The 95,092-nt window shown below is 70.7% G+C and carries 75 protein-coding genes, 5 pseudogenes and 1 riboswitch; of the genes and pseudogenes, 56 read left to right on the top strand and 24 right to left on the bottom strand.

The features are described from left to right. The 5 genes and pseudogenes from ACZ7GZ_RS08910 to ACZ7GZ_RS08890 form a co-directional block, all read left to right on the top strand. Window positions 1-79: pseudogene (locus tag ACZ7GZ_RS08910) on the top strand (transposase); the annotation flags it as partial. Between the two features lie 359 nt (window positions 80-438). After that, a complete protein-coding gene (locus ACZ7GZ_RS08905) occupies window positions 439-1,299 on the top strand; it encodes a sigma-70 family RNA polymerase sigma factor (RefSeq protein ID WP_471022219.1) in 861 nt (286 codons plus the stop codon). A gap of 211 nt (window positions 1,300-1,510) precedes the next feature. After that, complete coding sequence (locus ACZ7GZ_RS08900) at window positions 1,511-1,981, top strand: carboxymuconolactone decarboxylase family protein (protein ID WP_471022218.1); 471 nt, start codon at window positions 1,511-1,513, stop codon at window positions 1,979-1,981. 191 nt (window positions 1,982-2,172) lie between these two features. Next, window positions 2,173-2,559 carry a DoxX family protein gene (locus tag ACZ7GZ_RS08895; protein WP_471022217.1) on the top strand — a complete coding sequence of 129 codons (387 nt, stop codon included), beginning with the start codon at window positions 2,173-2,175 and terminating at the stop codon, window positions 2,557-2,559. 67 nt (window positions 2,560-2,626) lie between these two features. Beyond that, window positions 2,627-3,390: pseudogene (locus ACZ7GZ_RS08890) on the top strand (transposase family protein). A gap of 157 nt (window positions 3,391-3,547) precedes the next feature. On the opposite strand, the gene ACZ7GZ_RS08885 reads toward ACZ7GZ_RS08890, so the two are convergent. Continuing rightward, on the bottom strand, window positions 3,548-3,856 hold the full coding sequence (locus ACZ7GZ_RS08885; RefSeq protein ID WP_471022215.1) for a hypothetical protein: 309 nt from the start codon (window positions 3,854-3,856) through the stop codon (window positions 3,548-3,550). Between the two features lie 256 nt (window positions 3,857-4,112). Here ACZ7GZ_RS08885 and ACZ7GZ_RS08880 point away from each other — a divergent pair, with 256 nt between their 5' ends. The 3 genes from ACZ7GZ_RS08880 (at window position 4,113) to ACZ7GZ_RS08870 (ending at window position 6,509) form a co-directional block, all read left to right on the top strand. Beyond that, on the top strand, window positions 4,113-4,820 hold the full coding sequence (locus ACZ7GZ_RS08880; protein ID WP_471022214.1) for a helix-turn-helix transcriptional regulator: 708 nt from the start codon (window positions 4,113-4,115) through the stop codon (window positions 4,818-4,820). A 31-nt stretch (window positions 4,821-4,851) separates the two neighbouring features. Beyond that, window positions 4,852-5,352, top strand: a complete 501-nt coding sequence (locus ACZ7GZ_RS08875; protein ID WP_471022213.1) for a DUF3291 domain-containing protein — start codon at window positions 4,852-4,854, stop codon at window positions 5,350-5,352. Between the two features lie 482 nt (window positions 5,353-5,834). Then, the gene (locus ACZ7GZ_RS08870) at window positions 5,835-6,509 is read left to right on the top strand and encodes a hypothetical protein (RefSeq protein ID WP_471022211.1); all 675 of its coding nucleotides are present in this window, start codon (window positions 5,835-5,837) and stop codon (window positions 6,507-6,509) included. A 184-nt stretch (window positions 6,510-6,693) separates the two neighbouring features. Here the strand turns inward: ACZ7GZ_RS08870 and ACZ7GZ_RS08865 are convergent, their stop codons facing one another. Beyond that, window positions 6,694-7,482, bottom strand: a complete 789-nt coding sequence (locus tag ACZ7GZ_RS08865) for an amidohydrolase family protein (protein ID WP_471022210.1) — start codon at window positions 7,480-7,482, stop codon at window positions 6,694-6,696. A 99-nt stretch (window positions 7,483-7,581) separates the two neighbouring features. Between ACZ7GZ_RS08865 and ACZ7GZ_RS08860 the strand changes: the two genes are divergently transcribed. After that, window positions 7,582-7,938: a MerR family transcriptional regulator gene (locus ACZ7GZ_RS08860; RefSeq protein ID WP_471022208.1), complete on the top strand. Its 357-nt coding sequence runs from the start codon at window positions 7,582-7,584 to the stop codon at window positions 7,936-7,938. On the opposite strand, the gene ACZ7GZ_RS08855 is transcribed toward ACZ7GZ_RS08860, so the two are convergent. Continuing rightward, a complete protein-coding gene (locus ACZ7GZ_RS08855; RefSeq protein ID WP_471022206.1) occupies window positions 7,935-10,442 on the bottom strand; it encodes a SpoIIE family protein phosphatase in 2,508 nt (835 codons plus the stop codon). The genes ACZ7GZ_RS08860 and ACZ7GZ_RS08855 overlap by 4 nt on opposite strands. Before the next feature lie 203 nt (window positions 10,443-10,645). Between ACZ7GZ_RS08855 and ACZ7GZ_RS08850 the strand changes: the two genes are divergently transcribed. From ACZ7GZ_RS08850 to ACZ7GZ_RS08810, 9 genes are all read left to right on the top strand, one after another. Continuing rightward, window positions 10,646-12,265, top strand: coding sequence for an alpha/beta hydrolase (locus tag ACZ7GZ_RS08850; RefSeq protein ID WP_471022205.1), 1,620 nt, complete (start codon window positions 10,646-10,648; stop codon window positions 12,263-12,265). Window positions 12,266-12,416: 151 nt separating this feature from the next. Next, a complete protein-coding gene (locus tag ACZ7GZ_RS08845; RefSeq protein WP_471022203.1) occupies window positions 12,417-13,232 on the top strand; it encodes a DUF427 domain-containing protein in 816 nt (271 codons plus the stop codon). A 976-nt stretch (window positions 13,233-14,208) separates the two neighbouring features. Then, on the top strand, window positions 14,209-15,105 hold the full coding sequence (locus tag ACZ7GZ_RS08840) for a TauD/TfdA dioxygenase family protein (RefSeq protein WP_471022200.1): 897 nt from the start codon (window positions 14,209-14,211) through the stop codon (window positions 15,103-15,105). Continuing rightward, window positions 15,102-16,004 (top strand): ABC transporter permease, encoded by a 903-nt coding sequence (locus tag ACZ7GZ_RS08835; protein WP_471022198.1) that lies wholly within the window; start codon window positions 15,102-15,104, stop codon window positions 16,002-16,004. The genes ACZ7GZ_RS08840 and ACZ7GZ_RS08835 overlap by 4 nt, the downstream gene beginning before the upstream one ends. Further along, the gene (locus ACZ7GZ_RS08830; protein ID WP_471022197.1) at window positions 16,001-16,732 is read left to right on the top strand and encodes an ABC transporter ATP-binding protein; all 732 of its coding nucleotides are present in this window, start codon (window positions 16,001-16,003) and stop codon (window positions 16,730-16,732) included. Before ACZ7GZ_RS08835 ends, ACZ7GZ_RS08830 begins: the two co-directional genes overlap by 4 nt. Before the next feature lie 43 nt (window positions 16,733-16,775). Then, window positions 16,776-17,831 carry an aliphatic sulfonate ABC transporter substrate-binding protein gene (locus ACZ7GZ_RS08825; RefSeq protein ID WP_471022195.1) on the top strand — a complete coding sequence of 352 codons (1,056 nt, stop codon included), beginning with the start codon at window positions 16,776-16,778 and terminating at the stop codon, window positions 17,829-17,831. Beyond that, a complete protein-coding gene (locus ACZ7GZ_RS08820) occupies window positions 17,828-19,156 on the top strand; it encodes an LLM class flavin-dependent oxidoreductase (protein ID WP_471022192.1) in 1,329 nt (442 codons plus the stop codon). The genes ACZ7GZ_RS08825 and ACZ7GZ_RS08820 overlap by 4 nt, the downstream gene beginning before the upstream one ends. 486 nt (window positions 19,157-19,642) lie before the next feature. Then, window positions 19,643-20,374, top strand: a complete 732-nt coding sequence (locus ACZ7GZ_RS08815) for an SGNH/GDSL hydrolase family protein (RefSeq protein ID WP_471022190.1) — start codon at window positions 19,643-19,645, stop codon at window positions 20,372-20,374. A 182-nt stretch (window positions 20,375-20,556) separates the two neighbouring features. Further along, entirely contained in the window at window positions 20,557-21,927 is a 1,371-nt protein-coding gene (locus ACZ7GZ_RS08810) for an MFS transporter (protein WP_471022189.1), read from the top strand. A gap of 345 nt (window positions 21,928-22,272) precedes the next feature. On the opposite strand, the gene ACZ7GZ_RS08805 is transcribed toward ACZ7GZ_RS08810, so the two are convergent. Next, complete coding sequence (locus ACZ7GZ_RS08805) at window positions 22,273-22,569, bottom strand: ArsR/SmtB family transcription factor (protein ID WP_471022187.1); 297 nt, start codon at window positions 22,567-22,569, stop codon at window positions 22,273-22,275. A gap of 83 nt (window positions 22,570-22,652) precedes the next feature. On the opposite strand from ACZ7GZ_RS08805, the gene ACZ7GZ_RS08800 reads away from it, so the two are divergent. From ACZ7GZ_RS08800 to ACZ7GZ_RS08760, 9 genes are all read left to right on the top strand, one after another. Further along, complete coding sequence (locus ACZ7GZ_RS08800) at window positions 22,653-23,030, top strand: VOC family protein (protein WP_471022186.1); 378 nt, start codon at window positions 22,653-22,655, stop codon at window positions 23,028-23,030. Window positions 23,031-23,306: 276 nt separating this feature from the next. Beyond that, window positions 23,307-23,714, top strand: coding sequence for a hypothetical protein (locus ACZ7GZ_RS08795; RefSeq protein WP_471022184.1), 408 nt, complete (start codon window positions 23,307-23,309; stop codon window positions 23,712-23,714). Continuing rightward, a complete protein-coding gene (locus tag ACZ7GZ_RS08790; protein WP_471022183.1) occupies window positions 23,711-25,621 on the top strand; it encodes a GMC family oxidoreductase in 1,911 nt (636 codons plus the stop codon). The genes ACZ7GZ_RS08795 and ACZ7GZ_RS08790 overlap by 4 nt, the downstream gene beginning before the upstream one ends. Before the next feature lie 59 nt (window positions 25,622-25,680). Next, window positions 25,681-27,534, top strand: coding sequence for a peroxidase family protein (locus ACZ7GZ_RS08785; RefSeq protein ID WP_471022181.1), 1,854 nt, complete (start codon window positions 25,681-25,683; stop codon window positions 27,532-27,534). 1 nt (window position 27,535) lies between these two features. Then, a complete protein-coding gene (locus ACZ7GZ_RS08780; protein WP_471022179.1) occupies window positions 27,536-28,564 on the top strand; it encodes a trypsin-like serine peptidase in 1,029 nt (342 codons plus the stop codon). Window positions 28,565-29,916: 1,352 nt separating this feature from the next. Next, on the top strand, window positions 29,917-30,291 hold the full coding sequence (locus ACZ7GZ_RS08775) for a VOC family protein (protein ID WP_471022235.1): 375 nt from the start codon (window positions 29,917-29,919) through the stop codon (window positions 30,289-30,291). Between the two features lie 59 nt (window positions 30,292-30,350). Next, window positions 30,351-31,304 (top strand): GNAT family N-acetyltransferase, encoded by a 954-nt coding sequence (locus ACZ7GZ_RS08770; protein ID WP_471022178.1) that lies wholly within the window; start codon window positions 30,351-30,353, stop codon window positions 31,302-31,304. A 488-nt stretch (window positions 31,305-31,792) separates the two neighbouring features. Continuing rightward, complete coding sequence (locus tag ACZ7GZ_RS08765) at window positions 31,793-32,773, top strand: LysR family transcriptional regulator (protein ID WP_471022175.1); 981 nt, start codon at window positions 31,793-31,795, stop codon at window positions 32,771-32,773. A gap of 146 nt (window positions 32,774-32,919) precedes the next feature. Next, the gene (locus tag ACZ7GZ_RS08760; RefSeq protein ID WP_471022174.1) at window positions 32,920-34,521 is read left to right on the top strand and encodes a M4 family metallopeptidase; all 1,602 of its coding nucleotides are present in this window, start codon (window positions 32,920-32,922) and stop codon (window positions 34,519-34,521) included. 87 nt (window positions 34,522-34,608) lie between these two features. Here ACZ7GZ_RS08760 and ACZ7GZ_RS08755 read toward each other — a convergent pair whose 3' ends face one another. Beyond that, window positions 34,609-35,493, bottom strand: a complete 885-nt coding sequence (locus ACZ7GZ_RS08755; RefSeq protein WP_471022172.1) for an alkaline phosphatase family protein — start codon at window positions 35,491-35,493, stop codon at window positions 34,609-34,611. Between the two features lie 310 nt (window positions 35,494-35,803). After that, window positions 35,804-35,871: riboswitch (guanidine-III (ykkC-III) riboswitch) on the top strand. Between the two features lie 65 nt (window positions 35,872-35,936). Between ACZ7GZ_RS08755 and ACZ7GZ_RS08750 the strand changes: the two genes are divergently transcribed. Next, entirely contained in the window at window positions 35,937-36,755 is an 819-nt protein-coding gene (locus ACZ7GZ_RS08750; protein WP_471022171.1) for an MBL fold metallo-hydrolase, read from the top strand. 86 nt (window positions 36,756-36,841) lie between these two features. Continuing rightward, window positions 36,842-37,318, top strand: a complete 477-nt coding sequence (locus tag ACZ7GZ_RS08745) for a GNAT family N-acetyltransferase (RefSeq protein ID WP_471022169.1) — start codon at window positions 36,842-36,844, stop codon at window positions 37,316-37,318. Between the two features lie 58 nt (window positions 37,319-37,376). Here the strand turns inward: ACZ7GZ_RS08745 and ACZ7GZ_RS08740 are convergent, their stop codons facing one another. Further along, window positions 37,377-37,973, bottom strand: coding sequence for a TetR/AcrR family transcriptional regulator (locus tag ACZ7GZ_RS08740; protein ID WP_471022167.1), 597 nt, complete (start codon window positions 37,971-37,973; stop codon window positions 37,377-37,379). 119 nt (window positions 37,974-38,092) lie between these two features. Between ACZ7GZ_RS08740 and ACZ7GZ_RS08735 the strand changes: the two genes are divergently transcribed. Together ACZ7GZ_RS08735 and ACZ7GZ_RS08730 are read left to right on the top strand one after the other, a co-directional pair. Beyond that, the gene (locus ACZ7GZ_RS08735; protein ID WP_471022166.1) at window positions 38,093-38,539 is read left to right on the top strand and encodes a twin-arginine translocation signal domain-containing protein; all 447 of its coding nucleotides are present in this window, start codon (window positions 38,093-38,095) and stop codon (window positions 38,537-38,539) included. 197 nt (window positions 38,540-38,736) lie between these two features. Beyond that, on the top strand, window positions 38,737-39,015 hold the full coding sequence (locus ACZ7GZ_RS08730) for a hypothetical protein (protein WP_471022165.1): 279 nt from the start codon (window positions 38,737-38,739) through the stop codon (window positions 39,013-39,015). A gap of 17 nt (window positions 39,016-39,032) precedes the next feature. Here the strand turns inward: ACZ7GZ_RS08730 and ACZ7GZ_RS08725 are convergent, their stop codons facing one another. The 3 genes from ACZ7GZ_RS08725 to ACZ7GZ_RS08715 all read right to left on the bottom strand — a co-directional run bounded on the left by ACZ7GZ_RS08725 (window position 39,033) and on the right by ACZ7GZ_RS08715 (window position 40,644). Beyond that, window positions 39,033-39,575 (bottom strand): glycoside hydrolase family 25 protein, encoded by a 543-nt coding sequence (locus tag ACZ7GZ_RS08725; protein ID WP_471022164.1) that lies wholly within the window; start codon window positions 39,573-39,575, stop codon window positions 39,033-39,035. Window positions 39,576-39,685: 110 nt separating this feature from the next. Continuing rightward, window positions 39,686-39,877 carry a hypothetical protein gene (locus tag ACZ7GZ_RS08720; RefSeq protein WP_471022163.1) on the bottom strand — a complete coding sequence of 64 codons (192 nt, stop codon included), beginning with the start codon at window positions 39,875-39,877 and terminating at the stop codon, window positions 39,686-39,688. Beyond that, window positions 39,874-40,644, bottom strand: coding sequence for a WD40 repeat domain-containing protein (locus ACZ7GZ_RS08715; RefSeq protein WP_471022234.1), 771 nt, complete (start codon window positions 40,642-40,644; stop codon window positions 39,874-39,876). The genes ACZ7GZ_RS08720 and ACZ7GZ_RS08715 overlap by 4 nt, the downstream gene beginning before the upstream one ends. Before the next feature lie 65 nt (window positions 40,645-40,709). Here ACZ7GZ_RS08715 and ACZ7GZ_RS08710 point away from each other — a divergent pair, with 65 nt between their 5' ends. The 4 genes from ACZ7GZ_RS08710 (at window position 40,710) to ACZ7GZ_RS08695 (ending at window position 44,799) form a co-directional block, all read left to right on the top strand. Further along, window positions 40,710-40,895, top strand: coding sequence for a peptidoglycan-binding domain-containing protein (locus ACZ7GZ_RS08710; protein WP_471022161.1), 186 nt, complete (start codon window positions 40,710-40,712; stop codon window positions 40,893-40,895). Window positions 40,896-41,009: 114 nt separating this feature from the next. Beyond that, window positions 41,010-41,384, top strand: coding sequence for a peptidoglycan-binding domain-containing protein (locus ACZ7GZ_RS08705; protein ID WP_471022159.1), 375 nt, complete (start codon window positions 41,010-41,012; stop codon window positions 41,382-41,384). A gap of 192 nt (window positions 41,385-41,576) precedes the next feature. After that, on the top strand, window positions 41,577-42,596 hold the full coding sequence (locus ACZ7GZ_RS08700; RefSeq protein WP_471022157.1) for a YihY/virulence factor BrkB family protein: 1,020 nt from the start codon (window positions 41,577-41,579) through the stop codon (window positions 42,594-42,596). A gap of 124 nt (window positions 42,597-42,720) precedes the next feature. After that, window positions 42,721-44,799 (top strand): SpoIIE family protein phosphatase, encoded by a 2,079-nt coding sequence (locus tag ACZ7GZ_RS08695; protein WP_471022155.1) that lies wholly within the window; start codon window positions 42,721-42,723, stop codon window positions 44,797-44,799. A gap of 141 nt (window positions 44,800-44,940) precedes the next feature. Here ACZ7GZ_RS08695 and ACZ7GZ_RS08690 read toward each other — a convergent pair whose 3' ends face one another. After that, window positions 44,941-47,742, bottom strand: coding sequence for a SpoIIE family protein phosphatase (locus ACZ7GZ_RS08690; protein ID WP_471022153.1), 2,802 nt, complete (start codon window positions 47,740-47,742; stop codon window positions 44,941-44,943). Window positions 47,743-47,923: 181 nt separating this feature from the next. Here ACZ7GZ_RS08690 and ACZ7GZ_RS08685 point away from each other — a divergent pair, with 181 nt between their 5' ends. From ACZ7GZ_RS08685 to ACZ7GZ_RS08670, 4 genes are all read left to right on the top strand, one after another. After that, window positions 47,924-48,967 carry a PP2C family protein-serine/threonine phosphatase gene (locus ACZ7GZ_RS08685; RefSeq protein ID WP_471022150.1) on the top strand — a complete coding sequence of 348 codons (1,044 nt, stop codon included), beginning with the start codon at window positions 47,924-47,926 and terminating at the stop codon, window positions 48,965-48,967. A gap of 242 nt (window positions 48,968-49,209) precedes the next feature. Next, the gene (locus ACZ7GZ_RS08680) at window positions 49,210-51,330 is read left to right on the top strand and encodes a SpoIIE family protein phosphatase (protein ID WP_471022148.1); all 2,121 of its coding nucleotides are present in this window, start codon (window positions 49,210-49,212) and stop codon (window positions 51,328-51,330) included. Window positions 51,331-51,396: 66 nt separating this feature from the next. After that, on the top strand, window positions 51,397-54,996 hold the full coding sequence (putP, locus tag ACZ7GZ_RS08675; protein ID WP_471022232.1) for a sodium/proline symporter PutP: 3,600 nt from the start codon (window positions 51,397-51,399) through the stop codon (window positions 54,994-54,996). 383 nt (window positions 54,997-55,379) lie between these two features. Beyond that, window positions 55,380-56,678 (top strand): M64 family metallopeptidase, encoded by a 1,299-nt coding sequence (locus ACZ7GZ_RS08670; protein WP_471022147.1) that lies wholly within the window; start codon window positions 55,380-55,382, stop codon window positions 56,676-56,678. 190 nt (window positions 56,679-56,868) lie between these two features. On the opposite strand, the gene ACZ7GZ_RS08665 is transcribed toward ACZ7GZ_RS08670, so the two are convergent. Beyond that, window positions 56,869-57,207 (bottom strand): hypothetical protein, encoded by a 339-nt coding sequence (locus tag ACZ7GZ_RS08665; protein WP_471022144.1) that lies wholly within the window; start codon window positions 57,205-57,207, stop codon window positions 56,869-56,871. A 323-nt stretch (window positions 57,208-57,530) separates the two neighbouring features. Continuing rightward, window positions 57,531-58,142: pseudogene (locus ACZ7GZ_RS08660) on the bottom strand (aldo/keto reductase); the annotation flags it as partial. Here ACZ7GZ_RS08660 and ACZ7GZ_RS08655 point away from each other — a divergent pair. The 6 genes from ACZ7GZ_RS08655 (at window position 58,103) to ACZ7GZ_RS08630 (ending at window position 66,319) form a co-directional block, all read left to right on the top strand. Then, window positions 58,103-58,459, top strand: a complete 357-nt coding sequence (locus tag ACZ7GZ_RS08655) for a DUF6294 family protein (protein WP_471022143.1) — start codon at window positions 58,103-58,105, stop codon at window positions 58,457-58,459. The pseudogene ACZ7GZ_RS08660 and the gene ACZ7GZ_RS08655 sit on opposite strands and share 40 nt — an antisense overlap. Window positions 58,460-58,796: 337 nt before the next feature. Next, window positions 58,797-59,990, top strand: coding sequence for a carboxylate-amine ligase (locus ACZ7GZ_RS08650; protein WP_471022141.1), 1,194 nt, complete (start codon window positions 58,797-58,799; stop codon window positions 59,988-59,990). A gap of 180 nt (window positions 59,991-60,170) precedes the next feature. Further along, window positions 60,171-61,952, top strand: coding sequence for an N-acetylglutaminylglutamine amidotransferase (locus tag ACZ7GZ_RS08645; RefSeq protein WP_471022140.1), 1,782 nt, complete (start codon window positions 60,171-60,173; stop codon window positions 61,950-61,952). Further along, window positions 61,928-64,174: a S9 family peptidase gene (locus ACZ7GZ_RS08640; RefSeq protein WP_471022138.1), complete on the top strand. Its 2,247-nt coding sequence runs from the start codon at window positions 61,928-61,930 to the stop codon at window positions 64,172-64,174. The genes ACZ7GZ_RS08645 and ACZ7GZ_RS08640 overlap by 25 nt, the downstream gene beginning before the upstream one ends. A gap of 309 nt (window positions 64,175-64,483) precedes the next feature. Then, a complete protein-coding gene (locus ACZ7GZ_RS08635) occupies window positions 64,484-65,422 on the top strand; it encodes a quinone oxidoreductase family protein (RefSeq protein ID WP_471022137.1) in 939 nt (312 codons plus the stop codon). A gap of 90 nt (window positions 65,423-65,512) precedes the next feature. After that, window positions 65,513-66,319 (top strand): IclR family transcriptional regulator domain-containing protein, encoded by an 807-nt coding sequence (locus tag ACZ7GZ_RS08630; protein WP_471022136.1) that lies wholly within the window; start codon window positions 65,513-65,515, stop codon window positions 66,317-66,319. Between the two features lie 79 nt (window positions 66,320-66,398). Here the strand turns inward: ACZ7GZ_RS08630 and ACZ7GZ_RS08625 are convergent, their stop codons facing one another. The 5 genes from ACZ7GZ_RS08625 to ACZ7GZ_RS08605 are packed head-to-tail and all read right to left on the bottom strand — an operon-like array spanning window position 66,399 to window position 73,759. Continuing rightward, the gene (locus ACZ7GZ_RS08625) at window positions 66,399-68,930 is read right to left on the bottom strand and encodes an acyl-CoA reductase (protein ID WP_471022134.1); all 2,532 of its coding nucleotides are present in this window, start codon (window positions 68,928-68,930) and stop codon (window positions 66,399-66,401) included. Next, window positions 68,927-70,093 (bottom strand): LuxE/PaaK family acyltransferase, encoded by a 1,167-nt coding sequence (locus tag ACZ7GZ_RS08620; protein WP_471022133.1) that lies wholly within the window; start codon window positions 70,091-70,093, stop codon window positions 68,927-68,929. The genes ACZ7GZ_RS08625 and ACZ7GZ_RS08620 overlap by 4 nt, the downstream gene beginning before the upstream one ends. Next, on the bottom strand, window positions 70,090-71,226 hold the full coding sequence (locus ACZ7GZ_RS08615) for a GNAT family N-acetyltransferase (protein WP_471022131.1): 1,137 nt from the start codon (window positions 71,224-71,226) through the stop codon (window positions 70,090-70,092). Before ACZ7GZ_RS08615 ends, ACZ7GZ_RS08620 begins: the two co-directional genes overlap by 4 nt. Beyond that, window positions 71,223-72,500 carry an MFS transporter gene (locus tag ACZ7GZ_RS08610; RefSeq protein ID WP_471022130.1) on the bottom strand — a complete coding sequence of 426 codons (1,278 nt, stop codon included), beginning with the start codon at window positions 72,498-72,500 and terminating at the stop codon, window positions 71,223-71,225. The genes ACZ7GZ_RS08615 and ACZ7GZ_RS08610 overlap by 4 nt, the downstream gene beginning before the upstream one ends. Next, window positions 72,497-73,759: a phenylacetate--CoA ligase family protein gene (locus ACZ7GZ_RS08605; protein WP_471022128.1), complete on the bottom strand. Its 1,263-nt coding sequence runs from the start codon at window positions 73,757-73,759 to the stop codon at window positions 72,497-72,499. The genes ACZ7GZ_RS08610 and ACZ7GZ_RS08605 overlap by 4 nt, the downstream gene beginning before the upstream one ends. Window positions 73,760-74,492: 733 nt before the next feature. Here ACZ7GZ_RS08605 and ACZ7GZ_RS08600 point away from each other — a divergent pair. After that, window positions 74,493-75,803: a serine hydrolase domain-containing protein gene (locus tag ACZ7GZ_RS08600; RefSeq protein ID WP_471022231.1), complete on the top strand. Its 1,311-nt coding sequence runs from the start codon at window positions 74,493-74,495 to the stop codon at window positions 75,801-75,803. A gap of 98 nt (window positions 75,804-75,901) precedes the next feature. Here ACZ7GZ_RS08600 and ACZ7GZ_RS08595 read toward each other — a convergent pair whose 3' ends face one another. Both ACZ7GZ_RS08595 and ACZ7GZ_RS08590 read right to left on the bottom strand, forming a co-directional pair. Next, complete coding sequence (locus ACZ7GZ_RS08595; RefSeq protein ID WP_471022127.1) at window positions 75,902-77,224, bottom strand: MFS transporter; 1,323 nt, start codon at window positions 77,222-77,224, stop codon at window positions 75,902-75,904. A 242-nt stretch (window positions 77,225-77,466) separates the two neighbouring features. Then, window positions 77,467-78,288 (bottom strand): DeoR/GlpR family DNA-binding transcription regulator, encoded by an 822-nt coding sequence (locus tag ACZ7GZ_RS08590; RefSeq protein ID WP_471022126.1) that lies wholly within the window; start codon window positions 78,286-78,288, stop codon window positions 77,467-77,469. A gap of 297 nt (window positions 78,289-78,585) precedes the next feature. Between ACZ7GZ_RS08590 and ACZ7GZ_RS08585 the strand changes: the two genes are divergently transcribed. The 4 genes from ACZ7GZ_RS08585 to ACZ7GZ_RS08570 are packed head-to-tail and all read left to right on the top strand — an operon-like array spanning window position 78,586 to window position 83,340. Further along, a complete protein-coding gene (locus ACZ7GZ_RS08585) occupies window positions 78,586-80,145 on the top strand; it encodes an FGGY family carbohydrate kinase (protein WP_471022123.1) in 1,560 nt (519 codons plus the stop codon). Continuing rightward, the gene (locus tag ACZ7GZ_RS08580; protein WP_471022122.1) at window positions 80,138-81,670 is read left to right on the top strand and encodes an FGGY-family carbohydrate kinase; all 1,533 of its coding nucleotides are present in this window, start codon (window positions 80,138-80,140) and stop codon (window positions 81,668-81,670) included. Before ACZ7GZ_RS08585 ends, ACZ7GZ_RS08580 begins: the two co-directional genes overlap by 8 nt. Then, a complete protein-coding gene (locus ACZ7GZ_RS08575) occupies window positions 81,667-82,272 on the top strand; it encodes a histidine phosphatase family protein (RefSeq protein WP_471022120.1) in 606 nt (201 codons plus the stop codon). Before ACZ7GZ_RS08580 ends, ACZ7GZ_RS08575 begins: the two co-directional genes overlap by 4 nt. 24 nt (window positions 82,273-82,296) lie before the next feature. After that, entirely contained in the window at window positions 82,297-83,340 is a 1,044-nt protein-coding gene (locus ACZ7GZ_RS08570; RefSeq protein WP_471022118.1) for a 2-hydroxyacid dehydrogenase, read from the top strand. A gap of 354 nt (window positions 83,341-83,694) precedes the next feature. On the opposite strand, the gene ACZ7GZ_RS08565 is transcribed toward ACZ7GZ_RS08570, so the two are convergent. Further along, window positions 83,695-85,407, bottom strand: coding sequence for an MFS transporter (locus ACZ7GZ_RS08565; protein WP_471022116.1), 1,713 nt, complete (start codon window positions 85,405-85,407; stop codon window positions 83,695-83,697). Window positions 85,408-85,564: 157 nt separating this feature from the next. Between ACZ7GZ_RS08565 and ACZ7GZ_RS08560 the strand changes: the two genes are divergently transcribed. From ACZ7GZ_RS08560 to ACZ7GZ_RS08550, 3 genes and pseudogenes are all read left to right on the top strand, one after another. Beyond that, window positions 85,565-86,377, top strand: a complete 813-nt coding sequence (locus ACZ7GZ_RS08560; protein WP_471022115.1) for a TetR/AcrR family transcriptional regulator — start codon at window positions 85,565-85,567, stop codon at window positions 86,375-86,377. Window positions 86,378-86,726: 349 nt separating this feature from the next. Then, on the top strand, window positions 86,727-87,077 hold the full coding sequence (locus tag ACZ7GZ_RS08555; protein ID WP_471022113.1) for a peptidase inhibitor family I36 protein: 351 nt from the start codon (window positions 86,727-86,729) through the stop codon (window positions 87,075-87,077). A 238-nt stretch (window positions 87,078-87,315) separates the two neighbouring features. Further along, window positions 87,316-87,427 (top strand): annotated as a pseudogene (locus ACZ7GZ_RS08550) (IS5/IS1182 family transposase); the annotation flags it as partial. Window positions 87,428-87,431: 4 nt separating this feature from the next. Here ACZ7GZ_RS08550 and ACZ7GZ_RS08545 read toward each other — a convergent pair. Next, on the bottom strand, window positions 87,432-88,127 hold the full coding sequence (locus ACZ7GZ_RS08545) for an SDR family oxidoreductase (RefSeq protein ID WP_471022111.1): 696 nt from the start codon (window positions 88,125-88,127) through the stop codon (window positions 87,432-87,434). A gap of 134 nt (window positions 88,128-88,261) precedes the next feature. Here ACZ7GZ_RS08545 and ACZ7GZ_RS08540 point away from each other — a divergent pair, with 134 nt between their 5' ends. Further along, complete coding sequence (locus ACZ7GZ_RS08540) at window positions 88,262-89,119, top strand: helix-turn-helix transcriptional regulator (protein ID WP_471022108.1); 858 nt, start codon at window positions 88,262-88,264, stop codon at window positions 89,117-89,119. 105 nt (window positions 89,120-89,224) lie between these two features. Here the strand turns inward: ACZ7GZ_RS08540 and ACZ7GZ_RS08535 are convergent. Further along, window positions 89,225-89,599, bottom strand: a pseudogene (locus ACZ7GZ_RS08535) (transposase); the annotation flags it as partial. Between the two features lie 1,249 nt (window positions 89,600-90,848). On the opposite strand from ACZ7GZ_RS08535, the gene msrA reads away from it, so the two are divergent. Continuing rightward, entirely contained in the window at window positions 90,849-91,370 is a 522-nt protein-coding gene (msrA, locus tag ACZ7GZ_RS08530) for a peptide-methionine (S)-S-oxide reductase MsrA (RefSeq protein ID WP_471022107.1), read from the top strand. A gap of 162 nt (window positions 91,371-91,532) precedes the next feature. Here the strand turns inward: msrA and ACZ7GZ_RS08525 are convergent, their stop codons facing one another. Both ACZ7GZ_RS08525 and ACZ7GZ_RS08520 read right to left on the bottom strand, forming a co-directional pair. Then, entirely contained in the window at window positions 91,533-92,606 is a 1,074-nt protein-coding gene (locus tag ACZ7GZ_RS08525; protein ID WP_471022105.1) for an NAD(+)/NADH kinase, read from the bottom strand. 327 nt (window positions 92,607-92,933) lie between these two features. Further along, a complete protein-coding gene (locus tag ACZ7GZ_RS08520; protein WP_471022103.1) occupies window positions 92,934-93,695 on the bottom strand; it encodes an AraC family transcriptional regulator in 762 nt (253 codons plus the stop codon). 53 nt (window positions 93,696-93,748) lie between these two features. Between ACZ7GZ_RS08520 and ACZ7GZ_RS08515 the strand changes: the two genes are divergently transcribed. Beyond that, on the top strand, window positions 93,749-94,945 hold the full coding sequence (locus ACZ7GZ_RS08515; protein ID WP_471022102.1) for an MFS transporter: 1,197 nt from the start codon (window positions 93,749-93,751) through the stop codon (window positions 94,943-94,945). Window positions 94,946-95,092 lie beyond the last annotated feature (147 nt).

Below are 95,092 nucleotides of genomic sequence, written 5' to 3'. Positions count from 1 at the left end.
CCTGCAGTACCGGCCCCACACTCTCGACGGCTTCATAGCGGGCACCGGCCTGACCTTCGACGACCCACCCTCACCCTGACGAGCTGAAGCCAGTATCTATCCGGTTGAGGAGGCGGCAAGTCGTCGCCGGTAGTGGCTGCGGTGGGCTGTTGCTTGATGGCGTCTGCGCCGGTCTGACCAGTGCCTTAGCTTGCGCGGGAAAACGCTGGGCGGGATCAGCAGGGCGCCGAGCTGGTGGCGGATCTCCGGGACGGTCAGGTCGATGGGATCGGTGGTGCGGGTGGGTCTGTTCGGTTGTGCAGTCCTCGTCGGCGTCGCGTCGGCGGCGAGCACGGCCAGGAAGGCCGGCGCCGGTTACCTCGGAACTTCCGCGATCGTCATCACCGATGACGGAGTTCCCGCGGGGAAGGTAACAACATGACCGGATCATGCCTGGATATGGCCGTGGCCGACGCCTTCGAGGAGCAGCGGGGGCGTCTTGTGGCAGTGGCCTACCGGATGCTCGGATCGCGGGCGGACGCCGAGGACGCGGTGCAGGAGGCGTGGCTGCGGTTGGCGCGCCAGGACGCGGGCACGATCGACAACCTCACCGGCTGGCTGACCACTGTGGTGGGCCGGGTCTGCATCGACGTGCTGCGCTCGCGCAAGGCCCGGCCTGAGGCGTCGTACGACGACCGGCTGCCCGAGTTGGTGGTGATCGAGGACGGCGGCGCAGCGCCCGAGGACGACGCGCTGCTGGCCGAATCGGTCGGGCTGGCACTGCTGGTGGTGCTCGGCACCCTCCGTCCCCACGAGCGGCTGGCGTTCGTGCTCCACGACATGTTCGCGGTGCCGTTCGATGAAATCGGTCAGATCATCGGCAGGTCCACGGACGCGACCAAGATGCTCGCCAGCCGGGCCCGTCGGAAGGTACAGGGCACGGCTTATCTCACCGACGAACGGCAGCAGCAGCGCGCAGCGGTCGACGCGTTTCTCGCGGCAGCGCGGAGCGGAGACTTCGACGGGCTGCTGCGGATCCTTGACCCGGACGTGACGTGGCGCTCCTGCACCGCGCGCGGGGTGATCGTCAAGCAGGGTGCGGCTGAGGTGGCCGTAAGGGTCCAGCGCGGGGCCCGTGGCGTGGTGACTGTGCGTCCCGTCCTCGTCAATGGCAGGTCCGGGATCGTGGTGTGGGGCGCGAACGGCAAGCTGATGGGCCTGATGGCGTGCACTGTGGTCGACGGTCGGATTGTCGAGTTGCTGTCAGTGAGCGACCGGCAACGCCTCGCCTCCATGGGCCTGCCGGCACGACCCGCCTGAAACCTGTCGCTTCGGTGCGTTGTGCATGTGGACGACGGCCTGCACCGGCCTGCACCGCGTGGTGCAGGCCGTCGCCTTACTGCCGACGGTCTCGGAGCCTCTCGCAGCTCTTCATGCGGGCGGAGGTGTGCTCGACGCGAACGCGCTGTTACGTACAGGCGAACCGTCTCGTCACGTAGGTGGAACCCCACCGACGACGACGGAGATTGTCATGCAGGCTCGGCACAACTTCTACGGCACCGACCTTGGGCCGAAGTTCGCGAAGTACATCGTCTCGGCGGCCAAGGTTGTGGATGCCTCGACGCTGCCGTCGGCAACACAGGAGCTGGTGAAGATCCGCGCCAGCCAGATCAACGGCTGCGGGGGATGCCTCGACATGCACACCAAGGAGGCCTTGCACGCGGGGGAAACGCCGGTACGGCTGAACCTGGTCGCAGCGTGGCGGGAGACGATGGTCTTCACCGACGCGGAGCGGGCCGCGCTGGAACTCACCGAGCAGGGCACCCGCCTTGCCGACTCCAGTGGTGTCACCGACGAGGCGTGGGCGAACGCGGCCAAGCACTACGACGACGAGCAGCTCGCGGCCCTGGTGTCCCTGATCACCGTTATCAACGCCTTCAACCGGATGAACGTCATCACCCGACAGCGGGGCGGCGAGTACCAGCCCGGGCAGTTCGGGTGACGGGGACGATCTCGATTCAGGCGGGGGCGGGCGCCCAGGCTCGCCCGGCGCCGCCCATCGGCCCGGTGGCCGGATATCTGTGCTCATGACCGGCGGCACGGAGGTGCGGTGTCCCGGCGAGAAGGGCGGGACATCGCATGTTCGACCGCACGTTCCCGGCGAATCGCCACAACCCTCTGAGGAGAGATCTCGTGAACACCGCTCTGTGGATCGTTGCCGCAATCCTGACCGCTGTCTACCTGCTCTCCGGCTTCGGCAAGTTGTTCACGCCACAGGAGAAGATGGCCAAGATGATGGAGGCCTCGCGATGGGTCCTGGACTTCAGAGCCGGCACCCTCAAGGCCATCGGCGTAGCCGAGATCCTTGCAGCCATAGGCTTGATCCTGCCCGCTGTGCTCGACATCGCGCCAATTCTGGTGCCACTGGCGGCCCTCGGCCTGGTGTTGGTCATGAGCGGCGCCGTGGTCATGCGCATCCGCCGTCACGAACCAAGATTCGCTCTGTTGGACCTCGCCTATCTCGCCCTGGCCGCCTTCGTGGCGATCGGCCGCTTCGGACCTGAGTCCTTCACCGGCTGACCGCATGACTGCTCCAGGAGCATCAGGTGCCGTGATGCGTCATCAGTCGGCGATGTCCGAGCAGGCCATGGCCCGGATTGCGGGCCAGTTCAAGCGTGTGGAGCCGCGTGCCACGGCCCGTGCCTTCGTGCTCGGCCTGCTCTCCGGCGTCGAGCGGAAGAACTGCTGGCGGCTGGCCGAACAGTCCGGCCACGCCCGTCCCGGGCCGATGCAGCGGCTGCCGCGAACCGCCCGCTGGGACGCCTACGCGGTCCGCGACGAGGCTTCGACGCCTCCTGGGTGACCGGCGACGAAGCCCTACGGCCAAGGACCCGGACTGCGTGCCCTGCCGGAGTCCCGCCGGGCAGGCTACGTCCTGGCCGGCGCCCGCAGCACACGAGTGCGCATCGATCACGGGGACCGTCGTCCGCGCGGATGCCGCCGCCGGGCGCATACCCGCCTCGGCCTGGCACCGGCAAAGCGCCGGAGCCGGGGCGAAGGGCCCGCGCTACTACGACTGGGCCCGGATCGAGATCAGCGCCAACCGGCACCGGCACCCGGTGATCCGCCGCAACCCGACCACTGGCGAACTCGCCTTCCACCTGTGCCGGTCCCCGAGCCGAGTGCCGCTGTCCGAGCTGGTCCGGGTGGCCGGGACGAGGTGGTCCATCGAGGAGTGCTTCCAAACCGCGAAAGACCAGGTCGGAATGGTCCACTACCAGGTCCGCTACTGGACCGCATGGACCCGGCCCGCCCAAGCTACTGCACTGGTCAGACCGGCGCAGACGCCATCGAGCAACAGCCCGCCGCAGCCACTGCCGGCGACGACTTGCCGCTTCCTCAACCGGATAGATCACGAAGTCCCACTGGAGCGCCAGGCGGCCTGACCCACATCTGCGAACGCGTGGTGGCCTCGCCCAGCAGCACGGCGTCCGGCGACAGCGCTGGCTCGGTCTACGCCACCCGGCCGGTGCGCTGCTTCGTATGGCCGTGCGTGAGCACGAGCTACTCATGCCCCCAGGTGCCACTCTCCGTTGATGTCCGGCTCGATCTCGACCGTGAGGGCCGCGTCCTCGGGGCCGGCCCCTTCCTCGCCCTCCCAGACGATCGCGCGGACGTGTTTCCGGACGGCGCCACGGCGGTCCCACTCGGACACCAGGTCCGTGACGACGAGGGCGGCGACGTACTCGGCGTTCTCCTTCGGATCGTCGGTGGTGATGATCCCCCGCCAACGCTCGGGAGGGTCGCCGTAGGGGCGCCAGCCCTCGGAGCCGTGCGGCTCGTCCACCCGGTACACCCAGTCCGTCTCGGTGCTCATGAAACTGATCCTGTCACTGTGACCAGCCACGGTGCGCATGATCGGCTCCTGGCCCCTCAGCCCTGCTGGCTGGCCGCTGTCGCGAGCACGCCCTGACCCCGCGCCGCACAGCCCGGCGAGGTGCGCGCGATTCATCAGCCGGACACGTTCCCCCGGCTGTCCACCGTGGTGAGGACGTGTACGACGGTCGCGTACGGCCCGGGGGCCTGCCTCCCGCTCTTCTATCTCGAACCTGTGTTGTTCCTAGAATGGCCGGGTGGAGGACATCGACGCGATCGCGGCGTTGCAGGATCCGGTCCGGCGCCGTCTGTACGAGTACGTGGTGGCACAGGGCCGTGAGGTCGGCCGCAACGAGGCCGCCGAGGCGGCCGGGGTGGCGCGCACGCTCGCCGCGCACCACCTGGACAGGCTGACCGAGGCCGGGCTGCTGGAGAGCGGCAGCCGCCGCCTGACGGGCCGCTCGGGGCCGGGAGCGGGCCGTCCCGCCAAGGTGTACACGCGGGCGCGGGCTGAACGGGCGGTGTCATTGCCCGCCCGCGACTACCGCACCGCCGCGGAACTGCTCGCCGAGGCCGCCGAGCAGGCCGGGCTCGACGCCGGGCTCTGCGCGGCCGCGCGTCGCCGGGGCGAGGCCCTGCGCGGCTCGGCGGCGCCCTGCGGCGGCCTCGAAGAGGCCATGGCGGTGTTGGCCGCCCGCGGCTACGAACCGCACCTGGAAAGCACCGCGGGCGTCCAGGACGCCGAAGGCGCCAAGGAGGCGACCGGAGAAGCCGCGGTGGTCGTGCGTATGCGCAACTGCCCCTTCCATGCCGTCGCCGAACGCTTCCCGCCGCTCGTCTGCGGCATGAATCTCGCGCTGCTGGAGGGGCTGCTCGGCACGGACGGTCCCGTCGGCGCCCGCATGGACGCCCGGCCGGGGGAGTGCTGCGTAGTGGTCGAGAGTTCTAAAAACAATCTTGATTGACATAGAAAGGGGCCCATGCTGGGATGTGGCCATGACTGCATCCGTGCATGCCGCTCACCTCGCCCAGCTCAACGTCGCCAAGCTGCTGCACCCCCTCGACGACCCGCGCATAGCGCCGTTCGTCGAGATGCTCGACCCGGTCAACAGCGCCGCCGACGGCGCACCCGGCTTCGTGTGGCGGCTCGTGGAGGAAGGCGCGGCCGACGCCACCGCCCTGCGCCCCGCGGGCGAGGACGTGATCGTCAACCTGACGGTGTGGGAGACCCCGGAGGCGCTGTGGGACTTCACCTACCGCAGCGGGCACCTGGAGGTGATGCGGCGGCGCCGCGCATGGTTCGAACGGCATGTGGAGGCGCACCTGGTGCTCTGGTGGGTCCCCGCCGGTCACCTCCCGACCGTCGGCGAGGCCCTGGAACGGCTGGCGGAACTGCGGGCCGACGGGCCGTCCCCGCGAGCGTTCACCTTCGCCTCCTCCTACACCGCCGCGGAGGCCGCACAGCACCTTCAGACCGTGCCCCAGGGGCAGCCCTAGACGTGCCGGGGGGCCTTCCAGCAGCGCCCGGTGGCGGCCCGCACGGCGCCGCCCGGAGGCAGGGGGTGGCGGGGTCGTGCTGTGCGATGAACGGCACGCCCTGAACGGCTCCGCCCGGCCTGCAGAGGGGATGGCCTGGCCGGCTCGCGGATGGCGGTGACGGTTCCGAAGGACATCGCAGACGCCCCCGACGGCGACGACCGGCTGGAGAGTTCCCCCGCCGTTCGCCGCAGAGCATGCGAGATTTCGGCGGCTTCCCTGTCGTCGGCGCCGCCCGCTTCCAGTAAAGCCTCCCCGATGGCGGCCTTTGTCTCCGCGCCGGCGATGCGGAAGGCCGCCGTCGGCTGGGCTTTCATCAACTGTTGGTGTAGATAAGCCAGTTGTTGCGTCCTACAGATCGCAACAGGTGGTGATCGCGGTGACTCTCCAGTCGCTCTCCCCGCGATCGCCGACCCCCCTCATGCACAGCGAAAGGCACATGTATGGCGAACAACCGCAGGATGCGCCACGGCGGACGGATGCTGGCGCTCTCAGCGGCTGCCCTGGGCATGGTCGCGGCGATAGCCGGTCCGGCCTCGGCAGATGACCAGCCAACCCGGGCGCAGCTCATAGCCGACTGCGACTCGGGTCAGGGGAAGTGCACCTTCAACGACCCCGAGTTGGGCCAGGCGTATCTCGGCAGCTTCCACCGGGTCTCCGACTCGCTCTACAACTGCAGCACCTCGCCTGCCGCCCAGTCGATGACCTGGTCCGACACGGTCGGTTCCACGGACTCGGCGGGCGTGTCCGTGACCGCGGGCGGCAAGATAGCGGGCATCATCGACCTCAGCGTGACGGCGACCTACAGCCACACCTGGTCGAGCACCCACTCGGAGACCAGCTCCGTCAACATGACGGTGAAACCCGGTGAGGTCGGCTGGATCTCCCGCGCGCAGGTCATGCAGACCGTCTCCGGCACCTGGCAGACCCATTACGACGACCGGAAGTGGGGACACTACTTCTGGTTCGTCCCCGACGTCGTCACGGGGCCTGCCCCGAACGGGACGGACGGCCAGAGCAACGCGGTGGTCGTCAAGTCCAGGAAGATGACGGCTGACGAGAAGCGGTCCTGTGCCGGACGCTCCGGCAGGGCCAAGACGTTCGTCGTCCGAAGCTGATCCCCCGATAGCGCGCCTGGCTGCCTCGCGGACCGTATCCCCGTGAGGCAGCCGGGACAGCTCAGCAGGGCGGTCAGCGCGAGTGGCCGCGGTCCCACGAGGGGCTCGCAGGGGGCAGGTCGGAGTCCGCGGGGCTCGCCGTGTGAAGCGCCCGAACCGTCGGGACCGGGGGCTTGGGCCTGCATCAGCCGAGCCCGGCCAACTCGGCGATCGTCCCGCCGAGCACCCGGTCGCGTACCTCTCCCGGGCTGGTGACCCGCTCCACCATCGTCCGGGCGAGGACCGGGTCGCCGTACGGCGCGTCCGATCCGAACAGGGTCCGGTCCGGAATCTCCTTGATGGCCAGCCGGACCGCGAAGACGATGCTGGCCGTGGACAGTTCCAGGTACATGCTCGGGGTGTCCCTCACCAGCTCGACAGCCTGCATCCAGTTCAGCCCTCCGAGCTGGCTGACCACCAGCGGAACTGTCGGATACCGGCCGGCGAGCGCCGACATCTTCGTCAGATCGTCCGCCGTGGTCGGAGCGAATCCGTGCACGACCACGGGCAGCCCACCGTGGTCCGCCGCCGCCTGGAGTACTGGTTCGATCACCTCCGCCCGGCCCGGCGGCGGTGTCAGCTCGCCGATTCCGCGCAGCCCACGCCCGACGACCTCGCGTTCCACGGTCGCGGCAGTCTGCTCCGGCTCCAGGTCCAGCGGCACGGACAGGAAGCCGATGAACCGCTGCGGCTGTGCGGCGAGCGCGGCGTCCAGCTCCCTCCACGCTCTGCGATACCCCTCAACGCCGCCGGCGCGACCCCCGACGGCCTGGTCGAGGATCGCCATCTCCCGGCGCAGCGAGGTGAGGTCACCGGCCCGTTCCGGGTGTGGGCGGGTTGCGAACAGCACGGCGCGGTCCACCCCGGCTTCGTCCAGCAGCCCGACATGTGCCTCGACGGGGTCGTGGACGTGGCTGTGCGCATCGATGATCAATGACTCGCTCCCTCCTTGGCGATCGGCCCGGAATGCGGCCGACCAGTGCACTGTTGCTCCCTGACACCATGGGAAGGTCAAGCCGAGGGGAGCCGGTCGGTGCTGATCGGGGAGCTGTCGCGTCGTACCGGAGTCAGTGAGCGCCTGCTGCGCTACTACGAGCGGATGGAGCTGATCAGCTCAGAGCGCCGCGCCAACGGCTATCGCGAGTACGACGACCAGACGGTGGGGACGGTGCGGCGCATACGCGCTCTGCTGGCCGCCGGCTTGCCCACCCGCATCATCCGCCAGGTCCTGCCCTGCACCTTCGACGAGGTGACGGTGCGCCCCTGTCCCGGCGTCCTCGCCAGCCTCCGCGGCCAGTTGAACGTCCTTGACCAGCGTTCCGCCGATCTGGAGACCGCGCGCCGCCTCCTGCGCCAGACGATCGCCGCCACCGAGAACGCGGCAAGCTAAGCAGGGGTGTACTGGGTCAGGAGCAGAGCGATGTCGTCCGTCCGGTTTGCGGCACGGGTCGCGTTGCCCAGGACGGTGTCGGCCAGGTCGTCCAGGGACTGGGCGGCGGCGTGGCCCAGTTGGGTGCGCAGGCGGTCGATGCCGACGCTGATGTCGGCATCGCGGGACTCGACCAGGCCGTCGGTGTAGAGGGCGAGGATGCATCCGGGTGACAGGGGCACCTGGGACTGCGGGTACTCGGTCGTGGGGTCGATGCCCAGGAGCGGACCGCCGGGCACCTCAAGGATCTCGGTGGCGCCACCGTGCCGGTGCAGCAGGGGCGGACAGTGGCCGGCACGGACCAGATCGGCGACGGCGGCATCGGCGTCGAACCGGACGTAGCAGCAGCTGGCGAGCTGGTCCGGGTCGAGGTCGAGGAGCAGCCGGTTCAGGCTGGTCATCACCTCGGCGGGCTGTTGGCCCGCGGCCGCGAAGGCTCGGGCGGCGCTGCGCAGCTGGCCCATGGTGGCCGCGGCGGCGGGGTTGTGGCCCTCGACGTCGCCGACGACGAGGACGATGCCGTGGGCGGTGGGGATCGCGTCGTACCAGTCGCCGCCGATGTCCATCCACGCGGTGGCGGGCAGGTAGCGGCCGGCGATCCGTACGCCGGACACGGTCGGCAGTCGATGGGGGAGCAGTGCGTTCTGCAGTCCCCGGGCAAGGGCGTTCTCGTGGTCGTAGAGCCGGGCCCGTTCCAGTGCCTGGGCGATCAGTCCGCTGAGCGCGGTCAGCAGGCTGCGTTCCTCGGCGGGGAAGGGATGCGGCTCGTCGAAGCCGAGCACGCAGACTCCCGCCGGCCGGTTGGAGGCGATCAGCGGCAGGAACACCAGGGAACGGGAGGCGGTCTCCAGCCCCGGGTAGGCCCTCGAAAGCTCTTGGGGTGTCGCCAGGAACAGCGGGACGCCGCCGGCCAGGGCTCCGCTCACCGGGCTCCACGCCCGCTGCAGCGTCGTGCCCTCGAACCGGTCCAGGAACCCGTCGTGGTAGCCGCGCTGCAGCAGCAGACGCAGGCGCCGCTCACGTATCGCATAGATGGCCATACGGTGTCCGCCGAAGGCGGGCAGCAGTTGGTCCGCGACCACGCGGCAGACGTCGCGTGCCGTGACCGCCTCGGTCAGCGCGCTGCTCAACTCCAGGACGCGGTACAGCGCGCCGGGCCGTGTCGGCACGGGGGGGTCGCGGTTCGGGGCGGGCACCGCCGCGTCGGCGGCTTCGGCCCCGGACTCCGGGTCGGCGGGGGCGGGGTGCGCGGCCGGGGTCACCCATCCGGTCATGCCCCGGGCATCGGGACGAAGGCAGAACTCCAGCCATCCTTCCGGGCCGCGGGCGAGGAAGGAAACGGGCTGCTGGGCGATCCGGGCCGCGCGGAAGCGGTCCTCGAAGCCCGGGTCGGCCAGGAACGGCATCACTTCGTAGGGGTGCCGGCCCACCAGATCGCCACGGCGCACGTGGACCAACCGCACCAGGCGGTGGTTGGCGTAGGAGATCCGCCCGTCCCGGTCGAGCGCGAAGAACCCGTCTCCGAGCTGCTCCAGCGCCGCGACGGCGGCCATCCCGGTGCCCAGGTCCAGGACTCCGCCCACCAGGTGCGTCCGTGACGCTGCCGGTTCGTCGGCGGTGCCGGCCAGCCGGCCCCACAATTCGACGGTACGCAGCCCGCCCCCGGGCTCCGGAACGCGTACGCAGCGGGCCAGCACGCGGCCCTCCTTCACCGCGGCGCGGGCGGCGGCCCGGAACGCGGCACGGTCGGCCGGATGCACCCGGGCCGCCAGCGTGACCGCCCGGCCGTCGTACTCCTGTGGGGTCAGCCCGAAGACGGCGCACGTCACGGCGTCCGCCTCCAGGGTTCCCCTGGCCACGTCCCAGTCGAACAGGCCCACCCGCACTGCCGGGGCGGCCGGAACCGCCACCTCCACCGGTGCCTTTACCACCTCGCGCGCGGGGTCGGCGCCGCGGACGCGCAGCCGCGCCACCGAGGTGCCGAGACGGGCGGCGGTGGTGCGCAGATGCCGCCGCTGAGCCTTGGACAGTCCCTGCCCGTCGGGCCGGGCCGCCCACACCACGGCAAGCGCCCCCAGGATCTCCCGGTCGGCCGCCACCGGCACGGAGGCCGAGCCGAACGGATAGGGCACGGCCACGGCGAGCTGGGGAAAGCGCCGCATGGTCGCCTCTGCATCGGCCAGATGCACCATCCGTCCCACGCGGTACGCCTCGGCCACCGGAATGGCGCTGCTGACCGGAATGCGCCGCCAACCACCGAGCAACGAGGGCGGCATCCCCGCCGCCGCAGCAAGCACCAGTGTCCTGCCGTCGTCCGAGGCCAGGAACACGCTGCCGGCATGCGCCCCGGTCACCTCGACCGCCCGCAGCACCCCGTCGACCAGCGCATCGTCCCACTCCGCCGCCCCTTCGGCGCCCGCAGCGCCGAAAGGCAGGGCACCCGAGCTGCCACCGGTGGACGTCATACGGACTCCCGATCACCGACCCCGTGGGGCGGCCGTTACCGGACTTGTCCATTCTCATACGGCCGGCATCGGGGCGAAACCTCCGCCGCCCCCGGCGAACGGGCCGCACGGCCGGATCGCCCCACGTGCCTGGTGAGTCACAGTTGCGCAAAGCCCATACCCGAGGATGGTATGTGATATTGCACATGCCACATGATGCCTCCATGACAAGAGTGAGAGCGCTGTTATCGGTCGTCGCCGCCCTCGGTGGAGTCTGTGCGGGTATGACGCCTGCTTCCGCCTCATTGGCCACGCCAGGGGCCGCGCCAGGGGGCACCGGTCAAGGGAACCTCGCCTGGCGCTCCTGCAACGACGCGACCACTCCCGTGCTGCAGTGCGCCATGCTCGAAGTGCCGCTGGACTACGCGCACCCGAACGGCACCAAGATCAAGATCAAGGTGAACCGGCTCCCGGCCACAGCACCCAAGAGCAAACGGCAGGGTCCCATCCTTCTGAACCCCGGCGGTCCCGGCGACTCCGGCCTGTGGATGCCCGCCTACATCTCCGCGAAGATCCCCCAGGACGTCGCATCGACCTACGACTGGATCGGCTTCGACCCGCGCGGCACCAACGCCAGCGAACCCCACGTCACCTGCGACGCACACTTCTTCGACGCCGAGCGCCCGGACTACCAGGTCAGCCAGGGCACGTCGCGGGCATGGCTGGAGAAGTCCGCCGGGTACGCCGCCGACTGCGCCGCGAACTGGAGCCGGTTCCTGCCGCACATGACCACCGTCGACAACGCGCGCGACATGGACGGCATCCGGCGGGCGCTCGGCGCCCAGAAGATCAACTTCTATGGCGGCTCGTGGGGCACCTCGCTCGGCTCGACGTACGGCCAGCTCTTCCCCTCGCACGTGCGCCGGATGGTGCTGGACAGCATCGTCGGCCCGACCATCAGCTGGTACGACCACAACATCCTGCAGGACAAGGAGCACCAGCGCCGATTCGACGCCTTCGCGGCGTGGACCGCCAAGGCCGACTCGGTCTACCACCTGGGCACTGACGCCGCCACCGTGGAGCAGAAGTACCACCAGGTCGAGGCCGCGTTGCGGACCACCCCGGTGCCCGCCGCCCCGGCCCCCGGCAAGATAGGCCCCGCAGAGTTCGAAGACACCTTCTACGGCGGCGGCTACAACTTCCTGCGCTGGCCGCAGATGGCAACCGCGCTGTCGGCCTACCTCACCAAGAACGACACCCGCCCGCTGCGGACCGCCTACAACCGCTACGCGGCCCCGGGTGCCGACGACGGCACCTTCCCGGCGTACAACGCGGTCCAGTGCACCGAGAACGACTGGCCGCGCGACTGGGAGTTCTGGAAGAGGGACCAGGCCAAGGTCAACGCCGTCGCGCCGTTCTACACCTACAACAACATGTGGTACAACGCCGCCTGCATGTTCTGGCCCTACCAGGGCAACCCGGCCGGCCGACTGAAGATCACCGGCAAGGGCCTGCCGCCCGTCCTGCTCTTCCAGGCCACCGAGGACGCCGCCACTCCCTACCCGGGTGCCCTCGCCATGCACAAGGCACTGCGCGGATCACAACTCGTCGTCCAGAACGGCGGCAGCTTCCACGAGATCCTCTTCCACGGCAACGCCTGCCTGGACGACACCTTCACCGCCTACCTGCGAGACGGCCGCCTGCCCACCGGCAAAGGCGTCATCGCCAAGACCTGCGCACCCGAACCCGACCCCTCCCCGGTCTACGTGACCCCGCCCCCCGCCGCCGTGAAACCCGAGCCCCTGCCGGCCACAGACCCCCAAGCCATCCACGGCATCAGGTGACGCGACGCAACTCTCATCGACCTCTCCGGAAGGAACAACCCGGAGGAGTCCCTGAGAGTGTTCGGCCGCCCCCAGCAGCTTGCGGCATGGTGGGAGAAGCGCCCCCACGTCGCCGAAGTCTCCGCGTGAGCAAGCCGAAGGAGAGCCGCTCATGACCACACCACCCACGCTGCAAGCCGTGCGGAGCACCCCCGAGGGCCTTCTGTGGGAGCCCAGTGAACGCTGGGTGCGCGGCCGCAAGGGCGAGGTCACGGTCGTCGACAGTCGGCACCCGGTTCTGGTCTGGGAGCCGGGCGTCCCCGTTCCGCTGTACGCCTTCCCCCGCGCGGAGGTGCGCGAGGAGCTGCTGCGCCCCGCGAAGAACCCGCCGGCGGACCGGCACACCGGCTCGCGGATCTTCTACGACCTCGACATCGACGGTGAGCTGCTGGAGAACGCCGCCTGGACGTTCCCGTCCGCCGACCTGGCCGGCCACATCGCCTTCGAGTGGTTCCGGCGGGTCGGCCGGGGCCTGGACCACTGGTACGAGGAGGAGGAAGAGATCTTCATCCATCCCCGCGACCCGCACAAGAGGGTGGACGCCATTCCCAGCAGCCGTCGTGTCCAGGTCTCGGTCGAGGGCACGGTCGTCGCCGACACCCACCGCCCGGTCCTGCTCTTCGAGACCGGCCTGCCCACGCGTTACTACGTTCCACGCGAGGACGTCCGTCTCGACCTGCTCGAACCCACCGGCCACCACACCGGCTGCCCCTACAAGGGCACCGCCGAGTACTGGTCGTGGCGCGGCGCGGCCGAGGTGCCGCCCAACCTCGTCTGGAGCTACCCGGACCCGCTGCCCGCGGTCGGACCGATCAAGGGGCTGCTCGCCTTCTACAACGAGGCGGTCGACATCACCGTCGACGGCGAGCGCGTGGAGCGTCCCGTCACCCACTTCACCAAGACGCTCTCCGAGCAACCGCGCACATGACGAGAGACGACCTCCGCACACCCGCCGGAGACCGAGCGCGCGGCGCCCGCGCCGCGGCCGGGGGCGGACCGGTGGGCGAGGGGCTCGCGCAGCCCGAGGTGCTCGCGCAGGGAGTCCCACAGAGACGCACCGCCGCCACGCCGTCGCGGACTCCCGGGCCCGCGCGGCAGCGTCGGCGATCAGCGGGCGCCCCCAGGCGCGGGCCGCCTCGGGACGCTCCTGCTCCGACACCACACACCCGGCGCGGCCGATGGAGATGTGGTCGTCGGGGGCCGGACGCCGACCTGGCGTCGCGATGAGCGCTGGCGGCATCGGTGATCCTCTGCCCGGCCGGCCACACGGCGGCGTGCCGGTCCCCGTAGCGGGCTACCGGCTGTGGGCACATCTCGCCGCCGTCATGCCCCGATGCTGACAAGCACCGCAGACCCGGTCAATGGACCAGCGTTACGGGGGCATGGCGGCTCTGTGAAGGGTACGCCCGGAACCGGGGGAGAGGGGCTCCGGGACGCTCCGGCCATCGTGTCCGCAATGCAAGACCCGTCGGGGAAGTCCTTGACCGGCGGACGGACCTCTGCTGAACTCCGGTCCCATGAACCCGCGCGTGGACCTCACTCGGCGGCGCCACATCGATCTGGCGCACGTCTCCAGCGCGTTCTGTTGTCGTTGAAGCGGCATGTCGTCATGCGGCGCCGCGCTGTGGGGCCGTCGTAGCCATCTCCTGAACGACACCTTCGAGCGGCTCTTCTCCACGTCTCCATGACGCGACGTGTCAGCGGACCGGCCGGAGCCGTACCTGCCTACCGGTGGCCTGACCCGCATCAGGCGTGCTGAGCGCAGTCGTTCCGTCCCTCTCGTACGTCGACCCGAACGACCACCGCATCCGTGGTGGGCCGGCCGCGCGAGTCGCCCCTTCACTCTCAACTCTTCGCCCCCCAGCACCCTGTGGTGCGCCCGCCTCCTCGAGAAGGACCTCCGCATGCCCCCGTCCATCCGCAAGCTGACCGGCCGCACCGGCGCGGTCGTCGAGGGCGTCGACCTCGCGGCGCCGCCCGACCCCTCGACGGTCACGACGCTCCGCCACGCCCTCAACGAACACAAGGCCGTCGTCTTCGACCAGGTGAACCTCGACAACGCGGGCCAGGAGCGCGTGGCCGCGTGGTTCGGCGAACTCACCACCGCCCACCCGAACGTGCCGGCCGCCGACGGCACGACGAACGTTCTCGCCGTCGACAGCGAGACATCCAAGGCCGACGAGTGGCACACGGACGTCACCTTCGTGGTCAACCCGCCGCAGCTCACCACGCTCCGGTCGCTCGTGATCCCGCCGTACGGCGGCGAGACGCTCATCGCGAACGCCGCCGCGGCCTACCGCGACCTGCCCCAAGCGCTGCGTGTCCTCGCGGACTCGCTGCGCGCCGTGCACACCAACCAGTACGACTACGCCCGCCCTTCGGCCACGACGGCACAACGGCAGGAGTACGACCGGGCCTTCGTCTCGACGCCCTACGAGGCCGAGCACCCGGTCGTGCGCGTGCATCCGCTGACGGGTGAACGCGGCCTGTTCATCGGCGGGTTCGCCCAGCGGATCGTCGGCCTGTCGAGCAGCGACTCGACCGATCTGCTGCGCATCCTGCAGTCGTACGTGACGCGCCCGGAGAACATCCTGCGCTGGTCCTGGAAGCCCGGCCAGCTGCTGATCTTCGACAACCGGATCACCCAGCACTACGGGGTGGACAACTACGACGACCACCCGCGGCGCCTGAACCGGGTGACGGTCGCCGGAGAGGTGCCGGTGGGCGTCGACGGCCGCCGCAGCCGGCAACTCGCCGGCGAGGCATCGCACTACACCGGGGTCCTGGAGGCGGTCGCATGACCGAGATCCGCCTCACGGCACCGGCCGTCGCCAAGACCGCCGACGCCGCCGACACCGAGCCGGCGGGCGTGCGGGAACGTGAGGTCTTCCTGCCACGCGATGCCCGCCTCCGGACACCGTTCAGCACGCTCCGCGACCGCCTCCGCTGGCCGCTCGGGATCTATACGACCCCGGTCGTGATCCTGGTCGCCTGGGAGGTGCTCGCCAGGGCCGGTGTGCTGGCGAAGGCCTACGCCCCGGCGCCGACCTCCATCGTGAAGTCCGCCGCCGATCTGTGGCAACAGGGTGTACTGGGCCCGGACCTGGCCATCTCACTGCAACGGGCCGGGATCGGTCTCCTGATCGGTCTGACCGTGGGCATCGCCACCGGAGTGCTCGGCGGTCTGCTGCGCAGCGGCGAGTACCTGTTCAACGGACTCGTGCAGGTCCTCAACACGATCCCGCTGCTGGCGGTGCTGCCGCTGATGATCGTGTGGTTCGGCATCGACGAGCTCACCAAGGTCGTGCTGGTCTCGTTCGGCGCCGGCGTCCCGATGTACCTCAACCTGTTCGCCGCCATCCGGGGCGTCGACCAGCGTCTGATCGAGATGGCGCGCACGACGGGCGCCGGTACCTGGCGCCTGGTGACGCGGGTGCTGGTACCGGGAGCCCTGCCGGGTTTCCTGGTCGGGCTCCGGTTCTCCCTCGCGTACAGCGTGCTGGGTCTCGTCGCCGCCGAAACGGTCAACGCCGACAAGGGACTTGGCTTCCTCATCACTCAGGGGCAGACCTATCTGCAGACCAACCAGGTCTTCGTGGGACTGGTGATCTACTCGCTCCTCGGCCTGCTCGCCGATCAGTTCGTCCGGATTCTCGAGCGGGTGCTGCTGCGGTGGCGTCCCGGTTATGAGGCGTCATGAGCAGCGCAGTGGCGACGCGGGCCGGTCGGCGGACCGGGGTCGCCGTCGAGCAGGTGGTCCGTCGCTTCGGCGACCGGGTGGTGCTCGACCACCTCGACCTCACCATCGGCGACGAGGAGTTGGTGATCCTGCTCGGCCCCTCGGGCTGCGGCAAGAGCACCCTTCTGCGTCTGCTCGCCGGACTGGACCGGCCCGACGGAGGGCGGGTGGAGGTCCCGGTGAAGCGAGCGATCGTGTTCCAGGCCGCCCGGCTGCTGCCGTGGCAGCGGGTACTGCGCAACGTCACGCTCGGCCTGTACGGGGCCGACGCGGAACAGCGGGCCCGCGACGTGCTCGCCGAGGTCGGACTCGCGGGCCGCGAGAAGGCATGGCCCAAGGAACTCTCCGGCGGTGAGGCCCAGCGGGTGTCACTCGCGCGGGCACTGGTCTCGGAGCCCGAACTCGTGTTGCTCGACGAGCCGTTCGCGGCCCTCGACGCGATCACCCGGCTGCGCATGCACGACCTCGTACGGGCGCTGCGGACCCGGCACCACGCCGCCATGCTGCTCGTCACCCACGACGTCGACGAGGCGATCGCCCTGGCGGACCGCATCGTCGTCATGAGCAACGGCCGCATCGGAACCTCGCACGAGGTCCACCTCTCCGCCGCGGACCGCGAAGCGAGCGTCGCGCGTGAGGAACTCCGCGCCCGGCTCCTGGCGGACCTCGGCCTCGCCGGCCAGCACTGACCTGCCCGAACACCCTCACCCGGCACAGAAGGAACAACACCCCATGCGTAACAGAACCACCGGACTCATCGGCGCCGTCGGCCTGCTCGCCCTGGCGGGCACCCTCGTCGCCTGCGGATCGTCGTCGGACACCGCCGCACCGCTGGCCAACGCCGGTGAGGCGAGCACCGCCGAGCACCCCGAGTGGAGCAAGTACACCTTCACCATCGGCGACAACGGCGGGGACGGCAGCCAGGCTCTGGCGAAGCTGACCGGCGTGTTCGACAACGCGCCCTACCAGGTGAAGTTCGCCCGCTTCACCTACGGCCCGCCGCTCGTGCAGGCCGCCGCGTCGGGCGACATCGACCTGGGAAGCGTCGGCGACGTACCGCCGATCACGGGTGCCGCGAAGGAGTACGGCTTCAAGGTCGTCGCCGTCAACCGCTCGCTCACCCCCGGGCAGGCGGTGGAGAACATCATCGTGCCGAAGGGCTCGACGCTGAGGACGGCCGCCGACCTCAAGGGCAGGAGGATCGCTGTTCCACAGGGCAGTTCGGCCCACGGTCTGGCCCTGAACGCGCTGCACAGCGTCGGTCTCACCCCCAAGGACGCGAAGCTGGTCTTCCTCGACCCGGCGGCCGCCGCGACGGCGTTCAACACCGGCAAGGTGGACGCCTGGGCGATCTGGAACCCGCAGTCGGCGATCGCGGTCAAGAACGGCGCGCGGATCCTGGTGAAGGGTCTCCCGCCGATCGACCAGACGAGCAGCTACTACGTCGCCACCGACAAGTCGCTGAAGGACAAGACCAGGCGTGCGGCCCTCACGGACGTCCTGAAGAGGCTCTCGCGAGAGTTCGCCTGGGCGGTCCGGCACCCCGACCGATACGCGCAGGCACTCTCGCAGGAGCAGGGCATCCCGTTGGCGGACGCCAAGGCCTCCCTGGCCGCCTACTCGAACCGGGTGACTCCGGTGGACCAGTCGGACACCGAGCTGGAACAGAAGCTCGCCGACGCCTTCCTGGACGCGGGGCAGATCACCAAGAAGGTCGACGTCAGGTCGATCACCGACAACCTCCTCCCGGCCGGCTACGACAGCTCCAAGCTGAAGGTCACCTCATGAGCGCGGGACGGCGGCAACTCCACCTCAACGCCTTCCTCATGGAAGCGGGCCACCACGAGGCGGCGTGGCGGCTCCCGCACAGCAACTCCCGGGCGGACTTCGACCTGCGGCACTGGATCGAGCTGGCGCAGCTGGCCGAGAGCGCCAAGTTCGACTCGCTGTTCCTCGCGGACGGCCCGGCCCTCATCGGCACCGGCGAGTTCCGGCCGCCCGGCCAGCTCGAACCGCTGACCCTGCTGACCGCACTGTCCCAGGCGACCAGCAGGATCGGCCTCATCGCGACCGTGTCGTCCACCTACAACGAGCCGTACAACCTCGCTCGCCGGCTCGCGTCCGTCGACCACGTCAGCGGGGGCCGCGCGGGCTGGAACATCGTCACCTCGGCTGGGGCCGACGAAGCTGCCAACTTCGGCCTGGACGACCGCCCCGGCCATGCCGAACGCTACGCCCGGGCCGACGAGTTCCTGAAGGTGGCCAAGGCACTGTGGGACAGTTGGGAGTCCGAGGCCGTCGTCGCGGACAGGACCACGGGACGCTACGCCGACCCCGCGCGTCTGCACCGGCTCGGCCACCAGGGCAGGTTCTTCAAGGTGGCCGGTCCGCTCAACGTCGAGCGCCCGCCGCAGGGCCACCCCCTGCTCGTCCAGGCCGGCTCCTCCGAGGACGGCAAGGACTTCGCGGCCCGCCACGCCGAGGCGATCTTCACCGCCCACACGACGTACGAGCGCGCGGCCGCCTTCTACGCCGACATCAAGGCACGCACCAGGTCCACGGGGCGCGACCCGGACGGTGTGATCGTCCTGCCGGGTATCGTCCCGTACATCGGGTCGACGGAGGCCGAAGCCCGTGCGCTGGCCCGGCAGTTCGACGACCTGCGCCTCCCGGAGTACGGGCTGCGCCAGCTGGCCGCGGTCTTCGAAACCGATCCGTCGGTCTTCGAACTGGACGGGTTCCTACCGGACTTCGTCCTGGCGCGGCCGAAGCTGGAAGGTTCACAGAGCCGTGCCGACCTCATCACCGACCTCGCAGTGCGCGAGAAACTGACGGTGCGGCAGGTCATCTCCCGACTCGGCGGCGGGCGCGGCCACTTCGAGTTCATCGGCACGCCCGAGCAGGTCGCGGACACGATCACCGCCTGGTTCGAGGGCGGTGCCGCGGACGGGTTCAACATCATGGCGCCCGCTCTGCCGTCGGGTCTTGCGACCTTCGTCGAGCAGGTGCTGCCGATCCTCCGAGGCAAGGGGCTCTTCCGCGAGGAGTACGAGGGCACCACCCTGCGCGAGCACTACGGGCTCCCGGTCCCGGCGAACCAGTTCCATGGCTGAGCCGGTCTGGTGGCAACGATTCCGCTAGACGTCCGAGCCGCCGAGACCAAGCCGAAATCCCGCCAGTCCTGCCCGATTCCGGGCAGGACAATGGAAGTTGTTCGGTCTCCGGCCTAGGGTGACCGCTCGTGATCACCCTGAACTCGCCGGCGAACTCCTCGAAGGGGTCCGCAAGGAGCTGTCCCGAGGTGCCACAGCCCTCCCGGGGCGGCAGCTCTGGTGCGCGCCTGCCGGGCGGCCGTGCCCGTCGCCGTAGCCGGCAACAGCCCCCGGGAACTGCTGGGCGCGGCACTGTGGTCGGCCGGTCTCACCGACTGCTTCCCACTCGTTCGCCGCTGACGAGGTGCGTTCCCCCCAACCCGCACCGGAGCTCTATCTCATGGCGCGAGGCCCTCGGTGTGGGCCAGGGCGCTGGGGGCACGGCTCCGCCTGCCCTGACGGGGGCACACCTCACTCGCACGACCCCTCGGACACCGCCCAGAACCTGTGGGCACCATCGTAAGGTTGAGAAAGAATACGGTCGACTGTACGCTCTTCGTTATGGAGCAACCCGTATTCACCGAAGCGACCGACCCGTTCTGCCTGGACCAGGCGGATGCCGTGGCATTGCTGGCCGGGGCTCCGTGGGGCAGGTACGCCGTCATCGGAGACAGCCTGTCGGCGGGAACCGGCGATCCCACCCCGGGCTACCAGGACCAGGGCTGGTCAGACCGGGTTGCCGGTGTCCTGCGGTCTGTCCGGCCGGACCTGGAATACCTCAACGTCTCCGAGACCGGGGCAACAACCGCCCGGACGGTCGAGAACCAGGCCGCCCGCATGGCCGAGTTCTCCCCGGACCTGCTCCACGTGCCATGCGGGGCCAACGACATCGTGCGGCGCAGGCCGGACTTCGGCGAGATAGAGCGAACGCTTCGGCAGATGTACGACCTGGCGAAGGGCACCGGCGCCTTGCTCACCACTTTCACGCTCGGCAGAGCGTATGTCGTGCCGGTCTTCCCCGACTGGCCGGAGCGGATAGCCGCGATCAACGAGATAGTGCGCGGACTGGCTTCCGAATACGACGCCATCGTGGTGGACATGTGGGATCACCCGGTCAACGACCGCGACAACCTCCTCAGTGACGATCGCATCCACTTCTCGACCTCGGGTCAGGCCGTTATGGCGGCCGAGGTGGTCAGGAAGCTGGCTGGCTCTCTGGGGCGCACCACACCGGCGTAGTTCTTCCCCCGCACCTGACCGCCGCCCGGGAAACGGGCCGGCCGGACATCCCGGGTTCACGCATTGCCGGACCCCGACGAACAAAGAGGTCTCTTACCGTGGCAAGTAGTCAGCGAACAGCCAGCCGGCCGGTAGTGGCCGCAGAGGCTGACGCCATTCCGTGGACGACGATGTCGATAGTCATGGCCGCCCTCTTCATGGCGGTCCTCGACTCGTTCATCGTCGTCGTCGCCGACCCCTCGATCGTGGCGGACCTGCACGCCTCCGAGAGCGATGTCCAGTGGGTCCTGGCGGGTTATCAGCTGAGTTACGCGGTCTTCATCATTACCGCTACCCGCCTGGCCGACCTGTACGGCCGCAAGCGGATTTTCCTTCTCGGGGTGGCCCTGTTCACCCTGTCATCGGTCGCTTGCGCGCTGTCACCGAACGCGGGCTGCCTAATCGCCGCGCGGGTCATCCAGGGTCTGGGAGCCGCCCTGATGGTTCCCCAGGTGTTCGCGTTCGTCACGGTGCTGGTACCGGCGGCGAGGCGGCACAGCGTCTACGGCGTGGTCGGAATTGTCATGGGTATGGCCACCATCGGCGGACAGGTCGTCGGCGGGCTGCTGATCGGCGCCAACCTGTTCGACTCCGGCTGGCGCATGGTGTTCTGGGTGAACGTGCCGATCGGAATCGCGCTGTTCCTGCTCGCTGTGCGATACGTGCCGGAGACGGACCGAGCCGCCACCCGCAGACTGGACATGCCCGGCGTCCTGGTGCTCAGCGCGGCCCTCTTCCTCCTGGTGCTCCCGTTGATCCAGGGGCAGGAGGCAGGCTGGCCCTGGTGGGTCTGGGCCTGCTTCGCGGGCAGCGCGGTCGCGTTCGGCCTGTTCGTCGCCATCGAGCGGGGCGTGGAGCGGCGGGGCGGGGATCCGCTGGTGCCGTTGACGCTGTTCAGCCAGCGCTCGTTCTCGCTCGGGATCGTTCTCGTCCTCGCCCTGTACGCGCTGATCTACTCGTATTACCTGGCCTTGTCGGTGACGATGCAGCAAGGCCTCGGCATGTCGGCGCTCGGCGCGGGCCTGGTCCAGGCGCCGGCAGCAACGGCATTCTTCGTGTTCAGCATGGTGGCGAGCCGGATCATCCCGACATACGGACGACGTGTCCTCGAGGTTGGGGCGATCATACTGGCGATCGGTTACCTGGCGACCGGCCTCCTGCTGGTCTCCGGCCCGCGGATCACTCCGCTGCTCGTGATCCCCACCCTCATTCTGCAGAGCGTCGGTGGCGGACTGGTCATCACGCCGGCGCTCAACACGGTGCTGAGCCGCGTCAAGCCGGAGTCGGCCGGTGTCGCGTCAGGGGTCTTGTCCACGACCCAGCAAGTGGGCGGAGCGCTGGGCGTCGCCGCTGTCGGAGCGCTCTTCTTCAGCTCGTTCCGTCCCGCGGCGGTCGGCAGGGTTGCCGCCGCCGGACACGCCTTTGCGGTCGCGTCCTTCGGGGTGTTGGTCTTCGCCGTCATCGCGGGCATCGTCGTCTTCCTTCTGCCGAAGCGGCCGGCGACCCAGGCCTGAGTGCGAGGATCACCAGGCACGGCCAGGTCTGTGGATGAAGCGGGCCCAGCCGTAGCGACGTCCGGGCAGGTCAGTCGCCCGGACGCTCGCCTTTCGGAAGAACGGCCACGGGGTGGAGCTCGGCCAACTCGTCGATGACCGGCGTGCCGGTGAGTGTGTGATCGCCATGTCGCACCAGCCCGGTTTCGGCCGGGGCGCCCGGGCCGACCTGGACGGCGCACCTACGACGCCGTCTTCGACACCCTCGGCGCGGTCGTGACCGCGGCAGTGGCCGAGGCGGCGGGTACGCGTCGCTCGCCACCCCGGCAGGGCCAATCCTCCTGACCGGGGCGGCAGCCGTGGTGCTCACTGCCTGCCTTCGGCCAACACGGCAGCGAGGAGTCCTGGGAAGCGGGCATCGAGATCGGCGCGACGCAGAGTCATCAGACGGGCCTTGCCGACCCGCCGGGTCTGGGTGATTCCCGCTTCGCGCAGGATCCGCCAGTGATTGGACAGCGTCGACCTGGGCACGTCCATGCCGGCCGGGCTGCACGCACTCTCGCCGTCGTCGGCCATCCGGCGGACCAGTGCCAACCGCACCGGATCGCCCAGCGCATGGAGCACCACAGCCAGGTCCGCATCTCCATGGTCGGGCTGTCCCACCGGCCCTCCTCGTCTTCGTCCGCGTGACACCCGTAGTATGCAGATCACTTCCTCGTTTCGGGAAAATCGAAATGATCTAGGAGATGACCGTGACGGTGCTCGCCACCCTTGCCCGCGTCTACGTCGACAACCTGGACGTGGCCTTGCCGACCTTCGTCGAACTCACCGGAGAGCAGCCACGGCTGCGCTTCACCTACCGCGACCTGGAACTCGCGAGCATCGGCGGCTATCTGCTGCTGGCGGGTTCAGCGGAAGCCCTCGCTCCCTACCGGGGCACGCACGCCACCGCGATCGTCGAGTCCATCGACCGGATCCTGCGCATGACCGAGCAGCACGGCGGAGAAATCATCGACGGTCCCCACGAGGTGCCCACGGGCCGGAACCTGACCGTGCGCCACCCCGGAGGCGCGACCATCGAGTACGTGCAGTTCCACGCCACCGCACGCTCAGCCCTCGCCTGAGCCGGCCCCACCGAGCCGGTTGCCGGTTCGACCATTGCGAATTCAACCCTTCATCGCGCCTGCGGATGCCGGTGAGCGACCCCGCAGGCTCACGCAAGGACAGCGATCCGGTTCAGACACACCTCCTCGAGATGCCGTTGAGCAGTCGGTCCCCTAGCGTGGTGACCAGCAGTGCGTCCAGGGTGTTCCTCCCCCCTTCCATGGGGTTCGGCCTTTCCGTGGGGTTCGGCGGACCGTCCCGTCATCACGAGAACCAGCACACTCCCAGGAGACATCATGGCCACGGCCTCCAGTCGCCCTGTCTCGGTATACGTCCTCGCCGGAATCAGACTTCTCAACGGAGCCGCCGGTCTCCTGGCACCGGAGTTGCTCATCCGACGGTTCGACCCCGACCGCGATCCACCGAGCCCGGCAGCGGTCTACGCCTTTCGCCTCTTCGGTATCCGCACGGTCCTGCTGGGCCTCGATCTGCTGACCCACAGCGGCGAACGGCTGCGGGACGATCTGCGCGCGGCCATCCTGATCCACGGCAGTGACACCGCGACGGCGGCCACGGTCGGCTTGCAGGGGCATGCCCCGCCACGCACCGCGGTACTGACCACCCTCATCTCGGCCGTCAACACCGCCCTGTCCATCAGCGCGACTGCCTCGCTCGCCAACTGCGCGACGGACAAGCCGACATGACGGCCGCGTCCGAGGCCGCTCCCCCCACCGAGACGGGCTTCGACTACGTCGTCGTCGGCGCCGGCGCGGGTGGTGGTCCGCTCGCGGCCAACCTCGCCGCCGCGGGCATGCGCACCCTGCTGCTGGACGCAGGCGGGGCCGAGGACAACGACAGCTACCTGGTGCCCGCGTTCCACGCCGACGCCTCCGAGGACCCCGCGCAGTGCTGGAACTACTTCGTACGGCACTATGCAGACGAGCAGCAGCAACGGCGCGACGGCAAGTTCGTACCGGGCAAGGGCGTGCTCTATCCGCGCGCCGGGACGATCGGCGGGTGCACCGCACACCATGCTCTGATCACCGTCTATCCGTACAGCCGCGACTGGGACGCCATCGCGGTGGAGACCGGCGACGCCACCTGGCACAGCACCGCCATGCGCCAGTACTTCGAGCGGCTGGAGCGCTGCACCTACCTGCCGAAACCCAAGCGTCCGCCGCGCAACCCGCTCCTGGCCGCGGTGGTCCGGAACCTGCCCGTCGTGGCGGCCCGGTACCGCAACGACGCCCGGCACGGCTTCGACGGCTGGCTGCCCACCGCCCTGGCCGATCCCCAACTCGCGGTGCAGGACAGGGAGTTGCTGAAGGTCATTCTCTCCGCCGCGGAGAACACGCTCGCCGGCTTCCTCGACCGGCCGCTGTCCCCCCTCGAAGGGTTCGGCTCGCTCGTCGACCCCAACGACTGGCGGGTGCAGACCGAGGCGCTGCAAGGGCTGTGGCAGATCCCCATCTCCACGGCCGACGGCCGCCGCAGCGCCGTACGCGAACGCGTCCAGGCCGTACAGCGCGGTCATCCGGACCACCTGGTGGTCCGTACCCACGCGCTGGCCGCCCGGATCGTACTGGACGAGGCAAACGCGGCGACCGGCGTCGACTACCTGGACGAGGCGCACGCCTACCGGGCCGATCCCGGTACTCGGCCGGACTCCGGAGCGGCGGTGCTGCGCCGGGTCCTCGCCTCCCGTGAGGTGATCCTGGCCGCAGGTGCCTTCAACACGCCCCAACTGCTGATGCTTTCGGGCATCGGACCACCCGAGGAACTGGGGCGCCATGACATCCCGGTGCGGGTCGGACTGCACGGGGTGGGCGCACATCTCCAGGACCGGTACGAAGTCGGCGTGGTCAGCCAGATGCACCGCGAGTTCCCGCTCATCAAGGAGTGCGACTTCCACGCTCCGAAGCCGGGGACCGAACCGGACCGCTGCTACCGGGCGTGGCAGGAGGGCAAGGGCCTTTACACCACGAACGGCGCCGTCCTGGGCATCACCCGCAAGTCCCGCCCCGACCTGGACGCCCCCGACCTGTTCATCTTCGGCGGCCCCTTCGACTTCCGGGGGTACCGCCCTGGCTACTCCCTCGAACTGACCCACCACAAGGACCGTTTCACCTGGGCCATTCTCAAGAGCCGTACCCACAACACGGGAGGCCGGGTCCGGCTGCGCTCGGCGGATCCGCGCGACACCCCACTGGTCGACTTCCACTACTTCACCGAGGGCACGGACAAGGAGGGCCTGGACCTCGAAGCGATGGTCGACGCCGTGGAGTTCGTACGCGGGATGAACCGCAGGGCCGACGCCGTCGTCCTCAGGGAGCTGTGGCCGGGCGAAGAGGTCGACGACCGCAACGCCCTCCGCCGTTTCGTCCAGGACGAGGCCTGGGGCCACCATGCGTCGTGCACCTGCCGGATGGGACGCGCCGGTGATCCCGCAGCGGTGGTCGACAGCGCGTTCCGAGTCCTTGGGGTGGACCGTCTGCGGATCGTCGACGCCTCGGTCTTCCCCCGCATCCCGGGCTTCTTCGTCGCCACCCCCATCTACATGATCAGCGAGAAGGCAAGCGACGTGATTCTCGCGGACGCCACCCACGCCTGACCCACCCGACCACGCCATCCCCGAACGAAACGACCAGGAGCCACCCAAGGAGTACCGCGATGAGCACGCACCGACGCGCCCCAGGGCGCTTCCCGGCCGGATACCGCAACTCGCTCCCCTGGCGGATCATCACCCGTGCCGCTCAGTACATCGATCACCGCATCGGCTGGGACAAACTGCCCGTTCCGGCAGGCCTGCTGACGCTCTTCGGGCTGCGTGTCAGTCTCCGGCAGAAGAACCTGTACGACACCAGCGGGCTGCCCGCGGTCAACCGGCCCGAGCCCGCGCCCCCGTCCGCGAGCCACCAGGTCAACCGGACCGCCGACGGCAGCCACAACGACCTCGGCGAGCCGCGCATGGGCATGGCCGGCACCCGCTTCGGCCGGAACATCCCGCTGGAGGCCATTGCCCCGGCCGCGCCCGAGAACGTCCTGTCCGCGCCCAGTCCGCGTGAGGTCAGCCGCACCCTGCTCACCCGCGACGGACTCGTCCCGGCCGAAACCGTCAACTCCCTGGTCGCCGCCTGGCTCCAGTTCATGATCCGCGACTGGTTCAGTCACGGCACGAGCCCCACGGACCGGCCCTGGGAGGTTCCCCTGGTGGACGACGACCCCTGGCCGGAACACCCCATGAAGATCATGCGGGTACCGGACGACCCCACGCGCGACCCGAAGGCACCTGCCGGCACGCCCGACACCCGCGTCAATGTGTCCTCCCACTGGTGGGACGCGTCCCAGATCTACGGCAAGAACGCGACCGAACAGCAGCAGCTGCGCACCGGAGAGCAGGGCAGGCTGCACCTGTGGGACGACGAGCAGGCCCCCGTCCCGGCCGACCCCTCGCAGGACCCCACACGCGTTCCCGGTCTCTGGTTGGGCCTCGCCATGATGCAGGACCTGTTCACCCGGGAGCACAACGCGATCTGCGACCACCTGCACGGCGCCTACCCGTCATGGAGCGACGAGGAGCTGTTCCAGCGCGCTCGGCTCGTCAACTCCGCGCTCCTCGCGAAGATCCACACCGTGGAGTGGACACCGGCCGTGATCAGCCACCCCACCACCGTCAAGGCACTGCGCGCCAACTGGTGGGGCGTCGCGGGCGAGCGCCTCCACAACCTGTTCGGGCGCATCAGCGACAGCGAGGTCATCAGCGGCATCCCCGGCGGCGAGACGGATCACTACGGCGTCCCGTACGCGCTCACCGAGGAGTTCGTGGCCGTGTACCGCATGCACCCGCTGATCCGCGACGAATGGCATCTGCGTGCCGTGGCCGACGACACGACCCTGCGCCACTGCACCCTGCGGGACATCTCCGGCCCGGGAGCGCTGAAGTTCCTGGAGACCACGCAGATGGCCGACCTGCTCTACAGCTTCGGCACCCTGCACCCCGGACTGGTCACCCTGCACAACTTCCCGAAGTTCCTGCAGGAGTTCGAGCGGCCGGACGGGCTTCTGCAGGACCTCGCCGCCACCGACATCCTGCGCTCGCGGGAACTGGGGGTTCCCCGCTACAACGAGTTCCGGCGGCTGCTGCGGCTCAAGCCCGCTGAGAGCTTCACCGAGCTGGCGCACGATCCGGCGTGGGCCGAGCAGATCGAGCGGCTCTACGGCGGCGACATCGAGAAGGTCGACCTGATGGTCGGTCTGTACGCGGAGAAACTGCCGGCCGGATTCGCCTTCAGCGACACGGCGTTCCGCATCTTCATCCTCATGGCCTCGCGCCGGCTGAACAGCGACCGTTTCTTCACCACCCACTACACCCCGGAGGTCTACTCCAAGGCCGGCATGGCCTGGATCGACGACAACAGCATGGTCACCGTCCTGCTGCGCCACCACCCCGAGTTGCGTACGGCCCTCTCCGGGCTGACCAACGCCTTCGTGCCGTGGCACAGCACCGCGCCCAGGGACACCTGAGATGCACGCGACGGAGCGGACGGATCAGCAGCGCGCACGCCAAGTCGCCGCGGCCGCCGACCGGTACCGCGCGACCAGCGACGAGCGCAGTGCCGTAGAGCGGCAGATGGAGGCCGGCGTACCGTTCCCCGACTCGCAGCAGGCCCTCGCCGCGCGCGCCACGCGTCTGCTGGACCGGCACGCGGTGCCCGCCGCCATGGCCGTGGAAGCCGTGCGCAAGGAACCGCTGACCACGCCCGACGCCTACGAGCGCATCCTCGGGGTGTCCAAGGAACTGCAGGCGTGGAGCTTCCTGCCGCGTGGCGCCCGGGCGGCGCGAACCGTCGCCCGGATTTCGGTACGGGAGAACGGCCGCGAACTCCCGCTGGGCACCGGCTTCCTGGTGTCGCCGAGCCTGCTGATGACCAACCATCATGTGCTCACCGACGCGGAGGCGGCCCGGCAGTGCTTCGTCGAGTTCGACGCCCAGGTCAGCATCGACAACACCCCGCAGCCGCCGACGCGGCTGGAGCTGGACCCGGACGCGTTTTTCGTGGCCGACGAGCACCTGGACTTCGCCCTGGTGCCGGTCGCCCCGGACCCGGGCGGGCGGCCGCCGGGCGAGACGTTCGGCTGGAACCGGCTCAGCGCCCAACCGGGCAAGCTGGTCGTCGGTGAACCGGTCAACGTGGTCGGCCACCCGATGGGGCGCCTGAAGGAGATCGCCGTCCGCGACAACATGCTCCAGGTGCGGCTCGACGACTTCCTCCACTACAAGACGGACACCGAGCCCGGCAATTCCGGCTCCCCGTCTTCAACGATCAGTGGGAGGTCGTCGCCCTCCATCACAGCGGGGTGCCGAAGACCGACGACCAGGGACGCGTCCTGCGCAGCGACGGGCAGGTGTGGCAGCCGGGTGACGGCGACGACGCGGTCGACTGGGTCGCCAACGAGGGTGTGCGCATCAGCTCCATCCTGCGGTACCTCGCACAGCTGCCCTCCGACGCCCGGTCGGGCCCACTGGCGGACATGGGCGCCGAGTCGGGTCTGAGCCCGGTGCCGGCGGAGTCCGCCGCGCCGGTTCAGGTGTCCGCAGGCGCCGTGCCGTCACCGGCCGCCGCGACGGCGGTCAGGCACACGGGCCTGCGGGCCCGGGAGGGCGCGTTCGGTGGCGAGCGCCATCTCGTCTTCCTGCACGGGCGCTCCCAGCAGGACAAGGACCCGGAAAACCTGCGCCGAGAGTGGACGGCCGGCCTCAACCAGGGACTCGTCCGCGCCGGACTCCCGCCGGTCGACCCGGCCGACGCCTGGTTCCCCTACTACGGCGATCGCCTGGTGCAGGCGCTCCCGGCGCAGGAGGCTGTGCCACGTGCCGCTGAGACCACCAGTCTCTCCCCGGCGGAGGCGGTGCTTCCCGCGTCGCCCACGGCCCGGGCGGTGTACGAGGAGATGATCGGCGAGGCCGCCGTCCGGTGGAACATCCCGCAGGAGAGGCAGCCGGACGTCGAGCGGATCGCCGTGGCCGACATCGTCGGGGACCTCCATCGCCAGCTGCGCTGGCTGGCCGCGAGGAGCGACCTCGACGCGTGGACCATCGCCCTCGTCCTCCATGACGTGGCCGCGTATCTCGACGACCGTCGCGTCAGGGACGCGGTTCTGGACTGTGTCGTGGACACGTTCCCGGAGGAGGGGGAGGTGATACTCGTCAGCCACAGCCTCGGCACGGTGGTCGGCATGGACCTCACCACCCGGCTCGCGCCCGGGCTGCGTACGATCCACCTCACCACGGCGGGCAGCCCGTTGGGGCTGGACAGCGTGTACAAGAGGCTGCTCATCGGTGGTCCGAAGCGCCCCGACTCGGTGACCGACTGGCTGAACGCGTGGTACCCGTCCGACGCGGTGACCATCGGGTGCCCGCTGGCCGGCACATGGGCGGGTGCGGTGACCGACGACGCCGTCATCAACGCCCGCGACCAGGCCCACGGCATCGCGGAGTATCTCGCCCACCCCGAGGTCGCCGGGGAGATCGGCGCCCACCTCAAGCTCAGCTGATCGCGTGCACCGCGGACGCCGCGTGCGAGCCGCTGAGGTGATCGCATGGGCCGTGCAGGTGCAGCGGAGCCCCAGGGCGTTCGTGTGAAGCCGATACCGCCGCCATGCGCACCCTGGCCCGTGCCCGGCACGTGCGGCGGCGCGGCGGCGCGTGTGTTCGGCCCCGACGATCCGCGCGGCCGGGCCGAGCGGCCGGCCCAGCAGGCCGAGGTGTTCGCCCGCCGTCGACCACCCCTGGCACGGGGCCGGCGGCGGTCCGGCGCGCCGCCGCGCATGTCCGCCGCTGCGGTGGGTACGCCTTCGTCCGTACCGGGCGTCGCGGAAGCGGTCGAAGAGCGAGGAGTGCCGGAAGTGATTCGAAAGCTGCAGGCGGTCGCGCTGGACTGCGCCGATCCGGTACGGCTCGCGGAGTTCTACGCGGAACTGCTCGGCGGCCGGGTGATCGCGGACCCCGAGGATCCTGACTGGGTCGAGGTGCACGGGTTCGAGGGGACGCCGCTGGCCTGCCAGCGGGTGGACGGCTACCGGCCGCCCGAATGGCCCGGCCAGCAGCGCCCGCAGCAGCTCCACCTGGACTTCGACGTGGACGACCTCGAGGGGGAGGAGAAGCGGGCGCTCGCCCTCGGCGCGACCGTGCTGGAGCGGACGGACCAGCTCCGACCGGAGGCCAACTGGCGGATCTACGCGGACCCGGCCGGCCATCCGTTCTGCCTCTGCCTCCACTGAGACCGCCGGGCTCACAAACGGTTCGACCGGTTGGCGGGGTCCTGGCACAGTGGCGCACTATGGCGAACATCGAGCTGGTGACCGCCGCGGACCTACGGCTCATGCAGGGTCTGGCGCAGCGTGTCACCGCCGTCCGCCCGGACCTGGTGAACAGCGACGCGTCGTTCGGGGAGCTGGCCTGGAACTGGGGCAGGGGACACTCCGGTGAGGGCGCGAGCTGGCGGCGTCGGCTGTGGTTCTCCGGCGGGGATCTGGTGGCGTGGGGCTGGGTCCGTCTTCCGCACCGGGTGGGGCGGAGCGACGGGTCGGTGAAGGACGTCACCGGCGCCTGTCTGGCGTATCAGGTCCATCCCCACCACGCCGAGCTGGTCGACGAGGTGATCGACTGGTACGACGGTACGGCGGCGGGCGTCGAGCGTAGTGTGATGCCGAGCGCCGCCGATGAGTTCGCCCTGAAGCGATGGGCGGCGTACGGCTATGAGACCGACCCGTCCTCGCTCGGCGACGCCGGGTCCTGGACGCAGCTCAACGAGCGGGACCTCACCGACGTGGAACAGCCGGTGCTGCCGGACGGATTCCGGTTCCGCACCGCCGACGAGGCCGGGCCGGAGGCCGCGGTCCAGGCCCATCTGGACGCGTGGGCTCCGTCGACGTACACGGCCGGGGGCTACCGGGGCGTCCGGCAGGCGGCGGGGTATCGCGGCGACCTGCACATCCTGGTGGAGGCGCCGGACGGAACGATGGCATCCTCGACGATCATGTGGCTCGACGAAGCGAACAGGACCGCTCAGTTCGAGCCGGTCGGGACGCATCCGGACTACCGGCGTCTGGGGCTGGCACGGGCGATGCTTCTGCACGGGATGCGTCTGGCGCGGGCGGCCGGGGCCACTCATGTGACGGTCGCCTGCCTGGGTGCGCCGGGGCATCCCCAGGCGCGCGGGCTGTACTACAGCGTCGGGTTCCGGAAGTTCACGCGGGACGCGCCGCTCATCAAGACCAAGACCGCGGTCTGACCGTCCAGCAGCCCGCGGCGTCGGCGCGACCACCGGGCCTCTCCTGTACCGGGCTGGGCACCGCTGCAGGCGAGACCGAAGAGTGAACACGGCTGTCCCGCTGCGCGGTGAGCGGGGGCGGCCGAGCGAGGTCACAGAGCGAGCGGACGGGTCACGGAGTGGCCGGGGACGTACTCCATGACCATGCACGGACGTCCGTCGTTCTCCACGACGTCGTGCACGACGATCACGTTGGGGTGGGCGATGCGGGCGGCGCTGCGGGCCTCGCGCCGCTCCCGCCCTTGCCGCCGGAGAGCACGTACGGCACGAACGTACAGGTCCCCGTCGGCCGGACGGTCCGTCAGGGACAGTGGTCGGCGCGTAAGTTTTACCGTCCCGTGGTTGTCGCCCCCAGGGGCCCGTCAGACTCTTGGTCACCATGCCGTCGGGCAATTGGTTCTGCTGGTCACGGGGGTGCAGAGATCCCCCGCGCTGAGCGGGGAATGTTCATGCACCTCGAGTTCCGGCACCTCCGTATCCTGCTCACTGTCGCCGAGGCCGGCAGCATCCGCAAGGCCGCCGCACGGCTGCAGCTCTCCCAGCCGGCCACGAGCGCTCAGCTCAAGCGGATCGAACACGAGCTGGGCGGACCGCTCTTCATCCGCAGTGCCGACGGCGTGAAGCCGAACGAGAACGGACAGTACGTCCTGCGCTGCGCCCGTGACCTCGTCGTCGGCTTCGACCGGCTGCGCGAGCACGCGCGATCGGCGGCCGAGGCGGACAGACAGGCCACTGCCCCGCTGAGGGCGGGCGGAACCGCCGCCCCTCTGGTGTCCCTGCTGATCTCCGCCCTCTTCGAACTCGTTCCGGAACGACGGCTCACCCTAGATGCCCGCCGTTCGGTGCACACCCTGATGAAATCGCTGAGCCTGTCGAAATGCGACATCGCGGTGTTCGGAGAGTTCCCCGGCTTCCCCCTCCCGGTCGGCGAGTCGGTGGCGACGCGCACACTGCTCCGCGAACCGGTCTTCGTCCTGCTCGCCGAGGACCACCCGCTGGCGTACAAGGAAACGGTCGCTCTCCATGAGCTGGCGGGCGAGGACTGGGTCATGCCGGAGGCCGACGAGAGCGGTGTGCACGCGTACCTGCATCTCACCTGCCAGGCGGCGGGATTCACTCCGCGGATCGCCCATGTGACGCCGGACCTTTCCGTGGCGCAGATCCTGGTCGCCGGCCGGCGTGCCGTCTGCGGTGTGTGGCCGACCGCCGATGTCTGCGCCCAGGGGACCGTGCAGCGGCCGCTCGTGGACGTCCCGTTCCACCGGCGCCTGCTGCTGGCCTGGAACACGGAATCGGTTCCGCCCGAGCTGGTCGACGCGGCGTGCGGGCGTCTGCTGGCCGCCTATCTGTCGCTGGTGCGGCAGCGGCCGCAGTACATGGCCTGGTGGGAGGACGGGGGAGAGGAGTTCGCCCTGGGCGAGCGCAGGTGACCGGCCCGGCCACGACTGCGCGTGCCCTATAGCTCCGCGGCTATATCCCAGATGAAGTCACGTCAGGGACATGTCACTTGTTGAACACTTCGCGTCAACGTCCAAGGACGTCGTCACCCCACGACGAGCGAAGGAATCACCCCGTCATGTCCCGTCCTCTTCTTGCCCTTTCCGCGATGGTCGCGGCCGGAGTCATCAGCACCGGTGCCATGGCCATACCTGCGCACTCGCAGACCCATGCGGTGCAGCGCGGAACCTCCGTCCGCGACACGGCGATATCCCAGGCCAAGGCGAACGTGACCCGGCACGCCGACACCTTCGGCTTCGGCCCGGGCCAGACGCTCCACGTGAAGGACGTCGTGATCGACGCCGACGGCACCCAGCACGTCCGCTTCGAGCGCGCCTACCGTGGCCTCCCCGTCGTCGGCGGCGACTTCGTCGTCCACCAGAGAGCCGACGGCTCGCTCAAGGGATCCACCCGCGCCAAGGCCCACAAGGTGGCGCTCAAGTCCGTCACTCCCGCCGTCGACGCCAGAGGCACCGCGGCCAGCGCCCTGAAGCGCTCGCACGGGTTGGTGCGCAACGCCAGGACCACCCCCGAGCTGATCGTGTGGGCTGCCGACGGCACCCCCCGCCTGGCCTGGCGCACCACCGTGCAGGGCCTGGGCGACAAGGGCCAGCCGCACGGCGAGGTCTTCGTCACCGACGCCACCACCGGCAAGGGCATCGAGAACTACGAGGCCGAGCGCGAGGCGACCGGCACCGGCCACTCCGAGTACACCGGTGACGTCCGCATTGACACCACCCAGCAGGCCGACGGCACCTTCGCCCTGATCGACCCGGTGCGCGGCCACATCACCAAGGACGCGCACAACCTCTCGTCCTCCTCCCTGAAAAGCTCCTCCGGCACCCTGTTCACCGACGCCGACAACATCTGGGGCGACGGCAGGAAGTTCTCCACCGACCGAGCCACCGCCGCCGTCGACGCGCACGCCAACACCGCGGAGACGTTCGACTACTACAAGGCGACCTTCGGCCGCAACGGCATCAAGAACGACGGCCGCGGCGCCACCGTCTTCGTCCACGTCGGCACCAACTGGGACAACGCCCAGTGGTCGGACTCCTGCTTCTGCATGATGACCGGCGACGGCAACGGCACCACCGACCCCGAGCAGGTCGACCTCGACACCATGGGCCACGAGATGACCCACGGCGTCACCTCGGCCACCGCCAACCTGCGCTACAGCGGTGAGTCCGGCGGCCTGAACGAAGCCACCAGCGACATCCTCGGCACCATGGTCGAGTGGTACGCCGACAACCCGGTCGACACCCCCGACTACCTCTTCAGCGACCAGTCCACCCCGCCGTGGCTGCGCCGCTTCGACAAGCCGTCCCTGGACGGCCACTCCGCCGACTGCTGGTCGAAGTCGGTCGGCCGCCTCGACGTGCACTACTCCTCGGGCGTCGGCAACCACTGGTTCTACCTGGCGAGCGAGGGCAGCGGCGCCAAGACCGTCAACGGCGTCTCCTACAACAGCCCCACCTGCAACGGCTCCACCGTCGCCGGCATCGGCAACCAGAAGGCCTCCGCCATCTGGTACCGGGCGCTGACCGTCTACATGACCTCCACCACGGACTACAGGGGCGCCCGCACCGCGACTCTGAACGCGGCGAAGGACCTCTACGGCGCCACCGGCTCCGAGTACGCCACCGTGGCCGCCGCCTGGAGCGCGGTCAACGTGCTGTGACGCGCGGGGCCGCCGCCTCCTGGGAGACGGCGGCCTTGATGCTGTGTCACGGCTGGGGATCGGTGTGGTGCTGGATTGTCCCCGGGGTCAGTTCCAGATGCCGGTGATGTCGGAGGCGCCGGCCGCGGCTCCGGCGTGGGTCGTCAGACCGGCCAGGTCCTCAAGGGTGCGCAGAGTGTCGTAGTGGTTGTAGTGGGTGGAGGTGGAGCTGCCCGGTGCGACGTGGGCGCCGTAGAACACGGTGGCGATGTGGTTGCTGTGGGAGCTGTCGTCCTCGTCGAAGGTGACGGCCAGGATGCTGTTGTGTGTCTGGGCCCAGGTGGCGTAGGCACCGAGGTTGTTCTGCAGCCAGGTGTCGCCCGTCGTGATGGAGCAGTCGTGCATGTCGTTGCACAGGTTCGGGGTGACGAAGGAGATCTTCGGCAGGGTCGTGTAGTCCGTGGGGAACTGCGCGAAGGTGTGTGCCGTGTTCAGGGGGACGTTGCTGAAGGCGAACCAGGGGTTGTGTTTGCGGGCGTACTTGGTGGCGGAGTTGGTGCACACCGTGGAGCCCTGGGAGGGCAGGCCTTCGTTGTAGCTGGCCCAGGTCTTGCCGGCGGCGATGAGTTCGGAGCCGAGGTTGGCGGCGCTGCTGAACTGGGGGGTGTAGCAGTTGTCGTTGGTGATGCCCTGGTTGTTGCCGGAGAACAGGTCCAGGTAGTTGGGCTGGCTGGGGTGGGTGATGGCGAAGGAGTTGGTGAGGTTGCCGCCGCCGGCCTTCAGTGTGTTGTTCAGGTACGGGGCGCTCGTGCTGCCGATGACCTGTTCGTAGGAGTGGTTCTCGAACACCACCACGACCACGTGGTCGGGTGCGGGGAGTGCGGCGGCCTGCGCGGCGGGCGCGGCGACCCACACCCCGACCAGGGCGGCGGGGAGGGCGGTTGCGAGGGAGAACGCCCGGCGCGAGCGCTTGATGCGGGACAGCAAGGACACGGTGGACCTCCTGGGTGAGCGGAGAGCGGGGAGGTTGTCCACTGATCAGGTCCTTTCTGATCAGGCGGTAGGAGACTAGAGCCGCACCACCGGGACCTTCAGGTGACTGGCAGTGAAGACCTGTCGAACAGCCGCTGGCCGCCGGAGGCTCATCCATTCCCTGTGTTCACCTTCCGGAGGGTTGCCCCGGACGAAGGCGCATCCTTCCTCCTGCCGTCGAGTCGCGGGCCGGGTGTCGATCGGCTCTTGACCGCGCTCACGGGGATGAGCAGGGCGAAGAGCAGCAGGTCAGCGCCGTGGTAGCGTCACCGCGGCGGCTCACAGGTGCCTGCCCCGGACGAGGTGTGCGACGTACCCGGCCTGCCAAGACGACGCACTCAAGGAGGCGTCATGGACGCAGGCAGACCCTTCATCGATTTCGCCGGCCAGTTCCCCGGTCCCGGGTGTTGGACGTCCGCTGGATCCACGGCTCGCCGTCGGCCAAGCACAACACCGACCCGGACATCCAGGTCCACGCGTACGACGAGCACACGTTCATCCTGCGGCAGAACATGGCGATCAACTACGCGGCGCCGTTCCTGTTCCTGCTGTTCGGAAACGCACAGGCGGTGTTGGTGGACACCGGCGCCACCGCTTCCGCCGAGTTCTTCCCCCTGCGCCGGGTGGCCGACGAGCTCGTCGACGGCTGGCTCACCCGAAACCCCCGGCAGGGGTACCACCTGCTGGTGCTGCACACCCATCCCCACGGCGACCACATCGCGGGCGACGGCCAGTTCGCCGACCGCCCCGACACCACCGTGGTCGGGGCCGACCTCGCCACCGCCTGGCAGTACTTCGGATTCGACGAGGACCCCACCTCCGTGGCGCGGGTCGATCTGGGAGGCCGCGTCCTCGAGTGCCTCGCCACCCCGGGGCACCACGAGGCAGCGGTCACCTTCTACGACCCGTGGGCCGGGTTCCTGCTCACCGGCGACACGGTCTACCCCGGCCGGCTCTACGTCCAGGACTGGTCCGCCTTCGCCCGGACAGGTCGACCGCTTGATCGAGTTCTGCGAACGCCGACCGGTCACCCAGGTTCTGGGCTGCCACATCGAGATGACCACTCAAGCGGGCATGGACTACCCGGTCCGCACCACCTACCAGCCGGGAGCGGGAGGGCCTGTTCGCCAGCGTGTGGAGGCGCAGATCCGGGAGCTGCAAGAGACCTTGGACGTGATGCGGCACAAGGTGAGGATCTACGAGGACCATGTCGCCCGCGGTGAGGCCGACCGGCTCTGGAATCCGTCCCGCCCGGACGCCGCCCAGGCCGGCAACTGATCAGGTCGCCTGGAGGGTTAGGGTCTGTGCCATGTCTCCTGCCACTGAACCTTCGGCTGCGCCTACCCTGCGGCCTGCGACCCGTGCCGACCTGCCTGCGGTACTGGCCCTGCTCGCTGACGAGGACCAGGTGGTAGACCCGGCGACGGTTGTGGTGACGGAGGCGTATGAGCGCGCCTTCGAGGCGATCGACACGGACCCGCGCAACGAGATGCTGGTCCTGGTGGACGACCGCGCCACGGTGGTGGGGTGCCTGCAGGCGACTTACATCCCGGGACTCGGCAAGGGCGGAGCCGAGCGCGCCCTGGTCGAGGCGGTGCGGATCCGCGCGGACCGGCGTGGGGATGGGCTCGGCCGGATCCTGATGGCGCAGGCGATCACGAGGGCACGCTCGCGTGACTGCGCGCTGGTCCAGCTGACCAGCAACAAACAGCGTGAGGCCGCGCACCGCTTCTATGCCGCACTGGGCTTCGCACGCAGCCATGAAGGGTTCAAGCTCGCGCTCTAGCGGCGGTCGCCTGCGCCGGTTTCCGGCAAGGGGCCGGAAGGAGGGGGCCGTCGGTCGGTTATGACCGAAGCGCGCGGGCCACGCTGTCGATGGTGGCGCTGTCCACAGGCGCTGTCCCGGTGAGGGTGCCGGCCAGCGCGCGGGCCAGGACGGTCGCGGCGCTGATCCGAGTGTCCTCCTGCTCGTCGCCGGTGACCTTTCCGATCACGGCGTCACGCACCGACGTGGAGATGTCCAGCCCCCCGAACTGCTCGGGAAAGGACAGCATCATCAGGCACACCCCCACGTTGGCGGCCAGGATCGACTGGCCTGCCAGCTCGGGGGACATGCGAAGCCGCCCCGCGTCGCCGCAGCGCCGCAGGGCCGCCAGGAGCAGGGCCTGCGCTTCCTTGACCGCCTGCGGCTTGGGCTCTCCCGTTGGCGTGAACATCAGCCGGTACAGGTGCGGGTTGGCCAGGGCGAACGTGACATGGCTGTCCCAGGCCGTACGCAGGTCCGCCACCGGATCATCGGTGCGCGGATTGCGCCTTTTGGCGGCGAGGAAGCGTTCGAAGCCGATGTCGGCCGCCGCGGCCAGCAGCCCTTGCTTGTCTCCGAACTGGCGGTAGATCTCGGGGCCGCCGACCTTGGCTCGTTCGCAGATATTTGTTCGCACGGCACGTATGTGTGAGCACTGTGTCATCTTCCGCTGTTTTCAGGCCAGTTGGGGCAGTAGCGTCCTCGTTGTCGGGCGCGATTCACAAGAAAAGCACCCTTACCGGGGGAAGGCACACAGTGACATCTCGCAGAGCCTTTGTCGGCGGCGCGACCGCCGCCGGGGCGACAGCACTCCTGACCCATCCCTCCTCATCGCTGGCTAGCCCCGCAACCGTTGCGGGTGCGGTTTCCGTCACTGATGCGCGGGCGAAGATCCTCGCCGTCAACGCGGGTATGCGGACGCGGTACAAAGCTCTCAAGGACGAGCTGCAAAAGCGCCTCGCCCCAGTCGTCATCGTCGCCAACGGTGCTTCGCAACCGGCAGTGCGCCTCCTCGCGGCCACCGGCCCCCTCAGCGCGGGCCTGCTCCGCACCACCACCGGCGGATGGAACATCCCGCTTCTCGTGCTGCTGGTCCTCGTCGTACCCGAGACAGTGGCCGGCCTCGCTGCCGCCCGCCCCGGCTTCGTTCATTCCCCAAGGAAAATCAACAGCTCACGCAGCGAGCCGAGTTTCGGTGCGTGATCAGGCAGCACGGTAATTCCTGAGAACCGGGCGCGCCGGAATGCCCGTGGGTGACCCTTCCTCGGCGGCCAAGCGGGCTACGGGTCCGGCGCGTCCGTTTCGGCCGTCGGGTGGGCTCCGGTGATGATTCGTTCTGCGATCGCCTGGCGATCAGCTCGCGCGGAAACTCCGGCCGGATTCGCCACACCCTGGGGGTCATGATGTCTTCGACGGCTTTGTCCAGCGTGCTCAGCGAAAAGGTCGAGAAGACCCGGTCCCTGACCGGGTGTGTCGCTGTGCTGGTCGGGGACTTGGCCATCACGGTCAGCGCGGTCATCGGTATCTGGTGGACGCGTGACGCGCGGGACTCGGTGGCGATTCTCAGCAGCGCCTTCACCGCGGTGACCAGCATGACCACCGCGTACTTCGGGATCAAGGGCATTTCCAACTCGGCCCCGCGGATCGTGCACATCGTGCCGTCGCAGAGCGGCGAGTGATCAGCGGGAGTCGGCGGTCAGCACCATGCGACCAGCTCTGCCTTGTCCTTGAAGTTCCCGAGATCCCTGTCCAGGGGCTTGTCGGTGTACTGGTGGAAGACCCAGGGATGCCGGATGTCGGGCTTTCCGGGATGACCGTTGTACTGAGCGATCCACAGGCCGTCACCGGCGAACGAGGTCGTGTCACGGTTCAGCCAGAAATCGCGGTTGCAATACAGGATCACCTTGTGGCCGGGCGCTTTGTGCTGCACCCGTTTGATCCATGCGTCCTTCCACGCTCCCGACAGACCTGGATCCTCCCAGTCCAGGGCGAGGATGTCACCGTCCGCGAGGTTGATCTTCGACAGGAAGTAGTCGGCCTGAACCTCGTACGGTCCTGGGCGGGCGAAGTGGTAGAAGCCGGTGACCAGTCCGGCGCGGCGAGCGGTCTCCCGCTGGGCGACCCACTTGGGGTTCGTGTAAGTGTGACCCTCTGTGATCTTTATGAACACGAAGTCGAGCCCTGAGACGTCGTATCTATCCGGCTGGACCGATGACACGTCGATGCCTTTGGTGCTCATGAAAGGCTCCTCCGCTCGGGCCGGAGAATTCGCATTCCAAGAATACGCCGATCGGCGAAGCGCTGCTCGGGACGACGGTAGTTGACCAGGCAATCTGTCCTGAGCCCCCGTTACCCGTCGAAGGGCGGGCCTTGCAGATACCGGTGGCGTTCCTGCTGCGTGAAGTCCCGGCCGACGGCTCGGCAGATCATGCCGATCGCTCCCGCCGGACCGGGCAGGGTCAGTCTCCATCGTCGGATCCTGCCGTCTTCACCGCCGGCGACCAGCGTGCGTTGATCGGGGCCGAAGGCCAGTGCGTTCACGGATGAGGAGTGCGGCCATCCGGGCTCCACGCCACCGATGACGCCATGTCCGTGAGGATGGCTGTGTCCTTCCCGGTGGCCGTGTCCCACAGCCGCAGTGTCCCATCGGCGGCAGCGGAGACGAGTGTGTGCCCGGCGCGGCTGAACGCAAGCGCGACAACGACGTCTGTGTGCCCGGAGAGAACTGCCCGGCGCTTGCCGGTGGCCACGTCCCACAGCCCCACGGTCGTACCGGTGCCTCCCGCGGCGAGGAGCCGGCCGTCGGGGCTGAGGGCCGCCGCCACGCATGTGTCGGACCGAGGCCGGCAGCGTACCGTCCTCCGGAGCGTGCGGTCGGTCATGTCCCACACGCGCACGGTAGAACCGTCGGCGCTGGTCAGGACGGACATCACATGGCGGTCTGTGCGAAGACTCAGCGAGGTCACCGCGCCCAGGCCCACGGTGCGCGCACCGCCGACGTGTTCGCTGACCGCATTCCAGTCCCGCACGACTCCACCGACGTCACCCACCTCCACCGTGCGCGCGTCAGCCGTGAACACCATCGCCGACACGGTGGCCGTCTCCGCCCTGGCCACCTCGGCCTGACCCGCGGAGGCGTCCCACACGCGGACTGTACGGTCGCGGCCACCGGAGGCCAGGGTGCTCCCATCGGGGCTGAACGACACGGAAGCCACGGTGTCGGAGTGCCCGGTGAAGACGGCCCGGTTCCTGCCGGTGGCCACGTCCCACAGCCGCGCCGTGTCGTCGTCGCTTCCGGTGGCTGCCACGCGCCCGTCCGGGCTGAACGCCACCGCGCGCACAGGTCCGTGATGGCCCGCGAGGCGGGCGCGCGGTGCACCCGTCACGGTGTCGGACAACTGCACCAGGCCCCCTGGACGGGGTCTTCGGCTCGGGCACCAAGAGCGCCACCAACGCCTTCCAGCAGTGTGCCGGCCTCAGCGCCGACGGCATCATCGGCCCGAACACCTGGTCAACGCTCGACCGGTGGTGGCTGAACGACATCGACTGCCACAAGTGACCGGCGCTGCCGGGCCGGAAGCCGACAGCGCTCCGGCCCGGCGCTCGCCGCCCGGACACCAGCGTCGACGTCCGCCACGCCATCACACCCCAGAACTCAGGACAGGAGTCGGTCATGGCCTCACAGCGCCGTGCCCCGCTGACCTTCACCGTGTTGCTTCTCGTCGGCGGGGTCGCCACCGCGGAGTCATCCGCAGCCACACCGGCCCGTACGCCCGCCGCGGCGACCAAGGGTCCCGCCACCTGCACCTACTACTCGGGCATCGGACCGGTACAGTCCGGAAGGACCTATCCGGACCGGCGGGTAGCCGAAGTGCAGTGCCTGATCGACACCAACACCAGCTACCGCCCGCCCCTCCCTGTCGACGGCATCTACGGCCCCCAGACCGAACGCGCGGTCATCGTGGTCCAGCAGCATGCCGGGCTCGCCCCCGACGGCCTCGTGGGCCCCGCCACCTGGGCGGCCCTGCGCGCCGGCGTCTGGTGGTAGGCGCCCTCGGCGGCCAGTGCCCTGGTGGGGCCCGGGTCGGCCACGGGGCCAGGGGCCGAACCCGGGGCGTCCGCCTCGACGTGGCTCGGGGGCTCATCCGAGCGGCGGTGTGGGAGACGTCGGGCGGGGGCACCGGAATGCTGAGGTGTTCCGCGGACGCGCGGACTCGCACCCGAGGGTGTGGGAGGGCACATGGACGTGCTGGCCCGGCTGGACCGATACCAGAGACGGCACCGGTGGGCGGGGATGCCGCTCGCGGTCGTGTACAAGTTCTTCGACGACCAGGCCACCTACCTGGCCGCACTGATGGCCTACTACGGCTTCGTCTCCCTCTTCCCGCTGCTTCTGTTCCTGGTCGCGATCCTCAGCGCCGCCCTGCACGGCAATCCGCAGCTGCAGCACTCGATGCTGCACTCGGCACTGGGCGAGTTCCCGGTGATCGGCGACCAACTCGGCCACAACATCCACTCGTTCCGCGGCAGCGGCGCCGCCGTCGCGGTAGGTGTCATCGGCAGCGTGTACGGCGCCCTCGGAATCGCCCAGGCGGTCCAGCACGCACTGAACAAGATCTTCGCAGTGCCGCGGCATGCCCGTCCCGACCCGCTGCGCTCACGGGTGAAGAGCCTGTACTTCCTGCTCCTGCTCGCGGTCGGCCTCTGCCTGACGACGGCTCTGTCCACCGGTGAATCCGCTGCCACCCTCTTCGGAACCCGCCTGGCCATCGGCATCAGGATCGCCGTCGGAGTCGTGGCAGTGGCCCTCGACGCCGCCCTCCTCGTGCTGAGTTACCGGCTGATGACCCGACGCGAGCTGCCGCTGCGCGTGACGTACGGGCCGGCCCTGGGAGCCGCATGCGCCTGGCAGGCACTGCAGTGGTGCGGCTCCTACTACGTCGGGCACGTGCTGCGGGGCGCCACGGCGACCTACGGCATGTTCGGCATCGTGCTCGGCCTGCTCGCCTGGATCTACCTCGCCGCCGCGGTGTACCTGGCCACAGCGGAGATCATCGCCGTACGCTGCCTGCGGCTGTGGCCGCGCAGCCTGCTGACACCCTTCACCGATCACGTCCACCTCGCCACGGGTGACCTGCGCGCCTACCGCTCGTACGCGACCACGGAGTCCTTCAAGGGCTTCGAGAAGATCGACGTCCGCTTCGGCGAGCCTCCGCCGCCGCCCGTAGGCGACACGGGGCCCCCTGATCCGGCGGGGTGAGCGGGCGGTGCCCGTCCCGGCTCGCGGGGAGGCACGCCGCCTTGAACGCGGTGACTATGAAGGAAGAGGCAGTAAGGCGCCGACGCGGCGCGCGCTCCCGCCGAACGGGAGAGGAGAACGGCGTATGGGCAGGACGGGCCCCTCGCAGTCCGGCGCCCCGGGCCGGCCCCTGCCCGGGGCCGCCGGTTCGTCGCCCACCGGCCTGCTCGATCTGCTGAGCGTCGCCGCGGTGGTGCTGGACGCGCACGGGCGCGTGGTGTTCTGGAGCCCCCAGGCGGAGGAGTTGTTCGGCTACAGCGCGCAGGAGGCGCTGGGCCGGTTCGCCGCGCGGCTGCTGGTCCACGAGGAGCACTGGGACCAGGTGATCGCGCTGTTCGCCCGGGTCATGGAGTCCGGCGCCGACTGGGCCGGGGCCTTTCCGGTCCGGCACAAGGACGGCACCGAGCGGCTGGTGGAGTTCCGCAACATGCGGCTGCTCGACGATCTCGGGGACACCTACGCCCTGGGCCTGGCCGTCGACCAGGCGACCGTGGCCCGGGTCGAGCGGGGCGTGGCCCTGTCGGCACGTCTGGTCTCCCAGTCCCCGATCGGCCTGGCCATCCTCGATCCCGACCTGCGCTACGTGACCGTGAACCCGGCACTGGAGCGCATCCACGGCATCCCCGCCGCCGAGCACCTGGGCCGGCGCGTCCGCGAGGTCCTGACCTTTCTGGACGCCGAGGCCGTCGAAGCCCGTATGCGCCAGGTCCTGGAGACCGGCCGGCCGGTGTTCGACCGGTACGTCGTCGGCCGCACCAGCGGCGATCCGGACCGCGAGCACGCCTGGTCCGTGTCGTACCACCGGCTGGACGACTCCACCGGCCGGGTGATCGGTCTGGCCACGTCCGTCATCGACATCACCGAACGCCACAAGGCCACCCTGGCGGTCACACGCGCCCGGAACCGCCTGGCCCTCATAGCCCACGCCTCCGCCTCCATCGGTACGACCCTCGACGTGGAGCGGACGGCGCGCGAGCTGGCCGGTGTCGTCGTACCGGATCTGGCCGACGTGGCTTCGATCCACGTGCTCGACAGCGTGCTGCACGGACGCACCCCGTCGGACACCGGCCCTGCCCGCTTCCGTGTCGCCGCCGTCGCCGCGGCACCCTCCTGCGAAGCGGCACAGGCGGCGGCCGATGTGCCCGGAAGCCTCGCCACGTACGACAGCGGCCGTCTGATCACCCGGTGTGTGCGCACCCGCCGGCCGGTACTGGTGGCCGAGACCACCCGCGAGGACCTGCGGCACATCGCCCGCACCAGCGAGGCCGCCGCCCTGCTGGAGGCGACCGGTGTGCACTCCTACCTGGCGGTGCCGCTCCTGGCCCGTGGGGAGGTCCTGGGAACGCTCAGCCTCGAACGCGTCCGCACGGCCGCGCCTTTCGACGAGGACGACACGCTCCTCGCCTGCGAGCTGGCCAGCCGCGCCGCGACCTGCGTCGACAACGCCCGCTGGTACCAGAGCGTGCGCGACACCGCCCTCACCCTCCAGCGCCGCCTGCTTCCCGAGCTGCCGTCCCGGCTGCCCGGACTGGAGATCGCCTGCCGCTATCGGCCGGCCGGAGCCGTCAGTGAGATCGGCGGAGACTGGTTCGACGCCATGGGCCTGCCGGGCGACAAGACCGCTCTGGTCGTCGGGGACGTGATGGGCAGCGGGATCAACGCCGCCGCCAGCATGGGTCAACTGCGCAGCGCCACCCGCGCCTTCGCCGAGCTGGACCTCGACCCGGCAGAGGTCCTCCGCCACCTCGACCGCCTGACCGAGGACGTCGAGCACACCATCGCCACCTGCGTCTACTGCCGGTACGACCCCGAGCGAGGTGAGTGCCGCATCAGCCTGGCCGGTCATCTGCCCCCGGCCCTGGTCCGGTCCGGCCGTCCGGCGGAGCTGCTCGACGTCCCCTCCGGCGTGCCGCTGGGCGTCGGCGGATGGGCCTTCGAGACGTCGGCCTTTCCCTTCCACCCCGGCGACCAACTCGCTCTCTACACCGACGGCCTGGTCGAAACGCGCGGCGACCCGATCGACGCCCGCCTCGGCATCCTCCGCGACGCCCTGACCGCGACGGCCGCCCAGGATCTGGAAGAGACGTGCGACCGGGTGCTGGAGACTCTCCGGCCCCGGGCCGGCGACGACGTCGCCCTCCTCCTGGCCCGCGCCCGGCCCTGAACGACGCCGGAACGCTCAGCGGGGGCCCGTGAAGCGGGTCGGCCGCCCCACCGCACGGTGCGCCGTGCCGGCCCCGTGGATGCGCGCCTCCCGCGTCGCCGTCGGCGGCGGCATGGCCGCGGCGCCCGGAGGCCCGCGGGCTCACGCGTCGGGATCATCGAACTGGTCGAGAAGGAAGTCGACCGGTGTGTGGCCCATGGTGGCGGCTGTGCCGTCGTCGAGAAGCTGCTCCGCCCAGATGACCTTGCCGCGGGTCGTGTACCGCGTCCCCCATCGCTGGGCGAACTGCGCCACCAGGAACAGCCCCCGTCCGCCCTCGTCCGTGGTCGCCGCCCGCCGCAGGCGCGGCGAGGTCCCGCTGCCGTCCGACACCTCGCAGATCAGACAGCGTCCGTGCAGCAGCCGCACCCTGACCGGCGGCGAGCCGTACCGGATCGCGTTCGTGACCAACTCGCTGAGGATCAGCTCCGTGGCGAATCCGGTCTCCTCCAGCCCCCACTCCCGCAGCGTCTTCCTGCAGCGCGCCCGTACCGAGGGCACCAGCGCCGGGTCCTGCGGCACGTCCCACTCGGCCACGCGCGAGGGCGGGAACCTCCGGGTACGTGCCGTCAGCAGCGCGATGTCGTCGCGTGAGTGCGACGGCTTCAGCGCGTCGATCACCGCCTGACACGTCTGCTCCGGCGTGCGGCCCCCGGATCCGTCCAACGCGCGGCGCAGCCTCTCCATCCCCATGTCGATGTCGTGGGCGCGGTCCTCCACGAGGCCGTCGGTGTACAGCACCAGTTGCGAGCCCTCCGGCAGGGACAGCTCGGTGGTCTCGAACGGGTAGCCGCCCAGGCCGAGCGGCGTCGAAGGCGGCACGCCGGCACAGGTGACCGTGCCGTCCGGGCGGACCACCACCGGTTCCGGGTGTCCCGCACGGGCCATCGTGCAGGCCCCGGTCACCGGGTCGTAGACCGCGTAGAGACAGGTCGCCCCGGTCACGCCCTCCCCCTCGTGCCCCGTCGCGGCATCGCCCGTGTTCTCCTCGTTGTCCATGCGGACGACCAGGTCGTCCAGGTTCCCGAGCACCTCGTCCACGGGCAGGTCGAGGGTGGAGAAGTTGTGCACCGCGGTGCGCAGCCGGCCCATCGTCGCCGCCGCGTGCAGCCCGCGGCCGACGACGTCACCCATGACCAGGGCCACCCGGGCGCCCGGGAGCGGGATGATGTCGAACCAGTCCCCGCCCACTCCCGCCTCCGCGGGCAGATACCGCCAGGCCACCTCCAGCGCGTCCTGGTCCGGCTGCACCCGGGGCAGCAGGCTGCGCTGCAGCGTCACCGCCATCGCGTGCTCGCGGGTGAATCTCCGGGCGTTGTCGATGGCCACCGCCGCCCGTGCGGCCAGTTCCTCCGCGAAGGTGAGATCCTCCGGCTCGAACGCCGGGGAACCCGTCGTCCGGTAGAAGTTCACCACGCCCAGCGGTACGTTCCGTGCCCGCAGCGGCACGGTCACCAGCGAGCGCAACCCGCACTCCAGGGCCTTCCGGGCGCGCTCCGGGTCCTGTTCCCGCCAGCCGGGTGCCTGCCGCAGGTCCGCCTCCAGCATGACCCGTCGTTCCTGCAGCGTCCGCATCTGCGGGGTCCGGGCCGAGAACGTGATCACTTCGCCCAGCGGATACACCGGCATCATCCGCTGTTCGCCGCCGATGGCCGCCCGGCGCAGCTGCCGCCAGCCCTCCGCCGTGGGCTCCCATCCCCGCAGGACCGCATCGAGCAGGTCCACCGTCACGAGGTCGGCGAACTGGGGCGCCGCCACGTCGGCCAGCTCCTGGGCCGTGCGCTCCACGTCCAGCGTGGTCCCGATCCCCACCCCGGCCTCGTACAGCAGCTTCAGCCGCTCCCGCGCGACCTCGGCCCGCCCCGAGACCGCCGCCAGCTCCGTGGTGTCCCGCAGGGTCACCACGCTGCCTCCCCGTTCGGCGTGCGGGTACGTCGGCCGCTTGTTCACGACCAGCAACCGGTCCCCGGCGAGGTGCAGCTCGTCGTTGACCGTCTCCGGCGACGACAGCAGACGGGTGATCGGTTCCGGCAGTCCCAGCTCCCGTACCGAACGGTCCCGCACGTCCACCGGCAGGCCGAGCAGCCGCGTCGCCTCGTCGTTGGCCAGCAGCAGTCGTCCGTCCGCTCCGGTGATCAGCACTCCTTCCCGCACCGAGTGCAGGACCGCGTCGTGGTGCTCGTACAGCTGCGCCAGCTCCGCCGGGGCCAGGCCGTGCGTCTGCGCGCGCAGCCGCCGGGACACCAGCGTCGTTCCCGTCATGGCCAGTGCCAGCGCGGCCGCGCCGCTGCCCAGGATGATCGGCAGCTGCGGCAGCCACAGGGCCGCCACGTTCTTGACCGTGATTCCGGCCGAGACCAGGCCGACCACCTTGCCGTGCGGGTCGGTCACCGGGACCACCGCCTGTACGTCCGTCCCCCTGCCCGCGGGCAGGGGCGGCCCGCCGGCCTGCTCGACGACGGTACGGCCCTTCAGCGCCGGTGCGATGGTGCCGACGAACTTCTTCCCGATCTCCCGCGGGTAGGGATACGTGTAACGGACTCCCTTCGTGTTCATGACGACGACGAAGTCCACTCCCGCGCGCTTGCGCGCCGCCTCGGTCTGCGGCTGGAGCAGCGCCGTGGGGTCCCGGCTCTGCAGCGCCTCGGCCGTGCCCCGCGCACTCGCGAACGACTGGGCCGCGACGACCGACTCACGACGCCCACGCTGCACCGCGTCACGGGCCGTCTGGAGCACCATGGCCGCCACCGCGGCCACCACCAGCAGGACCACGATGACGACCTGGAGAAGGAACACCTGACCGGCCGCACTGCGCAGGTCCAGCAGGGAGGCCCGGCGTGGGCGCGAGCGTCCGACGGGCGGATGACGTTCCGGGCTTCGAGGGCGCCCGGAAAATACCTCCATACACCCTTGATAGCACCACTGTGGGGAAGCCGACGCCGGCCAAGCCCGTGGTGCGGCTGCCGCTTTCACGGAACGAAGCCCGTTATGCCCCGATAGGATACGTTTTGTGATCAGGAAAGGACGGCCTCGGCGCCACCGCCCTCCCTACGGTGGCCGACGCGAGACCGTACTGCTGTCCCCCGTGATCCTTACCGTCGTCATCACCGGCCTGGCTTTCGCCACCCCCAGGGAGATCGCCTTCAGCCGTCTCCTGCCCGCCGCACCGGCCCTCGCCGCCGCGATGTGGCCCGTGTTCCCGACGCTCCTGCTGGGGGCGTTCTGCCTGCTGGCCATGATCGGACTCAGCCTCGTCTACGCCGATCTGGGGACGCCCTACACGGCGGCTGCGATCGTCGCGGTCACTTTGGCGGCCGCCTATACGAGCCATCTCCGGCTCCAGCGAGAGGAGACCCTCTTCCAGATCCGGCTGGTCGCCGACGCGGCGCAGCAGGTGCTGTTGCGCCCGCTGCCGCGCCGGGTCCAGGACGTCGATATCGAGTCGCTGTATCTCGCGGCCCAGGAACAGGCCCGGATCGGAGGTGACTTCTACGAGGTGGCCGACACGCCGTACGGGGTTCGGCTGCTCATCGGTGACGTGCGCGGCAAGGGTCTGTCGGCGGTGGGGGCGGCCTCGGCGGTGATCAACTGCTTCAGGGAGAACGCGTACGACCAGCCCGACCTGAGGGGCATCATCCATCGTCTGGAGACCAGCATGTGCCGCTACAGCGTGGCGCTCCTCGACCCGGATCAGCCCGAGCACTTCGCCACCGCTCTGATCGCCGAGATCCCGTACGGCAGTGGGCATGTGAAGATCCTCAACTGTGGACACCCGCCGCCCCTGCTGATGCGGAGCGGACAGGTCCGCGTCCTGGAGCCCACCGTGCCCTCGGCGCCCCTCAACCTCGCGTCACTCCTCGGAGACAACTACAACGTCGACACCGTCGCCTTCGCCTCGGGCGACCAGATGCTGCTCTACACCGACGGCGTAACGGAGACCCGGGACCGCGCCGGCACGTTCTTCCCGCTACCGGAGTGGATGCGCCAGCTCGGCCCGGCGGCGCCCCGTGAGCTGCTGGACCGGCTTCACCGGGACCTGCTCCACTACAGCGGCGGAAGGCTCGATGACGACATCGCGGCCGTCGCCGTCCGCTGCAGGCGCCTCGGGGTGCAAGAGCGCTCCGCTTAGGTGGCCGGCGGCCGGACGGTTCGCGCGCAGCACCTCACCGCCGGAGCCGGGGCGGTCCACACCGAGGGGGAGGAGGCGCCCACAGGCCTGCCGGCCGCGCCGCTCGGCCCGGCCGGCCCGATGATCCCGTCCTCCGGTCGGTCCAGGTGTCTGCCGCCTCGGTCTGGGCCGACCATGGAGGAGGGCGGAACGCCCGCCGCTACGGCACGTGCCAAGGCGCCGAGCGGGAAGGAAAATGAGGCATGGGTACGACGGACTCCTCCAGAGCGCGCGACGGCCGGTCGGTGACGGGTCCCGCCGCGCCGCCCAGCGGCCTGCTCGATCTGCTCAGCGTCGCCGCGGTGGTGCTGAACGCGGAGGGGCGGGTGGTCTTCTGGAGCCCCAAGGCCGAGGAACTGTTCGGCTACACCGCGGAGGAAGCGCTGGGTCAGCACGCGGCCCGGCTGACGGTCCACGAGGAGCACCGGGACGCGGTGATCAAGCTGTTCGCCGAGGTCATGGAATCCGGCACCGACTGGGCAGGGGCGTTCCCGGTCCGGCACAAGGACGGCAGCACCCGCCTGGTGGAGTTCCGCAACATGCGGCTGCTGGACGAGCTCGGTGACGTCTACGCCCTGGGCCTTGCCGCGGACCAGGCAGCCGTGGAGCGGGTCGAGCGAGACGCCTCCCTGGCCATGCGTCTGGTGTCCCAGTCCCCGGTCGGGCTGGCCATTCTGGGCCCTGACCTGCGGTATCTGGCCGTGAACCCGGCTCTCGAACGCATCACCGGCCAGTCCGCGGCCGAGCGTCTCGGCCGGTCGGCCGGCGAGGTCCTGAGCTTCCTGGACACGGACCCCGAGGCCCGTCTGCGCCGTGTCCTGGAGACGGGCGAGTCGGTGGTGGACCGGGACATCGTCTGCCGGCCCCCTGCCGATCCGGACCACGAGCACGCCTGGTCCGTCTCGTACTACCGGCTGGAGGATTCCGCCGGGCGGGTATTGGGCCTCGCCTATTCCGTCATCGACGTCACCGAGCGGCACCGGGCCGCTGCCGAGGCGGCACAGGCCCGGCAACGGCTGACACTGATCGCCAGGGCTTCCGTTTCCGTGGGTACCACCCTCGACCTGGAAACGACAGCGCGCGAGCTCGCCGACGTCGTCGTGCCGGTCCTGGCGGATGTGGCAGCCGTGGACGTACTCGACAGCGCCCTCGACGGCCGGATGGCACCACCCGAGGGGCCGGCCCTCTTCCGTGCCCTTGCCGTCCGCGCGGCCCATTCCACCGAGGCGGTCCGCGCGGCCGACCCGACAGGGGGGCTCGCCTCCTATGACAGCGACCGCCTGATCACCCAGTGCGTGCGCACCCGGCAACCGGTGCTGGTGCCCCACACCACCGGCCGGGACCTGGAGCGCATCGCCCGGCACGGCGAGGCCGCCTCCCTCCTCGCGGCGGCCGGCGTTCACTCCTACCTGGCCGTACCGCTCATGGCCCGGGGTGAGGTCCTCGGCGCCCTCGACCTCAAACGCATCCGGAACCCCGCACCCTTCGACGACGACGACGCGTTCCTGGCCTGGGAGCTGGCCGCCCGAGCCGCGGTCTGCATCGACAACGCCCGCGGGTACCAGGCCCAGCGCCAAGCGGCCCTCACGCTCCAGCGCAGCCTGCTTCCCGAGCCTCCGTCGCATCTGCCGGGCCTGGAGGTCGCCTGCCGATACCAGCCCGCCGGCGCCACGAGCGAGATCGGCGGTGACTGGTACGACGCCATACCCCTCCAGGGTGACAGAACCGCCCTGGTCGTCGGGGACGTCATGGGCAGCGGCATCAACGCCGCCGCCACCATGGGGCAACTCCGCAGCGCTGCCCGCGCCTTCGCCGAACTCGCCCTCGCCCCCGCCGAGGCCCTTCGTCACCTCGACCACCTGACCGAAGGTGTCGAGCAGACCATCACCACCTGCATCTACTGTGTCTACGACCCTCACCGGGAACGCTGCGAGATCTGCCTCGCCGGCCACCTGCCCCCGGCCCTGATGCGTCGCGGCCACGCAGCACGGCTTCTCGACCTTCCCACCGGCGCACCGCTGGGGGTCGGCGGAGTCCCCTTCGAGGCCACCACCATCCCCTTCCGCCCCGGCGACGCGCTGGCCCTCTACACCGATGGCCTGGTCGAGACCCGAAGCGAACCCATCGACGCCCGCCTGGACACCCTCCTCGACGCTTTCACCGCGACACACGGCCACGATCTGGAAGACACCTGCGACCGCATCCTGGAAACCCTGCGCTCGCCCGGTGGTGAGGACGACGTCGCGCTGCTCATCGCCCGGGCCCAGTCCTCACGAGCGCCCCTATCGGCCGGTGGTGGTGGGAATCTGTACATTTGTTCATGAAGAGTCGCGGCTGTCAGGCATGCGACGGTCGCGGCCATGCTCGGGAACCTCGCAGGCGAGGACGACATGATCGACTTGAGTGCGCCGATCGTGGCCACATTCCTCGTGTATGTGGCCGTCATGATCGCAACAGGGGTCTGGGCCTACAGCCGCACTCACACCTTCGCCGACTTCGCCCTCGGGGGCCGTAGGCTCAGTGCTTTCGTCGCCGCCCTGTCCGCGGGGGCCAGCGACATGTCCGGCTGGCTGTTCCTCGCCTTTCCCGGAGCGGTGTACGCGGCCGGTGTCGGTGCCAGCTGGATCGCGGCCGGTCTGGTGGTCGGTACGTACCTCAACTGGCTGTTCGTGGCGCCGAGGCTGCGCACCTACACCGAGCGCGCCGGGAACGCCGTCAGCCTGGCGGCCTATCTGGAGGAGCGGTTCGAGGACCGCACCCGGATGCTCCGGATGGTCTCGGCGGCGGTCACCCTCGTGTTCTTCACCGTCTACGTCGCCAGCGGGCTGGTGGCCGGTGGCCTGCTGTTCGGGCACATCTTCGGTGTCGGGTTCGGGCTCGGAGTGACCCTGACCGCACTGGTGATCGTCGTCTACTCGTGTCTGGGCGGTTTCCTCGCCGTGAGCCTGACACATGTGATGCAGGCCACGCTGATGTTCCTCGCCCTGCTCGTGCTCCCCATGGTCGGCATCGGGGCGCTCGGCGGCTTCGGGGCCCTGCGCGACGCCCTCAACAGCAGGACGCCCGACCTGCTCGACATGGGCGCCAAGGCCGACTACGCGGGCGGGCAGTGGTCGGCAGGCGGGTCGCTCGGTGCCGTAGCGATCACCTCGTTGCTCGCCTGGGGGCTCGGCTATTTCGGCCAGCCCCACATCCTGGCCCGCTTCATGGGCATCCGCAGCACCGGCGCCATCCCCGCCGCCCGCCGTCTGGAAACCGGATGGGTCATCGTCGTACTCGCCGGCGCCACGCTCGTCGGCCTGGTGGGCATCGCCCGGACCGGCACGCCGCTGCACGACCCGCAGACGGTGTACATCAGTCTCAGCCGGACCCTGCTCAACCCCTGGGGCGCCGGCGTGATGCTCATCGCCGTACTGGCCGCGATCATCTCGACCGCGGACAGCCAGCTCCTCGTGTCGTCCGTCGCCCTCACGGAGGACTTCTACCGCGCGTTCCTCAACCAGCGCGCCTCGGACAGGACACTGGTCTGGGCCGGACGTGCCGCCGTCGTCGCCGTGACCGTGGTGGCCTTCGCGATCGCGCTCAGGGGTGGCGGGCTGCTGGGCATCGTCGCCTACGCCTGGGCGGGCTTCGGAGCCGCGTTCGGGCCGGTCGTCCTTCTCTCGCTGTACTGGCCGCGCATGACCTGGGCGGGAGCCATGGCCGGGATCGTCTCGGGCGCGGGCACGGTGCTGCTGTGGAAGAAGATCAATCCGTTGCTCGGTCCCTTCGAGTCGGGCATCTACGAAATGGTCCCGGGCGTCCTGGTCGCCACGGTTGCCGCCCTGGTCTTCGGCAGGTTCGTCGGCCGGCCTCCGAAACGGGCCTTCTGGCGGATGCCGGGCGGCGGGGTGAGCCAGCTGATGCTCACGCCCTTCCTCACCCACGCGCCGGTCGGCATCGCCGTCCTCGACACGGACCTGCGGTACGTCTGGGTGAACGAACCACTGGACCGCCGGGTGCCCCTCGAACGCCGGCTGGGCCGGCGGGTGGCGGACGTGCTGCCGAAGGCGGAGGCCGCGGCCTTCGAGGAGAAGATGCGCGGGGTCCTGGAGACCGGCGCTCCGGTGATGGACTACGAATACCGCGCCCCCGGTCACACGGACCCCGACGCCGGCCGCGCGATCTCCGCATCCTTCTTCGCGATGAAGGACCGCCACGGCCGGAACGTCGGTGTCTGGTACATGGTCATCGACGTCACCGAACGCTGGCGGGCCCAGGAACGCCTGGCCCTGCTCAACGACGCCGCCACCCGCATCGGCAGCACCCTGGACGTGACGCGGACCGCCCAGGAACTGGCCGACGACGCCGTGCCGTCCGTCGCCGACTTCGTCGCCGTAGACCTGCTGGACTCGGTCATGAGGGGCGAGGAGCCGGAGCCCGGGCCGGTCGGCATGTCGCCCGTCATCCGGCGCGCGGGGCAGCAGTCGGTGCGCGAGGGCTGTCCCGAGGGGAGTCTGACCGTGGGGGAGACGGTCCAGCGTGCCACCTCGTCGCCCGTGACCCGCTGTCTGCTGGAGAGCAGGACCCTGGTGGAACGGATCCTGGACCGCGACGCCAGCCCGTGGGTGACCGAGGACGAGTCGCTGGGCGCCTCCTTCCGCGACTACGACTTCCGCTCGGTGATGGTGCTCCCGGTGCGGGCGCGTGGCGTCACCCTGGGCGCGGCGACGTTCGCCCGGTCCCGGCGGCGGGGGCCCTTCGAGGAGGACGACGTACGTCTCGCCGAGGAACTCGTCTCACGCGCGGCGGTGTGCATCGACAACGCGCGTCGTTTCACCCGCGAGCGCACCGCGGCCCGCTCCATGCAGCGCTATCTGCTGCCACAGGAACTGACCGGAGGTTCCGCGCTGGCGGTGGCGTCGTGGTACCTCCCGGCGGATGTCCCCAGCGGTGTGGGCGGCGACTGGTTCGACGTGATTCCGCTGTCCGGAGCACGGGTCGCGCTGGTCGTCGGGGACGTGGCCGGGCACGGCATGAACGCCGCGGCGACCATGGGGCGCCTGCGCACCGCGGTACGCACGCTCGCCAACCTCGATCTGTCCCCGGACGAACTGCTGGCCCATCTGGACGACCTGGTCATCGGCCTCATGGGGGCGCAGGGCGGCGGCACCTCGGCGGCGGACGAGGGTGAGGCCGCGGGCACCGCGTTCATGGGCGCCACCTGCCTGTACGCCGTCTACGACCCGGTCAGCAGGCGGTGCACACTGGCCCGGGCCGGTCACCTCCCGCCGGTGATCGTCGGTCCGGGCGGTGGTGCCGACGTCCTGGACCTGCCCGCCGGACCACCACTCGGCCTCGGCTATCTCCCCTTCCAGTCCGTCGAGCTGGAGCTGGCCGAGGGCAGCCTCATCGCGCTCTACACCGACGGCCTCATCCAGTCCTTCGACCGGGACATCGACAGCGGGCTCTCCCGGCTGCGTGCCGCCCTTGCGGTGCCCCGACCGACGCTGGAGGAGACCGGCCGCGGGGTGATCGACGACCTGCTGGCCGGTCCGCCGTCGGACGATGCGGCCCTGCTCCTGTCCCGGACCCGGGTCCTGGCCCGCGACCGGGTCGTCTCCTGGGAGCTGCCCAGCGATCCGGCGGCCGTCGCGCACGCCCGCGCACTCGCCGCCCGGCAGCTGACGGAGTGGGGCATGCCCGATCTGACGTTCACCACGGAGCTCATCGTCAGCGAGCTGGTCACCAACGCCATCCGGCATGCGACCGGACCGGTCTGCCTCCGCCTGATCCGGGACCGTGGCCTGATCTGCGAGGTCTCCGACGCCAGCAGTACCTCGCCGCGCCTGCGCCATGCACGGACCACCGACGAGGGCGGGCGGGGCCTGCTGATCGTGGCCCAGCTCACCCACCGGTGGGGCACGCGCTACACGTCGACCGGCAAGATCATCTGGACGGAGCAGGTCGTTCCGGCGGACACCGCCGCACAGGACCCGGCCGTCAGCTGATCCTGCCGGTCGTGGCGACCTGGCGGATGCGGCGTGGACCGGCAGCACGACCCTGAGCGGCGCGGATCGTCGGCGGCAGAGCACCGGACTCCGGCCATGAGATCGCGATCGTGACGCGCTTCGGCCAACCGGGTGCCCGCTGCCGGGTCGGGCTGGGCCTCGCCGTGACTCATCCTGCGGCTGCGGGAAGACGGCCTGCCGCTCCGCGGGTCGCAACTCCCGTGCGCACAGCCCCTGTACGTACCAGATGGTGCCGACGGTCAGTCAACCAGGCTGTGTCGCTTGCCTGTTGGGATGCGTGACCCTACATTAAGCCCGACATTAAATCCACTTAACTGGATACTTAAGTGAGGGCTTCCGTGCCGCATCCCGCAAGACCGCGTATGCGCTGGATCACCGCTGCCGTGGCCGTCCTCGCCGCCGTGGCGGCGCTGGTCGGGGGAGTGAACCCGGGGCCGGCCGAGGCGTCCGTCCCTCCGGTCCGCACCCAGCACCTCGAGTACTTCCCGGGACCCGCGGCCGAGCCGCGCCAGGTGACCGTCCCGGTGAGCGCCCTCGGCCGGATCGCCCGCCCCGCGCCGACCGAGCCGGGCACCGCCGCGGCGGTGAAGGCGCTCCAGCGCACCGGACCGGTGTCCGGGCGGCTCGATCTGGTCGTGATGGGCGACGGCTACACGGCCGGCGAACAGCACGAGTTCGCCGCCGACGCCGAGGAGAAGCTGGACGCCATCTTCGGTGTCGAGCCCTACCGGAGCTACCGCGGCCTGTTCAACATCTGGTTGGTCAACGCCGTCTCCGACGAGTCCGGCGTCTCCGGTGACCCCGGGGCCGACGTGGTGAAGGACACCGCGCTGGACTCCTCCTTCTTCTGTGACGGCGTCGAGCGCCTCCTGTGCGTCGACACCGACGAGGTCGCTCAGTACGCCGACCAGGCCCCGGACGCCGACATCGTCTTCGTCATCGCCCACTCCGCCAAGTACGGCGGCGCGGGCTACTCCGCCGCCGACCTGCCGTCCGGCTCGACCTTCCACGGGGTGGCGACGATGTCGTCCGGCAACGACAGGTCGTACCTGATAGGCGCCCACGAACTGGGCCACTCCATAGGCCACTTGGCCGACGAGTACCAGTACACGGGCTACGGCACATACCCCTCCGCCGAGGAACCGCCCGCCGCCAACCTCACCATCCACCGCGACCTGGGCGCGACGAAGTGGTACCGCTGGCTCGGGGCCCAGGACCCGTCCGGTTCGCTCGTGGGTACGTACGAAGGCGGGGGGTACTACGAGGCCGGCATCTACCGTCCGACCGAGACGTCCATCATGCGCTCCCTGGCCTCGACGGACTTCAACGTCGTCGGCCGGGAGGCGATGATCGCCGGATTCTACGCCGACGCGGACGCGCTGACCTCAGCCCTCCCCACGTTCCGGCCCATCGGGCAAGGGCGCCGGATCACGGTACGTCTCGCGCCGCTGACCGGCCTCGCCGACCCCGAACTGACCTGGTACGTCGACGGCAGGCAGGTCCTGTCGGCGACGGGCGATCTGTCCGTGACGCCGCACGAACTGGGCGTTCGGGGCCACGGCCACAGGGTCACGGCGACGGTGACCGACCACACGACGGCCATACGGGACCCTGAGGTCCGGGCCGGGACGACCACTTCACTGACATGGACCGTACGGTGACACAGTGGCCGCCCCCAGCCCCTCGCCTCCGGGCCGTCCCCCAGCCGCTGCCCGTCTGCCGCCCCGGACCTCGGTGAGGTACTCGCGCGGGGTGCGCGGATCTGCGGCGGGGGACTGTGGCACCAGGGTGGGGCCGTTCATGCCGGTCGCACGGTGTGGTGCCGGCCGGCGGCGCCTGGACACCTGCGTGTCACTGGATGGTCCAGCCCACGCTGCCGACCCCGGTGCTGTAGAACGCGCAGGAGCCCGTGGACTCGCTGTACTGCCCCGGGTTCAGTGTCACCCAGTTGCCGGAGACATCCGGGGCCCAGCCGCAGACGATCTCGGCCCGGAAGGTGACGGTGTGGTCGGTGTTGTTCTGGCAGCCCGCGATGCCGACGTTCGGATCGTTGTTGTGCACCCAGCCGTCGCAGTCGACGGTCCCCTGGGCAGCGGCCTGCGCCGGAACCGCCGCACCGGCGACGGTGAGGGCCACGGTGGAGACCGCGGTGGCCAGGCCGGCTGCCAGGATGCGCTTCCTGCTGTTCATGTGTACCCCCGAAAGGTCGAGTTGCTGTCTTCCCGGGATCAGTGAAGAGCACCGGAGCCTGGGCGTGAACCTGAGACATCCGAGGGTGCCGGGGGTTGTGGCGGTGAGTGCCGACGTCCGTGCACCATCGAGGATCCCAGCGCGTCCGGCCGTTCCGGCGTCTGCCACATGCCGTCGGGCAACGGGTCTGCGGCCGAGCCGGCGGCGGCCTCCGCACGGTCGGCATCCCGAACCGGGCGCAGGCGCTGTCCTGCTCCTCGATGTACTCGGGTGGCGCGATGGTCCCGGCCGACGCCGGCGGCCCACTGGTATCCGCCCCCTCCTCATGCCGCCGGTGGCAGTGCGGCGAGGAGTGTCATCTCCTGTTCCGAGAGCCTCAGCGCGCCGGCCGCGATGTTCTGCGCGAGGTGGCCGGGATCGCCGGTCCCTGGGATGCCCAGCACATGTGGTCCCTGGTGCAAGGACCAGGCCAGACGGAGTTGTGCGACGGAAACCCCGTGTGCGCGGGCCACGGCACGCACCTCTTCGCTGTCCTCGGCCACCGGCCCTGCCTCACGCCCGGAACCGGCGATGGCGTGGAACGGGACGAAGGCGATGCCGAGTTCGCCGCAGCGGCGCAGAAGAGCCCGCTCCTCGCTCGACGCGCCGATTCCGTACGGGTTCTGCACGCAGACGACCGGGGCGATGGCGAGGGCCTCGGTCAATTGCTCGGACGTGACGTTGGATACGCCCAGGTGCCGGATCACTCCGGCATCGCGCAGTTCGGCCAACGCACCGAAGTGATCGCTGACCGAGCCCGCCCGCTGACTCGGTGGCACGCGCAGGTTCACCACGTCCAGGTGATCCCGGCCGAGTTGCCGCAGGTTCTCCTCCACCTGACCACGCAACTGCGCGGGTGTCGCCCACCAGAACCAAGCGGTGGCGCGGTCCGGCCCCCGGTACGACGGGACAGCCGCTTGGTGTCGCCCTGAAGGTCGGTGACTGTCACCAGACCGGTGGGTACCTGCGGTTGTACGCGGACGGCCGCCTCACGTTCAGCGCGCGGACCTGGACCGACTTCACCCTCAGCGGCGACGTGTGGCATGCGCGCTTCGAGCTGAAGAACCCCGCCGGCCAGGGCCTGTTCACCACGTCCACCTACGACAGCCCGACCATGTGGGCGAGCAAGAAGCACGACTGGACGGCGAACGGCACCTATGAACCGAGCGTCTACGACGCCACGGTCAGGGTGACCCAGTGGGCCTCCTGCTGAACCGGCCCCGGGAGGAACGGGGGACAGGCGGCAGCCGGCCGCCGTGACGGCATGTCCTCCAGTGGTGTGCCGGGACGATCGCCGCCCCCCTCTGGGTGGGCGGCGATTTTCGCGCCCGCGGAGTCGTGGGGGAACCGGCTGGAACGGACATCGTCCCGTCGGCCCCGTCCTCGTGCTGTCCGGGCGCCTTGCGGATGTGGCTGCCGCTCATCTGTGATATCGAAGTCTCTATAGAGCGTCGCTTGCTTAGTAATGGGCAGGGTGGGAAGTCGGAGGTGCACAGCCCGCCGCCGGTGGACCGGTGGGGCGGGTGCCCGCTCGTCACCTGAGGAGTGCCGTGACCCTTCGTATCGGAGTGGAAGAGGAGTTCCACATCGTCGAGGTGGAGACGGGTCTGCTCGTGCCTCGAGCCGACACCGTGCTGGAAGAGCTGCCCGGACGGACCTTCACGACCGAATTGCAGCAGGCGACGGTGGAGTCGAACAGCGATGTGCACACGTCTTTGGACGGCCTGTACGGCGATGTCGTCAGCACCAGACGCCGGCTCGACACCGCAGCGACCGCCCACGGGCTGGCCGTGGTGGCCGCGGGAACGGTGCCGCTGGCCCGCACGGCGGACATCCGCCCCACTCCCGGCCACCGCTACCGCCGTATGGTCGACGAGTACCGCCTGATCGCCGACGAGCAGCTCATCTGCGGAACCCACGTCCACGTCGACGCCGACGACCGTGACCTGGCCGTACGCGTCATGTGCGAGCTGGCGCCGTGGCTGCACGTGCTGCTGGCCCTGTCCGCCAGTTCTCCCTTCTGGCTGGGCGCCGACACCGGCTATGCCAGCTGGCGGACCATGGTGTGGCAGCGCTGGCCCACCTCGGGGCCACCGGGATGCTTCGCCGACGCCGCCGCGTACGACGCGGCCGTACAGTGCCTCGTCGACTGCGGCGTCATCAGCGACCCGGGAATGATCTATTACGACATCCGGCCCTCCGCCCACCAGCAGACCCTTGAACTGCGCATCTGCGACGCCTGCCCCCGCGCGGAAACGGTCGTGCTGATCGCCGGACTCTTCCGCGCCCTGGTGACCGAAGCCCATGAGCGGCTGGGAACCGCGGACGTCCCCGCCTGCGCCGGCCGACACGAGTGGCTGCGTGCCGCCGCCTGGCGGGCCGCACGGTCGGGCCTGGAAGGGACCCTGATCGATCCCGGAAGCCGGCATGAGGCGCCCGCGGCCCAGGTGGTCCGCAGACTGCTGGCACGGGCACGCCCGGCGCTCGAGGCCGCCGGAGACTGGCACACGGTCCGGGAGCTCGCCGAGAGGGCGCTCGCGGCCGGCAGCGCCGCCCACCGCCTGCGCCGTACGGCCGCGGAGGAGGACCTGCTGGCCTGCACGGATCTGGCGATCGCGGAAACCAGAGGAGACGACCCCCCGCCTCCCCGGCCCGGTGCGGCTCCCACGCGGCACGTCGCCTCCCCGGGGCCGCCCGCCGCGGAAGCCTCCCGGGCCCGCCCGGCACGCATCGCCGGCCGCTGAGGCGTGCCCGAGGAGTTCAGCCGCCTCACCAAACCCCGCCCGCTCTCGTCGCGAAGGAAACAGCACCGTGTCAACCAGTCCCGACCGCATACCGACCGGCACACCGACGGACGGGCCCGCGCTCACCGCACCGCCGCGCGACCCGCGCGACCCGTACGCGCAGCGGGGAGGTGGTCGCGGATGTGCGGCCTGAGCGGGGAGATGCGCTTCGACGGCACGCGGCCCGACCTGGCGGCCGTCGAGCGCATGAGTGAACGGCTCGCCGCCCGCGGTCCCGACGGCCACGGGATCTGGTCGCGGGAAGCGGTGGCCCTGGGGCACCGCAGGCTGAAGATCATCGACCTCTCCGAGCGCGGGGCACAGCCGATGACCGACGACCAGCAGGAGATCACCGGCATCTTCAACGGGTGCATCTACAACTACGAGGAACTGCGCGGGGAACTCAAGGCCCTCGGCCACCGGTTCCGGTCCACCTCCGACACCGAGGTCGTCCTCAGGGCGTACCGGGAGTGGGGGACTGCCTGCGTCGACCGCTTCTACGGCATGTTCGCCTTCGCCCTCGTCGAGCACCGGACCGGCCGGCTGATCCTGGGACGCGACCGGCTCGGCATCAAGCCCCTGTACCTGTCCGAGACCCCCGGACGGCTGCGCTTCGCCTCGACGCTGCCCGCCCTGCTCGCGGCCGGGGGCGTCGACACCTCGCTGGACCCGGCCGCCGTGCACCAGTACCTCAGCTGGCACGCCACCGTGGCCGCACCCCGCACCGTCCTGGCCGGGGTGCGCAAGCTCCCCCCGGCCACCGTGCGGATCGTCGAGCCGGACGGCACCTGCGAGGAGCACTGCTACTGGCAGCCGTCGTACACGCGCCGCCCCGAGCACGCGGGCATGGGCCCAGCCGAGTGGCGGGACGCGGTGCTGGACGCCCTGCGCACCGCCGTACGCCGGCGGATGGTGGCTGACGTGCCGGTCGGTGTCCTGCTCTCCGGAGGGCTGGACTCCAGCCTGATCGTGGCACTGCTGGCCGACGAGGGACAGCGGGACCTGGCGACCTTCAGCGTGGGCTTCGAGTCGGAAGGCGGCGACGAGGGGGACGAGTTCCGGTACTCCGACCTGGTCGCCAGGGAGTTCGCCACCGACCACCATCAGCTGGTGGTTCCCTCACGACGGGTGTCGACGGCCCTGGACGCGGCGGTCCTGGCGATGAGCGAGCCGATGATGAGCCACGACGTGGTCGCGTTCCATCTGCTGTCGGAGCAGGTGGCCAGGAACGTGAAGGTCGTCCAGAGCGGGCAGGGCGCCGACGAGGTCTTCGCCGGCTACCACTGGTACCCACGCCTCGCCTCCGTGACCCGCGAGGAGGAACCGGAGAGGTATGCCGAGACGTACTTCGACCGGCCGCACGCCGACCTCGCGGCGATGGTGCAACCGCACATGCTGCCGCGGGAAGACGTCTCCGGCCGGTTCGTCCGGGAGCACATGGCGGTGCCGGGGGCCGAGACCGCGCTGGACGCCGCCCTGCGGCTCGACACACATGTCATGCTGGTGGACGATCCGGTCAAGCGGGTCGACAACATGACCATGGACTCGGGTCTGGAGGCCCGTGTGCCGTTCCTGGACCACGAGCTGGTGGAGCTGGCGGCCGCGTGCCCGCCGGAGCTCAAGCTGGCCGACGGCGGCAAGGGTGTCCTGAAGGAGGCCGGCCGCAAACTGCTGCCCCACGAGGTGGTCGACCGCCCCAAGGGCTACTTCCCGGTGCCGGCGATCACCCACCTGGCCGGACCCGTCCTGGAAAGGGTGCGCGAGGCACTCACCGCCCCGGAGGCCAAGCGGCGCGGGCTCTTCCAGGACTCCTACGTCGCCGAACTCCTCGCGGCCCCCGACCGACACCGCACCAAGCGCGGAGCGAACGCGCTGTGGCAAGTGGCTTTGCTGGAGATATGGCTGCAGACGCACGGCATCTGACCGGGGAACCCCTCAACGAGCGCACGCTCGACACGGACGGGACCGCTGCCGAACGGCCTCCCGCCCCGCACCTGACGCGGACCGCCGACTCATCTCCTGCGGCCCCGGACGGCCATGGCACCGCCTTCGCCGCGCCCGCACCCGTCCCACTGCCGGACGCCTCCGGGCCGCGCGACCCGACGACGCGGCTCATCGCGCACGGCTGCTGGTACCCCTCGGCCGACCCGGCCGGAACACAGGTCGCCTTCATCTGCGACCGCGGCGGTGTACCCCAGCTGTGGGCGGGCCCCGTCGACGGCGACGCGGTGCGTCTGCTCGACGACGGACCGGATCCCGTCCGGGAGGTGTCCTGGTCGCCCGACGGCCGCTGGATCGCCTATACGACGGCCCCCGGCGGCGGTGAGCACACGCGGGTGCTGTGTGTGCGCCCCGACGGCACCGACCGGCACATCCTGGCCGGAGCCGAGCCGGGCAGCTCCGCCCATCTGGGCTGCTGGGCGCACGACGGATCGGCGGTCGCGGTCACCGTCGCGGTCCCCACCGCCGTACCCGCCCTGGACACCGTGGCAGAGCCCGCAACGGCCGGCGCCGGCCCGGCGGCCGGTCGCCTGCCGGAGCACTGGCAGGGGCGGATGGGAGATGCGGAACTCCTCGGTGCGGCACCCGGCCCCGGGCTCGGACTGGCGTCACCCCCCGTCACCGTCGACACGCGGGCCACGGGCGCTCCGGGCGAGGCGCACATCGCCCCGGAGGCCGGATTCGGCGACGGACTGTCGGCCTATCTCATCGACCCCGACGGCGTGGCCGCCGCCGTCCTGCTCGCCACCGAACAGGACGCGGCGACGCTCCGCGTGTGCGATCTCAGCCGTGACGGCGCACTCGCGCTGCTGCGCCGGGGACCCCGCGGGCGGCGCGAGGCCGTCGTGCTGCGCACCGCCGACCACGTGACGACCTGTGTGGTGCCGGTGGCCGACGGCGATCCGTGGATCGGCAGCTTCTCCCCCCGCGCGGACACCCTGTGGCTGCGCAGCAACGCCCACCGGGAGTTCGCGGTCCTTCTCGCCGCCGGCCTCGACCCGGAAGGGCGGCCGTGCGGCTGGTCCGTCGGGGCTTCGCGCGAGGACTGCGACCTGGAACTGCTGCGATGCGCCCACGACGGCAGCGCCGCCCGACTGGCCTGGAACGTCCGGGGCCTGAGCGAGCTGGAGGTCCTCGACACGGACCCGTCCGGTACGGCCGGGGCCGCCACCGGCCCGTCCCGGCCCGTGCCCCTGCCCCACGAAGTGGTCACCCGCATCGCGGACGCCGGCCCCCGGCTCCTGCTGGCCCTGTCCGGGTCCCGGCGGCGCCCCGGCATCTGGTGGCTTCCCGAGGGAGTGATCTCGGTGCGCACCCCGTGGTCGTCACGGGACGAGGACGCGGTTCCCCCGGGCCGCCCGCCGGTACGGCCGGTCCACCGCCGTCCGACCGCACGCGACGGGCTGCCGCTGAACGGCTGGTACTACCGTGCCCCGGGACGCGGCCCCGGTGAACCCGCGCCCTGCGTCATCCATCTGCACGGCGGCCCCGAGGACCAGGAGCGCCCTGTCCTCGATCCGCTCTATCACGAGATCCTGGGCCGAGGACTGGACGTCTTCGCACCCGACGTACGCGGGTCCTCCGGATACGGCCGGTCGTTCGTCGACGCCGACCTGGGAAGGGGCCGGTTCGCGGCCCTCGACGACGTGGCGGACTGCGCCGCCCACGCGGTGCTGGCCGGCCCGGCCGATCCCGCCCGGCTGGCGGTCATGGGCCGCTCGTACGGGGGCTATCTCACGTTCGCCTCTCTGGTCTGGCACCCGGACATTTTCCGCACCGGCGTGGCGGTGTGCGGCATGTCCGACTTCGCGACGTTCTTCGAGGGCACCGAACCCTGGATCGCCCAGTCGGCGGCCAACAAGTACGGCCACCCGGTGGCCGACCGCGAACTGCTGCACGCCCTGTCACCGATGAGCCGCATCGACGCGCTGCGCGCGCCGGTGCTCGCCGTGCACGGGGAGCACGACACCAATGTGCCCCCACGGGAGTCGGAACAGTTCGTACGGGCGGCACGCGAACGTGGTCTGACCGCCGAACTGCTCACCCTGCGCGACGAGGGACATGACTTTCTCCGCGCCGACAACCGGCGGCTCTTCCGCCGTGCCGCCGCCGACTGGTTGCAGCGGCACCTGACCGGACGATGAGTCGCCCTCCTCCCCCGTGCTGCCGGTTGTTCCGTCGCATCCCCCGTCGGAAACGTGCCCGGCAGGAAGGAGGGCGGCATCACTATCTCTGTTCGAAAGGGTGAATGCAACTCGTCCTTTCCTTTTCTCAGCTCACGAGAAGTTCGATGATAAACCTTCTCGGTGAATGAGAAAAGAACGGCTCTTTCTCGGCTCGTGAGAAATATGTACAAGGCATGGTTCCCGGGTCGGAACCGGCACACGGATGCCCTAGCCTGTCGGCGTACGCATCCTGCCCGTGTCGAGAGGAGTACCGTGCGCGCGATTGTCATGAGGGAATTCGGCGGCCCTGAGGTTCTGCGACTGGAAGAGGTCCCCGACCCCGAGCCCGCGCGTGGACAGACCCTGCTCGATGTGCGGCTCGCGGGTGTCAATTACGCAGACGTCCACGTTCGTGGGAACACCTACCTCGCGCCGGTCGAACTGCCGTACATACCCGGCAACGAGGTGGTGGGCACCACACCGGACGGCAAGCGTGTCGTGGCGCTGACACAGGGCGGCGGCTACGCGGAGAAGACCGCCGTGCACCGCAGGTTGCACTGGGAGATCCCGGACGGCCTCACCGACGAACAGGCGGTGCCCCTGGCTCTGCAGGGGAACAGCGCGTACCACCTCCTGTTCACCGTCGCCCGGATCACCGAGGGGGAGACGGTCGTCGTTCCCGCGGCGGCCGGAGGCGTGGGCTCGCTGGCCGTCCAGCTGGCGCAACGGGCGGGCGCCCGCGTCGTGGCTCTCGCCGGCACGGCCGAGAAGCGTCAGCTGGCCCTGGAACTCGGGGCGGTGGCAGCCGTCGACTCCTCCGACGAGGACGGCCTCGCGGAACGGATCCTGGACGCGGCAGGGGGGCCGGTGCACGCCGCGCTGGAGATGACCGGCGGCAAGACGCTGCACCAGACTCTCGACGTGCTGGCCCCGCGCGGCCGACTCGCCGTCTACGGCTTCGCCGGCGGAGAGCTGGCCGACGTCCCCGTGCACACACTGCTCCGGAAGTCCGTCACCGCCGCCGGGTTCTGGCTTCCCCACCTGTACACCGACCGGACGCTTCCGCTGGCGGCGTCCATGAGGCTGCTCTTCGACGCTGTCGGCAACGGCACGCTCAAGATCGTCAGCGGCGGCACCTTCCCGCTGGCCGACGCGGCCAAGGCGCACAGCATGCTCAACAACAGAGTCGGCATGGGCAAGTTCAGCCTCGACACGGTCACACCATAGTCTTGGTGCGCAGCGTGTACGGGTGACACCAGCACTGGTACGGGTGCGCCCACGAAGGGGCGCGCGGGGCGGGACGAAGGGGTACGGCTGATGAGTGGGCAGCGTGGCAGCGGGACCGGTTACGCCGACCGTTTCATGCGGGTGCAGCAGGCGTTCATCACTCTGGGGCCCGGTGCCCATCGGCTGTCCGCGATCGCCAAGGCCGCCGATCTCGATGACTCCACCACCGGCCGCATGCTGACCGCCGGCACCTACAACAGCACCTTCGTCCGGGTCGACCGAGGCCTGTACCAGCTCGGCAGCACGGTCGCCGACCTGGGACTCCACGCACTCTCCGAGGACAAGCTCTCCGGTGACGAGGCCACCCACGTGCTGCGGGGCCTGCGGGAGGCGACCGACAGCGGTCTGGTCTTCCTGTACATGAGAGCCCCGTTCGGCATAGCGGGCAGGCAGTGCCTGGACATGGCGGTGGGGGATTCCGACCTCGTCGAACTCGGCATGACACCGCGCGACGTCCTCTCCGTCACACGGTCGCTGCGCACCGGTGCCTCGGGCCGGACGATCCTCGCCTATCTGCCCGCCCGGATCCAGGAGCGCGTCGCCGCCGACCCGGTCCCGCAGGAAGCGGGCCCCGGTGTCATCCGGGACGGCGACGAACTGCTCGCCTCACTCGCCGACATCCGTGACCAGGGTTACGCCCTGGGTCGCGAGGAGTGCATGGCGAAGTGGAACTCCGTTGCCGCCCCCGTCATCTGGGACGGTGCGATCTGGGGCGCGGTCCTGCTGCTCAAGCCCGTCGACGTCATGCCGGAAGCCCCCCAGCGCTACATCCACGCCACCATCACCGCGGCTGCCAGGCTCAGCCGGCTCGGCGGAGCCTGGTCGGCCGACGACTGACCGCCCGCACCTCACGTCGTGGTACGGCGGCAGCGCTGCGGGCGGCAGGGCGGAAGGCCGCCGCCCGCCGGCGTCGCCGCTAGCGCAGGTCGATGACCGTACGCAGTTTGCCGCTGGTCGCCGTGCGCTCGAACTCCTCCCGCCGGGCGGTCTGCACGGCGAGGGACAGCAGCCCCTCCGTCTGCGCCGAGGCGAGTTCCGCCACCCCGGCGGTGAGGGCGTCCCGGGCGACCTCGGGGTCGGGCGCGTACTGCTCGTCGAGCCGGACCGTCAGCCGCTCCCGGCCGGCACCCGGCGCCACCACCAGCTGCGCTTCGCCGTGATAGCCGAGCCGCTCCTCCAGTACCCGGACGACACCCCGGTAGTTGACGAAGTACGTGCCCACGCGGACGACGTCGCCGTAGCGCCCGAGCAGTTCCAGACGGGGCACGTGGCTGCCGCACGCACACGGGCCCTGCACCGCCCGTCCCAGGTCACCGATCTCGTAGCGCTCCAGCCGCTGGCCGGACCGCGCCAGGGAGGTGAACACCAGCCGGCCGGGCTCGCCCGGCACCACCGGCCGGTCCTCGTGCGGGTCGAGGACCTCCAGCGTGTGCAGGTCCGTCAGCACGTGGTGGACCGAGCCGTCGCAGGACGCGCACTGGTAGCCCAGCGGCCCCAGGTCGGTGCTGCCGTACGCCGCGGAACGGATCACCTCCACCCCGAACTCGTCGCGGAGCACCCTGCGTTGTTCGGCGGTGAAGTGCTCGCCGCCGTAGAAGACCTTGCGGATGCCGCCGTAGGCGCGGAATCGGTCCGCCTCGGCGTGGAAGAGCTGCCACAGGTAGGACGGCATACCGAAGACGGTGTCCGCCCGGTGGGTGAGAAGTGCCTCGGCCACCGCGGCGTGGTCGGGACCCGCGGCGATCGGGAGCTGGGTGGCGTTCAGCCGTTCCAGGATGGAGAAGAAGCTGATGAAGCTGCCGTACATCCCGCCGCAGTAGAACAGGTTGGCCGCGCGGTCGCGGACCGGGTCGAAGCCGGCGTTGAGCAGTCCGTCCGCCGCGGCGCGCATCTGGTTGTCGTAGTCGTCGCAGGTGAACACCGACAGCGCGGGCGCGCCCGTGGAGCCTCCGCTGCGGAAGTACAGGTGCGCATGGCGTGGGTCCAGGGCGGTGAGCGCATGCTGTACGCCCTCCTTGCCGAGCAGCGGCACGTCCGGCGCGGGAGGCAGTACCGGTGGCGCCACCAGGTCGTCCAGGCAGGCCACCGTACCGAACCGCGCATCCGTGGCGCGCACGCTCACCCGGCGGCTGTAGCGCTGCAACGCGTAGACACCGTCGTGGGGTTCGCCCTCGTAGCCCTCCAGCATGGAGCCGACCGGGGTGACGCGGGTGACGCCCGCCGCGAACAGCGCGCGGGACAGCGCGGCCACGTCCGCGCGGTCGCCCCCGATCGCCGCGGTCTGCAGGTAGCGGCGCATGGGACGGAGGGTCGCGGTGACCGTGTGCCGGGGCAGGGGCTTCACCCAGACGCTGCGGTACAGCGGGGAGGCGTCGAGCGCGGGCCGGGTGTCGGCCAGCACCCGCCAGGAACCGTCCTCGGCGCGGAACACGCGGGTCAGGCCCAGGTGTTGTTCGAGCCGGGCGAGCCGCTCCACGGTGGTGATCTCCGCCTGCTCGGCCGTGCCGGGCAGGGAGGACGGGGGCCGCTCGGCGGACACCTTCGCGAGCCGCTCGGCGAACCGTCCGGCGAAGGCGTACAGCTCCTCGCCGTCGTCCGTGTCGAGGTAGACCACCTGCGGGCTGGAACACGCCTGCTGTTCGAGCCGGCAGACGTCCTCGGCCAGCGCGTCGAGGACACTGTCGTCGGACGCGGCCCGCCGGGTCAGATAGGCGAAGGAGATCCGGTGGCCCCACTCGACCACCCGGCAGCCGGGCGGCGCCAGTTCGCCCGCCGCGCGCACCGCGTCCTCGCCGCCCCACACCGCGATCGCGTCGGCCTGCCCGCACAGCGCCTCCAGCCACGCTCGGCGCGAGGAAGGGAAGCGCAGGGCGATGACGCGTTCGGCTATCAGCCCGGAGGGATCGGCCGCACCGATCGCGGCGAGCAGGTCGAGGGCGAGCTCCGAGTCGGAGCTGCTGGTCTTCAGCACGTTCACGTTGCCCGCCAGCAGACCCTCCACGACGCTCAGCGGTGCCACGGCCGCGGCGTTGCCCGGCGCGATGTGCACCAGCAGGCCGACGGGCGCCCAGGCCTCGTACACCGTCTCGCGGGCGTCCGGCCGGGTCAGCCGCTCCGGGCGCAGGCCGCCCAGTTCCCGCCGCAGCTTGCGTTCCAGCGCCTCCCGGGCGAGCGCGCCGGCCAGCTCCGCCAGGACGGCCGCGGCCTCGTCGGCGGGCAGGTGCCCGGCGAGGCGGCCGTACAGGGCGGAGGCCGGATCGGCCAGGTCGCGGCCGACCGTGGCGCAGGCGCCGAGCACCACGTCGGTGGGCAGGGGACGCGTCAGGACCCGTCCGGTCAGCTCCGGCAGCCCGGCGAGCCGCCGGCCGGCCTCGGCCTCGTCGATGAACTCCCCCTGCCAGAGGTGGAGTCCGGGGCCGGATACGGGGTGGAGTACGGAGGCGGTCACGACATTCCCTTCATCAGTTCGGCGGCGGCCACCGCACAGCTGCGGTTGCGACTCACCCCGGCCCGGCCGTGCACGGTGAACCAGTCGGTGGACAGTGGGCACGGACACTCCTCACCCGGGTGCAGCGACGCAAGGTCGCCCATCACCACACTGTGCGCGGGCACGGAGGTGATGTAGGGGCTGACCAGGTGCAGAAAGCCACGTTCGCCGTACGGCAGCGGGCGCAGCGTCCCGGTGTCGCGAACGGCCGCACGCGACCACACGGGTACGTGCAGCCGGTGGTGCGCGCACTCGACGTACGGCACGCAGTGCTCGACCGAGCCGAAGGTGTCGCGCACGCGGTCCCCCGGCACGCCGAGAAGGTCGGTGACCTCGGCGTAGAACGCCTCCTTGGCGATCTGCCGGTCGGCGTGGCCCTTCCAGCCGCCGCCGAGCACCACCAGCGATCCCTCGGGCAGGGTGAGTGGCGGCAGGCCCATCGCCCGCATCCGCTCCAGGGTGAAGTACAGGAACGCCGGGAAGCCCAGGATGCGGACCGGTACGTCGTCCTCGGCGTAGCGCTGGAGGGCCGCGATACAGCCGTGCACGTCGAACTCGTGGCCGGTGCCGGTGTGCCGCAGGGCGTGCGTGGTGTGCCGGGCCGGGGCGAAGTCGCACAGGTAATTGTCCGTGAAGGACGTGCCCAGCTTCAGCGACGGCGCCGGCTCGTAGCTGTACAGCAGGTAGTTCACCGGCTGTTCGGGCGTGATCCAGCCGTAGTGGTCGAAGATCCGGGCCACCATGCGCTGCGCCGAGCGGATGGTCCACTCGTCGAAGAACATCTGCGACTTCTGGCCGGTGGTGCCCGAGGAGGTCAGATGCAGGAACACCTCCTCGCGCGGGATCGACAGGACCTCATGACGCTTGAAGAAGGCGGCGGGCACCAGCGGGCTGCGCACCCCGTCGCCGACGGTGGGCGCGGGCGTCTCGGCCGGATCCTCCAGCAGAGCGGCGAAGAAGGGGGAGCGGCGGGCGTGCCAGGCGTCGGTCTGCGCCATGGCGGCGGCGAACAGCTCGTCGGCGGCCGGTCCGTGGGCGTACGGCTCCGCCAGGTCGCAGAGCCTCTGCACCTGGCCGAGCGCCGCCGGGTCGGGAACCTCGACGGGAGCGAGATGGGGTTTCATCGGGACACCTCGTGAAGGGGCAGGTAGGTGGCGGTCCAGGCACTCAGGTAGGCGCCGAGGTACGGCTGCAGCAGCGGGCTGACGGCGGTGGTGCGGAAGTCGATCTGACGGCTGGTCCGCGACAGCACCACGTAGTCGTGGAGGCGGTCCCGGATGCGGCGCATCGCCGGGTAGACCGCGCTCGGCAGGAACCCCGAGGCGAGGAACACCTCCAGGGCCTCGGTGTCGGCCAGCGGGAGCAGCGCCTCGGCGTAGTCGGCGCCGGCCCGGGTGACCGCGGCCGTCAGCGCCTCCAGGGCGCCGGCCACCGCGGCCGGACGCGGATGGACGGCGACGAGGGCACAGCTTCCCGCCACGGCGTCGAGGTCGGCGTACGCCTCGAAGCTGCCGTCGGCGGCGACCAGGACCGCGTTGGGCGTGTGCAGCGGGAAGAAGCGGTCGTCGGCCTCCGGGAACAGCTCCAGGAAGCGGCGTCGCACGAAGGCCGGGGCGGTGATCAGCTCGATCGGCTCGGCACCGGTGGCCGCGCCCGTCGTGTGGCGGGAGGGGATGTGCCGGGTGCCGCCGTAGTCGATGCCGACGCCTGCGGACACGGCGGACAGCAGCGGCGACAGCCGTTCGGGCACACTCGCCACCGGTTCGCGCTGTTCCAGCACACCGTCGGCGTAGCGGGCGAACAGTGCGAGGGTCTCGCACCCCTCGACCTCGACGGCGTTCGGCAGCAGGCCGAGCGGCCGGAAGCCGTTGCGTACGACCACCTGCTGCGGTCCCTCGGTGACCAGGCGGACGGTGGCGTACACCGAGTCGAGCCCGCCGGTGGCGAACGCGTCGGCGCAGATCGCCCCGGTCAGCCGGGAGGCGAGTCCGCCGCCGCGATGGCCGGGGTGCACGGCGAGGCCGACGAGCTTTCCGATGCGGCTGCCCGGCTCGGTCACCACGACGGCGGAACCCACCAGGGTGCCGCCGTCGGTGCGGGCGGTGAGCCAGTGCGCGGTGCCGTCGGTGATCAGCCGGCGCATGACGACCGGGTCGCTGCCGAGCGGCACCGGATAGCCGTGCCCGTACACCTCGAAGTACAACTGCCGCAGTTCGGCGATGTCCTGCGCGGAGGCGGGGGAGAGGACGGCGGTCACGACGCCGCTCCCGCCGGCTCCTGTGCGACGGGAGTCCGCTGGGCTTCGGCGCCGGACCTGCGGCCCAGCCACCACAGCGCCAGCGCCACCGGTACCAGACCCGCGCCCTGGACCACACAGAGCGTGCGGGCCGCCAGATGGTCGCCCAGCGCGCCGAAGACGAGCGAGGAGACGGGGAACGTGGCACCGAGCAGCGCCTGCATGACCGCGAAGAACCCGGGCTTGTCGGCGGCGGGCACCAGCCGCTGGAACAGCGCGACGAACCGCACGCCGATCACACCGACGCACCAGCCGGCGGCGGCCATCGAGAGGACCGCCGCCGCGTGCCCGGCGAGCAGCCCCGGAAGGCCGAGGGCCGAGGCCATGACCGCGAGGCACACACTGCCGACGGCGACCGGGCGACCGGGCAGCCGCCCACCGCTGAAGGACCCGACCAGGGTGCCCGCGCCGAGGGCCGCCTCCAGCAAGGCCACGGTCGAGCCGGTCGCGTGCAGCACCTCCCGGGTGTACAGCGGCATCACGACGTAGACGGCGGTGGTGAAGACGTTGGCGGCGGCGAAACAGACCAGTACACGGCGGATGAACGGCAGACCGGCCAGGATCTGGCGCAGCGTGCGGCGCCTCGGAGACGCCTCGTCCGTATCTCCGTGCCCGGCCGCCGTCCGCGGGAAGCGGGTGGAGCCGACCAGCAGGGCGGCGAGCAGGTACGCGGCGGCGCAGGCGGCGACGACGGCGGCCAGGGAGCCCGCGTCGACGACGAGCGGGCCGAGCAGCCCCCCGCACAGCCCGGCTACGGACTGGGTGGACAGTTCGAATCCGGTGGCCGACTCGATGTCGGCGTCCTCGACGAGTTCCGGCACCGAGGTGGTCAGGCAGGGATCGAACACCGCCTGACAGGCGGCCAGCGCCAGCCCGACCGCGTAGGCCGCGGCCACGGGCAGCAGTCCGGCGTACGCCACGACGGCCGCCGTGCCCGCCACCGCCCCCGCCACGGCCGCCGCGCCGGCCAGCACCGTGCGGTGTGCGCAGCGGGCGACGAGGCCCGCGACCACCGGAGCGAGCGCGACCGCGGGCAGGGTGCTCACCATGAGGAACAGACCGGAGGCGAGGCCGCGGTGCGCGCCGCCCGCGAAGCCGACGAGCCACCAGACCGCGCCGACCTGGAACATCCTGCTAGCCGCCTGGGTGAGGAGCTGACCGGTCCAGACCCTGCCGAAGGACGCATTGCGCAGGACGAGGGGCAGACGCCGCACACGCGGGGGTGCCGGGTTCATGAGAGCGGCCGTTCGTCGACGACGCGGATGAGCTTGCCCGAGCGGGAGTTGACCGCGAGGTCCCGGTGCCGCACCCATTCGACGGCCAGCGGGTTCACGTGCCCGGCGGCGGTCGCGGTCGCGTACAGGGGACGTTGCGCGAGGAGCGCGGCCACGACGGACTCGCCCAGCCCGGTATGGTCCTTGCCCGGATCGGCGACCGCGAGCCGCAGCACGAGCCCGTCGCGGCCGTCCCACCGCCGCACGGCGAGCTGCAGCCCGGTCACCTCGCCGGAGGCGTCGGCGGCTTGGACGACGTGATGGACGTCCTCGGTGTACAGGGAGACGGGACCGACCCGCACGCCCTCCTCGGCGCGGCCGAGGATGCGGAAGACACCGGCGTCCCGGTCGACCCACTCGGCCCGGTCGCCCGCCGGATAGCGGAGCACCGGCATGAGCCGCCTGCGCAGGTCGGTGACGACGAGCCGCCCGGGCGCACCGTTCGCCTCGACGGGACGGTCGGTCTCGTCGCAGAGGATCTCGACCACCGTGTACGGGGTGAAGGCTCGGTGCACGCGCGGGTCGTCGCCGGGCACGGCCTCGCCGAGGAGCCCGGCGTCCACGCTCGCGTACCCGAGGGAGCGCGGCCGGGCGTTCGGGAACGCCGCTCGGAGCAGCGGGAGTTGGTCGCCGAAGAGGCATTCCCCGCCGAAGAACAGCAGCTCCACGTCCGGCAGGGTCCGGCCGGCCGAGCTGAGGCGCTCGGCGAGCGAGCACAGCGTGGTCGGTGTACCGGCGACCACCTGGACCCGGAACTCCTCCAGGGTCGCCGCCGTGGACTCCCAGGGTGCCGCGCCGCCGATGGGCAGGCGGACGTTGGCCACGGGCGAGCGGTGCAGCGAGTCGAGGACGAAGCTGAAGCTGGCGTACAGGTCGCCCGCGTAGAAGAGGTCAGCCACCCGGTGGCCGGGCCGCAGACCCGCACGGACCAGCCCGGCACCGAATGCGGTCGTGAACTCCCGCCATTCCGTGCGGGTGTAGTAGGAGAACTTCGGCGACCCGGTGGTCCCGCCACTGCGGAAGACGACCGCTTCCTCCAGCGGGGCGGTCAGCAGCCGGTTGTCACGGGGCGAATTGGCCCGCCAGAAATCGGCCTGGGGCACCACCGGAAGATCCGAGAGCCGAGTGACGTGTTCGGGAAGCCCGGCGTAGAGCTCACGGTAGAAAGGCGAGTTGTTGCGGGCGAAACGTAGCAGTTCCGCAAAAGGTTGAACGGGCATCAATTCCTGCTCAAAGGCGTGGACCGCCGGCACGGCACATCACCGGCGAGGCGCGACGGAGCCGGCCACCCAGGGGGCGTGGACCGTGTCGCTGAGGGTGTGAAAAAGCGGCGCGCCCGTGACGAACGGGGCGTCCGGTGCACCAGGGTATCTCACTATGCGGGACGGACTTGCGCTAACTGGCCACCCAGGCAAGGCGTTTGACGCCCCGTGGACGTATTGCGGGGCCCCTCGGTTCCTTCCGGCGCCGAGACGGTGATCACATCCACCTGGTCGTACATAACCGTTTGTTGAAGACATGTGAAGGGTGCCTTATGGAAAGCGGTTGGGAAGGCGCCCCGAAATGCGGCTGGAATGCGACTGCGTCGATTCGGGGTGCTGTGGGGCGGATGCGCAGGCGGCGCTTGCCGCCGCGCAGCGCGACGGCCTCGCCTGGGTGGCCCATCCGAAGGGCGGGAAGCTCGGAACCGATCAGAACCGCGACACCTGGCCGCCGCGCTTTCCGAGCGGGGCGTGCGGCCCGTGCGGCAGGTCGCCATCGACGACACCTGGTCGGTGCTCCGGTTCCGGCCCGGCGACTGATCTCCGGCAGCCCCGGTCGCACCAAGTCTCAAGTCGTACGGTGGGCCGGCCGTGATCCTCCGCAGGAAGGATGTAGGGCACACCCATGACCGACGACGATGACCGGGCGAGGTCCGGACACGGGGTCCGGACCGCAGGGAAGGGACACCCCTTGCGCATCCTCCGGCTCGTCGGAACCGTCCTGGGTACGACACTTGTGCTGACCGCCACGGCACCGGTCGCACAGGCGGACGCCAGACCGGCCACGAAGACATCCGAATCGTCCTTAACCAGCGGGAAGTTGGACGACGCGGCGCTCAACTCCGGCCTCCGCGCCATCCATGACGCTGGCATGTACGGCATCTACTCCTCCGTACGCGACGGCTCCCAGCGGTGGACCGGCGCGGCCGGCGTCGCCGACGTGGACACCGGGCGCCCGGTCCGGCCGGGCATGCTCCACCGGGTCGGCAGCGTCAGCAAGGCCTTCACCTCCGTCGCCCTCCTCCAGCAGGTGGAACGCGGCCGCCTCCGCCTCGACGCGCCCATCGGCGACTACCTCCCCGACCTGGTCCCGGGCGAGCGCGGTCGCGAGATCACGGTCCGCATGCTCCTGAACCACACGAGCGGCATCGGCGACTATGTCATCGGCGCCTTCCCCTCGCTCGCCCACGGTTCGACGGCCAGCCTCGACGAGGACCGCTTCCGTTCCATCCGTCCCGAGGAACTCGTCCGCCTCGGCCTCGCGGCCCCGGCCACCGGCAAGCCCGGCGAGAAGTGGTCGTACTCCAACACCAACTACGTCATCGCCGGACTGCTCCTGGAGAAGCTGACCGGCCAGGACGCCGAGGCCTACATCACCCGCCACGTCATCGCCCGGGCCGGCCTGCACCACACCTCGTTCCCGCGCACCCCATACATCCAGGGGCCGCACGCCCGCATGTACGACTCGTTCTACGGCCTGATCAACCCGCCGCGCGACTACAGCGACTACGACATGTCCTGGGCGTACACCGCGGGTGCGCTGGTCTCCACCACCGACGACCTCAACCGCTTCTACCGCGCCCTGCTGGGCGGCAAGCTGATCGGCCCGGCCGCCCTGCGGGAGATGCAGCGCACCGTCCCGGCGGGCGACGGCACGAACTACGGCCTGGGTGTCTACAGCGTCGACATCCGCGGCTGCGGGCGCTTCTGGGGCCACGACGGCGCGGTCTTCGGCGCCGGCACCCTCGTCTACTCCAGCCCCGACGGCAAGCGCCAGGTCGCCCTGGGCTGGAACCTCATGAAGTACGAGCGCCTCAAGTCCGACGGTTCCGGGTTCGAAGACAGCCCGATCGACGACGCCATCAACCGCCAGGTCGTGCGCGCACTGTGCCCGACGCTGCCTGCCCCACCCGCCGAGTCCCACTCGGCGACGGCGCTGCCCCGGACGGCGCTGCCCACCGTGGACCTCGCGCCGGGGGTGTGGGCCGAGGTCCTGCGCTGACACACCGTCCTGCCCACCGCACGTCCGGCGCCTGAGGCAGGACCTCCATGCGCACCGCTCCCCACCCGCAGGTAAGGGAGCGGTGCGCCGGCCGGCGGCTACACCCTTTCGGCACTGCCCGGTGCCGGCACCACGGACACGCCGGCCGCGGCGGACTGTCCGGGCAGGGTGAGGAAGAGGGTCATGCCGGCGCTTGCCAGATAGAGCCCCGCGAAGATCCACATCACGCCCTGGACGCCCAGCGGCCCGAGGAAGAGGGCGACCACGGCGGGGCCGACGAACGCACTGGCCCCGGCGCCGAGGTTGAGCGCCGACATCGCCTGACCCTTGTGCTCCGGTGCCAGCGAGGGCATGAGCGCGGACAGCGGTACGTAACCGGCGAGCGTCGCGCCGAAGAGGCTCACCAGGACCATGGCCAGCGGGAAGCTGTCGCCGGAGGCCACGGTGCCGTAGTAGAGCAGCAGCGTGGTGACCGCGCAGCCCACCCCGCCGAACCAGGCGACGGTGCGCTGCCAGCCGAGGCGGTCGCCGACCAGACCGAAGAGCAGGTTGAAGAAGATGTTGGTGGCGAACATCGCCGACAGCAGCCGCAGCCACTCGGTCAGGGAGAAGCCCAGGGTGTCGGTGAAGAACACGGGCAGGAAGACCAGGAACCCGAACTGTGCCGCGGTGTTGATGGTGCGAACCACCGTGCCGACCCCGATGCGTGGATTGCGCCAGATGATGGAGAGCGAGCCGAGCAGCGTGGCGACCGGACGCTCACCGGTGGGAGCCAGCCGGTCCCTGCCCGTCGGCTCCCGCACCATGAGCAACGTGATCAGCCCGCCCGCCGCCACCAGGGCCAGCGCGAACCACAGGGTGCGGTACGTGCCCATCCACGGCACCGTGAAGCTCGCGACCAGTGAGCCGAGCGTGGGCAGCCCGCCGGTGAAGGCGAACCAGAACCAGCCCACGGCGGAGCCGAGCCGGTGCCGGGGCGTCACCACCGTCACCCAGACCAGGAAGCCGTAGGCGAACAGCGGATACCCGAATCCGCGCAGACCATAGGTGGTCAGCAGCAACCAGTAGTGGTGCGTCGGGACGGCGAGGCCGAGAAAGGCCACCTGCAGCGCGGCCCAGATGCCGAGGCCCAGCATCATCACACGGCGCGGACCCCACAGGTCGGAGAGCGCTCCGGAGAACCAGGCGGAGATGCTCGCCGTGACGCCGTACACGGTAAACAGCAGTGCCACGCGTTCCTTGGAGATGCCCTCGTGCAGCAGGTAGGGCGAGAGAAATCCGGATTCCACACCGTCACCGATCATGAAGATCAGAACACCGAGAAAACCCCAGGACAGGGCCTTCGGAATGCCTATTCGGTCGAGGAATGTGTGAGGTGCGCTTTCTGCGGCTCTGGATGCGGGATTCAAGGGGACGGTCACGGCGGCCACCTTCTTGGGAAATGGGGAGAGCGGAGTGCCGTACGGCGTGGGACCGATGAAAAGTCCGCTCCGGGGCAGGGTCAATCCGTCATCGGAAAGACCTCGCCGGCCGTGTGACCCATGGTGTTAAGTCCCCGGTCCGTCGCTGTGCGGGCAGTCCATAACAGAGCCTGTCGCCGCAGATCAGGACAGTGTGCGGGCTGCCGCGGGGTGAGGTGTGCCGAGTGAGAACCGTGTGATGTTCACGTGCCGTCGTGCGGCCGGTGTGTTCCGGGCGCTGCGGCGACGGTGCGGACGTGGACTCCGTTGTCGCGCAGTCGCCGTACCTCTCCCGCGGGGGCCGCGTCGTCGACGAGGACCAGGTCGAAGCCGGTGAGCGGAGCGAGGGCGTACAGGCCCTGGTTGGCGAACTTGGTGTGGTCGATGATCAGCACCCGGCGCGAGGCGGCGGCCATCATGGCCCGCTTGACCTGCACCGTCTCGGGCGACATGTGGTAGCAGCGGCCACCGGTCACCGCCGTCGTGGACATGAACAGCACGTCCGCCCGGAACGCCTCCACGCTCTGTGCCGTGTGCGCGCCCATGAAGGCGTCGTAGGCCGGGAAGTAGGTGCCGCCCAGCGCGACCAGCGCCACGCCGGGTTCGCGGGCCAGTGCCGAGATGACCGGCAGCGAGTTGCTGATCGCCGTGATCGGGGTGTGGTCCGACAGGTGTCGGACCAGGTGCAGACAGGTCGTGGAGTCGTCGATCATCACGACCTGTCCGGGCGCGAGTTCCTCGGCGGCGGCGCGCGCCAGCAGCTGCTTGGTGTGCACCATCGTCGACAGGCGTTCGCTGGCGCTGCCGTGGAACTGCGTCGAGGGCAGACAGCTCGCCCCGCCGCGCACTTTGCGCAGCCACCCCTGGGCCTGCAGAGCGTCCAGATCCCGGTGGATGGTCATGACGCTCACGCCGAACTCGGCCGCGAGGTCGGTGGTGCGGACGAACCCCTTGCTCGTGACGAGTTCGCGCACCCGGTTCCGACGCCCCTCCTGGGCGTCCGTCCGGGCGTCCATACCGGCCATGACAGCCGCTCCTTCCTGAGAGGCTCATGAGATTCCCACATGAACGTAACACGGCCCAGGCGGGCTCCGGCCTGGGCGGTGTCCCAGCGAGCGGCCCACGCCCAGCGCGGCGCGCCGGACCCCGCAGGGGATTTCACACGACACGGGGGCCCGGCCGCGGGATAAGTCGCGAGGCCGATTGACGACCCCTTCCGAGCCGCGTTTCCTGATTTCTGCGAGCCGCCCGTGCCGGACCGTTCGATCCGACGGGTCCGTTCCGCGGGCGCGGGCCTTTGTGAAGGGGCAGGTATTGCAGTCATGTCGGTTCTCACCATCGACGTCGGAACCTCGGTCATCAAATCCGTCGTGTTCGACGACCAGGGCCGGGAGCTGGCTGTCTCCCGCATCGGCACCGAGGTAATGCGGCCCCGTCCCGGCTGGGCGGAGCAGGACATGGACGCGGTGTGGAACGGAGTCGTCTACACCGTGCGCAGCGTCCTGTCCCAGCTCGGCCCCGCCCAGGACCCCGTCTGGCTGGTGAGCTTCACCGCACAGGGCGACGGCTGCTGGCTGGTGGACGGCGACGGCCGTCCCACCGGCCCGGCGATCCTGTGGTCCGACGGGCGCGCCGGCGACCTGCTCACCCGCTGGCAGGCCGACGGAGTCCTGGAGCAGGCGTTCCGCCGCAACGGCTCGCTCACCTGCAGCGGCATGCCGAACGCGGTGCTCAGCTGGTTCGCCGAGCACGACCCGGAGCGACTGCGGTGCTCCCGGACCGCGCTGACCGCGGCCGGCTGGCTGTTCCTGAAGCTCACCGGGGTCACCGCCATCGACGAGTCCGACGCCTCCGCGCCCTTCCTCGACCACACCACCGGCGCGTACGACCCCGTGATCCTCGACCTCTTCGCGATGAAGTGGGCCGAGCCGCTGCTGCCACGGATCCTCGGCGAGCACGAGCGCATCGCCGAGATCACCCGCCACACCGCCGCCGAACTCGGCCTGCCCGCCGGGCTGCCCGTCGTCATGGCCCCCTATGACATCGCCGCCACCGCCCGCGGCGCCGGAGCCGTCAACCCCGGCCAGGCGTGCGCCATCCTCGGCACCACCCTGTGCACCGAGATCGTCACCCGCGAGCCGGACACCGGCGGGGAGCCGTGCGGCATCAACATCGCCTATCGCGGCCGAGAACGCATCCTGCGCGCCTTCCCCACCCTCTCCGGCACCGAGGTCCTCGACTGGGCCTGCCGCACCCTCGCCGTCGAGGACCCCGCCGCCCTCGGCAGACTCGCCTTCGGCACCGAACCGGGCGCGGGCGGACTGGCGTTCCTGCCCTACCTCTCGCCCGCCGGTGAGCGCGCCCCGTTCCTGGACCCGCACGCACGCGGCGCCTTCTGGGGTCTGTCCCTCGACCACACCCCCGCCCACGTCGCCCGCGCCGTCTTCGAGGGACTGTCCCTCGTCGTCCGCGACTGCCTGGCCGCGTCCGGGACCGGCGTCCACGAACTGCGCCTGTGCGGCGGCGGATCCGCCAGCGACGCCTGGTGCCGGCTCATCGCGGACGTCACCGGAGTGCCGACGGCCCGCGGCGCCGACACCGAACTGGGCGCCAAGGGCGCGTTCCTGACCGGTCTCGTCCTCACCGGTGCGGAGAGCAGCATGCACAGCGCCGCCGCCAAGTACGTCCGCATGCGCGCGAACTGGGAACCGGACCCCGAACGTGCCGCGTTCTACGACGGGCTCTACGACACGTACCTCACCTGGCGCGACGCCGCCCGCTCCCTCGGCTGGGCCCCCGCGCCCGCCGCTGCCCCCGCCCCGTCGCCCGCTGCCGTACCGGCCGTCTCCCCGGCCCGTACCCCGGAGGCCCCACATGTCTGACGCCCTGTCATCCGAGGCCGTCCACCTCGGACTCGACCTCGGCACCCAGAGCGCCCGCGCGGTCGCCGTGGACGGCACCGGCCGGCTGCTCGGGACCGCCTCCCGTCCGCTGACCGGCCGCCGCGACGGCGTACGCCACGAGCAGGACCCCGAGCAGTGGTGGTCCGCACTCTCCGCCGCCAGCCGCGAGGCCCTGACCGGCATCGACCCGTGCCGGGTGCGGGGCCTGGCCGTGGACGCCACGTCCGGGACCGTGCTCCTGACCGACTCCGCGGGCGCACCCCTCACCCCGGGCCTCATGTATGACGACCGCCGGGCCGACACGTACGCCGACCGCGTCAACACGCGCGGCGCGCCGGTGTGGGAGAAGCTCGGCTACCGCGCCATGCAGCCGTCCTGGGCCCTGCCCAAACTGCTCTGGCTGCTGGACGACCCGACCCGGCCCGACGGCGCGACCCGACCGGGCGGCCGGGGCGTTCCGGCGGGCGCCCGCCTGCTGCACCAGGCCGATCTGATCACCTGGCGGCTCGCCGGGCACCAGGTCCCGAGCGACGCCAGCCACGCCCTGAAGACGGGCTACGACCTGGTCGCCGAGCGGTGGCCCGAGGCCGAACTGGACGCGCTCGGCGTCCCGAGCGGGCTGCTGCCCGACGTCGTACGGCCCGGAACGGTCCTCGGCACGGTGTGCGCCGAGGCCGCCGAGGCGACCGGCATCCCCGCCGGCACCCTCATCACCGCGGGCATGACCGACGGGTGCGCGGCGCAGATCGGAGCCGGCGTGCTCACCCCCGGCTCCTGGAACTCCGTGCTGGGCACCACCCTGGTGTTCAAGGGGGCGAGCCCCCACCTCGTCCGCGATCCCGGCGGCGTGGTCTACTGCCACCGCGGCCCCGGCGGTACCTGGCTGCCCGGCGGCGCCTCCAGCAGCGGCGCCGGTGTCCTCACCCACCGCTTCCCCTCGGCGAGCCGCGCCGACCTCGACACGCTGACCGCGCGGGCCGCCGCGACCGGCTCCACCGCCGTCGTCTACCCACTGGTCGGCTCGGGCGGCGAGCGCTTCCCGTTCCGTGCCCCCGCCGCCGAGTCCTTCGTCCTCGGCGAGCCCGCGGGTGACGCGGAGGAGTTCCACGCCTGCCTGCTGGGCGTGGCGTTGCTCGAACGGCTCTGCTTCGACTACCTCGACCACCTCGGCGCACCGGTCGACGGCCCGCTCACGTTCACCGGCGGCGGGGCCCGCAACCGCTACTGGGCGCAGCTGCGCGCCGACGCGCTCGGCCGCCCCGCCCGGCTGCCGGAGCAGGCCGAGAGCGCCCTCGGCATGGCGGTGCTCGCCGCCACCGCCTCGGGCGTCACGCTGGAGGAGGCCGCGGGCGCCATGGTGCGGCTGCGCGAGGAACTCCACCCCGACCCCGCCCGTACCGCCCGCCTGCTCCCCGTCTACCTCGATTTCGTCGACGCGCTCGTCCGCCGCGGCTGGCTGGCACCGGCCGTGGCCGACCACGCGCGCGGAAAGGCCCTCCAGTGACCGACTTCGTCCTCGTCCGCCACGGGGAGACCGTCTGGCACGCGGACAACCGCTACGCGGGCCGTACCGACGTGCCGCTCACCGAACTCGGCCGCCGGCAGGCCGCCGAACTGGGGGCGTGGGCCGCGGGACAGCACCTGGACGCCGTGCTCTGCTCACCGCTGTCCCGGGCCCGGCAGACCGCCGAGCCCGCGGCGACCGCCCTCGGCCTCACGCCCTGGGCCGACGAGCGCCTGTACGAGGTGGACTTCGGCCGCGGCGACGGTCTCACCCGCGCCGAGATGGCCGAGGTGTTCCCCGAGGCGCTCGCCGCGTTCCTCACCGACCCGGTCGCCCACCACCTGCCCGGCGGAGAACATCCCGCCCGGGCGGCGGACCGCGCGGTCGACTGCCTTCAGGAGGCCGCGCACAAGCTCCCCGACGGGCGTGTCCTCGTCGTGGCCCACTCCACCCTGCTGCGCCTGGTGCTGTGCAAGCTGCTCGGCATTCCCCTCGCGCGCTACCGCCAGGTCTTCCCCGCCCTGCACAACGGCGCCCTGACCGAACTGCGGCTGCGCGACGGCCAGGCGTCCCTGCTCCGCCTCAACGCACCCGTTCGCTGATCCTCGCTCTCCGGGAGAACCACCGTGCCCACCACCGTCCTCGCCGCCGGCGACCACTTCGTCCTGCCCGGGCTGCTCGCACAGGAACTGCGCGCCGCCACGCCCGCCGGCCCCGACCTGGACCTCCGGCAGCTCCAACTGCCGTGGCCTCACACCCCGTTCGGGAAGGTCGCCGAGGTCGACGAGGCGTCCGGAACCGAGGAGGAGATGATCGAGGCGCTGCGCGGCGTACGGATCTGTGTCACCCAGATGGCCCCGCTCACCGAACGGGTGCTGGCCGCCTGCCCCGATCTGGAGCTGTTCTGCGTCAGCCGGGGCGGACCGGTCAACGCCAACCTGGAGGCCGCCACCCGACACGGCGTCGCCGTCTGCTACGCCCCGGGCCGCAACGCCGTCGCCACGGCGGAGCACACCCTCGCGCTCCTTCTCGCCGCCGCCCGCGGCATCGGCGACGTCCACACCGACCTGAAGCAGGGCACCTGGCGTGGCGACTACTACGACTACACGCGCTGCGGTGTCGAGATCGACGGCTCGGTCGTGGGCCTGGTCGGCTTCGGTGCCATCGGCTCGCGCGTCGCCCGCGTCCTGACCGCGATGGGGGCCACGGTCCTCGTCCACGACCCCTATGTGGCGCCGGAGGCGGTGCACGGTGTCGCACGGCTCGTGTCCCTGGACGAACTGCTGAGCCGCTCCCGGATCGTCTCCCTGCACGCGCGCGTGACGGACGAGACCCGGGGCGTGATCGGGCAATCCCAGATCGCGGCGATGCCGCGCGGTTCCGTCCTCGTCAACTGCGCCCGGGGCGCCCTCGTCGACTACGACGCGGTGTGCGACGCGCTCGACTCGGGACATCTGGCAGCCGCCGGCTTCGACGTGTTCCCCGTCGAACCGGTACCGGCCGGCTCGCGCCTGCTGTCTACCCCGGGCGTCATCCTCACCCCGCACATCGCCGGGGCGAGCCGCGAGGTCGCCCACAAGGCCGCCCGGATCGTCGCCGCAGAGGCGGCCCGTTTCCTCCGCGGCGAGCCACTGGCCCACTGCGCCAACCCCGAGGCCCTGAGGGGCTGACGCGGCGCCCCGTGCAGAGCGACGGCGGCGCGTCGCAGGCGCAGTGGCCGACCGGCCAGGAGGGTGCGGGTGCCCGAGCGCGGCGTGTCGCGCGGGGCCCTTCCGGACACCGGGCCGGCCACGGCGCCGTGGCCGGAGCGGGCGGACTCCTTCGCCGCCTGCGCGGCGGTGGCCACGGCATCCCTCGACGGCGGACCCGTGTGCCCCAGGCGGTCCGGGAGGCCGCGCCCTGTCCGACGGCCAATGTCCGTGTCCGGGCCGGCCGGGCAGCCCCTCCCCACGGAGACGGGGCGGCCGGGCGGGTCCTCCCCGGCGTCCGGCCGCCCGTCGGTGCCGAGGCCGGCCAGACCCGCATCAGTGCCCCGCGGACCCCGCGGGGCGCGCGTGGCGCGGCAGGAGGAACGCGAGGAGGAAGGTCAGGGCGAGCATGCCGTCGACGATCCACAGCACCGTCTTCATGACGGAGCCGAAACCGCTGCGGAAGGCCGACGACGTGGTGGCCTGCAGCGCACCGGGTATCCGGGCGGCGGCTTGAGGCGAGGTCACGGCCGCGCGGGTGTCCTTCTCCAGACGCGCGCAGGACGCCGGGGTCGCGGCAGGGTCCTTGGCCACGGCGCGGTCCGAGGCGCACGTGCGCAGGTCCGCCACGAGGCGCTCCTGAGCGGCGGGCGCGACGTGCGCCGCGGCGAGCTGTCCCCGCAGCCCACCGGAGTGGTGGTCGACGGCCGTGGCGATCCCACCGCCCAGCAGGCCGAAGAACGCGGTGCCGAGGACGGCCACCCCGAAAGCGCCGCCGAGCTGCTGCATCGCGGTCATCGTGCCGGACGCCGAACCCGTCTCGTGCTGCTCGACGCTGGCGAGCACGATGTCGAAGAACGGCGCCATGAGCAGGCCCATCCCGACGCCGGTGACGAGCAGGGACGGCACGAACTGCCAGGGGCCGACGCCGGACCCCACCATGTCGAGGGTCAGCCACACCCCGAACACGCCGGCCGCCATGACCAGCGCGCCGGCCTGCAGGACGGCCCGGCCGAACCGGGTGACACCCTGAGCGATCCCGAACCCGACGATCATGCCGCCCGACCAGGGCACCATCACGAGTCCCGCCTTCAGCGGGGAGTAGCCGAGACCGATCTGGGTGTAGAGGTTGAACACCAGCATGAAGCCCTGCATGGTCGAGAAGAACACCAGCCCGAGCGTCATGCCGCCGCTGAATCCCCGCTTGCGGAACAGGCTGGGGACGACCAGCGGGTCCCGGCCCGCCTTGCCGCGGCGTGCCTCGTACGCGCCGAAGGCGAGGAAGACGACCACCGAGGCGGCCATCATCAGGAACGTCCATCCGGGCCAGTCGTACTCACGGCCTTGGACCAGCGGGAAGATGATGAGCAGCGCGGCCAGTGAGACCAGGAGCATGCCGGGGATGTCGAGGCGGGGCCTGGTGCCGGAAAGGCCTCGCGGCAGATAGCGCAGGGCACCGAGGAAGGCGGCGGCGCCCAGCGGCAGGTTGATCAGGAAGATCATCCGCCAGCCGGTGCCGAAGTAGTCGGCGTCCACGAGCCAGCCCGCCAGGATCGGTCCGCACACCGCGGACAGTCCCATGACCGGGCCGAACATGCCGAAGGCCTTCTGCGACTCCTGCGGCGGGAACATCTCCTTGATCATGCCGAGGCCCTGCGGCAGCATCACCGCGCCGAACAGTCCCTGTACGACACGTGCGGTGATCAGCATCTCGGGCGACACGGACAGCGCGCACAGCAGCGACCCCACGGTGAAGCCGGCGGCTCCCACCAGGAACATCCGGCGGCGCCCGTGGATGTCCCCGAGCCGACCGCCGGTGACGAGCCCCACAGCCATCGAGAGCGTGTACGCGGCGGCGAGCCACTGCAGGGTGGAGGCGCCGCCGCCGAGGTCGGCCCGCATGGACGGGCCGGCGATGTTCGTGACGACGGCGTCGAGGAGATCCATCACCTCGGCCGCGAGGATCACGAAGAGTGCAGCCCAGCGCCACCGGTAGGGCGCTGGTGAGTCGGCGGGCGTCTCGACGGACGCGACACCGGTGGTGGACATCGGAACCCCCTGGGAAGAACAGTGTTCGACAAGAGAACGGCGTTCATTAAGATATAGCGCATACCTTGCCGCCGAGACAAGATATATCGCGTCTGGGAGGGCTGGACGCCGCTCACTGCAGGAGAACACTGTTCTCCACGATGCCTAGACTGGCCCCATGACCGATGAGGCCGCCGACGCCCGCACGTCCCCTCCGGCGTCCCCCTGGGACCGGGAGCGGCGTGCGCGTAGCCACGTGATGCCCAGGCGCGTACCCCTGTCGCGTGAACGGGTCGTCGAGGCCGCCTTCACCGTGCTGGACCGCCAGGGGCTCGACGGGCTGTCGATGCGTCAGGTGGCGTCCGAGCTGGAGGTCACGGTCTCCGCCCTCTACGCCCACGTCAGCTCCAAGGACGACCTCCTGGAGCTGATGTACACGCGGCTCTTCGACGGCTTCGCGCTGCCCGAACCCGACCCGGAGCGGTGGCGGGAACAGGTGCGGGACTACGCCCGCTCGGGGCGCCAACGCCTGCTGTCCCACCGGGACATGGCCAGGATCTCCATGGCCCACGTCCCCTTCACGACCGAACTCCTGCCGCATGTCGAGGCGTTGCTCGCCGTCTTCCGCACCGCGGGGCTGCCCGACCGTATAGCGGCGCAGGCCGGTGACCTCATCTCCACCTACGTCGACGGGTTCGTCCTGGAGGAGGGCATGTGGCGGGACCGGGCCGCTCGGCACAGCGGTGACGATTCCTCGCCGGCCCGCCCCGACTGGCGTGAGATGGCCGACGAGATGCGGGACTACTTCGCGTCCCTGCCCGCAGCGGAGTTCCCCCATCTGCGCGCCCTGGCCGGGCTGATCGCGTCCGACTCCTCCGACGAGAGGTTCGACATCGGCCTGGAGGTCATCCTGCGCGGCCTGGCGAGCTATCTGCCCGAGCGTGACTCGGGCGCGCGTCCTGACGCAGACCGGACTCGGGACACCGCCTGATCCGCGGCGCCCCCGGCCCCGGCCCTACGCATGCGTGCGGCCCGTTGCCCCTGGGGAAGGCGGCGGACCGCACGCGGCGGGGCGGTTGACGGCTGGTGCGGACGGCGTCTTCCGTGCGGACCCGTGACCCACAGGCGATGTCCGCCCGGCGCCCTTCACGAGGCCGCTCACGACGTCCTGACGCCTGCCACGCTCCTGACGCACAGTCAAGCAGCGAGGTCACGATCTACAGCTGGAGTACCAAGTGCTCGACGGCGCACAGTATGTGACGTGACATCACATACTCGTGCGATTATGCGTTTTGAGTTAAGATCCAAAAGTCTTTCGATCGAGGATAGCGGGGCTTCGTATGAGCATGCTCAAGAAAAGTCTGACGATGGCGGCTGTGGCCGGTGCGTTGCTGGGCGGCACGTTCGTCACACCGGCCGCGGCGGCTGATCCCAACACCTGTCCGAAGGGATATGCGTGTGGATGGACGGGACCGAACAGGACTGGTGAGAGGCACGTCAACTCTCTGACACCCGGCTGCTACCCCCTCCAAAGGGTCAACCGGTCCGTCTCGAACCAGACGTCCTATCGCGTAGTGCTCTGGCACGTCACCGGCGGCTGCGACATCGGCACCAAGCTGGCCACTCTGAACCCGGGCACCTACGCAGACAACCCCGGCGCCGTTACCGGGATCGAGGTTTACAAAATATAGCGCCGCGGCCTTCATATCGAAGGCCGAGCCCGAGATGCACCGAGGTGTTCCGCCCGTGACGGGCGGAACACCGCGCTTAATCGCCCACAGCGTCCGCCCCCCACCAGAGCCGTCCTGAAATGAGGCTCTTAAGAGGTCGCGCAGATAGGCGCGGGGCGCCCCGTCAGCGAAGCCAGCACAGATCTTGGTGATCCTGGAGTTGCAACGCTCTGTGATCATCGGGGATGTCCGTGCTGTACTGCCATCGTGGCTGACCGACCCGCTCTGGGACCGATTTGCCGCGCTGTTTCCTGAGCGGCCAGCGGACGACACGACCCGCTGGCTGCCATCGCCCACGCATCAGCGACCGGACCGCTACCAGACGACCGGGCCGGTCTTGTCGAAGAAGCCGCCGGTCGGGCCGTCGGCGCCGATCGAGGCCATGCGGACGATGATCTCCGCGCCCTCTTCGATGGTTTGGGTGCCCTGGTGGCCGTTGAGGTCGGTGGCGGTGTAGCCGGGGTCGACGGCGTTGAACCGGACGGTGGGGAACGCCTTGGCGTACTGCGAGGTGACCATGACCAGCGCGGTCTTGGACGAGTTGTAGTCCAGCACTGTCACCTGGAACTCCACCCGGCTCGGGTCGGCGCACGCAGCCAGCGAGCCCAGACCGCTGCTGACGTTGACGACGACCGGGGCGTCGCTTGCTTCCAACAGCGGCAGGAAGGCGTGCGTGACCCGCACGACGCCGAAGACGTTCGTGTCGTACGTGGTCAGCATGTCGGCCCCGGTGACCTCGCCGACCGGCTTGCGCGCGCCCACGATCCCGGCATTGTTGACCAGGACGTCGAGACGGCCTGCGTCCGCGCGGAGGAATTCGGCTGCAGACTTCACGGAATCCTCGTCGGTGACGTCGAGTTGAACGAAGCGGGCGCCGAGCATCTCGGCCGCCGTTCGACCGCGGTGGGCATCGCGTGCCCCGACATAGACGGTGTGCCCGGCCTCGATCAGACGACGAGCCGCCTCGAAACCGAGGCCCTTGTTCGCTCCAGTGATCAATGTGGTGGTCATGTGCTCACTCCGGTGATCGGTGGGTCGGTGATGTCTCCACCGTCGGCGCACCGCAGACGAACAGGCAGTGCCCGCCTCAGCCAGTGGACCAGCAGTACCAGGCTGTCCGGGCGCGGCGGCGCGATACTGGGACGGTGAGCGAATCCAGGGAACTGGGCAGAGCCCTGCATGGCTGGCGGGACCGGATCGCCCCTGCCACGGTCGGACTGCCCGCGGGCGGGGTACGTCGGGCCGCCGGACTGCGCCGCGAGGAACTGGCCCAGCTCGCCGGCCTCTCGGTGGACTACATCACCCGCCTGGAACAGGGCCGGGCCACTTCCCCGTCGGCGCAGGTCCTGTCCGCGCTGGCCCGTGCCCTGCGGCTGTCGGCAGCCGAGCGCGAATACCTGTACCTCCTCGCGGGCCAGCCGGCGCCGGGCCCCGGGCAACTGTCGGCCCACGTTCCACCGGGGGTCCGAAGGCTGCTCGACCAGCTGGACGGCTCACCGCTGAGCGTGCATGACGCCGCCTGGAACCTGATTCTGTGGAACCCCTTGTGGGCGGCCCTGTTCGGAGACCTGTCCGCGCTGCGCGGACGCGAGCGCAACATCGTCTGGCGGCACTTCGCCGGTCTGCCCAGCCGGGTCAGCCATACCCCCCAGCAGGAGGCCCGGTTCGAGGCGGCCGTGGTCGGCGATCTCCGGGCGGCGACCGCCCGCTACCCCGCCGATGCCGACCTGCGCTCCCTGATCAAAGACCTGCGGGGTGTCAGCACCGACTTCGTACGCCTGTGGGACACGGGCATCGTGGGCGTCCATGAGTCGGACACCAAGACCGTCCATCACCCCGATGTCGGCGCAATCACCTTCGACTGTGACGTGCTGACGGCTCCCGGCAGCGATCTGCGCATCGTCGCCTATACCGCCGCTCCTGGCAGCGACGCCGCCGACCGGCTCCGGCTCCTCAACGTCATCGGCACCCAGACCATGACCGAAGACAGCACCCCGGGATAGCAGTCGGCGGGCGCACTCGACCCCCATGGCCTGCAGCCCGGCGTACCGACCACCGACGACAGCTCGCTGTCAACGCCGACGAGAGGTCCCCAGATAGGCGTGGTCTCATCGGCGCCGGATCGGGCGATCGTCCCAGCGGTGGGTGATCCATGCCCGTCGAATCAGGCTAGGAACGGTGATGATGGTGTCGGCCAGGTCGAAGAAGGCGTCGATGGCAGTCGCCCGGCGCTCGTAGCAGCGGGCGAGGCGGTAGAAGGCGTTCTGCCAGGCGTGGGTCCTCTCGACACGCCACCTCTGACTTGCCTGGATCGGTGCTTCCTCGCCCTTGTGCGCGATGCGGCCGTGCAGGCCACGCTCGTCGAGCAGGGCGCGGGTCTTGTCAGAGTCGTAGCCGGCGCCCAGGTGCACGGTGACGTCGTCTGGCAGAAGTCCCAGGTCGTCCAGACGGTCCAGAGTCGAGGCGAGGAGCGGGGAGTCATGACGTCACTGGTCGTGCCTCCGCCCCCGCCGACCGAACCGCCCTCATAGGGCACGAACGTGTCGGTGAACGCGAGGCTGTTCTGGCCGGTCTCGCTGCACGTGGGCAGTGAGTTGGCGCTTCCGCTGCACGGCTGGTCCCGGTTGACCGACCAGAACGCCAGCCGCCCGACGCCGTTCTGCGCGGCGAAGTCCTCCACGGTCTGAGCGTCCGCCAGGGTGAACGTGGAACCGTCGTCGTTCTTGCCGATCATCGGCGTGATCCCGAGGTTGGCATAGGTGTAGCCGGAGTCCACGGACTGCATCTGCGTCAGCGTGGCCCTGGCGGCGGAGACCGCGGCCTGCCCCATCGCGGTGCTTGTGCCGGCGTAGTAGTCCATGGCCATGACGTTGACCACGTCGATCCTGATGCCCGCGTTCTTGGCGGCCTTGAGGAGGTTGACGCCGTCGCCGGTCAGCCCGCTCGGCAGCACAGGCAGTGTCATGGAGAACTGCAGGCCCGGGTTGGACGCCTTGAGGTCCTTCATCGCCTGCATCTGGCGGGCGGCGGCCGCCGTGTCCGCGACGGCGGCGCCTTCGACGTCGAAGTCGAGCCGGGTGACGCCGTAGTCGTCGAGGAGGGCCTGGTAGCCGGCGTCGATGCCGCTCTGGGTGGAGCACGTCCAGGCGAGCGGCTCGCCGCTCGCCCCGCCGGAGGAAATGATGACCGACGCGCCTTCGGACCTCGCCCTGGCGATCTCGGGGTCGGTGTAGGTGTCGTTGCCGATGGGGAGGGTGTCGCCCCAGATCTGGTTGCAGCCTTCGCCGAGTACGAAGGCCGCGGTGTAGGACTTGAGGTGGTGCCCGGTGATGGCGCTGTCGAGCAGGCCTTCCTGACTGTTCGACATGTCGACATAGGGAGCCACGGAGTAGACGCTGTTCGCCGCTGCGCCGACGGCGGGTGCCAGGGCGACGGCCGTGCCGGTGGTCGTGAGGGCGAGCGTGCATACGGAAGCCGCGCGTCTCACGAATCTTGTCAGATGCATGACATTTCCCCCTTGAGGACGCCCCTCGGGCGTGGGGAGGCGGGGTGGAGGGGTGTGGTGGCGCACAGGGTGGCGCCGTGCGGGCTCGGGTGGTTGGTACATACCAAACAGCGCGGAAATCGCCCCGTCAAGAGGACTAGACCAACTAAGTCCGTGGCCGGTATTAGGGTGATCGTGTCAACCGGCGCGCCGACAGCAGTGCCGGGCTCGAGCGTCAGGAGTGACCGATGACGGTGGAAAACCAGCGGGCCGTACTCGCAGGGGGTTGTTTCTGGGGCATGCAGGATCTGATCCGCAAGCAGCCGGGTGTGGTCTCCACGCGCGTCGGCTACAGCGGTGGTGACACGCCGAACGCGACGTACCGCCATCACGGCGACCACGCCGAGGCCATCGAGATCCTCTTCGATCCCACGACCACGAGCTACCGCGACATCCTGGAGTTCTTCTTCCAGATCCACGACCCGACCACCCGGGACCGCCAGGGCAACGACATCGGGCGCAGCTACCGGTCCGCCATCTTCTACGGCGACGAAGAGCAGCACCGCGTCGCCGTGGACACGATCGCGGACGTCGAGGCGAGCGGGCTGTGGCCGGGAAAGGTGGTCACCGAGGTGGAGCCCCTGGGTGACTTCTGGGAGGCGGAACCCGAGCACCAGGACTACCTGGAGCGGTATCCCAACGGCTACACGTGCCACTTCCCGCGACCGAACTGGAAGCTCCCGCGCCGAGAGTCGTCCACGACGAACTGAGCCGAGCGAGCAAGGTGGTTCGGCCACCCGGCCGCTGGGGACCAGGCCCGGATGGAAGGCCGCCGGTCACCCATGCCCCGGCGCGGACACCGTCGACCGGTCAGGCGACGTGGGCTCTCTCAAGCGCCCACGTCAGCCGTGAGGCCCGCACCCCCATCCGCCTCAAGACGGCAGAGCCCCGCTCTCGGGAGCCGGAGGCAGCGCGAGGTGGGCGAGGTCGCCCGGTGGGGGTGTGGTGACCGGCCACAGGGGAGCGGCCTCACCGTCGGCGAGCGCGGCCGGCGCGTCGGTGAGGTTCATACGCTCGCGCAGCCGGCCGTAGAAGTCCGTCGGGCCCAGCCGGACCGCCTTCAGCCGGCGTGGCGCGGCGTACACGCCGATCCAGTCCCCGGGGCTCAGCACACCGCGCAGCTGGCCGTCGATGCTGACGGCGGCCTGGCCGGACCGTTCGAGAATCCGCAGCGCGATCGGCTCGTCGGGGGCGGCGACGACCGAGCGGTTGAACACCATGTGCGGGGCGACCGGCGTGAACACCAGACCCTCCGCGCGCGGCGAGACCACCGGACCGCCGGCGGCGAAACTGTACGCGGTCGAGCCCGTGGGCGTCGCCACCAGCAGCGCGTCGGCGGAGTAGCAGGCCAGGAGCCGGCCGGCCAGATAGACACCGACCGACACCTGCCGGTCCCTGGCGAGCTTCTCCACGACGACGTCGTTCAGCGCCGTGACGTTCAGCGCGACGCCCCAGTCGTCACCCGTCTCGCACTCCGTCCGCACCCGGGGCGGCGGCAGCATCGGCCCGCGGCCGTACCGCAGCAGCGCCTCCATCTGCGCGGGCACCTCCAGCCGGCACGACGCCCGCAGGGTGAGGAGCATCCGGCTCTCGACGGTGATCCGTCCGGCAAGGACCGCGTCCAGCGCCGCGCGCACCGCCGGGGCCGGGACCTCGGTGAGGAAGCCGACCCGGCCGAGGTCGACGCCCAGGACCAGGGCGTCGTTCTCGGCCGCCAGCCGGGCGCCGCGCAGGAACGTGCCGTCGCCGCCGAGGGTGACGACGAGGTCCGGATCGCCCGCCGCGTCGACCTCCTCCCGGGCGCTGTGCCGCGCCCCCTGCTGCCATACGTCGATGTCGGCGCACCCCACGGCGTGCTCCGCGCACCAGGCGCGCACCGCCCGTGCGGCGGCCACGGCCTCGGTGCGGCCGCCGTGCACCACCAGGCCGACGCGGTTCACCGTCATATCCGCCTCCCAGCCGGCTGTTCCCCTTCGTCATCCTCGCTCGCGAACCGCTCCCGCGCGGCCCGAGCCACGCGGGCGGCCCCCTGGGCACGGGCGCCCGCGCACGTGCGTACGGCTGCTCGGGCCGCCGGCGCCGTACCGCGCGACCCTGGACGGCGCGGAGGGCCCCGGGAGGGTTCTTCGCCATGAACGGTGCGCGGTGCTCCTTCGGCGCGCTGTTCCAGGTGGCGGCGCGGGGTGCCGCGTTCCGCAGCATCTCCGCCCGCCTCCGTCTGCGGACCGAGCGGCGTCCGACGCCCCCGGCATGCCCCTGACGCCGCGCCGGCGTCAGCCGACCGGCCCTCCGGTGTCCCTCGGGCGGAAGCCCGGTGTGTGGCCGAAGGTGCGGCGGAAGACGTCGATGAACGCGCTGGCCGAGGACCAGCCGCACCGGTGCGCCACCGTGGTCACCGGAGTCTGCTCGGCCAGCAGGACCAGCGCGTGGTGCAGCCGCAACTGGGTGCGCCACTGCGGGAACGTCATGCCGAGGTCGCCGCGGAACAGCCGCGACAGCGTACGGTCGCTCGCCCCGATCTCCCGGCCCAGCTCGGCCAGGGTGCGGCCGTCGGCCGGATCGGCGCGCAGGATGTCGCACAGCGTGCGCAGCAGGGGCGAGGAGGGCGTGGGCAGGTGCAGGGGCTGCTGCGGCGAGGCCCTCAGCTGGTCGAGCAACACCGCGCGCAGCCGGGCTCGTTCGGCGCTGCCGTCGTCCGGTGTCCGGGTGTACTCGATGACCAGCTCGCGCAGCAGCGGGCCCACGGCGAGCACGGTCGGCGCGTGCAGGGCCAGCGGGTTCTCGGCCGCCGGCAGCCCGACCAGGTGCAGCTCCAGCTCCCCGTGCGCCTCGTGGGCGTGGACCGTGCCGGCCGGCACCCAGATGGCACGGGTGGCCGGGGCGACCCAGGAACCCGCGTCCGTGGTGACGGCCACAACGCCCCGGCCCGCGTAGACGATCTGGTGGTCGTCGTGCCGGTGGGCCCCGATCGCCGCGCGGGGCGCCAGCCGCCGGGTGCGTGTGGGAGCCGTCGGCTCGTGGCGGATTTTCGTCATCACCTGGCAGATTATCGGAAGTTCGACATCCGTCCGGGTCGGAGTATGACGGGGTGCGAAGGAACACATCGATCATCCTGCTGTCCGCCGGGCACGCCTGCGTCGACGTCTACCAGGGCGCCGTCGCGTCCCTGATCCCCTTTCTCGTCGCCGAGCGCGGCTACGGCTATGCCGCGGCCTCCGGTGTCGTACTCGCCGCCTCCCTGCTGTCCTCCGTGGCGCAGCCCTTCTTCGGTGCCCTCACCGACCGCCGGGCCGTTCCCTGGCTGCTGCCCGTCAGCACGCTGCTGGCCGGCGCCGGCATCGCGCTGAGCGGGCTCGCCGGCTCCTACGCCCTCACCCTGTGGTGCGCGGCGCTGTCCGGGATCGGCGTGGCCGCCTACCATCCCGAGTCCGCCCGGGTCGCCCGGCAGGCGGCCGCGGGCGCACACAGCGCCATGGGCTGGTTCTCGCTCGGCGGCAACGTGGGCTTCGCCCTGGCCCCGCTCCTGGTCGGCGCCGTCGTGGGCACGGGCGGGCTGCACCGGACGCCGCTGCTGGTGCTGCCGGCGCTCATCGGGACCGCGTTGTGCGTGGCCGTCCTGCGCGCACCCGAGCGACGGCCGCCCGTCCGGGCCGGTACGGTGCCGGTGGCCGAGGCCGACGACACGGCGTCCTTCGTGAAGCTGTCGCTGGCCGTGGTCTGCCGCTCGGTCGTGTTCATCGGGCTGAGCACCTTTCTCCCCCTGTACGCCGCCCGACGAGTGGGAGGGGGCCCGGCATCCGGCACCGTCGCGCTGTTCGTGCTCTATCTCGGCGGCGCGGTGGGTTCGGTGCTGGGCGGCGCGCTGGCGGAGCGGTGGGACCGGGTCACGGTGTGCCGCTGGTCGTATCTGGTCTCGGTGCCGGCGGTCGCGGGCGTGGTGTGCGTCCCCGGCCCCGGGCTGTACGCGTGCGTGGCGCTCACGTCCGCCGGTCTGTACGTGCCGTTCTCCCTCCAGGTCACCCTCGGCCAGGACTACCTGCCCTCACGGGTCGGCACGGCCGGCGGGATCACCCTCGGTCTGGCCGTCAGCGTCGGCGGTCTCGTGAGCCCGCTCATCGGCCGGCTCGCCGACGCCACGTCCCTGCGGACCGCCCTCGCCCCGCTCGTCCTGATACCGGCGCTCAGCTGGCTGCTGCTGCGCACCCTGCCCGAGCCGGCGACGCCGCGCAGGGTCACCGGGAAGGAAGACGAAACGCACCCGCACCCGTCACACGCGCGCCGGTGACCAGCGCCGACCGGCCTCGGCGTGACGGTGGGGGGGGCGGGGGGGGGGGGGGGCGGGGGGCGCAAAACCTGGTGGGGTGCCCCTTCCTGGAGAAGGCCCTGTTCCCCCCCGCTTGGTTCTTGAACCCCCTCCTTCCCCAGGGCGGGA

It is taken from the genome of Streptomyces sp. NPDC037288 (genome assembly GCF_055603265.1).
This window is presented reverse-complemented; position numbering and strand designations above follow the sequence as displayed.

Coding starts and splice junctions, on each gene's coding strand:
- ACZ7GZ_RS08905 (WP_471022219.1), top strand. CDS start 439: ATGGCCGTGGCCGACGCCTTCGAGGAGCAGCGGGGGCGTCTTGTGGCA.
- ACZ7GZ_RS08900 (WP_471022218.1), top strand. CDS start 1,511: ATGCAGGCTCGGCACAACTTCTACGGCACCGACCTTGGGCCGAAGTTC.
- ACZ7GZ_RS08885 (WP_471022215.1), bottom strand. CDS start 3,856: ATGAGCACCGAGACGGACTGGGTGTACCGGGTGGACGAGCCGCACGGC.
- ACZ7GZ_RS08875 (WP_471022213.1), top strand. CDS start 4,852: ATGACTGCATCCGTGCATGCCGCTCACCTCGCCCAGCTCAACGTCGCC.
- ACZ7GZ_RS08870 (WP_471022211.1), top strand. CDS start 5,835: ATGGCGAACAACCGCAGGATGCGCCACGGCGGACGGATGCTGGCGCTC.
- ACZ7GZ_RS08855 (WP_471022206.1), bottom strand. CDS start 10,442: ATGACGTCCACCGGTGGCAGCTCGGGTGCCCTGCCTTTCGGCGCTGCG.
- ACZ7GZ_RS08850 (WP_471022205.1), top strand. CDS start 10,646: ATGACAAGAGTGAGAGCGCTGTTATCGGTCGTCGCCGCCCTCGGTGGA.
- ACZ7GZ_RS08845 (WP_471022203.1), top strand. CDS start 12,417: ATGACCACACCACCCACGCTGCAAGCCGTGCGGAGCACCCCCGAGGGC.
- ACZ7GZ_RS08840 (WP_471022200.1), top strand. CDS start 14,209: ATGCCCCCGTCCATCCGCAAGCTGACCGGCCGCACCGGCGCGGTCGTC.
- ACZ7GZ_RS08835 (WP_471022198.1), top strand. CDS start 15,102: ATGACCGAGATCCGCCTCACGGCACCGGCCGTCGCCAAGACCGCCGAC.
- ACZ7GZ_RS08830 (WP_471022197.1), top strand. CDS start 16,001: ATGAGCAGCGCAGTGGCGACGCGGGCCGGTCGGCGGACCGGGGTCGCC.
- ACZ7GZ_RS08825 (WP_471022195.1), top strand. CDS start 16,776: ATGCGTAACAGAACCACCGGACTCATCGGCGCCGTCGGCCTGCTCGCC.
- ACZ7GZ_RS08820 (WP_471022192.1), top strand. CDS start 17,828: ATGAGCGCGGGACGGCGGCAACTCCACCTCAACGCCTTCCTCATGGAA.
- ACZ7GZ_RS08810 (WP_471022189.1), top strand. CDS start 20,557: ATGGCCGCCCTCTTCATGGCGGTCCTCGACTCGTTCATCGTCGTCGTC.
- ACZ7GZ_RS08800 (WP_471022186.1), top strand. CDS start 22,653: ATGACCGTGACGGTGCTCGCCACCCTTGCCCGCGTCTACGTCGACAAC.
- ACZ7GZ_RS08795 (WP_471022184.1), top strand. CDS start 23,307: ATGGCCACGGCCTCCAGTCGCCCTGTCTCGGTATACGTCCTCGCCGGA.
- ACZ7GZ_RS08790 (WP_471022183.1), top strand. CDS start 23,711: ATGACGGCCGCGTCCGAGGCCGCTCCCCCCACCGAGACGGGCTTCGAC.
- ACZ7GZ_RS08785 (WP_471022181.1), top strand. CDS start 25,681: ATGAGCACGCACCGACGCGCCCCAGGGCGCTTCCCGGCCGGATACCGC.
- ACZ7GZ_RS08780 (WP_471022179.1), top strand. CDS start 27,536: ATGCACGCGACGGAGCGGACGGATCAGCAGCGCGCACGCCAAGTCGCC.
- ACZ7GZ_RS08770 (WP_471022178.1), top strand. CDS start 30,351: ATGGCGAACATCGAGCTGGTGACCGCCGCGGACCTACGGCTCATGCAG.
- ACZ7GZ_RS08765 (WP_471022175.1), top strand. CDS start 31,793: ATGCACCTCGAGTTCCGGCACCTCCGTATCCTGCTCACTGTCGCCGAG.
- ACZ7GZ_RS08760 (WP_471022174.1), top strand. CDS start 32,920: ATGTCCCGTCCTCTTCTTGCCCTTTCCGCGATGGTCGCGGCCGGAGTC.
- ACZ7GZ_RS08745 (WP_471022169.1), top strand. CDS start 36,842: ATGTCTCCTGCCACTGAACCTTCGGCTGCGCCTACCCTGCGGCCTGCG.
- ACZ7GZ_RS08730 (WP_471022165.1), top strand. CDS start 38,737: ATGATGTCTTCGACGGCTTTGTCCAGCGTGCTCAGCGAAAAGGTCGAG.
- ACZ7GZ_RS08725 (WP_471022164.1), bottom strand. CDS start 39,575: ATGAGCACCAAAGGCATCGACGTGTCATCGGTCCAGCCGGATAGATAC.
- ACZ7GZ_RS08705 (WP_471022159.1), top strand. CDS start 41,010: ATGGCCTCACAGCGCCGTGCCCCGCTGACCTTCACCGTGTTGCTTCTC.
- ACZ7GZ_RS08700 (WP_471022157.1), top strand. CDS start 41,577: ATGGACGTGCTGGCCCGGCTGGACCGATACCAGAGACGGCACCGGTGG.
- ACZ7GZ_RS08695 (WP_471022155.1), top strand. CDS start 42,721: ATGGGCAGGACGGGCCCCTCGCAGTCCGGCGCCCCGGGCCGGCCCCTG.
- ACZ7GZ_RS08690 (WP_471022153.1), bottom strand. CDS start 47,742: ATGGAGGTATTTTCCGGGCGCCCTCGAAGCCCGGAACGTCATCCGCCC.
- ACZ7GZ_RS08680 (WP_471022148.1), top strand. CDS start 49,210: ATGGGTACGACGGACTCCTCCAGAGCGCGCGACGGCCGGTCGGTGACG.
- putP (WP_471022232.1), top strand. CDS start 51,397: ATGATCGACTTGAGTGCGCCGATCGTGGCCACATTCCTCGTGTATGTG.
- ACZ7GZ_RS08670 (WP_471022147.1), top strand. CDS start 55,380: ATGCGCTGGATCACCGCTGCCGTGGCCGTCCTCGCCGCCGTGGCGGCG.
- ACZ7GZ_RS08665 (WP_471022144.1), bottom strand. CDS start 57,207: ATGAACAGCAGGAAGCGCATCCTGGCAGCCGGCCTGGCCACCGCGGTC.
- ACZ7GZ_RS08645 (WP_471022140.1), top strand. CDS start 60,171: ATGTGCGGCCTGAGCGGGGAGATGCGCTTCGACGGCACGCGGCCCGAC.
- ACZ7GZ_RS08640 (WP_471022138.1), top strand. CDS start 61,928: ATGGCTGCAGACGCACGGCATCTGACCGGGGAACCCCTCAACGAGCGC.
- ACZ7GZ_RS08635 (WP_471022137.1), top strand. CDS start 64,484: ATGAGGGAATTCGGCGGCCCTGAGGTTCTGCGACTGGAAGAGGTCCCC.
- ACZ7GZ_RS08630 (WP_471022136.1), top strand. CDS start 65,513: ATGAGTGGGCAGCGTGGCAGCGGGACCGGTTACGCCGACCGTTTCATG.
- ACZ7GZ_RS08620 (WP_471022133.1), bottom strand. CDS start 70,093: ATGAAACCCCATCTCGCTCCCGTCGAGGTTCCCGACCCGGCGGCGCTC.
- ACZ7GZ_RS08610 (WP_471022130.1), bottom strand. CDS start 72,500: ATGAACCCGGCACCCCCGCGTGTGCGGCGTCTGCCCCTCGTCCTGCGC.
- ACZ7GZ_RS08605 (WP_471022128.1), bottom strand. CDS start 73,759: ATGCCCGTTCAACCTTTTGCGGAACTGCTACGTTTCGCCCGCAACAAC.
- ACZ7GZ_RS08590 (WP_471022126.1), bottom strand. CDS start 78,288: ATGGCCGGTATGGACGCCCGGACGGACGCCCAGGAGGGGCGTCGGAAC.
- ACZ7GZ_RS08585 (WP_471022123.1), top strand. CDS start 78,586: ATGTCGGTTCTCACCATCGACGTCGGAACCTCGGTCATCAAATCCGTC.
- ACZ7GZ_RS08580 (WP_471022122.1), top strand. CDS start 80,138: ATGTCTGACGCCCTGTCATCCGAGGCCGTCCACCTCGGACTCGACCTC.
- ACZ7GZ_RS08565 (WP_471022116.1), bottom strand. CDS start 85,407: ATGTCCACCACCGGTGTCGCGTCCGTCGAGACGCCCGCCGACTCACCA.
- ACZ7GZ_RS08560 (WP_471022115.1), top strand. CDS start 85,565: ATGACCGATGAGGCCGCCGACGCCCGCACGTCCCCTCCGGCGTCCCCC.
- ACZ7GZ_RS08555 (WP_471022113.1), top strand. CDS start 86,727: ATGAGCATGCTCAAGAAAAGTCTGACGATGGCGGCTGTGGCCGGTGCG.
- ACZ7GZ_RS08545 (WP_471022111.1), bottom strand. CDS start 88,127: ATGACCACCACATTGATCACTGGAGCGAACAAGGGCCTCGGTTTCGAG.
- msrA (WP_471022107.1), top strand. CDS start 90,849: ATGACGGTGGAAAACCAGCGGGCCGTACTCGCAGGGGGTTGTTTCTGG.
- ACZ7GZ_RS08525 (WP_471022105.1), bottom strand. CDS start 92,606: ATGACGGTGAACCGCGTCGGCCTGGTGGTGCACGGCGGCCGCACCGAG.
- ACZ7GZ_RS08520 (WP_471022103.1), bottom strand. CDS start 93,695: ATGACGAAAATCCGCCACGAGCCGACGGCTCCCACACGCACCCGGCGG.